We start from the raw sequence: 113,384 nt of genomic DNA, 5'->3' as shown, positions 1-113,384 counted from the left end.
GCCCGCGCTCATCGACTGGCTGGACGACCTCGCCGAGGACGGGCGCCCCTTCGTCAGGACCCGGGCGGCGGCCACCGTGGGTGTCCTCGCCTACAACGACCTGCCGTCCACCATGGCCCTGATCATCGAGCCCTGGGCCGCGTCCAGGTCCGCCGCGCAGCGGACCACCGCAGTCAGTGCCCTGGCCCTCGCCCACCGGGTCGGCGCACCCAACATCCCCCGGATCATCGACGAATGGAGCACCGGTGACGGCAGCGACCCCCGCTGCTGGGTCGCCGTCCGGGCCCAGGGCCTGATCGGCCAGGAGCGCCCCGTCGAAAGCCTCGCCGCCCTGCGCACCCAGGCTCGTCGCCAGCACGCGGAAGAGGCTCCCGACGAACAGGTCGTCGAAGAGCTCTCGCACTCCGTGGCCGTCCTCCTCCTGTCTCCGGCCGCCGACCGGGCCCTGGCCGAGGTGCTCCGTACCCTCGACGACCATCCCTCGGTCCATCGGCTCGGGCTCAACGGCTTCCTCGAAGCGTGTTCGCACGGCTCCGACAGCTCGGTCCCACCCGTACTCGACCGGTACCTGCGCTCCCCCAACGCGGTCCCGGGCATCGTCCGGCTGCTGCGCACCGCACTGGCCGAGCGTCCCTTCAACCCGGCGGCGGAAGCGACGCTGTGCGACTGGATCCGCTGCGCCGAGCAGGACGCGGACACCGAGCGGGCCCTCGCCTCGCTGCTCCCCCTGCTCGCCGCGTCGCCCCGCGAGACCGCTCGCCTCACCCACCTGCTCGACACCATCGACGGAATCGACGGCGGGCCCCGGCCCGCAGCCGCTGCCCGACTGCGAGAGGAGATCCTGGCATGAACCCCCTGCACCGCGCCCCGGACTGGGACCAGCACGCCGACCGTCACACCCGGCTGATCGACCCGGTCGTCACCGTCCGCCAGCTGCGCCGGCTCGGTCCGACGCGCAGGCCGCCGACCCGGATCGACCACGCCCTCGTCTTCACCACGGCGCGCGGCGAGCACACGGCCTACCTGCCTCCCCAGCGGCCCCGGTCCGTCCTGCGCCGCTGGACCGCTGTGTACGAGGTCGACATGGGCGTGCACACCGTGCACACCGTGATCGTCCTGCCCAGCAAGGACGACGCACACGAGTTCGAGGTGGCCGTCGCGTTGGATTGGCAGGTCATGGATCCGGCACGGTTCGTCCGCAGCGGTCATCGCGACGTCCCGCGGCTGCTGATCGGGGAACTGGAGCAGGCGGCCCGCCCGGTCGCCCGGCAGTTCGCGATGACGTCGAGTGCGGCGGCGGAGGCAGCGGTGCTGGAGGCCCTCCAGCAGATCAAGCCCCTCGGCGAGGACGCGGGACTCCGTAGCCTCTGGACTCTTCGGCTCCGCCGGGACGAGGAGAACATCGCGCACGCCCGCCGGCTGCAAGCCATCGAGCACGCTGCCTCGGAGGGCGTACATGCCCAGCAGCAGGGCGCCCTGGTGGACCGGGAGGCCGCCGAGAGGCTGCGGCAACAGCAGCAGGACCAGGCTCAGCAGATCGCGTTCTACCGCGACTACCTGGCCCTGGGAGGAGCCGATGCCTGGGCCCTGTACATGGCTCAGCACCCCGACAGGTCCGGCACGGCCCTGGAGAGCCTGCGTCAGGAGAGCCAGGCCCGGCTCAACGCGCAGGTGCAGCTCATTCAGGAGGTACTCGCCAAGGACGGCACCGAGGCCTTCGAGCTGGCCGGCCCGCGCCGACTGGTCCTCGACAACTTTCACCGCGTGTTCGGTGAGCGCCTCCCGGACGGAGCGGAGCCCGCCCACAAGGACCGCGAGGCGAACGAACCGGTCACCCCACCGCGCTCGGCCGCTCCGGAGGGCCCGCAATGACCACCTCCGACGAGGCCGCGGCCGCGGCTCAGCTCCTCGCCGACCTACGCGTCGAGATCGCTCGGGCCGACAGCAAGGCTTCGCTCCTGGTCGGTGCGCTCGGCATGGCCGCAGGGCTGTTCACCGCGCAGCTGGCGGGCCAGCGCTGGCGGCCGGACGCCCTCTCCGCACCCGGCCGGCTGCTCTGGTGGGGCGGCGCGGCGGCGCTGGTACTCGCCCTGGCGGCGCTGCTGCTCGCCGTGGCTCCCCGATCCCTCACCAGCTCCTGGCGACCCGGCACCCCTCTGTCCTATTTCGGCGACATCCGGTCCGCGGCTCGACAGGACCGGCTCGCAGAGGCGCTGACGGCCACGGCACGCGATCCCGCAGCGGCCCTGCGCACCGCACTCGCGGTGAACAGTCGGATCGCCGTGCTCAAGCACCAGTGGATACGGGCCAGCCTGGCTTCGCTGTGTGTCGGAGCGGTCCTGCTGCCCCTCGCCCTGCTCATCGGCTGACCCCACGCAGAACGGAGGCTCCCATGGCACGGCCTGAACGGCGCACACACCCCGGCCGCCACCCCGACCGGTTCCACGGCCCCCGCCGGCTGAACGATGCCGGGAAGGGGGGACCCGGCGGACTGGAGTACCGCAGCCGCGCCGGTACCCGCATCACGTACCGGGCGCGGCAGCGCGGGGTCGACGCCACCACCTGGCTCCACCTCGCGTTGTGCCTGCCCGCCTTCCTCCTCAGCCTGGCAGTCGTGGCCGGTGCCTCTCTCCTCGGCGAAGCCTGGCTCGGGGTGCCGGCCTGGCTGCCCGCCACGCTGTGGCTCGTCTCCGGCGTCCTGGTGTTCCACCGCCCCACCGAGTCCTTCCTCGCCCGACACCTGCTGCGTCTGCACCGCCCCCTCCCGCACGAACAGGCGCTCCTCGGACCGCTGTGGCACGAGGTCACCGCGCGAGCGGGCGTGGACGGCAGCCGCTACGACCTGTGGATCGAGGACAGCTCCGATCTGAACGCCTTCGCCGCCGCCGGCCATCTCGTCGGCGTCACCCGGCACGCGCTGGATCACCTGCCCGACGCCCAGCTGGCCGCAGTCCTCGCCCACGAACTAGGACACCACGCAGGCGGCCATCCCTGGGCGGGGCTGCTCGGCCAGTGGTACGCGCTCCCCGGACGGACCCTTTGGCGGGTCGCGGTCCGGCTCGCCCCCCGGCTGCGGCGTTCGCTGTCCTCCACCACGGCATGGGTGCTGACCGCCGGCGCGTGCTGGCTCGCGTACACGACGCTCGCCGCGTCCTACGGTCTGCCGTTCCTCCTACTCGGCCTGCCATGGCTGACCGCGGCCGTCGGCCGCCGTGCGGAGCTGCGGGCCGACGCCCACGCCGCGGGCCTCGGCTTCGCACCGGTGCTGGCCGACCTCCTGGAGCAATCCATCGCCGAGGAAGACGGCCGTTCCGACCGGGCCCGTAGAACCGGGCGCTTCCCTGCGGTCTCACGGCTGCTCTCCCACCACCCCGACCACCGCACCCGGCTCCACCACCTGCGGAAGTACCTGTGAGGTTCCGGGAACGCCGCAGGGCGGCCACCCTCTCGGGTGACCGCCCTGCGGTTACTGCTCTGCTGCGACTCAGCCGTTGTACGGGCCGTAGTCGTAGTCCTCCAGCGGGACTGCCTGGCCGGAGCCGGAGCCGAAGGGCGAGTAGTCGATGTCGTCGTAACCGACGGCCGAGTACATCGCGGCCTTGGCCTCTTCGGTGGGCTCCACCCGGATGTTGCGGTAGCGGGCGAGGCCCGTACCGGCCGGGATGAGCTTACCGATGATGACGTTCTCCTTGAGGCCGATCAGGGAGTCGGACTTGGCGTTGATCGCCGCGTCCGTCAGAACCCTGGTCGTCTCCTGGAAGGACGCCGCCGACAGCCACGACTCGGTCGCGAGCGAGGCCTTGGTGATACCCATCAGCTGCGGACGGCCGGAGGCGGGGTGACCGCCCTCGGTGACCACACGACGGTTCTCGGTCTCGAACTTCGACCGCTCGACCAGCTCGCCCGGCAGGAGCTCCGCGTCGCCGGACTCGATGATCGTCACGCGGCGCAGCATCTGCCGGATGATGATCTCGATGTGCTTGTCGTGGATCGACACGCCCTGCGAGTTGTAGACCTTCTGGACTTCGCCGACCAGGTGGACCTGGACGGCACGCTGACCGAGGATGCGCAGCACGTCGTGCGGGTTGGTGGCACCCATGGTGAGCTTCTGGCCCACCTCGACGTGGTCGCCCTCGTGCACGATGACCTTGGCGCGCTTCGAGATCGGGAACGCCGTCTCGTCGCTGCCGTCGTCGGGCGTGATGACGATCTTCTTCGTCTTCTCGGTCTCCTCGATCCGCACGCGGCCGGCGGCCTCGGAGATCGGGGCGACACCCTTCGGGGTACGGGCCTCGAAGAGCTCGACGACACGCGGCAGACCCTGCGTGATGTCGTCACCGGCCACACCACCGGTGTGGAAGGTACGCATCGTCAGCTGGGTACCGGGCTCACCGATGGACTGGGCGGCGATGATGCCGACCGCCTCACCGATGTCGACCAGCTTGCCGGTGGCGAGCGAGCGTCCGTAGCAGAAGGCACAGGTGCCGACCGCGGACTCACAGGTCAGGACCGAGCGGGTCTTGACCTCCTCGACGCCGTTGGCGACCAGGGCGTCGATGAGCACGTCACCGAGGTCGACGTTGGCCGGCGCGATGACCTTGCCGTCGATGACGACGTCCTCGGCCAGCATGCGGGCGTAGATCGAGGTCTCGACGTCGTCGGCCTTGCGCAGCACGCCGTCCTCGCCGCGAACGGCGATCTTCAGCTTCAGACCGCGCTCGGTGCCACAGTCCTCCTCGCGGATGATCACGTCCTGCGAGACGTCCACCAGACGACGGGTCAGGTAACCCGAGTCGGCGGTACGCAGGGCGGTGTCCGCCAGACCCTTACGGGCACCGTGCGTGGAGATGAAGTACTCCAGAACGGTGAGGCCCTCACGGAAGGACGCCTTGATCGGACGCGGGATGGTCTCGTTCTTCGCGTTCGACACCAGACCACGCATACCGGCGATCTGTCGCATCTGCATCATGTTTCCTCGGGCACCCGAGTCAACCATCATGAAGATGGGGTTCGTCTTGGGGAAGTTCGCGTTCATCGCCTCGGCAACCTCGTTGGTCGCCTTGGTCCAGATCGCGATGAGCTCCTGCGTGCGCTCGTCCTTGGTGATCAGACCGCGCTCGTACTGCTTCTGGACCTTCTCGTCCTGCGCCTCGTAGCCCGCGACGATGGCCTTCTTGGCCTCGGGCACGACGACGTCGGAGATGGCCACGGTGACGCCCGAACGGGTCGCCCAGTGGAAGCCGGCCGCCTTCAGGTTGTCGAGCGTCGCCGCCACGATGACCTTGGGGTAGCGCTCCGCCAGGTCGTTGACGATCTCGGAGAGCTGCTTCTTGCCCACCGAGTAGTCGACGAACGGGTAGTCCTCGGGCAGCAGCTCGTTGAAGAGCGCGCGACCCAGGGTGGTCTTCAGACGGAAGCTGTCGCCCGGCTGGAACTCCTGCTCGCCCTCCTCGGCGACCGGCGCCACCCAGCCGCGCGGCGGGATGGTGCCCACCGGGAAGCGGATGTCGACGGACGACTGCAGCGCGAGCTCGCCGTTGTCGAACGCCATCGTCGCCTCGGCCGTGGAGCCGAACGCGCGGCCCTCGCCCTTGGTGTCGCGCAGCTCACCGTCGGTGGTCAGGAAGAACAGACCGAGGACCATGTCCTGGGTCGGCATCGTGACCGGACGGCCGTCGGCCGGCTTGAGGATGTTGTTCGAGGACAGCATCAGGATGCGGGCCTCGGCCTGCGCCTCCGCGGAGAGCGGCAGGTGCACGGCCATCTGGTCACCGTCGAAGTCCGCGTTGAACGCGGTGCAGACGAGCGGGTGGATCTGGATGGCCTTGCCTTCGACCAGCTGGGGCTCGAAGGCCTGGATGCCGAGGCGGTGCAGCGTGGGCGCACGGTTCAGCAGGACCGGGTGCTCGGCGATGACCTCTTCGAGGACGTCGTAGACGACCGTGCGGCCGCGCTCGACCATCCGCTTCGCCGACTTGATGTTCTGCGCGTGGTTCAGGTCGACCAGGCGCTTCATCACGAACGGCTTGAAGAGCTCCAGCGCCATGGCCTTGGGCAGACCACACTGGTGCAGCTTCAGCTGCGGACCGACGACGATCACGGAACGCGCGGAGTAGTCCACGCGCTTGCCGAGGAGGTTCTGACGGAATCGACCCTGCTTGCCCTTCAGCATGTCGCTGAGGGACTTCAGGGGACGGTTACCGGGACCGGTCACCGGACGACCACGACGACCGTTGTCGAAGAGGGCGTCCACGGCCTCCTGAAGCATGCGCTTCTCGTTGTTCACGATGATCTCGGGGGCACCGAGGTCGAGGAGACGCTTCAGACGGTTGTTGCGGTTGATCACGCGGCGGTACAGGTCGTTCAGGTCGGAGGTCGCGAAGCGGCCACCGTCCAGCTGCACCATCGGACGCAGGTCCGGCGGGATCACCGGCACGCAGTCCAGAACCATGCCCTTGGGCTTGTTGCTGGTCTGCAGGAACGCGGAGACGACCTTGAGGCGCTTGAGCGCACGGGTCTTCTTCTGGCCCTTGCCGGTACGGATGATCTCGCGGAGGCGCTCGGCCTCCTCCTCGAGGTCGAAGGACTCCAGGCGCTTCTGCAGCGCGGCGGCACCCATGCAACCGTCGAAGTACGTGCCGAAGCGGTCACGCAGCTCGCGGTAGAGGAGCTCGTCGCCCTCCAGGTCCTGGACCTTGAGGTTCTTGAAGCGGGCCCACACCTCGTCGAGGCGGTCGATCTCGCGCTGGGCGCGGTCACGCAGCTGCTTCATCTCGCGCTCGGCACCTTCGCGCACCTTGCGGCGTACGTCGGCCTTCGCGCCCTCGGCCTCGAGCTCGGCCAGGTCGGTCTCGAGCTTCTTGGCCCGGCCTTCGAGGTCCGCGTCACGGCGGTTCTCGATCTGCTGGCGCTCGACGGAGACGTGCGCCTCCAGCGACGGGAGGTCGCGGGTGCGACGCTCGTCGTCGACGAACGTGATCATGTACGCGGCGAAGTAGATGACCTTCTCGAGGTCCTTCGGCGCGAGGTCCAGCAGGTATCCGAGGCGCGACGGGACGCCCTTGAAGTACCAGATGTGGGTGACGGGAGCGGCAAGCTCGATGTGGCCCATCCGCTCACGGCGCACCTTGGCGCGCGTGACCTCGACGCCACAACGCTCACAGATGATGCCCTTGAAGCGGACACGCTTGTACTTGCCGCAGTAGCACTCCCAGTCCCGGGTAGGACCGAAGATCTTCTCGCAGAAGAGTCCGTCCTTCTCGGGCTTGAGGGTGCGGTAGTTGATGGTCTCCGGCTTCTTGACCTCGCCGTGCGACCAGGTTCGGATGTCGTCCGCGGTGGCAAGGCCGATCCGCAGCTCGTCGAAGAAGTTGACGTCGAGCACTGTGCGTCAATCCCTCTTTCGGGGTCGAGTCTCAATCATGGTCTGAACGGTCCCGGGGATGACGGGGGGCTCTTGAGCGAGCCCCCCGTCAGGCCCGTCAGACCTCTTCGACGCTGCTCGGCTCGCGCCGGGACAGGTCGATACCGAGCTCCTCCGCCGCGCGGAAGACGTCCTCGTCGGTGTCGCGCATCTCGATGGACATGCCGTCCGAGGACAGCACCTCCACGTTGAGGCAGAGCGACTGCATTTCCTTGATGAGCACCTTGAAGGACTCGGGAATGCCCGGCTCGGGGATGTTCTCGCCCTTGACGATGGCCTCGTAGACCTTCACGCGGCCGGTGACGTCGTCGGACTTGATGGTCAGCAGCTCCTGGAGGGCGTAAGCGGCGCCATAAGCCTCGAGCGCCCACACCTCCATCTCACCGAAGCGCTGGCCACCGAACTGCGCCTTACCACCCAGCGGCTGCTGCGTGATCATCGAGTACGGACCGGTCGACCGAGCGTGGAGCTTGTCGTCGACCAGGTGGTGGAGCTTGAGGATGTACATGTACCCGATGGAGATCGGGTCCGGGAACGGCTCGCCGGAGCGGCCGTCGAACAGGCGCGCCTTGCCGGACGGGAGGACCAGACGGTCACCGTCGCGGTTCGGGATGGTGTGCTCGAAGAGGCCTGCGAGCTCATCCTCGCGGGCACCGTCGAACACGGGGGTGGCGACGTTGGTACCGGGCTCGACGCGGTCGGCCCCGATGACCTTCAGACGCTCGGCCCACTCCTCGCCGAGCCCGGAGACGTCCCAGCCGCGGCTGGCGAGCCAGCCGAGGTGGATCTCCAGGACCTGTCCCGGGTTCATTCGGGACGGGACACCCAGCGGGTTCAGGATGATGTCGACCGGCGTGCCGTCCTCAAGGAAGGGCATGTCCTCGATCGGAAGGATCTTGGAGATGACACCCTTGTTGCCGTGGCGGCCGGCGAGCTTGTCACCGTCGGTGATCTTGCGCTTCTGGGCGACGTAGACGCGGACCAGCTGGTTCACGCCCGGAGGAAGCTCGTCGCCCTCCTCGCGGTCGAAGACGCGGACACCGATGACCTTGCCGATCTCACCGTGAGGGACCTTGAGCGAGGTGTCACGCACCTCGCGGGCCTTCTCACCGAAGATCGCGCGGAGCAGGCGCTCCTCCGGGGTCAGCTCGGTCTCACCCTTGGGCGTGACCTTGCCGACCAGGATGTCGCCGGCGACGACGTCCGCACCGATGCGGATGATGCCGCGCTCGTCGAGGTCGGCGAGGACCTCCTCGGAGACGTTCGGGATGTCCCGGGTGATCTCCTCGGGGCCCAGCTTGGTGTCACGGGCGTCGACCTCGTGCTCCTCGATGTGGATCGAGGAGAGGACGTCGTCCTGCACGAGGCGCTGCGACAGGATGATCGCGTCCTCGTAGTTGTGACCTTCCCAGGGCATGAACGCGACGAGCAGGTTCTTGCCGAGGGCCATTTCGCCCTCTTCGGTCGCGGGACCGTCGGCGAGGACCTGGGACTCGATGATCCGGTCACCCTCGTTGACGATGACCTTCTGGTTGACCGAGGTGCCCTGGTTCGAGCGGGAGAACTTGGCGACGCGGTACGTGGTGTACGTGCCGTCGTCGTTGGCGACGGTGATGTAGTCGGCCGAGACCTCCTGGACGACACCGTCCTTCTCCGCACGGATCGAGTCACCGGCGTCGACCGCACAGCGGTACTCCATGCCGGTGCCGACGAGCGGGGCCTCCGCCTTGATGAGCGGAACGGCCTGGCGCATCATGTTCGCGCCCATGAGGGCACGGTTGGCGTCGTCGTGCTCCAGGAAGGGGATCATCGCGGTCGCGACGGACACCATCTGGCGCGGGGAGACGTCCATGTAGTCGACGTCGTCGCCGGCGATGTAGTCGATCTCGCCGCCACGACGGCGCACCAGCACGCGGTTCTCGGTGAAGCGCATGTCCTCGGACAGGCCGGCGTTGGCCTGGGCGATGACGAAGCGGTCTTCCTCGTCGGCCGTGAGGTAGTCGACCTCGTCGGTGACGACACCGTCGATGACCTTGCGGTACGGGGTCTCGACGAAACCGAACGCGTTGACGCGACCGTAGGAGGCGAGCGAGCCGATCAGACCGATGTTCGGGCCTTCAGGGGTCTCGATCGGGCACATGCGGCCGTAGTGCGACGGGTGGACGTCACGGACCTCGAAGCCGGCCCGCTCACGGGACAGACCGCCGGGGCCCAGCGCCGACAGGCGGCGCTTGTGGGTCAGGCCCGAGAGCGGGTTGTTCTGGTCCATGAACTGCGACAGCTGGCTGGTGCCGAAGAACTCCTTGATGGAGGCGACGACCGGCCGGATGTTGATCAGGGTCTGCGGCGTGATGGCCTCGACGTCCTGGGTCGTCATGCGCTCGCGGACGACGCGCTCCATACGAGCCAGACCCGTGCGGACCTGGTTCTGGATGAGCTCGCCGACGTTGCGCAGACGACGGTTGCCGAAGTGGTCGATGTCATCGGTCTCGACCACGATCGAACGGCCGGACTCGCCGGTCGTCTCGGTCTCGCCGGCGTGCAGCTTGACCAGGTACTTGATCGTCGCGATGACGTCGTCGGTGGTGAGCACACCGGCGTCGAGCGGCTCGTCGGCGCCGAGCTTCTTGTTCACCTTGTAGCGGCCGACCTTGGCGAGGTCGTAGCGCTTCGGGTTGAAGTAGAGGTTCTCGAGCAGCGTCTGAGCGGCCTCACGGGTCGGCGGTTCGCCCGGACGCAGCTTGCGGTAGATGTCGAGCAGCGCGTCGTCCTGACCCTGGGTGTGGTCCTTCTCCAGGGTGGCGCGCATGGACTCGTACTCGCCGAACTCCTCGAGGATCTGCTCGGTGGTCCAGCCGAGAGCCTTCAGGAGGACGGTGACGGACTGCTTGCGCTTGCGGTCGATGCGGACACCGACCATGTCGCGCTTGTCGATCTCCATCTCCAGCCAGGCACCCCGGGACGGGATGATCTTGGCGGAGAAGATGTCCTTGTCGGACGTCTTGTCGATGGAGGAGTCGAAGTAGACACCGGGGGAGCGGACAAGCTGCGACACGACGACACGCTCGGTGCCGTTGATGACGAAGGTGCCCTTGTTGGTCATGAGCGGGAAGTCGCCCATGAAGACCGTCTGAGACTTGATCTCTCCGGTCTCGTTGTTCGTGAACTCGGCGGTGACGAACAGCGGAGCCGCGTACGTGAAGTCGCGCTCCTTGCACTCGTCGACAGAGTTCTTCGCCGGCTCGAAACGGTGGTCGCGGAAGGTCAGCGACATCGACCCGGAGAAGTCCTCGATCGGCGAGATCTCCTCGAAGATCTCTTCCAGACCGGACTTGGTGGGGACGTCCTGTCCACTCTCAAGCGCCGACTCGACGCGAGACTTCCAGGCGGCATTGCCGAGAAGCCAGTCAAAGCTCTCGGTCTGCAGCGCCAGGAGGTTCGGAACCTCGAGGGGCTCCTTGATCTTTGCAAAGGAGATGCGCAGCGGGGCGGTGCTGGCACCGTTGTTCGTATTGGTCGAGGCGTTGCGCGAGGCGGCCAAGAGGGGGTCCTTCCGAGGGCTCGGACTCACTACGCGCGTACCGGTCCCAGCAGACACAGAAGACAAGCCCCCCGAATCCAACCGAAAAGGCCAGGTCAGGGTGGATCAATCAAGTGTGCTCAAGCGTGGGCATGTCCCTGGCGACGGGCAGGGGACAGCTAACAGGCAGCGCAAAGGGTCAGTGTAGCCACTCGGCTCACTGATGTCCAGACCAGGTTTCCGGAAACCGGCAACAGGCCTTCCCCATGTCGTTCAACCAACACTGTGTCCAACGCTGCGGCGCCCCGTACACGTGCACAGAGCGCGTATCAGTACTGCCCTCTTCGTAGTCGATCCATGCCTCGGATCTCGGATCCAGGTGGTCGACCTCTCGACGGGACTGAGAATTGCGCGCCGCGTCCCGTTCGTCAAGGCCCCCTGCTCCGAGCGGATCATCTTCGGACCCTGCGTCGGAGCAACGATGATCACCCTACTCCCCAACGAGACCAGGGCAAGTCAGGCATCGCGGGTACGCCAAAGGGCGACCACCCTTACGGGTGATCGCCCTTGGTTGAGGCCCTGGAGGGCCTCAGAGGTGTTACTTGACCTCGACAGCCGCGCCGGCAGCCTTGAGGGCCTCGGCGGCCTTGTCAGCGGCCTCCTTGGCGACCTTCTCGAGGACCGGCTTCGGGGCGCCGTCCACGAGGTCCTTGGCCTCCTTCAGGCCCAGGGAGGTCAGCTCACGCACGACCTTGATGACCTGGATCTTCTTGTCGCCGGCACCGGTGAGGATGACGTCGAACTCGTCCTGCTCCTCGGCGGCGTCGGCAACCGGGCCACCGGAGACCGGACCGGCAACGGCGACGGCCGCGGCGGCGGTGACGTCGAACTTCTCCTCGAAGGCCTTCACGAACTCGGAGAGCTCGATGAGGGTCATCTCCTCGAACTGGGCGAGGAGGTCGTCCTGAGAGAGCTTCGCCATGATGGGCGATCCTTCCACTAATTCGGCAGGTGCCGGATGTATATAGAGGCGGGCGTAACGGCCCGCTACGACCCACGCACTAGGCGGCGTGGATCAGTGCGCGAGCCGAATTACTCGGCACCGCCCTGCTCGGCGAGCTTGACGCGAAGCGCTTCCGCGGTGCGGACGAACTTCGACGGCAGCGCCTGGAAGAGCGAGGCAGCCTGAGACTGCTTGCCCTTGAACGCGCCGGCCAGCTTGCTGAGCAGAACCTCGCGGGACTCGAGGTCCGCAAGCTTCTTGATCTCATCGGCGGTGAGCGCCTTACCATCAAGGACACCCGCCTTGATGATGAGGTTCGGGTTGTCCTTGGCGAAGTCACGCAGGCTCTTCGCCGACTCCACCGGGTCACCGGTGATGAAGGCGACCGCGGTCGGACCAGCGAAGTGCTCGTCCAGCGCGGTGATCCCGGCCTGGTTGGCCGCAATCTTGGTCAGCGTGTTCTTCACCACGGCGTACTGGGCGTTCTCACCAAGGGAGCGACGCAGCGTCTTGAGCTGCGCGACGGTGAGACCCCGGTACTCGGTCAGCACGGCGGCGTTCGAGCTCTGGAACGCGTCCTTGAGCTCGGCTACCGATGCAGCCTTGTTGGGCGTCGGCATGGTGCGTTCGCCTCCTTCCGGGTGATGAGGACCGCTCAGAAGGGGCTAAATAAGAAACGCCCCGGCGCAGGCGCCAGGGCGTGGCTCAACCGGAACGAATTCCGGGAACCTTCCACAGTCACCTACGCGGGTCGTCCGCATTCAGCGGATCCTTCGGCCACCGAACCCTTGCGGGCACGGCAACGACCAGCGGTCTTTGGCTTCTGGGGAAGACTACGTGAAGGGGTGCAGCCGAGGCAAATCGCCTCAGGAGCCGGCGCCCAGGCCGCCCAGGCCGGCGTCCCGGAGCTTCTGGTCGGCCTCTTTGAGCTTCTGGTCCGCCTCGTCCAGCGTGCGGTCGGTCCCCCTGTTCAGGTCGTCGAAGGAGACGACCTGGTCGGCCGGCGGGGCCTGGACCGGGGTGGCCGCGGCGAAGTCGGAGAACTTCGCCGTGGTCTTCGTCGTGCCCTCGGCGTCCGTGCTCACGGTGTCCGCGCGGACCGGGTAGCCGTCCTTGCCGATCCACAGGTCCACCTCGAAGGTGGTGATGTGCTTCACGGCCTCGTGGAGGTACTGGCGGTTCGCCTCCGCCATGACCTTGGTGGACTCGTCCGCCTTGAGCAGGTCCGCGGTGGTGAAGCTGCCCTTGTAGTGCTCGGCGTCGATGCCGTCGGCGGTCTTCTCGGCGCCGACGTGCGCGAGCTTCTCCTGGCCGAGCAGCATGGCGAGGTACTCGGCCGGGTCGTCGTTGAGCCGGACCCCGGGCTTGCCGCCCTTGGCCAGGTCCATGCTCATCCACGCCTTGCCCGCCAGGGGCTGTGCCAGGCGGGTGTAGGTCATGTCGCCGATCATGATCGAGCGGGTGTCGGGCTTCTCGCTCTTGAGGATCACGTCGTGGCTGGACGGGTACCAGCCCTTGGTCCCGGACTGACCGTGGGTCTTGCCGTCGCCCCCGACGATGGACAGCTCCGCCTTGGCGAACTTGGCGGCCACCGTCTTCAGGTAGGACGCCTTCACCGCCTCCACGGAGGAGTGGGCCTTCACCTCGGCGCCCTTGCCCCCGTCGGCCGTGCCGGTGCCCCCCTCGGCCGTGCCGGTGCCCCCGTCGGCCTTCTCACCACCGCAGGCCGTGAGGCCGCCCACGAGCAGTGCGGTGCCCGCCACTGCGATACCGGCCCGAATCCGGGCAGCCTTGTTCAACTCGTTCTCCCCCATGTGTGGATCTCCGTACGACCCCATGGCCCTACGCGAAGATCTCAAATCCCTACGTCCATGACGAAACCGGGCCTCCCGGCTCCCGGTAAGGGAGGCGGAGGGCCCGGTCTCAGGCGTGCGCGGGGCGTGGTCAGGCGCCGCCCGCGCCGCCCGAGTCCTTCATCATCTCGGCCATGTCCAGGACCTGGTCGGCCGGCGGCGCGGCGATCTCGACCGGCTTGTTGATGTCCTTGAACTTGATGGTGACGTCCATCGAGCCCGAGGTGCCCTGACCCTGGGTGCGGACCTGCTTGGCCTGGTCGGCCTCGTCGATCCAGATGTCCATGGTCAGGCTCTTGATGCCCTGCGCCTCAAGCGTCTTGACGTTCTTCTCCTGGCGCTCCTTGGCCGCGGGGGTCGAGGAGGCACTGTGGGCCTTCAGCTCGTCGAGCGTGAGGGTGCCGGCAAGGTGCGTCGTCTTCTGCCCGTCGATGGTCTCTTCGCCGACCTTCTTGAGGTCCTTGGCGGCGCTCAGGCTGTCGGCCGTGTCGGCAGGGTTCTGGCCCTGCTGGGAGGAGCCGAGCGAGTCCAGCTCCTTGGCCTGCTCCGGGGCCAGGGCCTTGAGGTCGAACTTCAGCCACTTGCCGTCGCTGCCCATGTACACGGCGCCGTCGATCAGGCGGATCTCCACCTTCTCGCCCGGCTTCTCGGGCGAGTCCATCTTCATCGACATGGCCGTCGCGGGCTTGATCCGCATGGCGGCCTCGGCCGCGATGTTCTGCCCCGAGGCCTTGCCGGTCATGGTGAAGCTGACGGAGGTGATCTCCTCGGACTTCTTCTTCGTCTTCTCCAGGTACGCCGCAGGGGCGACCTCCGCCGGCTTCTTCGCGGCTTGGGACGGGGCAGCGGACGCCCCGTTGTCCTTCTGCTTCGAGTCCTTCCCGTCCTCGCACGCGGTGGCGCCGCCTGCGAGCAGGAGGGCGGCCATGACGGCGCCGACGGTCTTCTTGCGGTATGTGTTCATGTGTTCCCCACCCCGGGTACGCAAGGCAGCGGTACGCCTCAGGCGGTCTTTCCTGTGGCGCTGCCAGCACTGACTGTACGTCTCACCGCTGACAGTAATCGCACAGGGTTCGCACAGGAAATGAAAAACGGGCCCGCCGCCCCCGGAAAGGGGGCGACGGGCCCGTTCAGCAGATCAGTGAGCCGTCGGGCTCAGCTCGATCAAACGGCAGCCGGGTCTTCCTCGACGAGGAGGTTCCGGGTGCGGTTCGGGTCCAGCTGGATGCCGGGGCCCATGGTGGTGCTGAGGGCGGCCTTCTTGATGTAGCGGCCCTTCGCGGCGGACGGCTTCAGACGAAGGATCTCGTCCAGGGCCGCGCCGTAGTTCTCGACCAGCTTGTCATCGGAGAAGGAGACCTTGCCGATGATGAAGTGCAGGTTCGAGTGCTTGTCGACGCGGAACTCGATCTTGCCACCCTTGATCTCGGTGACAGCCTTCGCGACGTCCATCGTGACGGTGCCGGTCTTCGGGTTCGGCATCAGGCCACGGGGACCGAGCACGCGGCCGAGGCGGCCGACCTTGCCCATGAGGTCCGGGGTGGCCACAACGGCGTCGAACTCGTTCAGGCGGTTGCCCTTGGCGATCTCGTTGATCAGCTCGTCGTCGCCGACAATGTCGGCGCCGGCGGCTTCCGCGGCCGCAGCACGGTCACCGGTCGCGAAGACCAGGACCCGGGCGGTCTTGCCGGTGCCGTGCGGGAGGTTCACGGTGCCGCGGACCATCTGGTCGGCCTTGCGCGGGTCGACACCCAGGCGGAAGGCGACCTCGACGGTGCCGTCGAACTTGGTCGTGGAGGTCTCCTTGGCGAGACGGACGGCCTCGAGCGGGGCGTACAGCTTCTCCCGGTCGACCTTGGCGTCCGCAGCGCGGAGAGTCTTGCTGCGCTTCACTTCTGCTCCTGTTTTTCGGCTTCAGGCATGGAGTCGTGGTGCGGACCAGCGCTTGGTCCTACCACTGATGGTGCTGGGGGTGGCTGGATCAGCCTTCGACGGTGACGCCCATCGAACGCGCGGTGCCGGCAATGATCTTGACGGCGGCGTCGATGTCGTTGGCGTTCAGGTCGGGCATCTTCAGCTCGGCGATCTCCTTGACCTGGGCAGCCGTGAGCTTGGCGACCTTGGTCTTGTGGGGCTCGCCGGAGCCCTTCTCGATGCCCGCGTGCTTCAGGATGAGGCGCGCGGCCGGCGGAGTCTTGGTGATGAAGGTGAAGGAACGGTCGTCGTAGACCGTGATCTCCACCGGCACGACCATGCCACGCTGCGACTCGGTCGCGGCGTTGTAGGCCTTGCAGAACTCCATGATGTTGACGCCGTGCTGACCGAGCGCGGGGCCGACCGGCGGAGCCGGGTTGGCCGCACCGGCCTTGATCTGGAGCTTGATAAGCCCCGTGACCTTCTTCTTCTTGGGAGGCATTGCTCTCTCCGGGTCCTAGTGAGAGTTTTCAGCCGCCCATCCGGTCATCCGGATGGAGGCATACCGCACCACGATAACGGGTATCGGTGCGGGGCTAAAAACCGAGCAGGTCAGACCGCCCTTCACGGGGCGATCTGACCTGTCCGGAAGCTGTCGCTCAGAAGATCAGTTCTTCTGGATCTGGTCGAAGCTGAGCTCGACCGGGGTCTCGCGGCCGAAGATCTCGACGAGGCCCTTGACCTTCTTCGAGTCGGGGTTGATCTCGTTGATGGTCGCCTGCAGCGTCGCGAACGGGCCGTCGGTGACGGTGACCGAGTCGCCGACCTCGAAGTCCAGGACCTCGATGGTGCGCTTGACGGCGGGCGCGGGCAGACCGGCCTCTTCCGCGGCGGCCTTGGCGGCCTTCTCCTGCGCCTCCGGGGCGAGCATCTTGACGATCTCGTCCAGGGTCAGCGGGTACGGGTCGTACGCGTTGCCGACGAAGCCGGTGACGCCAGGCGTGTTGCGGACGACGCCCCAGGACTCGTTCGTCAGATCCATGCGGACGAGAACGTAACCGGGCAGCTTGTTCTGCCGGACGTTCTTGCGCTCGCCGTTCTTGATCTGGACGATCTCTTCCTCGGGCACCTCGGCCTGGTAGATGAACTCCTCGACGTTCAGCGAGACGGCGCGCTGCTCCAGGTTGGCCTTCACGCGCTTCTCGTAGCCGGCGTAGGTGTGGATCACGTACCACTCGCCGGGGAGCAGGCGCAGCTCCTCGCGCAGGGCCTGGATGGGGTCGACGGGCTCCGCGGGCTCGGCCGGGGCGGCCTCTTCGGCCTCTTCCTCGTCGGCCTCGACGTCGTCAGCAGCCTCTTCGGCCTCGGCGTCGACGTCGGCGTCGATCTCGGCGTCGTCCTCGTCCTCGTCGGACTCGACGTGCATCGCGGCCTCTTCGGCGGCGACACCCGCCTCGACGTCGGCGAGCTCGGCCTCGTCGGGCTCCACAGCGTCTGCCGCCTCGACGATGTCGAGCTCGTCCTCGACGGACTCGACGGAGTCGTGGCTCGCGTTCAGGTTCGGGTCAGACACGGTGGCTGCTTCTTCCTGGATACAAAAGGTGGTGGAACATGCGAAAACGGGCGACACCCATCAAGGCGCCGCCCTCCGCGGGGATCAGCCGAAGACGAACTTGATGGCTTTTTCGAACCCAAAGTCAATCACGGTCACCAGACCGATCATGATGACCACGAAGACAATCACCACGGTGGTGTACGTCGTGAGCTGGTTGCGAGTGGGCCAGACAACCTTGCGGAGTTCCGCGATGATCTGGCGGTAGAAAAGCGCGAGGCGGCCCAGAGGACCCTTCTTGCCGCGCTTGCCGCCCTTGCGGGCCTTCTTCTCGCGCGTCTCGTCCTCGGCGTCAGGCATGTCGATGGAGCCCAGGGCGTCCGTCACGTCTCTCACCTGAATCCGGGTCGTGGCCGTACCGCGCCCGGTTGCGCCGTACGGCGTTGCATCAAAGTACGTACCTGCGCACACACGTCCGAAATGGAGTGTGGAGCAGGGCCGGAGGGACTCGAACCCCCAACCGCTGGTTTTGGAGACCAGTGCTCTACCAATTGAGCTACGACCCTTTGCGTCCCCCAACCTACCGCATCCGGGCGAGTGCACGGAGTGCTCGCGCCCACAGCGGCTGGTGAGGTCCAACGACAGGTGAGTGTACGTGAACCGGGCCCTGACGTCGAACAGCGCCCGACCTGACATGCGCCGGTCCGTTGACTGAAACGGTGTGCCGCGCTTCATTGCCGTCTGGGACGATTGCTCGTATGACCTCTGCAACGCCTTCCTCCGAGCGCCGGGTGTCCGCCCGTATCGGCGCCATTTCCGAGTCCGCCACCCTCGCCGTGGACGCCAAGGCCAAGGCCCTCAAGGCCGCCGGGCGCCCGGTGATCGGCTTCGGTGCCGGCGAGCCCGACTTCCCGACCCCGGACTACATCGTCGAGGCGGCGGTCGAGGCCTGCCGCAACCCCAAGTACCACCGCTACACGCCGGCCGGCGGCCTGCCCGAGCTGAAGGCCGCGATCGCCGCCAAGACGCTGCGCGACTCCGGCTACGAGGTCGACGCCTCGCAGGTCCTGGTGACCAACGGCGGCAAGCAGGCGATCTACGAGGCCTTCGCGGCCGTCCTGGACCCGGGTGACGAGGTCATCGTCCCGGCTCCGTACTGGACCACCTACCCGGAGTCGATCCGCCTCGCCGGCGGTGTCCCGGTCGAGGTCGTCGCCGACGAGACCACCGGCTACCGCGTCTCCGTCGAGCAGCTGGAGGCCGCGCGCACCGAGCGCACCAAGGTCGTCCTGTTCGTCTCCCCGTCCAACCCGACCGGCTCGGTCTACAGCGAGGCCGACGCCCGCGCGATCGGCGAGTGGGCCGCCGAGCACGGCCTGTGGGTGCTCACGGACGAGATCTACGAGCACCTCGTCTACGGCGAGGCGAAGTTCACCTCGCTGCCGGTCCTGGTCCCGGCCCTGCGCGACAAGTGCATCATCGTCAACGGCGTCGCCAAGACGTACGCGATGACCGGCTGGCGCGTGGGCTGGGTCATCGCCCCGCAGGACGTCATCAAGGCGGCGACCAACCTGCAGTCGCACGCCACCTCCAACGTCTCCAACGTGGCCCAGGTCGCCGCGCTGGCCGCCGTCTCGGGCAACCTCGACGCGGTCGCGGAGATGCGCAAGGCCTTCGACCGCCGCCGCCAGACGATGGTGAAGATGCTCAACGAGATCGACGGCGTCTTCTGCCCGACCCCCGAGGGCGCGTTCTACGCGTACCCGTCGGTCAAGGAGCTCATCGGCAAGGAGATCCGCGGCAAGCGCCCGCAGAGCTCCGTCGAGCTCGCCGCCCTGATCCTGGACGAGGTCGAGGTCGCGGTCGTCCCGGGCGAGGCCTTCGGCACCCCCGGCTACCTGCGCCTGTCCTACGCCCTGGGCGACGAGGACCTGGTGGAGGGCGTGTCCCGCATCCAGAAGCTCCTGGCGGAGGCCAAGGCCTGACGCACCCCGCAGCACGACCTGGGCGGCGGCACCCCAAGGGTGCCGCCGCCCAGCCGTTTCCGGCCTCACCGGCGTTTGAGGCGCGGGTCCCGGGGCGGAGCCCGCTCTCCCAGCCCCGCCGGCACCCTCAGCCCCGCCGGCGTTTGAGGCGCGGGTCCGGGCGGCGCCCGGAAGCCCCCGCGGCAGCGGCTCCGGCCCCGCTCACGCGTTCGCGCAAGCCCCCGATCGGTAAAACCCCCTCCCGCCGAGCGCAGCAGTACGGCAGGATCACCAGATGGAGCACGCACGCGATCTCACGCTTCTGCCCAAGGCCCACCTCCACCTGCACTTCACCGGGTCGATGCGGCCATCGACCCTGCTGGAGCTCGCCGACAAGTACGGCGTGCGCCTCCCCGACGCCCTCACGGCCGGGGAGCCGCCCAAGCTCCGCGCCACCGACGAGCGCGGCTGGTTCCGCTTCCAGCGGCTCTACGACGCCGCCCGCTCCTGCCTGCGCGAGCCCGACGACATCCGGCGCCTGGTCCGCGAGGCCGCGGAGGAGGACGTACGGGACGGCAGCGGCTGGCTGGAGATCCAGGTGGATCCCACCTCCTACGCCCCCCTGCTCGGCGGGATGATCCCGGCCGTCGAGATCATCCTCGACGCCGTCGACGCGGCCTCCCGCGAGACCGGCCTCGGCATGCGGGTCCTCATCGCCGCCAACCGCATGAAGCACCCCCTCGACGCCCGCACCCTCGCCCGGCTCGCCGTCCGCTACGCCGACCGCGGCATCGTCGGCTTCGGCCTCTCCAACGACGAGCGCCGCGGCATGGCCCGCGACTTCGACCGGGCCTTCGCCATCGCCCGCGAGGGCGGCCTCCTCGCCGCACCGCACGGCGGCGAGCTCACCGGCCCGTCCTCCGTCCGCGACTGCCTCGACGATCTGCACGCCTCCCGCATCGGGCACGGGGTGCGGGCCGCCGAGGATCCCCGGCTGCTCAAGCGGCTCGCCGACCGGCAGATCACCTGCGAGGTCTGCCCGGCCTCCAACGTCGCCCTCGGGGTCTACGAGCGGCCCGAGGACGTCCCGCTGCGCACCCTCTTCGAGGCCGGGGTCCCCATGGCGCTGGGCGCCGACGACCCGCTGCTCTTCGGGTCCCGCCTCGCGGCCCAGTACGAGATCGCCCGCCGCCACCACGCCTTCACCGACGCGGAGCTCGCCGAGCTGGCCCGCCAGTCGGTGCGCGGCAGTGCGGCGCCCGACGACGTGCAGGCCAAGCTGCTGGCGGGGATCGACCACTGGCTCACCGGGTGAGCCGCAGGTCCCCTTCGTAGCAGTCCGCGCGGACCCGTCCACCGTCCAGGAAGCCGATCTCCAGGTGGGTGCGGCCCTGCTCGGGCAGGGCGAACTCGGCGACCGAGGCGACGGTTTCGCCGAGGTGCCGCAGGAAGGGGTGGTCGCCGAGGTCCTCGCCGACCTCGATGCGGCCCCACTCCCCCATGTCGTACGCCGCGTGCGGGGTGGCGGACTCGACGATGAGGCACTGGTCGGATCCGGTGGTGATCCGGATGGTGTCGCCGATGCTGTCGATCAGCCAGACGTCGAGGGGCGCCTCGGAACGTTCGCCGTCACTGATGTGCCAGGACGCGACGACTCGGCTGAGCGTGCGCCCCACGAGACGGGTGGGGTCCGTACCGGCCCCGTGCAGGGGACAGAGCATGGGCGGCCGGGGCTCCTCAGATGCTGACGCCGACCGTCACCGGCTCGTTGACCAGGGTGACGCCGAAGGCCGCGTGGACGCCCGCGACGACCTCGCGGGCCAGGGTGAGGAGGTCCTCGGTGGTGGCCTCGCCGCGGTTGGTGAGGGCGAGGGTGTGCTTGGTGGAGATGCGCGCCGGGCCGGTGCCGTAGCCCTTGGTGAAACCGGCCTTGTCGATCAGCCAGGCCGCGCTGGTCTTCGTACGGCCTTCGCCGGCCGGGTACGCGGGCGGGGCGGTGTCGGGGCCGAGGCGGTCCTGGGCGCGGGCGAGGAAGGCGGCGTAGGCCTCGTCGGTCAGGATCGGGTTGTGGAAGAAGGAGCCGGCCGACCAGGTGTCGTGGTCGGTCGGGTCGAGGACCATGCCCTTGCCGGCGCGCAGCCGCAGCACCGTCTCGCGGGCGGTGGCGGCGGGGACCCGGTCACCGGCCCCGACACCGAGGGCGCGGGCGGTCTCGGGGTACTTGATCGGCGCGGACAGGCCGCCGGCGTCCTCCAGGGCGAAGCGCACGCGCAGGACGACGTAGCGGTCGGGCTGATCCTTGAAGGTGCTGTTGCGGTACCGGAAGGCGCACTCGGCGGCGCTCAGGGTGACCGTTTCTCCGGTGGTGCGGTCGTAGGCGACGACCTCGGTGATGGTGTCGCGGACTTCCTGGCCGTACGCACCGACGTTCTGGATCGGGGTGGCGCCGGCCGAGCCGGGGATACCCGCGAGGCACTCGATGCCGGCGAGGCCGGCCTCGACGGTGCGGGCGACGGCGTCACTCCAGTTCTCGCCCGCGGCGAGCTCCAGCCGTGTCCCGTCCAGGTCGAAGCCGGTGGTCGCGATGCGCAGGGCGGTGCCGTCGAAGCCCCGGTCTCCGATGACCAGGTTGCTGCCGCCACCGATGACCAGGAGCGGGGTTCCGCTCTCGTCCGCGGCACGCACGGTGGCGACGACCTCGGCGTCGGTGGTCGCGGTGACCAGGCGGGCGGCGGGACCACCGAGACGGAAGGTGGTCAGCGGGGCGAGGGGGGCATCGTGGAGTTCCTGCACGTGGACAAGAGTACGGTCCGTGCCCCTCGCATCCCTGCGGGGCCACGGACCGGTCTCGTTCGTCCCCCCTGCCGGCGGGGTCAGTAGCCCGTCTTCTGCTCGGCGAGGCGGCGTTCGGCCTCGGCCCAAGTCAGGGGGAGCGCGTCGGACCGCACGGTCCAGTAGGTGAAGGCCGATTCCTTCATGTACGCGCTGGCGGCGCGGGAGCTGGAGCGGTGGGGCTCGCTGCGGGCGAAGCGGTAGAGCGCGTCCCGGTCCTCCCACGCGGAGAGGGTGAGGAAGGTACGGCTGAAGACGCGGGCCCGCAGGGCGACGCCGTGGGCACCGGGAGCCTTGCGCATCTGGAGGATGATGCCGGGCGCCTTGAGGAAGAACTTGACGGCGCCGGCGAGCGTGGCGGTCTCGAAGCGGGAGGCCATGACGTAGACCTCGGCGTCGGGGGCGGCCTGGGTGGGCGTGGACCAGGGGATGTCGGGCATGGCGGCGGCGCTCCTTTGCGGTCAGGGCGGTCGGGGTCGTATGCGGGTGGGGTCGTATGCGGGTGGGGTCGTATGCGGGAGGGGGTCGTATGCGGGTGGGGTCGTGTGCGGGAGGGGGTCGCGTGCGGGTGGGGGTCGGGTGGGGGTCGGGTGGGGGTCGGGTGCGGGTGGGGGTCGTGTGCGGGTGGGATCAGCCGGCGGCGGGGACCTTGTCCGGGACGGCGGTGGTCCGGCCCGCGGGAGCCTCGGCGGCCTTGGCCTTACGGGGCACCAGCAGGGCCAGGGCGGCGGCGAGGGCGACCGCGCCGGCGCCGATCCACAGGGCGGGGACGGTGCCGTCGGTGAAGGCCTGCGGGGACTCGTAGCCGCCCTGGGCGGAGAAGACCGAGGCCAGGACCGCGACGCCGAGGGCTCCGCCGACCTCGCGCAGCGCGTTGTTGGTGCCGGATGCCTTGCCCTGGTCGGCCGGGGCGACGGTGGACATCAGGACGTTGGCCGCGGGGGCGAAGTAGAGGGCCATACCGATCCCGCTGAGGATCAGCGGGGGGAGCTGGGCCGCGTACGAGACGTCCGCGCTCAGGACGGCCGCGAACCAGCCGAGACCGAGGGCCTGGAAGGCGAGCCCGGCGGCGACCACCGGGCGGCCACCGATGCGGTCGGAGAGGATCCCGGCCAGCGGAGCGATGATCATCGGCATTCCGGTCCAGGGGAGCATGCGCAGGCCGGCTTCGGTGGGCGAGTAGCCGGCGACGCCCTGGAGGAACTGGCTGAGCAGGAAGATCGAGCCGAACATGCCGAGGAACATGAGCAGGCTGGCCAGGTTGATCCCGAGGAAGCCGCGGTCACGGAAGAGCCGCATGGGAAGCATGGGGTTGGCGTGGTTGAAGCCGTGGTGGATGAAGCCGCCGACGAGCGCGGAGCCGCCGATCAGGCCGGTCAGGACGGGGGCGCTGGTCCAGCCCTCGGAGTTGGCGTTGACCAGGGCGTAGACGATGCCGAAGAGGCCGCCGCTGATGAGCAGGGTGCCCGGGATGTCGAGGCGCGCGCCGGGGGCGGTGGACTCGGCGAGGCGCAGGCGGGCGAGCGGGATCAGGGCCAGGCCTATCGGCACGTTGAGCCAGAAGATCCACTGCCAGGAGATGTGCTCGGTGAGGCTGCCGCCGATGAGGGGGCCACTGGCGACGGCGAGGCCGGTGACGGCGCCGTAGATCCCGAGGGCCATGCCGCGGCGGGCGGCGGGAACGGCGGCGGTGAGCAGGGTGAGCGTGAGCGGCATCATGATCGCCGCGCCGACGCCCTGCACGGCGCGGGCGGCGATGAGCGCGTCGATGCCGGTCGCGAGGGCGGCTGCGGCGGAGGCGCCGGTGAAGACCGTGAGGCCGACGATGAACAGCCGGCGGCGGCCGAAGCGGTCGCCGAGGGCGGCACCGAACATCAGGAGGACGGCGAAGGTGAGCGTGTACGCGTTCACCGTCCACTCCAGGTCCTCCAGCTTGCCGCCGAGGTCCTCGCGGATGGCGGGGAGGGCGGTGGTGACGACCAGGTTGTCGAGTGCGGCCATGAAGCTGGCCACGCCGGTGAGGACGAGGGCCCAGACGGCGGGCCCGCGGAGCTTGGTGTCTTGCGTGGACACGATTTCCCCCTACCTTGTTAGTTATTGCTGACTAACTTTGACGTCCATGAAAATGCGCGCGAGCCGATCTCGCGCGCCGTCACTTCTCCAGGCGGCCCTCGGCACCCGCCGACGGGTAGAGCCCTTCCCAGACCCGGTGCTCGGGCGGAAAGCCCATGGCGGCGAGGGTGTTGATCAACATCCCGTACGCCATGAAGGTCGTGGCCTCGCTAGCGTCCCCGCCGAAGGGCACGAGGGCCGTGTCCCAGAGCTCCATCCAACCCTTGCGCACGAGCTCGCCGAGCTCATGGTCGCCGGCCGCCTCGGCGGCGGCGACGCTGACGTACATCTGGAGCTGCATCTGGAGCTTGTCGGGGTCCTCGGCGATCAGCCGGGTGTAGGCGTTCGCCATCGCCCGCGTGGCCTCCTCCCCCTGCAGCCCTTCGGCGGCGGCGGCGAAGAGGTCGCGCGTCTCCATCAGGCAGCGCTCGGCAGCCGCCAGGAAGATCGCCTGCTTGCCGGGGAAGAGCCGGAAGAGGTACGGCTGCGAGACGCCCACCCGCTTGGCGATCGCCTCGGTGGAGGTCCCGTAGTAACCTCCGCGCGCAAACTCGTGCACTGCAGCGCGAATGACGCTCTCACGCCGCTCGTCTGCGCTCATCCTGACCATGAGGCAAAGTTAGTACTCAATCACTAACCAAGTCAAGGGGGCGGGTCGGTCGGAGGCGGGGCGGGGGCGCCCTCCTGGTGCCCCCGCCCCGGTCGCGCTTCGCGCCGTCGGCTCAGGCCAGTTCGACCACTGCGCGGGACATGCCCAGGACCTTCTGGCCCGCGCTCATCGCCGTCAGGTCGACCCGAACTCGGTTGTCGTCCAGCTTCGCGGCGACCTTGGCGGTGACCTCGATCAGCCCGCCCTGGTCGTCGTTGGGGACCACGACCGGCCTGGTGAAGCGCACGCCGTACTCGACCACCGCGCCCGGGTCGCCGACCCAGTCGGTGACCACGCGGATCGCCTCGGCCATGGTGAACATGCCGTGCGCGATCACGTCCGGCAGTCCGACCTCCTTGGCGAACTTCTCGTTCCAGTGGATCGGGTTGAAGTCACCCGAGGCGCCCGCGTACTGGACCAGCGTGGCGCGCGTCACGGGGAAGGACGCCGCCGGCAGCTCGGTGCCGACCTCGACGTCGGCGTACTGGATCTGCGCTGCCATGTCAGGCCTCCTCGGGGGCGCGGGAGACGAGCTTCGTCCACGCCGTCACCACGTGCTTGCCGCTCTCGTCGTGGACCTCGCCGCGGATGTCGATGACGTCATTGCCCGCGAGCGACTTCACGGACTCGATGGTGGAGACCACCGACAGCCGGTCACCGGCTGTCACCGGGCGGGAGTACGCGAACTTCTGGTCACCGTGCACGACGCGGCTGTAGTCCAGTCCCAACTGCGGGTCCTCGACGACCTGGCCGGCGGCCTTGAAAGTGATCGCAAACACAAAAGTCGGCGGGGCGATCACATCGGGGTAGCCGTACGACTTCGCGGCTTCGGGATCGCTGTAGACGGGATTGGTGTCACCCACCGCAGCCGCGAATTCGCGGATCTTCTCCCGGCCGACCTCGTACGGATCGGTGGGCGGGTAGCTCCGCCCCACGAAGGACTGGTCGAGAGCCATGACTCACTACCTCCTGTTGAAGGGACACGAATGACGCAAGAAGAAAGACAGGAACGGGCACGGAAACGACACAAGGCCGCCCCCCAATGAAGGGGACGACCTCATGACGGTGCCTGTTATTCGAGACTTCGCTGGGGTCAGCGGGTCTCGCGGTGCGCGGTGTGCGAGTTGCAACGCGGGCAGTGCTTCTTCATCTCAAGACGGTCCGGGTTGTTACGCCGGTTCTTCTTGGTGATGTAGTTCCGCTCCTTGCACTCCACGCAGGCCAGCGTGATCTTCGGGCGGACGTCGGTGGCAGCCACGTGAGTGCTCCTTGACGGACTATGGGACGGATGAACGCATAAAAGAGTAGCCGATCGGGAGACCGACCCCGCAATCGGCTACTGTGTGTAGCGGCGACCGGACTTGAACCGGTGACACAGCGATTATGAGCCGCTTGCTCTACCGACTGAGCTACGCCGCTTTGATGTGATCAGCTCCCCACCCGAGGGTGGGGAACCTCTCTCACCAGAGCCCCAATGCGGAATCGAACCGCAGACCTTCTCCTTACCATGGAGACGCTCTACCGACTGAGCTATTGGGGCGAGCGATGAAGACATTACACGGTTGCCTGCCGATCGCCCAAATCCTTTGCGGGGACAGGGCTCCGAGGGGGTTCGCGAGCCGCTCTCGATCAACCCAACGATCACTTCCGCCCCACATCTCGGGCAGATTGTGGGCGGGCTCACACCCCGGCACCCGCCGATCGGAGCCCCGGCGCCCGTCGGGGCGCACGCGCGGGCGCTCCGGCGCGTGGCACCACACCGGTACGACTATTGCGCTCTTCCGCGAAGCGGGGTGCGCCGCGCCCTAGGCTCTGAGCACGCTGCGTGATCTTGGGCCGCGGGCCACGGCTCCAGGAACCGCCCGAGCCACCGCAGGAGCGCGATGTCCGACAGCCAGCCGCAGCAGCCGTTCCAATCGCCCCGCGGCGGAAACGGCAACGCGGCCGCAGCCGAGGCCACCACCCTGCTGCTCACGGGGGCTCGCCTCACCGACGGCCGCACCGTCGACGTCCGCCTCGGCGGCGGCCGGATCCAGGCCGTCGGCACCACGGGCAGCCTCCCCTCCCCCGCACCGGCCCGGGTGGACCTGACCGGCTACCTGCTGCTCCCGGCCCCCGCCGAGCCGCACGCCCACGGGGACACCGCGCTGACCGCCGACGTCGAGGGACCCGTCTCCTACGCCCCCGACGAGGTCCAGCGCCGGGCCACCGAATCCGCCCTGCTCCAGCTCGGCCACGGCGCCACCGCGGTCCGCTCCCACGTCCGCATCGGCGACGTGCACGGCCTCGGCCCGATGGAGGCCGTGCTCCAGGCCCGCCGCTCCCTGCGCGGGCTCGCCGACCTCACCGCCGTGGCCGTACCCCGACTGCTGACCGGGGTGGCCGGCGCGGACGGGCTGGCCATGCTGCGGGACGCGGTCAAGATGGGCGCCTCCGTGATCGGCGGCTGCCCGGACCTGGACCCGGACCCGACGGGCTTCCTCGAAGCCGTCCTGGAACTCGCCGCCGAGCACGGCTGCCCCGTGGATCTGCACACCGACGGTGACGACCCGGGCCGCCTCGCCCGGCTCGCGGCGATGGCCGGCGGGCTGCGCCCCGGAGTGACCATCGGCCCCTGCGGCGGCCTGTCCCGGCTCCCGCTGGACGCGGCCGCCCGCGCCGCCGACCAGCTGGCCGCGGCCGGCGTACGGGTCACCTGCCTGCCCCAGGGCGACTGTGCGGCCCTGGAACGGCGCGGCCTGCGCACCGCCCCCGTCCGGCTGCTGCGGGCCGCCGGGGTGCGCGTCGCGGCCGGCAGCGGGGCGCTGCGGGACGCCGGGAACCCCGTCGGGCGCGGGGATCCGCTGGAGGCCGCGTACTTGCTGGCCTCCCAGGGAGGGCTCCGGGCGGGCGAGGCGTACGAGTCCGTCAGCAGCTGCGCCCGCGAGGCCATGGGGCTGCCGGAGGTCCGGGTGGAGGCCGGTTTCCCGGCGGAGCTGCTCGCCGTGCGCGGGGACCGGATCGCGGGCGTGCTGTCCCTCGCCTACAGCCGGATCGTGATCCACCGCGGGCGAGTGGTAGCCCGTACGAGTGCCGTACGGGAGTACTGCGACTCCGCCGTCGCGGTGGCCCTGGACCTGCCCCGGCAGGGCCGTACGGAGGCGGGGCCCTGAAGTTCGCCGTCCGCTCGCGGGCGTCGGCGTCCGGCTCGTCGTACGGTCGGGTCATGCGCATCGTCATCGCGGGTGGACACGGTCAGATCGCGCTGCGGCTGGAGCGCCTGCTCGCCGCGCGCGGGTACGAGGTCGCGGGCATCGTCCGCGACCCGGCACAGGGCGACGACCTGAGGCAGGCGGGCGCCGAGCCGGTGCTCTGCGATCTGGAATCGGCCTCGGTGGAGCATGTGGCGGGGATTCTGCAGGGCGCGGACGTCGCGGTGTTCGCGGCCGGTGCGGGCCCGGGCAGCGGAATCGGGCGGAAGGACACCGTGGACCGGGGCGCGGCGGTGCTGTTCGCGGACGCCGCCGAACGGGCTCGTGTGCGGCGCTTCCTGATGGTCTCTTCGATGGGTGCGGACGCGCACCACGGCGGCGATGAGGTCTTCGACGCGTACCTGCGGGCCAAGGGCGAGGCCGATGACCACGTACGGACCCGGCTGGGCCTGGAGTGGACCGTCCTGCGCCCTGGTTCGCTGATCGACGACGCCGGGACGGGCCTGGTCCGTCTGGAGGCGCAGACGGGTCGGGGGGCCGTCCCGCGCGACGACGTGGCGGCGGTGCTGGCCGAGCTGATCGAGACCCCGGCTACGGCGGGCCTGACCCTGGAGCTGGTCTCCGGTTCGACGCCGGTCGAGGTGGCCGTGAAGGACGTGGCGGGCAACTGAGTCCGCCGCGCGGGCGGTCCGCCGCCTCGCCGCCCCGGCGGTCCGGCGGTCCGGTGGTCCGGCGCCCCGGCGGTCCGGTGGTCCGGCGGTTCAGAACCCGGCGCTGACCTTGTCGTCGGACCGGCCGACGGAATCCTGCTGGTACCGGTCCTCGTACGCCTGCCGGATCCGCTCGATGCGCGTGCTGCGCTCGTCGGCTTCCTTCTCCGGATAGAGCAGGACCACCTCGTACGAGGTCTCGCGGACGGTCTTGCCGTCCTGACCGCGCCACTGGCCGTACCCGTCGTGGAGGGTCAGCCCCTCGGGGAAGGCGGGGGTGATCTCCAGGTCCAGGAACCGCATGAACTCGCGTTCCTCGACCGGGTCGCGGCCGTCGGTCCGTTGGGTGCCGAAGTACAGCCGGGTCTCCTGGTAGGGCTCCCCCACGTCCGTGTGGAGGGCCGCTCCCACCAGAGCCGGAATCCCTGCGCCGAGCAGGGCCATGAGCACCCCGCCGCCGACCTTCCCGCGCGTGTCAGATGTCCATTTCACCCCCGGTGAACGAACAGGGGCCGCCGACGTTGCGGCCGTGGTCGGTGCGTCGTCGGGCGACGGCGGGAAGCCCGCCCGTCCGTGGTGGCGGGCGGGACGGGCTTCCGGTCGGTGCGTGGTGCGGCAGTGCGGAGGGGCGACTACCAGTAGATGACTACGTAGCCGTCGCCGCCGTCCTTGCCGCGGGAGCCGGAGTTGCCGATGGCCCGGTTGGTGCCACCGCCGCGGCCGCCGTCGCCGCCCACGGCCGTGCCGTCCGGGAGCTGCACGATGCCGTCCGCGGTGCCGCCGCCGGTGCCGTCGGCGTTGCCCGGGTCACCGTTGTGGTTGACGCCGCCCGAGGAGCACGTTCCGGTGCCGCCCAGGCCGGGCGTACCGGGCTCGCCGGGACCGCGGTCCGCAGCGCCGCCGCCCCCGCCGCCCCCGCCGCCGGTGGCGGTGAGGAGCACGGTGTTGCTCGATGCCACGGTCAGCGACGTGGTGGTGCCCGCGCTGCCGGCGGTGCCGTTGGCACCCGGCGCTCCGCCGAGGCCGTTGGCGCCTCCGGTGCCGACGTCCACGCCGTAGTCCGTCAGGGGGGTGACCGGGATGACGCACCAGGTGAAGCCGCCGCCACCACCGCCACCGCCGTGGCCACCGGTGTTCCGCGCGGCTGCGGCGGCGTCCGCGTCTGCGGCTCCGTCGACTCCGCCGGTCGCGTTGTTCGGGTTGTTGGGGTTGCCGCCGCCACCGTTGTTGCGCGCGGACCCGCCGCCACCGCCGCCGCCACCGCCGGCGCCCCATGCCTGGACGAACACCGAGGTGACGCCCGGCGGCGGGGTGAAGGTGTTGTCCGAGGTGAATTGCCGCAGGCCGTGGATGACCAGGGGCCCGTGCTTCTTGTGCTTGTCGTGCTCCGAGAGCCCGTGCTTCTTGCCCTCGGAATTCTCGTTCTGGTGGCCCGTCGGCTTGGGTCCGTCCGCGGATGCGGCCGGAGCCAGCGCGATCAACTGGCCGGTGAGGGCCGCAGCGGCGGCGATGGAGGCGAGCAGGACCCGGGAGCGCCCCCGGGGCCGTTGAATCGTCGCCGACTGATGGTTCAGGTTCATGGCTTCCTTACCCGCCGGCGCCGAGGGCTGCCGCGGGATGCGATGGGAGGGGTGCGTGCGTCACGCGCCGCCCATCCGACCTGGCCGCGACCTCGCCGTGGCGCTGGCAGGGCCGGGGCTGTGACCCAGTCAGGTGAGAAGTTCATCTGACCGGAGCAATTCGTGAGAGGCCCCCCGCTCTCGGTCGCCCCGCATCCGTGCCGCGGTCGGCCAGGTACGAAAGAACCCCCGCTCACTGTGATTCCACAGATGAACGGGGGTTCCACTCGCGTGGCGGCGCCAGGGTTCGAACCTGGGTAGGCTGAGCCGGCAGATTTACAGTCCCCCGCCTTGCACACCGGCGAGAGTGCCTTGACCTGCCAGAAGCGACCTCCGCTCCAAGCATGCGCCACTTACCGTCCGCGCCTCGTCCACGGAGACCGCCAGCCGCGCCCTAAAGGGGGCTAAGCGTCGCTCCGCTCCATCACGAAGCGGTAGGCCGCGAGCCCCAACGTGGCCGTTGCAACGAACGCCCCTCCTCCTACACCGAGGGTGAGATGCACTCCGGCACCGGTCACGTAGAACAGCGCCGCCGCCACACACGCTGCGCAGACACTGACCAGCAGGATGATTGCCAGCCAGATGCCGCGCTGCGCTGCGGTGTTTACCGCCATTTGCCCCTCCTCCTCCGAGCACTTACGTGCCGGGTTCACCCTGATCCCTTCGGCCCCTTGCGGCCCGGGTTCGACGGTGACAGGCGAAAAAGCCCAGGTCAAAGGGCATGTGGAACGGCTGCGAAGGAGGCAAAGAGCGATTCTGGTGGACAGACATCGCAGCTATGGAGTAGAGATCAATCGACAGCAATGGAGGAACCCGGCGCTTGCGCAGGAAGGGGAAGGACTGCCAAGGACCCCCTGTGTACCACCGTGGACCCCCGGACTCCCTGTCTCTCCTTCAAGAAGGTAAACAATCTTGCCGAACCCTCTTTACGCGTCGGCTCTGGCCAGCATGAGGAAGGCGGTGGACAACGCAGCCCGGAAGGGGAACGTTGCCTTCCCCATCAGCTTCGTCAAGGCGACTGACCCAGCAAACAGGCCCCCCTTGGCACGCCTGGTGCAGGGAGGTCGGGGTGGGGAGGTCCGCCTCAGGCTCTACCTCTGTATGACGATGATGGCTACACGGAAGCCCCACGACATCCGGCGTCCTCCAACTTCGCAGACTTGGGCCAGGACGCTCGCATTGCCTGCGGCCACAGGCCCTCGCCGCGTGACGGACAACGTGAACTGGTTGGCTGCCAACAAGTTCATCAAGTTGGGCCCCCGCCACGACTATGCGCCACCGTCGATCACCCTGCTCTCACTGGACGATGTGCGCAGCCCATACGAGCGCGCCAGCCTCGCGAGCCGTTACGTCGGAGTCCCCATCAGCTTCTGGACCCAGGGATGGATCCTGTCCCTGTCGCCGACCGCGACCGCGACCCTGCTCATGCTCATGGAGTCTCAGGGCGGCCACAGCGACGCTCGTTACATCCCCACAGAGAGGCGAGAGCTGTACGGGGTCTCCCACAACACCTGGACCAACGCCCGGAAGGAACTGGAGGGCCACGGCTTTCTGACAGTGGGTCGGGTTCCTCAAGGCAGCGATTTCGACTACCGCAGGCTGCGCAACACCTACCGGATCAACGAGGAGAGATTCTCGGACCTACCCGGTTCCCCCATGCCTAAGGACGAACCTGAGTAATCGTGGGACAACCTCCGCCCCATTGAGCCGGTGGGGCCGATGGCCTCCGCTGGATCCTTCACCTAGTCGTGGCGCGGGGCGGTGGCGTTCAGGTGCATTCGGGCCGCCTGGATGAAGCTGACCAGCACTGCGTCCAGTTTCTCCTGCGCCGAATCAAGCATGTCCGCAACGCTGTGATCCCACGTTCCGGTATGCCGCAGGATCGATTCCCGCTCCACCTCAGTGATGATCCCCTCTTCCACATAGACCTGCAGCAGGGATCGTGCTCGCAGGAACTCTGTCCGCCAGCGGATGCCAGGCTCTCCCATCTCTCCTGCACGTGCGGGCATGTCCCTGCTGGAGATCAGGTGGACGCGGTCGCGTGGGGAGAGGTCCCTGTGGATGGACCGCAATCGGTCGAGGGACTCGATGGCTGGAAAATCGCTGAGAGAACTGTGGAAGTGGCGCGCCCAGAGTTTGTTTATTGCGCGATAGACGTGGCCATGAAGGTCGAGCAGCTGCTTGAAACTGAATGACGCGTCCGCGATTTCGCGGGCCGCCGCCAACACCCCTTCAGGCCCTTCCAGTTCGACTGCCGCAAAAGCCGTCTCGACTTGCACGAGAGGTTCACGCAGGTCATGAGCCAAGTGATCGCGGTCCCCCTCGTTGCTGCGCGTGTACTCGGCGCGACGCACGAACTCTCGGGTTACGGCGAGAAGGCCGACATACGCGGCCCTCTGAGCGGCTCGGTTCTGCTGCTCAAGGGTGGCCGCGTACTGCGCGGTCGCCGTGGTCCGGGCAGCGCGGTAGGTAGCGTCCGCCTGAGCGTGACTCCCCTTCGCCTGGATGCGCGCAGCAGAGAGGGTGCCAGCGATGCCTAATGCCACGCCGGCCAGAGTGGCTATCGCGGTGATCAGTTCCGGGGACATGCTCGGCATCATCGCCTGAGCCACAGGGTCCGCGCTCCCCCTTCGTCCGGACTGACAGGCGTGCGCCAAGCCCAGGTCGATTCATCCCACACGAGCATCAACGAGTGCCGCCCAGGGCAGCCTCCGGACGCCCTGGGCTCGTCGCCCAAAAAATCCGATGGGAAGAGAGGCAGGCATGGCCGAGTTCTCCGAGCTAGCCCACGACTACGCTGGCCCGTATCGGCTGACGAACGGGGAGAGTGCTCTGAGGATGGGACCGAAGTCGATGAGGGTCTACCACACGATCCGGTCTTGGATCGAGTCGGGCAAGTACGGCCCCGGCGAAAAGCTTCCCTCCGAGCGGACCATGAGCGCTGAGCTGGAGATCGGCCGTACCGCCCTCCGCCAGGTGCTCGCACGACTGGCGAGCGAGCACCTCATCAAGGCGTACGACCGCAGTTCGTACCGGGTCGTGGGTGGCGAGACCGTACCCACGCCGGCAGAGCTGGAGCCCTGGACGATCCACGGCAGCAGGACGATCTACGAGAACCGGTGGGTGAATCTCGACCTCGTCGACGTTGAACCGCCCGGGGTCGAGCGGTTCGAGCACCACGTGGTGCGCCTGCACCACGTGGCGATCACAGCTGTGATCGATGAGCAGCAACGCGTCCTGATGTTGTGGCGCTACCGCTTCGTCCCGCAGCAGTGGGGATGGGAACTCCCCGGCGGGATCGTGGACGAAGGCGAGGATGCGGCGACCACGGCGGCGCGCGAGACCGAGGAAGAGACCGGTTGGCGTCCGACGAACGTCGAGCACGTCGTGACGTATCAGCCCATGATCGGCATGGTCGATTCGCCTCACGAGATCTTCGTGGCACGGGGCGCGGTGAAGGTGGGCGAACCCACGGACATCGAGGAAGCCGGGCAGATCGCCTGGGTGCCCCTGGCGGATATCCCTCGCCTCATGGCCGAGGGGAAGCTCATGGGGTCGGGAACTCTGGTCGCTCTGCTGCACGTCCTCGCATCGCGGGCTACAGCCGCCCCGTAAGTAGCTCCACACGCCGGCGGTGCCGCACGGACCCCGTGCGGTTCGCCAGCAGTCGTGCTTGCTGGAGGTTCGAGCGGGCCTCGTCGAACTCACCGCGGGCAAGGTGGGCCTGCGTCAGGTCGCTGTGCAGTCCTGCCTTGGCGCGCACGAACGTGGGGTCCGTCGTCTGGAGAGACGCGTAGAGGTCACCCATGGCCGAGCTGTCACCCAAGAGCGCCAGTACGTTTCCCCGCCAGCGCGCCAGGTGGTCCGCGTTCAGGAAGATGCTCAGCATGTCGGAGTCACGAGCGTGCGCGCCTTCCGGCAACACGGCTGCCGCCCGGTCCAGGGCATGCCGTGCGTCGTCGTGCATACCAGCGGCGGCGCACAGCTCAGCTTCGGCAGCACTCAGCCAAGCTCGAAGGCGAGACGATTGACGCTCCGCATGGGTGCGCTGCGCGTCGCGAATGAGCTCCACCGCCATCTCGGGTCGGCCGGCATCACCCAGGACGTACGCCTGCTCCCCCATGGCGTGGGCCAAGTACTGCGGCGCATCAGCGTCCTGCGCGGCGCGCTTCGCCAGCTCGTAGTGCCGCCATGCGCGCTCCACAGACCCTGCGTCCAGCGCTTGCCAGGCTGCCAGGGTCGCCGCCCCAGCCAGGGCCGTCGCGATGGGTCGGCGTGTCCCTGGCAGGACCGCGAAGGTGAGCGCGTCCTCCATGGCCGTCAGGTGGCCGTTCATCTGGTCCACCAGGCCCGATGCGCCCATCTGCCGGTCCATGGTCCGCAGTAGCTCGGTCTGGTCCATGAAAGTGCTCACCATGGAATCGCTGACGCTCCGCGCCGAGTCGATCCGGCTCAACAGGTCCTCGTAGCCATCCGCTTGTTGGGGGACTGAACGATCAGGCTCCCCGCCCAGCTCAGCGTCCGTCACCCCGAGCAGCGGCCGGAGAATCACGGCGTACCGCTCCGTGATGGCCCGTCGGCCGTTCTCCCACTCCGACACGTAGGTCTTCAGGCTCGCGCTGGATGCGACGTTCAGCATGTGCTGCCGCGCGTGGCGCTCAATCTCGAAGATCAGCCGCTCCTGCGACCACCCCCGCGATGTACGAATAGCTCGTAATCCCTTGCCCACGTGCATCGCCTCCGATGGCCGTGCCACCTGGGGAGGGCTAACCAAATCGCCGCAGGTGGGAGCGGGTTAACACCCTTGAGGTTAACCCCTGTTGGCTACCGAAACCCCCTGTCTGAGCCGTTTCCTGAAGTCGCACCGGAACACAGCGGCAAGCCCCGAACGAACTAGAGGCTTGCATCTGGTGCGCACCAGATGCCATGCTTCTGGTGCGCACCAGATGGCCCGCAGGGGCTCGCTTTGGCGGGGAGCCGGAGCGTTCTTTCTGCTTCACCCCCAACGCAGTGCAGCCCCCGGCGTTGCCGCGCCGAGGGCTGCTGAGTCCCGTTCCTCTCTCGAAGGAGCAAGACCCGTGAAGTCCATCGCTGCACTTCAGGACCTCGTTACCCCGTGGTCTGACGGTTTGGAGCCGTCGGACGCGGAGCTGGACGCGATCGAGCGAGAGATGCCCCTCATCGAGGCGCGCGTCGAGTTGCTCGACGCGGAGATCGCCGTTCTGGACCGGGCGCCGTCCGAGCTGGATGAGCAGCGGATCCGCCGGGCCCGTCGGCGGATGCTCGCCGTCCGCCGGGACCTGACCAACCAGGCCGCCGCCGCTGTGGGCATGCCGGGCGGTGCTGCATGAGTACTCCGATGCCCCTCTCGGCCCTGGCCGCGCCGCTAATGGCGCTGCGGATCTTCGAGGACCGCTACCGGCACCTTCCGGTGCCGAGTGTGTCGATCTCCAAGGTCTGCCCCGACGTTCTGGAGCTCTCCTTCCACGATGACGTGGACGGGTTCGAGACGTGGTGTGTGGCTCTGGGGATCCCGTCCCGGAAGGTGTCTCACGGTGTTCAGGAGGGTGGCCGCACTCTCGTCTTGAGGGCCGAGACCACCTACTCCGGCGGGCGCGTGCAGCTGATCGGCTTCGCCAAGATCCTCATCTCCGACGGTGAGCGTTCACGGGCGGAGGTCGACTCGTGAATCGCGTTCAGATCCGTTCATCCGAGCGTGCCCTGTCGGTCGGGACGTGGCTGATCGTCGGCGGGGCGATGCTCTACTCCGTCCTCACCGTCACCCCCCTCATGGCCGCCCACACGCCGACTGAGTGGCGGTGGACGGCCCCGATCCTGCCCCTCGTCGTGGACGCGGCGGTGGTGATCGTGGTCCGTCTCGACTCCGTTCTGGCCCGTCTCGGCGGGCACGGCGGGGCCTGGCCGGTGGCCCTGCGGTGGATGACGGGCACCATGACCCTCGCCCTGAACATCGGCGTATCCGCGCTGGCTGGAGACCTGGTCGGGGTCGCCGTGCACGCCGTCGCCCCGCTCCTCCTGATCGTCACCGCGGAAGCAGGCCTCGCCTACCGGCGGGCCCTGACCGCGGCCGTCCTGGCCGTGGAGGCCCGTAAGCGCGCCGAGCAGGACGAGCGGGATCGGGCGGTGGCGGAGAGGGAGGAGAACCGGCTCCGGGCCGCTCGTGAACAGCGCGAGCACGAGACGGCCATCGCCCGTGAACAGCGTGAACACGAGGCCCGTCTGGCCCGCGAGGAAGCCGAACGGCAGGACCGGATCCGGCGCGAGGAAACGGAGCGGGCCGAGGCTGCCGAACAGGCAGAGCGGGAAGCGGCTGAACGCCGTGAACACGAGCGTGAACAGGCCGAGGCCGAGCGTGAACGCCTAGAGCGTCAGGCGGCGCAGCAGCGCGAGCTGGACGCCCAGCAGCAGGCCGAGCGCGAGCGCCGTGAACGGGTCCGTGAACAGGAGCGGATGGAGCGTGAACGCGCCGCCCTCCTCGCCGCCGGACCTCCGCCGGCCAAGCTGCCCGAGGAGCAGGCACGCGCCACCGTGGCCGCCGCCTTCGCGGCCGGGGTGCCGGTGAGGGTCGCCGCGGAACTGTCCGGGTGGTCGGTCGGATGGGCCTCCGCCCGCTACCAGGAACACCGCGACAACGGCACCGCCACCGCTCCGGCCCTCACCCAATGAATACCCTCCCCGTCTACCGGTGGCGCCTCGCCCCTGAGGGGTTGGCCACCCGTCGTCAGCTCCGCGCCGCAGGTCTCCGGCCCGGCGGACAGGACGTCGCCGCCCAGCTGGAGCGCCCCCGCCGCCGACGCGGCCCGCTGATCGCCTACCTCTACCGGATCGACCTCGCAAAGCCCGTCCGGCCGATGACCCCCAACCGGTGGACGGCCCTCGCCAAAGCGGATGCAGCCCGCCGCCGCTGCCCCATCTGCCTCGATCACCTCCCGTACGTGATCCCGACGTCGCTCGGCATGTGCGTGGCCTGCCACGACTTCCCTGAACAGCGCGCCACCCGAACCCTCTCTGCTGCCTGAAGGAGTTCTGCTGTGTCTCGCCGCATGCGGCCGTCGGCCGCCCCGACCCTACGGATCCCGCGTCAGCGCAGGGGTCAGCCGGTCATCGTCGTCCTGAGCTCCGAGCTGGAGCCGTCCCTCACCGCCCGCGCCGCCGCCGCGTCTGGCCGTTGGCTGTGGAAGCACCGCCGCACCTGGGCCCCCACCGGGCTCTCCCTGGTTCTGCTGGCCGTGACGGGGCTGGTGCACCTGATCGAGCCCCGCACCGCGTGGGTCCTGGCTCCGCTCGCCCTCACCCCGGTCGGTGTGTGGGCGTGGACTGCCCGCCGTCGCCCTGCCACCTCCCGCACCGTCAGGACGTGGCGGGCCCTGCTCGCTGCCGCGGTGACGGCGGGGGTGGGCTGGGTGCCGGTGGCGATCTGGTTCGGTCCGGTCCGCCCGGCCGTGGCCCTGGTCTGGGCCCTCCTGACGCTTACCGCCCAGGTTGTTTGGCTCATCGCCCGCCGCTTGACCACCACCGCTGAGGAGACTCGTTGATGGCCACCAATCGCCAGGGCACGAACCGGGCCGCCGCCGGCATCCCGCGACCCCGGACCGGACCCCGAGCGGGCGCGAACGGCTCCCAGACCAAGGTGAACAGCAAGACGTTCTCCCCGGGTTTCAACATCACCGTCAACAGTGGTGGCCGCGGTAACGGTGGTGGGGGCGGGGGCTTTGTCGCCACCAACGGTTCCGGCGGGGGCGGGGGCGGGCGGCAGCTGTTGCCGGCGCCGGAGTTCACCTCTCCGGCGCAGGTCCGCCAGTACTGCAACAGCGTCCGCGCCGCCGGTGTCGCCCTCTCCATCGAGGTCGCTATGGGCGCCGAGATCCTCAAGGCCACGTTGGTGCAGGTCCCCGACCCGAACGGCCGGATCGGCGGCTCGCGGATCCGGGCGGCGAAGGTCGCTCGGAAGATGCGACGCGCCGCCGACGCCTTGCGGGATGCGGCGAAGAACGCTGCCGCGACCTACGCCTTGTTCCAGCAGGAGTACGAGGAAGAGATCAACCGCGTCCGCCACCGTGCCCGCCCGTCGCAGCCGCGCATGGACTGGGGCCAGCTCTAACGAGAAGGGAGAACCCTCTGATGGGCGAGCACAAGCACAGCGTTGAGCAGCAGTACGAAGACCAGCTCCGCGGTTCCGCCGACGGTGCCGGTGTCACCGCGTATGTCCTGCACCGGGCCAAGCCCCACCTGCCGCCCTGGCTCGCCGCCGGCGGACTCGGCCTCGCCGGAGCATTGGGAAGTCTTCAGTGGCAGGGCAGCGCGGCGGCCGGGGTTGGCCTGACCCTGGCTTCCGTCGCCCTGACTGGGGTCACCTGGTGGGCGGGGAAGGCGACCGGGCAGCAGCGTCGCCTGCACTCCGCGATCACGGTCGCGGCCGGGTCGGCCTGGCTCACCGGGGCCTGCCTCGCAGGGCCGGCCGCCGGTCCGCTCCCGGACCTGTACCTGATGGGCGGCCCGGCGCTGGCCCTGTCGTGGAACATCCGCATGGTTCTACGCCGCAACGTCGAGGGGACCCCGGCCGGGAGCACCGACAAGGGCCTGTTGGAGAAGGTGGGGTTGGCGCGGGCGCAGATCGGGGCGACGTCGGTGGAGCCGAACCGGGTCACCGCGAAGATGCTCCTGGAGGCCGGTGAGCAGACCAACGAGGACGTCTCAAAGGTCCTGCCTCGGCTCGCGTCCGCACTGGACCTGCCCACGTCCGCGGTCCGCTACCTGGGCGACCCTGGTTCCGCGCGCCGCGGGGAGCTGGTCATCGTGCCTGAGGACATGCTGGCCGAGGTCGCCGAGTGGGAGGGACCGTCCAACCTGGGTGCCTCGATTGCGGAGCCGCTGGTCATCGGCCGCTACGACGACGGTGCCCCGCTGATGCTGTGGCTGCCCGGCGACCCGGAGCAGGGACGCAACAGCACGCATCTGCTCATCGCCGGGATGTCGGGATCGGGCAAGGGCGATGCCGCCCTGAACCTCATGACGGAGATCCTTTCCCGCCGTGACGTGCTGTTGTGGCTCAGCGACCCGAAGATGTTCCAGGACTTCCGCCCGCTCCTGCCCGGCATGGACTGGGCTGCCGAGGGCGGACCGGACACCGAGGTGATGGTGGAGGCCATCAAGGCCGTCATCTCCGCCCGCACCCGCTGGCTCGGAGCCCATGGCTACCGCCAGTGGCTGCCTGCGGCAGCCGACCGGCAGACCAGCTCCGATCACACCTGCCGGCCCGACGGGCAGGCGTGTGGGTGCCCCGGCATGCCGTTCCTGGTCACGTGGATGGAGGAAGCGGCCAACACCCTGCGGCTGATGGGTGATGACGCCTTCACTGGGATCGCCCAGGAAGCACGCTCCGCCGGCGTATCCCTGATCGTCTCGCTCCAGCGGCCCTCCTACGACCAGATGTCCACCAGCACCCGGGCGTCTTTGCCGTCGGTGGTCTCGCTCGGCTGCGACCCCCGCGACGAGGGCTTCTCCCTCCCCGACTCGGTCATCGAGTCGGGCGCTCACCCCGGCGCGTGGGGTAACCGCCGCCCCGGCTACTGCTACCTCGTCTCCCCGGGTATCCCCGAGGACCGCTACCCCTCCCCGGGCCGCACCTTTGCGGTCCCGCAGACCCCGGCGGCCATCGCCACGATGGAAGCCCTCGCCGCCTGGGCCCAGCGCCACGCCGCCATCGGCGACCCCGTCACCGCCGGCGCCGCCCGCGCGGTCGCCGGACAGAACTACACCGGCCGCCCCACCACCGACAGCCACCCGGCACCGCGACCGGACACTGGCGACGAGGAGCCCGGCATGGAAGCGGAATCCCACGGCCTGCTGACCGACCCGGAGGACGCGGGCATCGATCCCGAGGCCGAACTCCCCGACGTCAAGGAGGGGGACGAGATCCCGCTGTGGGAGTCCCCGGGCTACAAGCCGTCGCCGGCCGAGGCCCGCGAACTCTTCGCCCGGGCGCTGGACGACTTCGAGACGGCAGGACAGATGGTCGTCGGCCCGAAGGACTTCATGGACTGGTGCGACCGCCACAACCTTTCCCGCCCGTGGGTGTCCGAGCGTCTCAAGGAAGCCGCCCTCGACGGCCGCCTGGAGCCGACCTCGGTGACCGGCCGGTGGCGGATCGTCCCCTCCCTCATGGCCGCCTGACACCTGACACCGTCAGGGCCCGTGACACCCAAACCCCTAGGCAAACCCACTGTCAGAACCCGTGACACCGGCCGCCTGACACCACCTGACACCTGTCCCTGACACCACACCCGGCGGGCCCGCGCCACCCACACCACGCGGGCCCGACCCACCTCACGGAGGCATGCACATGCCCCACGAACCGGCCCTCCACCACCCCACCCCGATCACCCGGCCCCCCGCACTGGCCCATCCCACCGCAGCCCCGATACCGGTCCTGCCCACCGGCACGGACATCGCCTGGGTCACCCTCCCCGACGGAACCCGCACCCTCGCCTACACCCACCCCACCCCCACCGACCTCGCGCCCACACCGGCGCCCCCGACTGCGGTTCCCGCGTGGGCCAAGACCACCGCGCTCCTCGCCCCGACCGTCGGCGGAGGCATCGGGGCGGCAGGAATCGGAATCTCCTACGCCGCCCCCGGACTCCTCGCCATCGCCGAAGCCCTCTGGGCCCTCGTCGCACTCATCGCCGCCGGCACCGCCCTCCCCCTGATCCTCCGCACCGGCCGCAGCACGCGCGGCCGGGGAGCAGCGCCGGTCCAGCACATCACCCAGCACGTCACCGCGACAGGCCTGTTCGGCCGCGCCACCGGCACCATCAACAACCGCTGAGGAGCGATGACATGACCCGCACCACGATCGGGTGGTTCGAGACCCTGACCGACAGCGTGTCCGCGCTCGGGGCCACCGCCCGCGAGGCCCGCATCGCCCACCGGGCCGCGCAGGCCGCCGGCGCGCAGTACAAGTTCGACCGTCTCCGGCACGTCGACGGCGCGATCGCCGACCCCTGTCAGCCGTCCGCGGTCTTGGACCGGCCGCACGACCGGGCGCTGCTCTCGATCGTGGCCGGCCACCTCGCGCACGAGTGCCGTATGGCTGAGCTTTACGACGACGCGGCCGCCGCGTACGCCTTCGGGGCCGCGTGGGCGCTCCTGCGCGTGCTGGACGGACAGCAGCCGCCCCTCGTCGAACTCGTCCGCCAGGCCGACGGCCGCACCGCCATCCCCGACGAGCTGTTCCCCGTCCCGCCTGCCTTCAAGGGCTTCGACACCTGGGACGGACACAAGCAGTTCGAGCAGGCCCACGAAGAGCTGGAACGGGTCGGTGACCTCTGGGCTTACGTCCGCGGCCTTGACGAGCTGGACGTCCCCGACACCTTCGACCTTCTCGACGTCAACGAGAAGCTCGCAGCCGCCCCCGACGCCGCCTTCAACTACGGCCAGATCGCCGAATCCGCACTCACCTTCGCGCTCCTCGACCACCGCCACACGCACCGCCGGTAGCTACGCCGAGGGCGGCCCCCCACTCACGCCAATGAAGCGGGGCCGCCCTCGTCACCAGCACATCCAACTGAACTGGAGGACACCAGCATGACTCATACCGCCGACAGTGGGCGAGAGCACGACCGCAGGGCCTTACCCTCCATGCTGCTGACGGCAGCCCTGGAGTCGGCCGCCCGCGGCTGGCCGGTGTTTCCGCTCCGCCCCGGGGACAAGCGGCCCGCCGGGCACGCCGAGGACCACTGTCCGACCACCGGCCGGTGCGCGGGCGGGCACGTCACCCCCGAGCAGCGGGCTACGACCGACAGGGCTCGGATCGCCGACTGCTGGACCCCCAAGCCGTACAACGTCGGGCTTGCCACCGGCCCGGCCGGGCTGCTCGTCATCGACCTCGACCTGCCTAAGCCCACTGACAAGGCCGCGCCGCCGGAGTGGGCGGGGTTCCGGGACGGGATCGAGGTGTTCACCGCCATCTGTGAGCGGGCCGGACACCCCGTGCCCACCGGCACGTACACGGTGCGCACCGGGCGTGGCGGGCTGCACCTGTACTTCGCTGCCCCTGGTGAGAAGCGGCTACGTGGGAGCGCAGGGCGTCTGGGGTGGAAGGTTGATACGCGAGCCTGGGGCGGGTACGTGGTGGCCCCTGGCAGCGTGGTGCACCGCCGGCCGTATGAGGTCATCAACGCGGTGGACCCGATCCCCCTCCCCACGTGGCTCTCTGACCTCCTCACCCCGCCACCCGCACCCGCCCCCCTGCCGGTGGCCGTGGTGCGGGCCCGGATCGGGCGTGCGGACCGGTACGCCACCGCGGCTATGGACGGGGAGCTGGCCAAGCTGGCCGCGGCCCCCGATGGCGAGCACAACCTCACTCTCTACCGGGCCGCTTATGCCCTGGGCCGCCTGATTGCCGCAGGAACCCTCTCCGAGCAGCAGGTCACCGACCGCCTCACCGAAGCCGCTCTCGCCAAGGGCCTCACCCCTTCCAGGACCGCCTCCAGCATCCGCGACGGCATCCGCCGCAGCACCCGTAACACCCTGGCCGGTGCCCGATGACCACACCCCACACCAGCCCCGCCGTACCGGCCCCCGCCCCCGACGGCGGTAGCGCGCTGAAGGTCGTCGCCGAAGGCGTCCCTTCATCTGTTCGCCCTGACCCGCACGCCGACGACGGACGCCGGCCCGTCGCCTGGCTCCACATCGTGGCCCCGCCCTCGTACGGCGCCAGCCCCAGCGTCCGCTCTTGGTGCTCCTGCGGCCGCGACATTTTCGCCGCCGGCCGCGCCCGCGCCCTCGCGCTGATCGCGGACCACGAACAGCACCGCACCCTCTGCCCGCTCCTCGATCAGCGAAGGGAAGCCGCATGAGTCCGCACGACCCTGAGCTGTGGGAAGGGTTCGACGAGATGACCCCGGAGGACATCGCCGGGCCTGGGTGGGACGAGCCCGTACCCCTCAACCCGCGCGGGCAGCTCCCTGTGTTCCCTGTGGAGGCCCTGCCCGATTGGCTCGCCGCCATGACGGCAGGTGTCGCGGAGGAGACGCAGACACCCGTCGACCTCGCAGGGTGTCTGGCTCTCGCCGTCATCGGCACGGCGGCCGGTGGGCGCCTCACTGTGACCGTGCGCGGGCAGTGGAGCGAGCCGGTCAACCTCTACACAGCCGTCGCCCTTCCGCCCGGCAACCGCAAGAGCGCCGTGTTCGGGCTCATGACCAAGCCCCTCCTCGCCGCCGAGAAAGCCCTCATCGAACTCACCGCACCCCAGCGGACCGAGGCCGCGGCCTCCGCGCGCATCGCGAAGGCCGCGGCCGAGAAGGCCGAGAAGCTCGCGGCCAACGCCGAGGCCGACAAGCTGGCCAATCTGACCGCCCAGGCCATCTCTCTGTCTGAGGCCGCGGAGCGGGCCGTCGTCCCGGCGGAGCCGCAGCTCGTCGCCGACGACATCACCGCCGAAAGCCTGACCACCCTCCTCGCCCAGCAGGACGGACGCATCTCGATCCTGTCCCCAGAGGGCGAGATCTTCGAGATCATCGCCGGACGCTACTCCGGCGTCCCGAACATGGGGATCTTCCTCAAGGGCCACGCCGGCGACATGGCCCGCGTCAACCGCCAGGCCCGAGATCCCCAGTACATCGAGAACCCCGCCATCACCATGGGCCTGGCCATCCAGCCGGAGGTCCTGGACTCCATCGGGCAGATCAAGGGTGCCGACGGCCGCGGCCTGCTCGCCCGGTTCCTCTACTCCAAGCCCGAATCCCTCGTCGGCTACCGCAACCTCACCCCAGAACTCCTCAACCCCGACACCGCCGAAACCTACGCCCGCAAGCTCGGGAGCCTGGCCCTGACCCTCGCGGCCTGGACCGAGACCGCCGAGCTCACCCTCACGCCCGAGGCCGACGCCGTCCTCCTTGCCTACCAGCGCGTCACGGAATCCCGCCTGCGCAAGGACGGGACCCTCGCACCGATCGTGAACTGGGCCAGCAAGCGCGACGGCGCCGTCGCCCGCATCGCCGGACTCCTCCACCTGGCTGCCCACCCCGAGGACGCCTGGACCCGGCCGATCGCCGCCGAGACCATGGCCGCCGCCACCCAGCTCGGGGACTACTTCACAGCCCACGCCCTCGACGTCTTCAACGCCATGAAGGCCGACCCCGCCCAGGCGGCCGCCCACACGGTCCTGACCCACCTGAACGAGACCCGCACAGCCACCTTCACCAAACGCGACCTCTTCCGCGCGATGCCCCGCAGCGAGTTCCCTGCCATGAGCGACCTCGACCCCGCCCTGGACCTCCTGGAGGAACACGGCTGGGTCCGCCAGCAGCCCCCACCGCCCCGCACCACACGAGGCGGCCGGCCGCCCTCCCCCCGCTACGAGACCCACCCCCGCATCACCCCCGCCGCCTGAAAACCCCCCAACCCACTGACAGAACTGACAGAACCTCCCGAACAGCCCCGTGACCTGCGGAAACGAGCACTTTCGGAGCTCTGACAGAACCTCCGAAAACTCTGACAGAACCCAAAAAACCTCGCCGCGGGCGAGCCGTCCGGTCTGACAGAACCGAGGTTTTCGAGGTTCTGTCAGAGTTTTTTGAGGTTTTGTCACGCGGCTCGAACCAGACAAAACCACAGGTCAGGGGCCACATGGCGAGGTTCTGTCAGTTCTGTCAGTACTTTCCGGGGTTTCCGCGCCCCGGACCACCGTCCATCGATACCGATGAGGAGTTAGACCTTGGCTACGTCACGCCGTCGGCGAACGCCGGTTGACGAATGGCTGCCTCTGACAGAGGTGCTTGAGGAACTCGACATCACCCGAGCCACTTGGTACCGGTGGCGCAACCGCGGGTACGGACCCAAGGCCCACCGGCTGCCCAACGGCCACATCAGGGTTCGGCGCAGCGCACTGGACACCTTCAACGACCAGCTGGAGGCTGCGTGACCGAGTGGAGCTACACGGTCAAGATGTGGGCCATCCGCAAGCGGCCCTACCGGAAGCCCTACCAACTCCGTTGGCAGGTTGGGATCCGGCCCCACTCCGAGTCGTTCCTGACGCTCGGGCTTGCCGAGAGTCGGCGCGCGCAGCTGATCACCGCCGCACGGGCCGGGGAGCCCTTCGACGTTGACAGTGGGCTCCCCAGGTCCCTGATCCAGCGGGAGAAGGACATCCCCTGGTACCAGCACGCTCGGAACTACATCGAAATGAAGTGGGACCACTCCCCCGCGAGCACGCGGAAGACGCTGGCCGAGGCCATGGCCACGGTCACCATGGCTCTGGTGAAGGACACGAAGGGCATGGCCGAGCCGGCCATCGCCCGGCGGGTGCTCTACAGCTGGGCGTTCAACGTGCACCAGTGGGACAAAGAGCAGCCGGACGAGGTGAAGGCGGTACTGGCCTGGTTCGAGCGGAAGTCAGTTCCGGTGTCAGCACTTTCCGAGCGGATGCTCGCACGGAAGGCCCTGAACGCCTGCACCAAGCGGCTGGACGGGAAGACGTCCGCAGGGTCCGTCATCACTCGGAAGCGGGCCATTTTCCACCAGGCCCTCGGATACGCGGTGGACGCGGAGCTGCTGGCGGAGAACCCGCTCCATTCCCTCCAGTGGTCGGCTCCCGAGAAGGTCGGCGAAGAACTGGACCGCGCGTGCGTGCCCGGTCCAGAACTCGCCGAGCGGTTACTGGCCGGGGTCCGATCGCAGGGGGCGCGGGGGCGGCATCTGGAGGCCTTCTTCGCCTGCATCCTCTACGCCGCAGCCCGCCCCGGAGAGACGGTCGGGCTGCGAGCCACGGACTTTCGCCTGCCCCGGCGAGGGTGGGGGACGGTGTGGCTGCGGGAAAGCCGACCTCGTGCCGGCCGGGCCTGGACGGACTCCGGCGAGGCCCACGATCGGAAGGGACTGAAGCACCGGCCGCGCAGCGCCGTACGGCAAGTCCCGATCCCCCCACAGCTCGTGTCAATGCTCCGGTGGCACATCACGGTCCACGGCGTCGCGGCGGACGGGCGACTCTTCCGAACGGCTCGCGGCGGCATGGTGCAGGAGAGCGGGTACGGGGCGGTGTGGGCGGAAGCCAGGGCCAAAGTTCTTAGCCCACAGGATCAGGCGTCCAGGATGGCGAAACGCCCCTATGACCTTCGCCACACGGCGGTGTCAACCTGGCTAAGCGCCGGGGTGGAGCCGCAGATCGTCGCCGAGCGGGCCGGCCACAGCCTGACGGTGCTCTTCCGGGTGTACGCGAAGTTCCTGAAGGACGGGGAGGAGACAGCGAACGCCATGATCTCCGCGCGTTTGGACCGCCGGTAGCGACCACGACCAAACCGCAGGTCAGATCCCGGATTCCCGTCCACGCTCCGTCCACAGACGCTGGTAGAGAGCGTGCGTCAACGAGACAGAGCGAGACAGTCGACTGTCCGTGTTCGAAAACGAAAGAACCCCCGTTCGCTGCGTTTCCGCAGATGAACGGGGGTTCCACTCGCGTGGCGGCGCCAGGGTTCGAACCTGGGTAGGCTGAGCCGGCAGATTTACAGTCTGCTCCCTTTGGCCACTCGGGCACACCGCCAAGATTTGCTGCCATTTTTTCCGCCTCGCGGCGGCGCTCCCTGGCAACGACGTAAACGATACCTGATGACCGGGGGTGCTTCACCACCGGATTGATCAGCGCCGGGGGTGGGTGCGGTGGCTAGGCTTTGCCGAGCGGGCCGGGCATGTCCGGCCGCGCCCTCCGGGGTGATCACAACCGACTTCAAGGAGCCACAGCACATGGCCGACTCCAGTTTCGACATCGTCTCGAAGGTCGAGCGGCAGGAGGTCGACAACGCCCTCAACCAGGCCGCCAAGGAGCTCTCGCAGCGCTACGACTTCAAGGGCACCGGTGCCACCATCGCCTGGTCCGGCGAGAAGATCCTGATGGAGGCGAACTCCGAGGAGCGCGTGAAGGCCGTCCTCGACGTCTTCGAGACCAAGCTGGTCAAGCGCGGTATCTCGCTGAAGGCGCTGGACGCCGGGGAGCCGCAGCTGTCCGGCAAGGAGTACAAGATCTTCGCCACGATCGAGGAGGGCATCTCCCAGGAGAACGCCAAGAAGGTCGCGAAGATCATCCGGGACGAGGGTCCCAAGGGCGTCAAGGCCCAGGTCCAGGGCGAGGAGCTGCGCGTCAGCTCCAAGAGCCGCGACGACCTCCAGGAGGTCCAGGCGCTGCTCAAGGGCAAGGACCTGGACTTCGCGATCCAGTTCGTGAACTATCGCTGAGCCTGTTCCGCGACCTGCCCCACGCCGGCCCGGCGGTCTTCACCGACCGCCGGGCCGCGGCGGTTGCGAAGGGGGTGTGTGCGGGGCGTGTGCGGCGCACGCGCCACCGAGGACTCCTGTGGGCACTTGGGCACGATGAGTGCGCCCGCCACGCTGGATGGCATCACACCACCGCGTAGCAGGGGGTTCTCGCATGCCTGGGGCCGGCACGTTTCGTGATGACTTCGGGGCGTCCGTGGTCGTCGCGCTGGTCGCTCTACCCCTGTGCGTCGGAGTGGCGGTCGCCTCCGGAGTACCGGCCGAGCTGGGGATCGTCACGGGGGTGGTCGGCGGGCTGGTCACCGGATGGTTCCGCGGGAGCTCCCTCCAGGTGAGCGGGCCCGCGGCCGGTCTGACCGTCCTCGTCTACGAGGCGGTGCAGGCCTACGGTCTTCCCGCGCTCGGGGTGCTGGTGCTGGCCGCCGGGGTTGCGCAGCTGGCCATGGGGATGTTGCGGCTCGGGCGGTGGTTCCGGGCGATCTCCGTGGCCGTCGTGCACGGGATGCTGGCCGGGATCGGGCTGGTACTGATCTGCGGGCAGTTGTACGCCCTGGGCGGCGTGGAGGCTCCGGGGCAGACCCTGGCGAAGCTGGGCGGGGTGCACGAGCTCGGGGCGCAGGCCGACTTGGCCGCCGTGCTGCTCGGGGTCGGGACGATCGCCGCCATGGTCGCCTGGCGCCGGGTGCCCGCCCGGCTGCGGATCGTCCCCGGGGCTCTCGTCGGGGTGGCTGCCGCGACCGCCGCGGCCGTCCTGTTGCGACTGCCCGTCGAAAAGGTGCGGGTGACGGGCGTGCTGGCGGCCGTTTCCCCGCCCGACTGGGGCGACTTCGGGGTCCTGGCCTCGGTCGGCGCGGTCGGGACCGTGGTCGCGCTGGCGCTGATCGCCTCCGCCGAGACGCTGTTCAGCGCCGCGGCCGTGGACCGCATGCACGACGGGCCGAGGACGGAGTACGACAAGGAACTCATCGCCCAGGGCGTGGGCAACAGCGTGTGCGGTCTGCTCGGCGCGCTGCCGATGACGGCGGTCATCGTGCGCAGCGCCACCAACGTGGAGGCCGGGGCGCGGACCCGTGCGGCCAGGGTGCTGCACGGTGGCTGGCTGCTGCTCTTCGCCGTGGCGTTTCCCCAGCTCCTGGAGAGCGTGCCGCTGGCCGCGCTGGCCGGGGTGCTGCTGCACGCGGGCTGGAAGCTGCTGCCGGCCAGGGCGGTGGCCGCGTTGTGGCGGACGCACCGGGGCGAGGCGGTGGTGCTGGTGGTCACGGCCTCGGCGATCGTGGTCACCAATCTCTTCGAGGGCGTGCTGATCGGGCTGGGGCTCGCCGTCGCCAAGGCGGCCTGGGAGACCTCCCACGTGCACATCGAGGAGGTGTGGGAGGACGAGGAGCTGTGCGTGCAGGTCCTGGGGAACGCCAGTTTCTTGCGGCTTCCCAAGCTGCTCGACGCCCTGGACGCGCTGCCGCACGGGCAGCCGGTGCGGCTGGATCTGAGCGGACTGCGCCACTTGGACCACGCCTGTCTGACCGCCCTGGAGGGCTGGGAGCGCACGCGGGCGCCACTGCCCGGCCGGGAGGGCGTCATCTAGCGGGGTTACCCTCCGCTCGTGCAGAACGAGTTGAAGCGCACCCTGGGGGTGTCCGATGCCGTCGTCGTCGGACTCGGCGCGATGGTGGGCGCCGGTATCTTCGCCGCCCTGGCTCCCGCGGCGGGGGCGGCGGGCGGAGCCCTGCTCGCCGCTCTGGGCGTGGCGGGTCTCGTGGCCTACTGCAACGCGCACTCCTCGGCGCGGCTGGCCGCCCGGTACCCGGCCTCCGGCGGCACGTACGTCTACGGGCGCGAGCGGCTCGGGCCCTTCTGGGGGTATCTGGCGGGCTGGGGCTTCGTGATCGGCAAGACCGCGTCCTGCGCGGCGATGGCCCTCACGGTGGGCGCGTACCTGTGGCCGGGGCGGCAGCACGCCGTGGCCGTCGCGGCGGTGGTGGCGCTGACCGCCGCGAGCTACGGCGGCGTGCAGAAGTCGGCCCGTATCGCCCGGCTGATCGTGGCGGTGGTGCTGGCGGTGCTGGCCGGGGTGGTCGTGGTGTGCCTGTCTTCCGGGGCGGCCGACCCGGGGCAGCCGGGCGGGCCCGACGGGGGCGTCTTCGGGGTGTTGCAGGGTGCGGGTCTGCTGTTCTTCGCCTTCGCGGGCTACGCCCGGATCACCACCCTGGGCGAGGAGGTGCGGGATCCGGAACGGACGATCCCGCGGGCGGTGCCGATCGCGCTGGGGATCGCGCTGCTGGTGTACGCCGCGGTGGCGGTGGCGGCGTTGTCGGTGCTCGGCGCGCAGGGGCTGGCGCAGTCGTCGGCCCCGCTCGCCGACGCGGTACGGGCGGCCGGGCGGCCCGGACTGGCCCCGGTGGTCCGGGTGGGTGCGGCCCTGGCCGCACTGGGCTCGTTGCTGGCGCTCGTGCTCGGGGTTTCGCGGACCGTTCTGGCGATGGCCCGGGACGGCCACCTGCCGCGCGCGCTGGCGGCCGTACACCCCCGGCACCAGGTGCCGCACCATGCGGAGCTGGCCGTGGGTGCGGTCGTGGCGGTGCTGGCGGCCACCGCCGATCTGCGGGGCGCGATCGGTTTCTCCTCCTTCGGCGTGCTCGCCTACTACGCGATCGCGAACGTCTCCGCGTGGACTCTCGATTCAGCTGTCAAGGGTCGGGCCGTGGCAGTGGTCGGACTGTCCGGCTGTGTGGTGCTGGCGTGTGCGCTGCCCCTCGCGTCGGCGCTCTGGGGGGCGGCGGTGCTGGCGGTGGGCGTACTGGTCTACGGGGTTCGGTGGCGGCTCAGATCCGGGATCTGAACGCGTCCCAGGGCGCGAGCTCCAGGTCGCACTCCTCCCCCAGGCCGGACTCCTCGCAGAACCAGGCGGTGCCGTCGAGCCAGCCGTGCAGCCAGCCGGCCAGGCTCGGGGTGTCGATGGACCAGGCGAGCTCCGGTTCTCCCGGATTCGGGTCGAACAGGAGGACCTGGGCGGTCTCGGACCGGCAGTCCACGCAGGCGTCCATTCCGCAGCCGAAGTCGGCCACGGGCAGTACGCCTTCGGGCCAGCGCCACCCGGAAGACCGTCGTTCCCCATACGCGAGCACTGCCTGACGCAGCGGCAGCAACCCCTGGACGGGGCCGAATCCGCCGTCGCCGATGCGGGTGTAGAGCGAGGCGAGCAGGGGCGGCAGGGCGAAGCCGAGTATGGCTTCGGCGCGGGTGACCTCCCCGGTGTCCAGCGGCCCTGGCAGGGTCTTTCCGCGTCGCTCATACCTGCGTGCGGAGTTGCGCACGCGGTCCGTGACTTGCTCCAGCAACTGCTCGGTCTCGTTCATGCGTTCATGGTGACGCACCCCACCGACATCCGCCCGGGCCTGTGGACAACTCCGCCCGCAGGCCGATCCGACGGCCTGCGGGCGGGGTGTGTGCCGGCGTCCGGGACGCCGGTCGCTGCGTCAGCGGGAGGCGAACGGCGCGTCCGTCGGGACGATCTCGCGGCCCAGCGGCAGCAGGGAGAGCGGGACCATCTTGAAGTTGGCGATGCCGAACGGGATGCCGATGATCGTGATGCAGAGGGCGATGCCGGTGACGATGTGGCCGAGGGCCAACCACCAGCCCGCCAGCACCAGCCACAGGACGTTGCCGATGCAGGACGGGGCGCCCGCGTCGTGGCGCTCGACCGTGGTGTAGCCGAAGGGCCAGAGGGCGTAGACGGCGATGCGGAAGGCGGCGATGCCGAACGGGATGCCGATGATCGTGATGCACAGCAGCACACCTGCGAGCAGGTATCCCAGGAACAGCCAGATGCCGCTGAGGATGAGCCAAATGATGTTGAGGATTGTCTTCATTGGCGGCGGCCTGCCATCTGTTCGAGCCGGGCGATGCGCTCGGCCATCGGAGGGTGTGTGGAGAACATCTTAGAAAGGCCCGCACCCGGACGGAACGGGTTGGCGATCATCATGTGGCTCGCCGCCTCCAGCCGGGGCTCCGGGGGCAGCGGGAGCTGTTTGGTGCCCGCGTCGAGCTTGCGCAGGGCGCTGGCCAGGGCGAGCGGGTCGCCGGTGAGCTGGGCGCCGGAGGCGTCGGCCTCGTACTCGCGCGAGCGGCTGATGGCCAGCTGGATCACGGAGGCGGCCAGCGGGCCCAGGATCATGATCAGCAGCATGCCGAGGAGACCGGGGCCCTCGTCGTCGTTCGACCGGCCGATCGGGATCAGCCAGGCGAAGTTGACCAGGAACATGATCACCGAGGCGAGGGCGCCGGCGACCGAGGAGATCAGGATGTCGCGGTTGTAGACGTGGCTGAGCTCGTGGCCGATGACACCGCGCAGCTCGCGCTCGTCGAGGATGCGCAGGATGCCCTCGGTGCAGCAGACCGCGGCGTTGCGCGGGTTGCGGCCGGTGGCGAAGGCGTTGGGGGCCTCGGTGGGTGAGATGTACAGGCGTGGCATGGGCTGGCGCGCGGACGTGGAGAGCTCGCGCACCATGCGGTAGAGCTGGGGAGCCTCGAACTCGCTCACGGGGCGGGCGCGCATCGCGCGTAGAGCCAGCTTGTCGCTGTTCCAGTACGCGTAGGCGTTCGTCCCGAGGGCGACGAGGACGGCGATGATCAGGCCGCCCCGTCCGAAGAAGCTTCCGATGAGGATGATGAGTGCGGACAGCCCGCCGAGGAGTACGGCGGTCTTCAGCCCGTTGTGCCGGCGGTGCACGGTACGCCCTCCAAGTGGTGCGGCAGGGGAGCCCGTCATGGTTTTGAGGGTCTACGGTCCAGTGGACCCTCCCTTCCTGGTCAACGCGAGGTGAGGGCGTCAGGTTCCCAGGGCGTGGTGGGGCGGCCGCCCTCCGCCGCCCCTTTCCGTGGGGCGGCGGGGCCGCGGCGGGCGTTACTCCGTACGGGTTACGTGCGCCGGTTACTGCGCGAAGAGGCTGCCCGAGGTGACGCGCAGGACGAGTTCCGGGGCGCCCGAGACGACGACCGCCGTGATCGCGGTGACGACGATGGCCGCAGCCACCGGCCAGGGGGCGCGCGTACGGGTCTGCGCGCCTTCGGGGGTGCGGAAGAGCAGGGCCGTCCAGCGCAGGTAGTAGTACAGGGCGATGACGACGTTGATCGCCATGACCACGGCCAGCCAGCCCAGGCCCGCGTCGACCGCGGACCGGAAGACGGTGACCTTGGCGAAGAGCCCGATGATGCCCGGCGGCAGGCCCGCCAGGCAGAGCAGGAAGAAGCCCAGGGAGAGGGCGGCCAGCGGGCGCTCGGCGTAGAGCCCCCGGTAGTCGCTGATCCGGTGGAGCGGCTTGGTACGGGCGACGAGGGCGGCCACGGCGAAGGCGCCGAGGTTCACGGCGGCGTACATGAGGGCGTAGGCGACGGTGGAGCCGATCTGGTCGCGCCCGGAGTACGCGGCGGCGGCGATCGGGACCAGCAGGTATCCGGCCTGGCCGACCGATGACCAGGCGAGCAGCCGTACGGCACTGTTCGGGCGGTCCGGGGACTGCCGCAGGGCGGCGGTGTTGCCCAGGGTCATGGTGAGTGCGGCGAGGACGGCCAGGGCCGGGCCCCAGATGTCGGAGTACGCGGGGAAGGCGATCACCGTGACGAGGATGAGGCCGGTGAAACCGACGGCCTTGCCGATCACCGACAGGTAGCCGGCGATGGGCAGGGGGGCGCCGACGTAGGTGTCGGGGACCCAGAAGTGGAAGGGGACGGCCGCGGTCTTGAAGGCGAAGCCGACGAGGGTGAGCGCGACACCGGCCATGGCGAGCGTGTCGAGCTGCCCGGGGACGTCTTCGAGGCGGTCGGCGACCTGGGTGAGGTGCAGGGAGCCGGTGGCGGCGTAGACGAAGCTGACGCCCATCAGCGACACGGCGGTGGCGGTGACGGAGGACAGGAAGAACTTCAGGGCGGCCTCGGAGGAGAGCCGGTCGCCGCGGCGCATGCCGACGAGGGCGAAGGCGGGCAGCGAGGCGACTTCGAGGGCGACGATCAGGGTGGCGAGGTCGCGGGAGGCGGGCAGCAGGGCCGCGCCGGCGGCGGAGGAGAGCAGCAGGAACCAGTACTCGCCGGCCGGCATGCGGCTGTCGTGGACGGCGGTGACCGAGATCAGGGCGGTGATCAGGGCCCCGGCCAGCACCAGGAACTGGATGACGAGCGTGAAGCGGTCGGCGACGTAGCTGCAGGCCGCCGGGTCGCCGGTGAGGCAGAAGGTGGCGCGGTCACCGGCGCGCAGGGGCAGCAGGGTGGCGGTCGCGGCGGCGAGGCCTGCGACCGAGATCCAGCCGAGGACCGGCTTGTGGCGTTCGGGGAGGAACAGGTCGGCGACGAGGACGACCAGGCCGACGGCGGCAGTGATCACCACGGGTGCGATGGCGAGCCAGTCGACGGACTGGACCAGGCTCGGGGCCTCGGCGGAGAGGACCGTCAGGGCCGTCATGGCCGTCATGAATTGCCTCCTGCGAGGAGCTTCTGGACGGCCGGATCGGTGAGGCCGAGGAGGACCGCGGGCCACAGGCCGGCGAGGACGGTGAGGGCGACGAGCGGGGTCCAGGCGGCGAACTCGTAGCGCTGGACGTCCGCGACGGCGAGCTCCGGACCGGCTTTCGGGTCTCCCATGCAGACGCGCCGTACGACGATCAGGAGGTAGGCGGCGGTGAGCAGGGTGCCGAACGCGCCGACGGCCACGTACGTGAGGAACGCGGGGCGGGAGAGGCCCTCGGCCGGGTCGAAGGCGCCGAAGAGGGCCAGCATCTCGCCCCAGAATCCGGCCAGGCCGGGCAGGCCCAGGGAGGCGACGGCGGCGAAGGCGAGGAGCGCGCCGAAGCGGGGGGCGCGGCCGTAGAGGGCTGCGCCGGTGGCTCCGGCGAGGGTGTCGAGGTCGGCGGTTCCGTAGCGGTCCTTGAGGGCGCCGACCAGGAAGAAGAGGAGGCCGGTGATCAGGCCGTGGGCGATGTTGGCGAAGAGCGCGCCGTTGACGCCGGTGGGGGTCATGCTCGCGATGCCGAGGAGGACGAAGCCCATGTGGCCGACGGAGGAGTAGGCGATGAGGCGCTTGAGGTCGCCCTTGTTCCCCTTGCGGGCCAGCGCGAGGCAGGCGAGCGATCCGTAGACGATGCCGACGGCGGCGAAGGCGCCCAGGTAGGGGGCGAAGGTGGCCATGCCGTCGGGGGTGATGGGGAGCAGGATGCGGACGAACCCGTACGTGCCCATCTTGAGCAGGACGCCGGCCAGCAGCACGGATCCGACGGTGGGCGCGGCGGTGTGGGCGTCCGGCAGCCAGCTGTGCAGGGGCCACATCGGGGTCTTCACGGCGAGGCCGATGCCGATGGACAGGACGGCCAGGAGCTGGGTGGTGTGGGACAGTTCGCGGCCGTTGTCAGAGGCGAGTGCCACCATGTCGAATGTGCCCGCCGTCACACCGATGAGGAGGAGGCCGAGCAGCATGACGACGGAGCCGAGGAGGGTGTAGAGGATGAACTTCCAGGCGGCGGCCTGCCGCTGAGCACCGCCCCAGCGGGCGATGAGGAAGTACATCGGGATGAGGACCATCTCGAAGGCGAGGAAGAAGAGCAGCAGGTCGAGGACGGCGAAGGTCGCGAGGGTGCCGGACTCCAGGACCAGGAGCAGTGCGACGAAGGCCTTCGGGGAGGGGCCTGCGGGGAGCTTGAAGTAGCTGTAGAGCGCGCAGAGGAAGAACAGCAGCGCGGTCATCAGGAGGAGGGGGAGCGAGATGCCGTCGACGCCGAGGTGGATCCGGACGTTCAGCGCCTGGATCCAGCTGATGTCCGTCGTCGCTTGGATGCGGGACGGGGCGTCGTGGTCGAAGCCCAGGGTGAGGGCGATGGCCGCGGCGAGGATCACGCCGGTCACGGTCACGCCGTGGCGGAGCACGGCTTGTTCGGGGCTCTTGCCCTTGAGGCCGGGCGGGGCCGGCAGGAGCGCCGCGGCGGAGCCGAGGAGCGGTGCGGCCACGATGAACGCCAGAAGGAACTGCATCACGGACGGGCTGATATCAATCACGGCTGACTCACGGCTCACGATCCGGCGTTGACGTTGGCGAGGACGGCGGTGGCGATCGCCAGGACCACGGCGCCGGCGAGCAGGGCGCTCAGGTAGCTCTGCACGTTGCCGGTCTGGGCACGGCGTACGAGGCTGCCGAGCAGCTGGGTGCCGGTGCCCGCGCCGCGGACGTACGTGTCCACGACCTCGCGGTCGAGGAAGCGGACGAGGCTCGCGGCGGCCCGGACGGGCCGGACGAACAGCCGGTCGTAGACGGCGTCGAGGTGGAAGCCGACGGCCGCGTGGCGGTGCAGCGGGCCGAGGAACGCCTTGCCGGGGTCGGCGGCGGGTCCGGTCGGGACGGCGGGGTGATCGTGGGTCACCTCGGCCACCTCGGGGGCTTCCGCGACGGATTCGGCGGCGGCGACAGCGACGGCGGCGGGCACTGGGGTTTCGGCACCGGCTGCGGTGCCTGCCCCGGTGCCGGCTCCGGTGCCGGCGGCGGTCGCAAGGACGGCCTTCGCCGAGGCGCGCTGCCAGAGGGCATAGGTGAGCATCGCGCCGATGGCCGCGGCGCCCGTGCCGAGGACCGAGGTGACCAGGGTCGGGGTGAGTTCCCCGCCGTCGAACCAGTCGGAGATGGGGCCGGCCGCGAGGCCGAAGCCGATCGACGGGATCGCCAGCAGCCACAGCACGCCGGTCATGGCGAGGGGTTCCTTGCCGTGGTCGGGGGCGGCGACGCCGCGGCCGCGGAAGGCCATCAGCCACAGCCGGGTGGCGTAGGCGGCGGTGAGCAGGGCGGTCAGCAGACCGGCGACGAGCACCAGCCAGCCGGCGGCGCTGGGCACGAACTCCGAGTGGCCGGTCGCGGTGTGCTCGGCGGCGACGAGGACGGCTTCCTTGGAGAAGAAGCCGGCGAAGGGCGGGACGGCGGCGAGCGCGAGCAGCGCGATCGTCATCGTCCAGAAGGCGTCGGGGATGCGCTTGGCCAGGCCGTCCATCCGGGACATGACGCCCAGGGAGTTCGTTCCGGCGGCGTGGATGATCACGCCGGCGCCGAGGAAGAGGAGCGCCTTGAAGGCGCCGTGGGACAGGAGGTGGAACACGGCGGCGCCGCGGTCACCGACGGCCAGGGCGCCGACCATGTAGCCGAGCTGGCCGATCGTGGAGTAGGCGAGCACCCGCTTGATGTCGTCCTGGGCGATGGCGGCCAAGCCGGAGCCGACCATCGTGACGGCCGCCATCACGGCCATGACCACCAGGGTGGCCCCGGAGGCTGCGAAGACGGGCAGGAGGCGGGCGATGAAGTAGACGCCGGCGGCGACCATCGTCGCGGCGTGGATCAGCGCCGAGACCGGGGTGGGGCCCGCCATGGCGTCGGGGAGCCAGGTGTGCAGGGGGAACTGCGCGGACTTGCCCGCGACACCGGCGAGCAGGAGCAGCGCGATCAGGGTCGGGTGGTCGAGTCCGCCCGCGGCGACGGTGCCGAGGATCTTCGGGATCTCGAAGGAACCGGCGTCGGCGGCGAGCGCGAACAGGCCGATCAGGAAGGGGACGTCACCGAGCTTGGTGACGAGGAAGGCCTTCAGGGAGGCGGAGCGGGCCGCTTCGGTCTCCCAGTAGTGGCCGACCAGGAAGTACGAGCAGATGCCCATGACCTCCCAGCCGACCAGCAGCACCATCAGGTCGCCGGAGTAGACGACGAGCAGCATGGCGGAGGTGAACAGTGAGACGAGAGCGGCATACGACGGGTAGCGCGGGTCCTCGCGCAGGTACGCCGTCGAGTACAGCTGTACGCAGGTGGCGACGACCCCGACCAGGACGGCGACCAGTGCGGCGAAGCCGTCGATGTAGAGCGAGAGGTCGATCGGCACCGAGCCGGTCGGGGTCAGCTCGGTCGAGGCGCTGATCGTCTCGCCGCCGCCCTGGCGGACGGCGACGAGTACGGCCAGTACGGCGGCGCCGAGCGTCGGCAGGATGGCGAGCGGCCGGACGAACCCGGGGGCGCTGCGGCCGAGCAGCAGTCCCGCCACCGCGCCCAGGAAGGGGAGCAGCGGGACGAGGACGGCGAGGGTCGTGGTGCTCACGCGGTGACCTCGCTCTGGTTGTTCGCGGCGGGCTCGTGGCCCTCGGCGGTGTCGCGCAGCCGGTCGACGTCGGAGGTCCCCCGGTTGCGGTACACCATCAGCACGATCGCGAGGCCGATGCCGATCTCGGCGGCGGCGATGGCGATGGTGAAGAGGGTGAGGGCCTGGCCGGCGTGCAGTGCGTCGCGCAGCCAGACGTCGAAGGCCACCAGGTTGAGGTTGACGGCGTTGAGCATCAGCTCGACGGACATCAGGACCAGGATGGCGTTGCGGCGGGCGAGTACGCCGTACAGGCCCGTGCAGAAGAGGAGCGCCGCGAGTACGGCGGGGTAGGCGAGGTGCATCAGCGCTGCCCCTTGTCGCTGGTGTCGCTGGCTTCGCTGGCGTCGGTGGATTCGTTCCTGCGGGACAGCACGATGGCGCCGATCAGGGCTGCGAGGAGGAGGACGGAGAGCGCCTCGAACGGCAGCACCCAGTGCTGGAAGAGGATCTCGCCGGAGACCTTGGTGGAACCCTGGGCCGGTCCGTCGAGGTCGATCCAGGTGGTGCGGAAGGCGTCGACGACCACCCAGACCAGGGACACGGCCGCGACGACGGCGACGCCGAGCGCGATCCAGCGGTTGCCGGAGTCCGCGTCCGGGGAGCGGCCGATGGGGGCCTTGGTGAGCATCAGCCCGAAGAGGAGGAGGACGACCACGGAACCGAGGTAGATGAGGACCTGGACCCAGGCGATGAACTCTGCGGTCAGCAGCAGGTACTCGACGGCGATGCCGCCGAGCGCGACGACCAGCCACAGGGCGGCGTGCACCAGCTGTTTGGTGGTGACCGTGACGAGGGCCGCGCCGAGGGTGGCGAGTCCGACGAGGACGAAGGCGATCTCGACGCCGGTCGGGGAGAGGAAGCCGGGCCCGGTGGTGGCGGCTGCGGCCAGGGTGGCGGCGGGGCTCACGCGTCTCCCTCCGGGGTCGGGTTGGTCGGCGGTTCGGTCTCGGCCGCCCGGGCGGCGGCTTCGGCGGCGGCTGCCGCCGCGGCTGCGGCTTCGGCCTTCTCCACCGCCTTGCGGGCGGCGGCGATCTCCTTGGGCTCCTCGGCCGCCGGATCCAGCGCGGGCGGCGCCGGGACGGTCCACATCCATTCGCGAAGCTTGTCGCGCTCGTGGGTCAGTTCGTGGATGTCGGTCTCCGCGTACTCGAACTCCGGCGACCAGAAGAGGGCGTCGAAGGGGCACACCTCGATGCAGATCCCGCAGTACATGCAGAGGGAGAAGTCGATGGCGAAGCGGTCGAGGACGTTGCGGCTGCGCTCGCGGCCACCGGGGGTGGACGCCGGGACCGTCTCCTTGTGGGAGTCGATGTAGATGCACCAGTCGGGGCACTCGCGCGCGCAGAGCATGCAGACGGTGCAGTTCTCCTCGAACAGCCCGATGACCCCGCGGGAGCGGGGCGGCAGTTCGGGCTGGACTTCGGGGTACTGGGCGGTGTGCGAGCGCTTCGTCATCGTGCGCAGCGTGACGGCCAGGCCCTTGGCCAGGCCGGATCCGGGGATGGGCATTACTGGATCGCCACCTTCACGATGCCGGTGAGCGCGATCTGGGCGAGCGCGAGCGGGATGAGTGTGGTCCAGGCGAGCTTTTGGAGCTGGTCCTCGCGCAGGCGCGGGTAGCTCACGCGGAGCCAGATCACGACGAAGGCGAGGATCGCGATCTTGAGCAGGGTCCAGACCCAGCCGAGGTCGTCGCCGAAGGGGCCGTGCCAGCCTCCGAGGAAGAGGACGGTGGTCAGGGCGCAGAGGACGACGATGCCGGCGTACTCGGCGAGCAGGAACAGTGCGAAGCGCAGGCCGGTGTACTCGGTGTACGCGCCGAAGATGATCTCGGAGTCGGCGACGGGCATGTCAAAGGGGGGCCGCTGCAGTTCGGCGAGGCCGGCGGTGAAGAAGACGAGCGCGCCGACGATCTGCCAGGGCAGCCACCACCACTCGAAGGCCTCGACGATCCCGGGGAGGGAGACCGTACCGGCCGCCATGGCGACGGAGGCGGCGGCGAGCAGCATCGGGAGCTCGTAGGCGAGCAGCTGGGCGGCGGTGCGCAGGCCGCCGAGCAGGGAGAACTTGTTCGCGGAGGCCCAGCCGGCCATCAGGGAGCCGAGGACTCCGACGCCCATGACGGCGAGCGCGAAGAACAGGCCCGCGTCGATGACCTGGCCGACGGCGCCCTCGCCCGGGCCGATGGGGATGACCAGGAGGACGAGGAGGTAGGGCAGCAGGGCGACGGCGGGGGCGAGCTGGAAGATCCGGCGGTCGGCGCCCGCCGGGACGATGTCTTCCTTCTGCGCGAACTTCACGCCGTCGGCGACGAGCTGGGCCCAGCCGTGGAAGCCGCCGGCGTACATGGGGCCGAGGCGGCCCTGCATGTGGGCCATCACCTTGTGCTCGGTCTGCCCGACGACGAGCGGGAGCACGAGGAAGACGGCGAAGACGACGATCAGCCGCAGGGCGACGTCGAGGACGTCGTTCACGCGTCGCCTCCGTTGTCGGTGGTGGGGTCGGTATCGGGCTCGGCCGGGCGCCGCCGCTCGGGGGCGGGGCCGGCCTTCGGGGTGGGTCCGGCCTTCGGGGTGGGGCCGGGCTCGGTCTGAGGAGCCGGCTCGGGGGCCGGCTCGGGGGCCGGCTCGGGGGCCGGCTCGGGGGCCGGCTCGTCGAAGGCGGGCTTCGGGTCGTGCCAGGGGGCATCGGAGCTGCGGGGGGCGGGGCGGCGCGGGGCGCGTGCCGCGGGCTCCGTTGCCGGAGCGCCGACGTCCGGGGCGGCCGGCTCCGTGCCCGGGTTCTGGCTCGCGGAGCCGTCCGCTGCCGAGCGGGTACGACGGGCCGGGGGCCCAGCGGCCCCAGCGTCCTCGGCGACCTGGCTCGCCGAGCCGCCGGCGGCGGAACGGGTACGGCGGGCCGGGCCCGGCGCGGCTTCGGGAGCCTCCGTGCCCGGAGCGGCCGACTCCGTACCCGGGGCGGCCTCTGCTGCCTGGCTCGCCGAGCCGTCCGCCGCCGAGCGAGTACGACGGGCCGGGCGGGCCGGGGCTTCGGGAGCCTCCGTGCCCAGAGCGGATGCGTCCGGAGCGGACGTGCCCGGAGCGGATGTCTCGGCTGCCTGGCTTGCCGAGCCTTCCGACACCGAGCGGGTGCGGCGCGGCGGGCGGGGGGCGGACTCCACGCCCGCCTCGGTGGCCGAGCCCGCCGGGGACTGGGTGGCCGAGCCCTCGGTGACCGAGCGGGTACGCCGGACCGGGGCGCCCTCGCGCGGGGTGCGCGCCGCGGCGCCCGCCGCACCGGCCGCACGCGGGGTGCGGGCCGGACGGGACGGGGCCGGCGGGAGCTGGCCCTTCATCGGGCCCCAGTCGTTGGGGTCCGGCACGCCCGGCGGGAGCATCTGGCGGCGCTTGGGCGCGTCCGGGTCGTACGCCTCGCCGGGCTCCTTGGCGCCGGGCCAGGCCTTGGCGACGCGTGCGGCCAGGACGAAGTCCTTGCGCAGCGGGTGGCCCTCAAAGTTCTCCGGGAGGAGGAGGGGGACGAGGTGCGGGTGGTCGGTGAAGGTCACCCCGAACATCTCGAACGTCTCGCGCTCGTGCCATTCCGCCCCCGCGTAGACGGCGACCGCGGACGGCAGGGAGGCGGCGCTGTGCGGGACGGTCGTGCGCAGCAGCAGCCGGCGCACCCGGTGGTTCTCCAGCGACGCGACGTGCGCGCAGATCCGGAAGCCGGTGCCGGGCTCGTCCACCGCGCTCAGCCAGTCGAAGTACGTGCAGCCCAGCTTGTCCCGGGCGATTTCGAGGGCGGGGATCCAGCTGCCGACGGGCACGTCCACCGTGAGGACGTCGTACGAGAACTCGGCGACGGCCTCGGCGCCGAAGACCGTTGCCGCCGCGTCCGGGAGGGAGTCGTAGAGGTTCACGCGCCGGCCCCCTGCGCGGGTGCGGGCGGGGGCGTGACCAGGCCGCTCGTCAGCTGGGAGACCGACGGCCCGGCCGCGTAGCGCTCGGCCAGCGACTCGCGGGCGATCTTCTCCTGGAGCTTGAGGATGCCCTGGAGGAGGGCTTCGGGGCGCGGCGGGCAGCCCGGCACGTAGACGTCGACCGGGATGATCTGGTCGACGCCCTTCGTCACCGAGTACGAGTCCCAGTAGGGGCCGCCGCAGTTGGAGCAGGCGCCGAAGGAGATGACGTACTTCGGCTCCGGCATCTGCTCGTAGAGCCGCTTCACCGCCGGGGCCATCTTGTCCGTGACGGTGCCCGAGACGATCATGAGGTCTGCCTGGCGGGGTCCCGGCGCGAAGGGGATCACGCCGAGCCGGATGAAGTCGTGCCGGGCCATGGACGCGGCGATGAACTCGATCGCGCAGCAGGCCAGGCCGAAGTTGAACACCCACAGGCTGTACCGGCGGCCCCAGTTCAGGACCACCTTCATCGGTTCCGGGGCCAGGCGGGAGAGGACTCCGAGGCGCTTGGGCTCCGGGAGCAGCACGCCCTCGGTCGGCGTCACAGCCGGTGTCACGTCCATTCGAGGACGCCCTTCTTGTACGCATAGAGCAGGCCGACGGCCAGGAAGCCCAGGAAGATGAACATCTCCACCAGCGTCGTGGCGCCGTAACCGGCGGCGGCGAACACCGTCGCCCACGGGAACAGGAAGATCGAGTCGACGGCGAAGATGACGTAGAGGAACGCGTAGACGTAGTAGCGGACCTGGGTGTGCGCCCAGCCCTCGCCGACCGGGTCCACACCGCATTCGTAGGTCAGCAGCTTCTCGGGGGTCGGGACGACGGGCCGCAGCAGGCGGCCCGCACCGAAGGCGACGGCCACGAAGAGCACACCGAGGACGGCCAGCAGACCGACGACCGAATAACTCCGGAAGTAGTCCGCCGCGAGTACGGTTACGGTCGATACCGTCGGTTCAGGCACGTCCGTTCCTCGCTCCTCGGTCACTGTCGACGATCTGGTACGGACGGGAGTCTAGGGCCTGCCTCACACGGGGTGGGGTTATCCCCCGTTTACAGCACCCCGGCCACCCCATGGCATGAGCGGGTCGTACTTGACAGGGTGTGGCCCATGACCATGAGCCATGCCGTACCCGACAACGACCGACCTCCCCCCGTACGCGCCGTCTTCAGCGCCGTGACGTGGAAGGAGATCGCCCATCTGGTGAGCAACCTGCCGTTGGCGATCGTCGGTTTTGTTTACGCGGTTGTCATGGTTTCCACGGCCGGCGGTCTTTCCGTGACCGCGGTCGGAATTCCCCTGCTCGCGTGCGGTCTGTATCTGTCTCGGCAATTGGGACGGCTGGACCGGGCGCGCGCCCGCGGGCTGCTGGGCGTACGGGTGGACGAGCCGACCCCGATCCCCGGTCCGAAGCGGTCCGGCGGATTCTTCCCCTGGCTGTGGACGAGCATCAAAGACCCGGTGGGCTGGCGGACGGTGCTGTACCAGCTGATCCGGTTGCCGTGGGGAGTACTCACCTTCACGGTAGCGCTGACCGGCCTGTTCGTGCTGTGGCCGGTGCTGCCGTACGTGGTGCGGCTGATGGCGAACGTGGACCGGGCGATGGTACGGGGGCTGCTGTCGCCCTCCGAGGACCTGGAGCGGCGGATCGCGGAGCTGGAATCCGACCGTGGAGTCGTGGTCGACACGGCGGCGGCCGACCTGCGGCGCATCGAGCGGGACCTGCACGACGGGGCGCAGGCCCGGCTGGTGGCGCTGGCGATGGGGCTGGGCCTGGCGAAGGAGAAGCTGCTGGAGGACCCCGAGGGCGCGGCGGCGATGGTCGACGAGGCGCACGGCGAGGTGAAGCTGGCCCTGCAGGAGCTGCGGGACCTCGCACGGGGGATCCACCCGGCAGTGCTGACGGACCGGGGGCTGGACGCGGCGCTGTCGTCGGTGGCGGCGCGGTGCGTGGTGCCGGTGAAGGTGGCGGTGGACCTGCCGGCGGATCTGCCGGCGGCGCGGCCGGCGGAGGCGATCGAGGGGATCGCGTACTTCGTGGTGTCCGAGCTGCTGCAGAACGTGAGCAAGCACGCGGGGCCGGGGGCGCGGGGCGCGACGGTGGAGGTGTGGCGGGCGGGGGCGAGGCTGATGATCCGGGTGTCGGACGACGGGCGGGGTGGAGCGAGTCCCTCCGGGGGGAGTGGGCTGGCGGGGCTCGCGGAGCGGTTGGGCGCGGTGGACGGGGTGCTGGTGGTGGACTCGCCCGCGGGGGCGGGGACCGTGGTCACGGCCGAGCTGCCGTGGCGGGACCGGGGGTAGGCCGCGGGGCCCGTTGTTTCGTAGGTGCGCGGGACTCCCGTCCGGGGTGGGTGGGGGTCCCGTTCGCGCGTGCGGTGCGGCGCCGTTTCCCAGGGCTCCGCCCCGGACCCCGCGCCTCAAACGCCGGCGAGGCTGGATTTGGCGACGCCGCGCCGAACACCGGGCAGGGCCCGATCGCGCGTGCGGCGAGCCGCCGCCTCCCAGGGCTCCGCCCCGGACCCCGCGCCTCAAACGCCGGCGAGGCTGGATTTCGCGGCGCCACGCCGAACACCGGGCAGGGCCCGATCGCGCGTGCGGCGAGCCGCCGCCTCCCAGGGCTCCGCCCCGGACCCCGCGCCTCAAACGCCGGCGAGGCTGGATTTCGCGGCGCCACGCCGAACACCGGGCAGGCGGGGCACGCCGGAGGGGTGGGGTTAACCCCCCGGTGGAGATGCCGACCCGCCGCATGGTTGTGGGGGTCTGGGGCCGGCAGGGTGGGGGTGTAACGGAGGACCGGAAGGGCGGGTCGGGATCATGGACAACGGCACGGGAACGGGCGGCGGGATCGGCGCGGTGCTGCGGGCTCCGGTCGAGGGGCGGACCTGGCGGGAGTTCGGGTACCTGCTGATCGGGCTGCCGCTGAGCACGCTGTACTTCTCGCTCGTCATCACCGGCGTAAGCCTCGGCGCCGGACTGCTCGTCACCTTCCTCGGCGTTCCGGTCCTCGCCGGCGCGCTCGCCATGTGCCGCGGCTTCGGGCACCTGGAGCGGGCCCGGGTGCGCGCGCTGCTCGGGGCGGACATCGCCGCCCCCGCGCCGATCCGGGCGAAGAAGCCCGGGCCGCTGGCCGCCATGGGTGCGCTGCTCAAGAGCGGGAGCGCCTGGCGCCACGCGCTGTACTCGGTCATCCACTTCCCGTGGGCGGTGTTCTCCTTCTGCCTGTCCCTGGTGCTGTGGGCGTGCGGGTGGGCGTACCTGCTGTACCCGCTCTGGTTCTGGGTCTTCCCGACCTTCACCGACCAGCCCGGTCTCCAGCTCTTCCAGAACGACGACTACGCCTTCTACCTCGACTCGCCGGTCACGATCGCCCTCGCCAGCCTCGTCGGGCTGGCCGTCACCCTCGCCACCCCGTGGGTGATCCGTGCCCTGACCACCGTCGACCGGGTCATGGTCGGCGGGCTGCTCGGGGCGTCCAGCCTGGCCACCCGCGTCAGCGAGCTGGAGTCCGACCGCGGGGTGGTCGTGGACACGGCGGCCGCCGACCTGCGGCGCATCGAGCGGGACCTGCATGACGGGGCGCAGGCCCGGCTGGTGGCGCTGGCGATGGATCTGGGGCTGGCGAAGGAGAAGCTGACCGAGGATCCGCAGGCCGCCGCCCGGATGGTGGACGAGGCGCACGGCGAGGTGAAGATCGCCCTCCAGGAGCTGCGCGACCTGGCCCGCGGGATCCACCCGGCCGTGCTGACCGACCGGGGGCTGGACGCGGCGCTGTCCTCGGTGGCGTCACGGTGTGCGGTGCCGGTACGGGTGGCCGTGGACCTGCCGGCCCGGCCCGCGGCGGCGATCGAGGGGATCGCGTACTTCACGGTCTCGGAGCTGCTACAGAACGTCAGCAAGCACGCGCTGGCCCGGTGGGCGTCGGTGGACGTGTGGAAGTCGGGGGAACGGCTGCTGATCCAGGTCGCTGACGACGGCCGGGGCGGGGCCGGGCCGCGGGAGGGGACGGGGCTGGCGGGGCTGACCGAGCGGCTGGACGCCGTGGACGGGGTGCTGGTCGTCGACTCCCCCGCCGGGGGCGGGACGACGGTCACGGCCGAGCTGCCCTGGCGCCCGTAGGGCTCGGCGGAGGCCGGGCCCTACCCCACGAGTCCGGTCCGGCCCAACCCGGCCCAACCCGGCCCAGCCCGACCCAGCCCGACCCGGTCCGGTCCGGTCCGGTCCGAGAGACGCTCCCCCACCGACGCGAGGGCCGGGCCCGATGGCCCGGCCCTCGCGCAACTCCCGGCCCGCGCAGCGCCCGTTTGCGGTATGCGACCTTCCAGTACGCGAAAACTCCCCCCGTACGGCGACGTGTTGTCCCGGCTCTGCCTTCAGCGGGACCCAAGGCTGGGATGCTTGGCTGAGTCGGGTAGTGCGTGAACGAGTGGACGCGGGAGCTGCTGAGTCGTGGAAGACAGGGTGCGGGTGGTCATCGCCGAGGATTCAGTGCTGCTGCGTGAGGGCCTGACCCGGTTGCTGACCGACCGGGGGCATGACGTCGTGGCGGGCGTCGGGGACGCAGAGGCCCTGATCAAGACGGTGGCGGACCTGGCGGCCGAGGGGGCGCTGCCGGATGTGGTGGTGGCGGACGTACGGATGCCGCCGACCCACACCGACGAGGGCGTGCGGGCGGCCGTGCGGCTGCGCCGCGACCACCCCGGGATAGGCGTGCTCGTGCTGTCCCAGTACGTGGAGGAGCAGTACGCCACCGAGCTGCTGGCCGGTTCCAGCACCGGGGTGGGGTATCTGCTCAAGGACCGGGTGGCCGACGTGCGCGAGTTCCTGGACGCGGTGGTGCGGGTGGCCCGGGGCGGTACGGCCCTGGACCCGGAGGTCGTCGCCCAGCTGCTCGGGCGCAGCCGGAAGCAGGACGTACTGGCGGGCCTGACCCCGCGCGAGCGCGAGGTGCTCGGGCTGATGGCCGAGGGGCGGACGAATTCCGCCGTGGCGAAGCAGCTGGTCGTGAGCGACGGAGCAGTGGAGAAGCACGTCAGCAACATCTTCATGAAATTGGGCCTTTCGCCGAGTGACGGGGATCACCGGCGAGTACTGGCCGTTCTCACCTATCTGAAATCTTGATCGACTGACACTCTGTCAGATACGGCATACCGGCAGGACCGTCTCAAGGGGCGGTCCTACGGTCCAGAATGTGGTCGCTCCTGGGGCCCTGATCCCTACGGACGTAGGGTTGGTTCCGGGGGTGCTCACGCCTCGAAGGAGGTCCAGTTCAGTGACCAGCCAGGTCAGCAGCCCAGCCGAGCAGGCCGACGGGGCCGGGGGTGCGGTTGTCGGTGGACAGCGCACCCCGGAGAGTCCGGGCGGCAAGGAAGTGCGCCGCCTCGATCGTGTGATCATCCGATTCGCAGGTGACTCCGGTGACGGTATGCAGCTCACCGGTGACCGCTTCACCTCGGAAACGGCGTCCTTCGGGAACGACCTGTCGACGCTGCCGAACTTCCCCGCCGAGATCCGCGCCCCCGCCGGAACCCTCCCGGGCGTCTCCTCCTTCCAGCTCCACTTCGCCGACCACGACATCCTCACCCCGGGCGATGCCCCGAACGTGCTGGTGGCGATGAACCCGGCGGCCCTGAAGGCGAACATCGCGGACCTGCCGCGCGGCGCGGAGATCATCATCAACACGGATGAGTTCACCAAGCGCCCCATGGCCAAGGTCGGCTACGCCACCTCGCCGCTGGAGGACGGCTCCCTCGACGCCTACAGCCTGCACCCGGTGCCGCTGACCACCCTGACGGTCGAGGCGCTGAAGGACTTCGGTCTCTCCCGCAAGGAGGCCGAGCGCAGCAAGAACATGTTCGCGCTGGGCCTGCTGTCGTGGATGTACCACCGGCCCACCGAGGGCACCGAGAACTTCCTGCGGCAGAAGTTCGCGAAGAAGCCCGAGATCGCCGAGGCGAACGTCGTCGCCTTCCGGGCCGGCTGGAACTTCGGGGAGACGACCGAGGACTTCGCGGTCTCCTACGAGGTCGCCCCCGCCACCCGCGCCTTCCCCACCGGCACCTACCGCAACATTTCCGGGAACCTGGCGCTCTCCTACGGTCTCGTCGCCGCGAGCCAGCAGGCCGACCTGCCCCTCTACCTGGGCTCCTACCCGATCACCCCGGCCTCGGACATCCTGCACGAGCTGTCGAAGCACAAGAACTTCGGCGTGCGGACCTTCCAGGCCGAGGACGAGATCGCCGGCATCGGCGCGGCGCTCGGCGCGGCGTTCGGCGGCGCGCTCGGAGTGACCACCACCTCCGGGCCCGGTGTGGCGCTCAAGTCGGAGGCGATCGGCCTCGCGGTGTCGCTGGAGCTTCCGCTGCTGGTCGTGGACATCCAGCGCGGCGGCCCGTCCACCGGACTGCCGACCAAGACGGAGCAGGCGGACCTCCTCCAGGCCATGTTCGGCCGCAACGGCGAGGCCCCCGTCCCGATCGTGGCCCCGCGGACCCCCGCGGACTGCTTCGACGCCGCCCTCGACGCGGCACGGATCGCGCTCACGTACCGGACCCCGGTCTTCCTGCTCTCCGACGGCTACCTCGCCAACGGATCCGAGCCCTGGCGGATCCCGGAGGTCGCCGACCTGCCCGACCTGAAGGTCAAGTTCGCCACCGGTGCGAACCACACCCTGTCCGACGGCACCGAGGTGTTCTGGCCGTACAAACGGGACCCGGAAACCCTCGCCCGCCCTTGGGCCATCCCCGGCACCCCCGGCCTCGAACACCGCATCGGCGGCATCGAGAAGCAGGACGGCACCGGCAACATCTCCTACGACCCGGCCAACCACGACCTCATGGTCCGCACCCGCCAGGCCAAGGTCGACGGCATCCGGGTGCCCGACCTCGACGTCGACGACCCGGACGGCGCCACCACCCTGGTCCTGGGCTGGGGTTCCACCTACGGCCCCATCACCGCGGCCGTCCGCCGGCTGCGGAGCGCCGGACGCCCCATCGCCCAGGCCCACCTGCGCCACCTCAACCCCTTCCCCAGGAATCTCGGCGGGGTCCTGGAGCGTTACGAGAAGGTAGTGGTGCCGGAGATGAACCTCGGGCAGCTCGCCACCCTGATCCGGGCGAAATACCTGGTCGACGCCCAGTCGTACAACCAGGTCAACGGAATGCCGTTCAAGGCGGAGCAGCTCGCCACGGTTCTCAAGGAGGCCATCGATGACTGAGGTGACGGAGGCGACCGACGGGGCGCGGACCCTGCTCTCGCTGGTACCCAAGGCCGAGAGCAAGCAGTCGATGAAGGACTTCAAGTCGGACCAGGAGGTCCGCTGGTGCCCCGGTTGCGGTGACTACGCCGTGCTGGCCGCAGTTCAGGGCTTCATGCCCGAACTGGGCCTCGCGAAGGAGAACATCGTCTTCGTCTCGGGCATCGGCTGCTCCTCCCGTTTCCCGTACTACATGAACACGTACGGGATGCACTCCATCCACGGCCGCGCCCCGGCCATCGCCACCGGCCTCGCCACCTCCCGCCGCGACCTGTCCGTCTGGGTGGTCACGGGCGACGGCGACGCGCTGTCCATCGGTGGCAACCACCTCATCCACGCCCTGCGCCGCAACGTCAACCTGAAGATCCTGCTCTTCAACAACCGGATCTACGGGCTGACCAAGGGCCAGTACTCCCCCACCTCCGAGGTCGGCAAGATCACGAAGTCGACGCCGATGGGCTCGCTGGACGCGCCCTTCAACCCGGTGTCGCTGGCGATCGGAGCCGAGGCCTCCTTCGTCGCCCGGACCGTCGACTCCGACCGCAAGCACCTCACCGAGGTGCTGCGCCAGGCGGCCGACCACCAGGGCACGGCGCTCGTGGAGATCTACCAGAACTGCAACATCTTCAACGACGGCGCCTTCGAGGTCCTCAAGGACAAGGACCAGGCCCTGGAAGCCGTGATCCGGCTGGAGGACGGGCAGCCGATCCGCTTCGGTGCGGACGACGCCAAGGGTGTCGTCCGCAACCCGGCCACCGGAGACCTTGAGGTCGTGGACGTCACCGCGGCGAACGAGGCGCGGGTCCTGGTGCACGACGCGAAGAACGCCAGCGCCACCACCGCTTTCGCGCTCTCCCGCCTCGCCGACCCCGACACGCTGCACCACACCCCGATCGGGGTGTTCCGCAGCGTGGAGCGGCCCGTCTACGACACCCTCATGGCCGACCAGCTCGACGCGGCCATCGACCGCAGCGGCAAGGGCGACCTCGGGGCGCTGCTGACCGGCAACGACACCTGGACGGTCGTCGGCTAGCGCGCACCGCCGACACCCGCGCCGACACGCGACGGAGCCCGGATCCTGCGCCAGGATCCGGGCTCCGTCGCGTCCGGCGCGCACCGGGCCTCGCGCGCACCGGGGCCTCGCGCGCACCGAGGGCTCGCTCGGCGCGCGGGCCCCGAAAGATGTCAGGAGTATCTCCCGAGTACGGGCATGACATCTGGGCCGTACGGCGATACCGTCGTGAAGTTGGCTGGAAGTCGTACAGGAGGCCCCGTGAAGGCAGAGAACGAGCAGCGCACGGGTTTGCTCTACGGATTCGGCGCATACGGGATGTGGGGGCTGGTCCCCCTCTTCTGGCCGCTCCTCGAGCCCTCCGGGGCGATCGAGATCCTCGCCCACCGCATGGTGTGGTCCCTGGCCGTGGTCGGTCTGGCGCTGCTCGCGCTGCGCCGCTGGGGCTGGATACGGGAGCTGCTCCGCCAGCCCCGCAAGCTCGGCCTGACCGCGCTGGCCGCCACGGTGATCAGCGTGAACTGGGGCCTGTACATCTGGGCCGTCAACAACGAGCACGTCGTCGAGGCCAGCCTCGGCTACTTCATCAATCCCCTGGTCAGCATCGCCATCGGCGTGCTCCTGCTCGGTGAGCGGCTGCGCCGGGCGCAGTGGGTGGCGGTCGGCCTCAGCTTCGTCGCCGTGCTGGTGCTCGCCGTCGGCTACGGACGGCCGCCGTGGATCTCGCTGGTCCTCGCCTTCTCCTTCGCCACGTACGGGCTGATCAAGAAGAAGCTCGGCATGGGCGGCCTGGAGTCGCTGACCGCCGAGACGGCCGTGCTGTTCCTGCCCGCCCTCGGATACGTCCTGTGGCTCGGCGCGCAGGGCCGGTCCACCTTCACCTCGCACGGCGTCACCCACTCGCTCCTGCTGGCGGCGACCGGGCTGGTCACGGCGGTCCCGCTGGTGTTCTTCGGGATGGCCGCGATCCGGGTCCCGCTGTCCACCCTCGGGCTGCTCCAGTACATGGCCCCGGTCTTCCAGTTCGGGCTCGGCGTCCTGTACTTCCACGAGGCCATGCCGCCCGAGCGTTGGGCGGGCTTCTCCCTGGTGTGGGCCGCGCTCGTGATCCTCACCTGGGACGCGCTGCGTACGGCGCGGCGGTCCCGGGCGAGACTGGCGGCAGCAGCGCCGACCGTCCTGGCGACGCCGGCCCGCGAGCCCGCGTAGCACCCGCCCGCGCAGCACCGCCCGCGGGGCTCGCGCCGGCAAACCCTCCACACCCTCGATCCCCGGTACGGACCACCCGTACCGGGGATCGTCCGTTTTCCGAACTGCCCTGACCGAATTATGGTCTTGACGGATAGTCATACTCTCGCTGAACATCAGGCTCGCACTGACGCACTAACGCTCACCCGCTCTTTCCCAGTCGTTCCGTCATATCCCCGCGGAATCCCGGAGCCCCCACATGAGCCTGTCCGTCTCCCGGCGCCTTGCTGCCGTGACCGCGTTCGCGGTCGCCGGCCTGTTCGCCTCCGCCGCCCCCGCCGCACTCGCCGCACCCACGGCGGTCGCCGCGGCGCCGACACCGCCCGACATACCGCTGGCCAACGTCAAGGCCCACCTGTCACAGCTCTCGACCATCGCCGCCAACAACGGCGGCAACCGCGCCCACGGCAGGGCCGGCTACAAGGCCTCCATCGACTACGTGAAGGGCAAGCTCGACGCGGCCGGCTTCACGACCACCCTGCAGACCTTCACCTCCAGCGGCGCCACCGGCTACAACCTGATCGCCGACTGGCCGGGCGGCGACCCGAACTCGGTCCTGATGGCCGGGTCGCACCTGGACTCGGTGACCTCGGGCGCCGGCATCAACGACAACGGCTCCGGCAGCGCGGCCGTCCTGGAAACCGCCCTCGCCGTCTCCCGGGCCGGTTTGCAGCCCACCAAGCACCTGCGCTTCGGCTGGTGGGGCGCGGAGGAGCTGGGCCTGGTCGGCTCGAAGTACTACGTCAACAACCTGCCGGCCGCCGAGCGCGCCAAGTTCGCCGGGTACCTGAACTTCGACATGATCGGCTCGCCGAATCCGGGCTACTTCGTCTACGACGACGACCCGACGATCGAGCAGACCTTCAAGAACTACTACACCGGCCTCGGCGTCCCGACCGAGATCGAGACCGAGGGCGACGGCCGCTCCGACCACGCCTCCTTCAAGAACGTGGGCATTCCCGTCGGCGGCCTGTTCACCGGCGCCAGCAACACCAAGTCCGCCGCGCAGGCCCAGAAGTGGGGCGGCACCTCCGGTCAGGCCTTCGACCGCTGCTACCACTCCTCGTGCGACAGCCTGACGAACATCAACGACACCGCCCTGGACCGCAACTCCGACGCCGTCGCCTACGCGATCTGGACGCTCGGGGCGGCCACTCCGGTCCCGCCGGGCCAGTCCTTCGAGAACACGGCGGACGTGAACGTCCCGGACTCCCCCGCGGCGGCGGTGTCCTCGCCGATCACGGTCTCCGGCGTGACGGGCAACGCGCCCGCGACCACCAAGGTCGACGTGAACATCGTCCACACCTACCGCGGTGACCTCGTGGTCGACCTGGTCGCCCCCGACGGCACCGTCTACAACCTGCACAACCGCACGGGCGGCAGCGCCGACAACCTCGTCCAGACGTACACCGTCAACGCCTCCAGCGAGGTCGCCAACGGTGTCTGGAACCTCCGGGTCAAGGACACGGCGGCGCAGGACGTCGGCTACATCAACAGCTGGAAGATCACCTTCTAGGCCTTCCGCCTGCTCAGGCGTCCTCGGCGCGGGACTGCGAGGACGCCTGGAGCGGCCCCTGGATGCGGGCGCGCAGCTCCTCGGCCACGGCCGCGATGTCCGCGCGGCCCAGCTTCGCCGCCTCCACCAGGTCGCCGAGCTCTTCCGGCGAGGGCAGCTGCTTCGCCCCGGCCACCCGCAGGTACGAGCGGGTGGCCGCGGCCGCGTAGAACTCGTTCATCGGGGATTCCAGGGCCGGGCACACCGCGAGGGTGTGCAAAAACGCGGCGGCCCGCCACGCGGTGTCCGGGGCGGGCTGTTCGGGCACGAGGACGAGGTCGTTCTGGTGCCGGGCGACCGCGGCGGCCACCCCGGAGGGATCCCACACGGCGGGATCGGACGGGAGATGGTGGGCCAGAGCCGTCCAGGCCCACTCCATGGTGATCTTCAATTGCCGAACCGCTGCTGGAAGTAACCCCAGTGGTCGGCGAACTCCTCTATGCCGGAGAGGAAGTTTTTCCGGTCCTCGTCGAGTTCGCGTTCCGTGACCTCGGTGATCAGCGCGGTGACCGTCGTCCCCAGCGCCGCCGCACGCGCCTTCAGGCGTTCGTGGAACTCTTCGTCCAGGCGGATGGTGACGTGTCTCGACATGTCCAACACCGTACAGCGGGTGTGCTGTACGGGGAGCGGAAATGCCGCAAGGGTGGGCAGGGACACAGTCCCGACCCACCCTCGCGGCGGCCCGTCCGGCTAGCGATTACTTGTTGGCGTTGGCCGCCTTGACCAGCGCGTCCTTGGTGACCGCGCCGACGTAGACCTTGCCGTCGTCCGTGATCAGGGCGTTGACCAGGCGGGTCGACAGGACGCGGCCCTCACCGAACTTCCCGGTGACCTTCTCCCCGAGGGAGTCGAGGAACTGCTTGGCCTGCTTCGGGGTGTTCTTGTCGTTCTCCAGGTCCTTCAGGTTCCGGTTCACGCCCGAGTCGATGCGGGCGATGGTCGACCAGCCCTCGCCGAGCACCTTCATGTCGCCCTTGCCGCCCTCGCCGCCGGCCAGATCGCCGAGGCCCGGGAAGGACTCCAGCGCCTTGCGGTGCTCGTCCGCGCCGCCCTTGCCCGCCCCGTCCACGCCCTCGGTCACCTTGGCGCCCTTGGGGGCGGTGAAGGAGAAGGTGTCCGCGGCCGGCTTGGTGAAGTCGACCTTGGTGAAGCCGGCGTCCACGATCGGCTTGCCGCCCTGGGCGGACAGCAGCTGCACGCGCAGCGGCACGCCGTTCTTGGCGTCCACCGCGATCTGGACCGAGCCGACCGTGGAGCCGGTCTGCTTGGGCTTCAGCACCAGCTGGTAGGCGTCCCGGCCGGCCACCTGCGCGGTGTCGCCCACGCTGACGTCCGTGGTGGGGCCGGCGGACTTCAGGATCTCCTCGGCCAGCTTCTGCGGCGAGGCGGCCAGGCGGTCGCCGGTCTTGTGCTCCTTGCCGCCGTCCTTGCCCTTGCCCTGGCCGGCCTCGGCGTTCTTCTCGTGGAAGACCTCGTTCGACTTGGAGTCGTAGCCCCACACGTCGTCGCCGTTGTGGATGAGGCTGTACTCGTCCTTGCCGTCGAGGAAGGTCAGCCGCTGGCGGTCCGGGCCGTCGGCCGCGACGCGCAGGGTGTGGCTGCCGTTCGCCAGCTGGGCGACCTTGTCCTCCGGGTTGGCGGAGCCGCCCGCGACGCCGCCGCCGCCGAGCAGCCCGCTCGCGATCTTCGGCAGCCCCAGGTCGGTGGTGATCCGGGCGGTGCCGGACAGCTGCTGCACGTCCGAGGCCGCGACCTTCTCGATGAGCTGCTGCGCCGTCACCTTCGGCAGGTCGGGCCCGCCGGCGTTGGCGAAGGCCGGGACCATCGCAACGGTCGCCGCGGCCACGCCCGCCACCGCTACCGGTACGGCGTACCGGGCGGCCTTGCGGGAAGTCTTGGTGTTCGGTGCCATGTCAGTGCCCTGCCCTCTGTGTCGACTGCGGTGACCACCGTGTCGCCGCGCTCACCCGATCTGGTGGGGTTTGATGACTCCATCTGACCAAATCGGCGGCCCTGGGGCGTCAGCCCCCGGACGCAACTCGACGTACGCCCGTGGGATGACATGGAAAGGGCCCTCCTCCCCCGACCCGTAGGGGTCGCCGGGGCGGAAGGGCCCGTTCCGCAGTCGTGGCCGTTACCCGGCGCGGTGCACCACCGCGTCGCAGAGCTCTTCGAGCGCCGACTTGGCGAAGCACTCCGGCAGCGGGGCCAGCATGGCCCGCGCGTCCTGCGCGTACTGGATGGTGTCGCGGCGGGCCCGCTCCAGGGCGGGGTGCGCCCGCAGCCGGGTGAGCACCTCGGCGTGGCGGGCGTCGTCCGTCAGGTCGCCGTCCAGGAGGCTCACGAGCTCCAGGTCCGCCGGGTCGCCGCCCCGGGCGGCCATCTCGCGCAGCCGCAGCACGGGCAGCGTCGGGATGCCCTCGCGCAGGTCGGTGCCCGGGGTCTTGCCGGACTCGTGCGCGTCGGAGGCGATGTCGAGCACGTCGTCGGCGAGCTGGAAGGCGGTGCCGAGCCGCTCGCCGTACTGGGTCAGGATGTCGACGACCGACTCGTCGGCGCCGGACATGAGCGCGCCGAAGCGGCCGGAGACCGCGATCAGCGAGCCGGTCTTGCCGGCGATGACGTCGAGGTAGTGGGCGACGGGGTCGCGGCCGTCGCGCGGGCCGGCCGTCTCCAGGATCTGGCCCGTCACCAGCCGCTCGAAGGCCTCGGCCTGGATGCGTACGGCTTCCGGCCCGAGGTCGGCCAGGATGTGCGAGGCGCGGGCGAACAGGAAGTCACCCGTGAGGACCGCCACCGAGTTGCCCCAGCGGGCGTTGGCGCTCTCCACCCCGCGGCGGACGTCCGCCTCGTCCATGACGTCGTCGTGGTAGAGCGTCGCCAGGTGCGTGAGCTCGACCACGACGGCGGACGGCACGATGCCGGGCGCGTAGGGATCGCCGAAGCGGGACGCCAGCATCACCAGCAGCGGCCGGAACCGCTTGCCTCCGGCCCGGACCAGGTGCTGTGCGGCCTCGGTGATGAAGGGGACTTCGCTCTTGGTGGCTTCCAGCAGACCCGCCTCGACGGCGGCCAGTCCGGCCTGGACATCGGTCTCAAGAGCCTGGTCCCGCACGCTCAGTCCGAACGGCCCGACGACGGTCACGAGGGGTACTCCTGTCTGCTGACGATCACGCTGACGATCACATGGATTGTCGATGTGTCGCTGCCATCACTCAAGCCAGCGTATCGGGTCTGTTTTCGATCACCGAGAGCGCCTTCCCGGCCACCACCCGGCCGCCATCCGCGCACTGTCCGATGAGCACCGGTATGTTCGGGAGAAGACGAAACAACCGGAGAATGCGTTTTGCCCAGAACTGCAACCAATAGGGGCGAGCCCGCGGATCCGGCGGCCGACCGGCCGCCGCCCCGGGACGACCACGCCTTCCCCGGCCGTCCCCGGGGACCGGCCGCGCTCTCCGGACCGGAGGTCCGGGAGCGTTTCTCGTTCCTGGGCATGCAGGCCGTCCTCGTCCTCTGTTTCGCGGACACCGTGGCGAACGGCGGCCTGGGGATGGATCCGGGCACCGCGGCCTCCGTCTCGGCGGCCTACGGGACCATGGTCTACCTCGTCTCCGACGCGATGCGGCGCACCGTGCGGCGGGTCGTCGGCGGCTGTCTCGCGTGCGCCGCGCCCACCACCCTTCTGGCCGTCATCGGACGGTTGACCACGGCCGGCCCGGCCGTGACGGCGATGGCGCCGTGGCTGCCGCGCACGATGCACCCCCTCCACTGAGGCCGGGTCGGGGCGAACGATCCGAGGCGAACGATCCGAGGCGATTGGCGGCTGAGACCAGATGATCATCCGTACCGACTTCCCGTACGGCACCACCCACGAGGATGTCCGGATCCCGCTGCCCGACGGTGTCGAGCTGTACGCGCGGATCTGGCGCCCGGTGACGGACGAGCCGGTTCCGGCCCTGCTGGAGTACCTCCCGTACCGGCTCACCGACTGGACCTCGCCGCGCGACCGGCAGCGCCACCCCTGGTACGCGGGGCACGGCTACGCCTCCGTACGGGTGGACGTGCGCGGGCACGGCTGTAGCGGGGGCTCGCCGGGAGACGAGTACGACGCCCGCGAGCTGGCCGACGGCGTGGCGGTGGTGGAGTGGCTGGCGGCGCAGCCGTGGTGCACGGGTTCGGTGGGGATGTTCGGGATCTCGTGGGGCGGGTTCAACTCGCTCCAGATCGCGGCGCTGGCCCCCGAGCCGCTGAAGGCGGTCGTCACCGTCTGCTCGACGGACGACCGGTACGACAACGACGTCCACTACATGGGCGGCTCGGTGCTCGCCGTGGACATGCACGCGTGGGCGGCGACCATGCTGGCCTTCGCCTCCCGGCCGCCGGACCCGCAGTTCGTCGGCGACGACTGGCGCCGGCAGTGGCTGGAGCGGCTGGAGGCGGTGGAGCCGCTCGTCCACACCTGGCTCTCCCACCAGACGCGCGACGCCTACTGGCGCCGCGGCAGCGTCTGCGAGGACTACACGGCCATCGGCGCGGCCGTGCTCGCGGTCGGCGGCTGGCACGACCCGTACCGGGACACCGTGCTGCGGCTGGTCGAGCACCTGCCGCCGGCCCGCGTGCGGGGGCTGATCGGCCCCTGGTCGCACCAGTACCCGGACCGCGGCCTGCCGCCGGGGCCGGCCATCGGCTTCCTCCAGGAGACCCTGCGCTGGTGGGACCACTGGCTGAAGGGTGCGGACAACGGGGTGATGGAGGAGCCGCTGCTGCGCAGCTGGATCAGCGACTCGCACCCGCCGGCGACGGTGTACGAAGAGCTCCCGGGCCGTTGGGTCGGCGAGAAGTCCTGGCCGTCGGCGTCCGTCATCCCCGTCCCGTACGTGTTCCAGGGCGCGCCGGTGGAGGTGGCCTCCCCGCAGCACACCGGTCTGGACGCGGGCCGGTTCTTCCCCTTCGGCAACGACGCCGACCTGCCGCCGGACCAGCGGGAGGAGGACGCGAAGTCGGCCTGCTTCGAGTTCCCGGTGGGGCGCGAGGAGCCGGTGGAGATCCTGGGGCGGCCGTCGGTCACCCTGCGGCTGCGGCTCGACGTGCCGTACGGGCAGGTGGTCGCCCGGCTGTGCGACGTGGCCCCGGACGGCTCCTCGACGCTGGTCACGCGGGGCGCGCTGAACCTCTCGGCCCGTCGGGGCCGTGACCGGGCGCTGCCCTGGCCGGTGGGCGCGTACGAGGACGTCGCCTTCGAGCTGAACGGCATCGGCCACGCCTTCGCGCCGGGGCACCGGATCCGGCTCGCCGTGTCGTCCGCGTACTGGCCGTGGATCTGGCCGCGGGCCGGGTCGGAGGCCGGCTGGACCCTGGACCCGGCGGGCAGCGCGCTGACCCTGCCGGTGCGGGCGGGCTCCGCGTCGGACGGCGGGATCGTCTTCGAGGCCCCGGAGCAGGCGGAGCCGCTGGGTGTGGTCTTCCCCGCGACGCTGGACGAACCGCGCCCGGAACGACTGGTCGTGCGGGACGTCGCGCGCGGGACGTGGCGGCTGGAGGTGGACCCGCGGTACGGGGGCACCCGGGTGTACCCGGACGGCCTGGAGTACGGCGAGGACGCGGAGGAGGTGTACGAGATCCAGGACGCGGACGCGCTGTCGGCGCGGGCGCGGTCGCGGTGGCGGATCCGGCTCCACCGGCCGGAACTGGGCTGGGACGCGAGGGTGGAGACCCGGTCGGAGATCTCCTGCGACGAGGGCGGTTTCCTGACGTCGAACGAGGTGGTGTGCAGGGAGGGGGACGAGGTGGTCTTCCACCGGACGTGGGAACGCCGGCTGCCGCGCGCGGCGGGCTGAGCCGTCCGGTGCGGCGCCGCTTCCGGGGGCTCCGCCCCCGCACCCCCGCGCCTCAAACGCCGGCGAGGCTGAAAGAACCAGCCTCGCCGGCGTTTGAGGCGCGGGTCCGGGCAGAGCCCGGGAAACGGAGAAAGGGCGGGGCGGGGAGAGGCTCCGCGCAGCGGCCCCGTGCTAGCCGAACAGCCGTTCCAGGACCACCGCGATGCCGTCGTCCTCGTTGGACAGCGTCAGCTCGTCCGCGACGGCCACCAGCTCGCGGTGCGCGTTCGCCATCGCCACCCCGTGGGCCGCCCACGCGAACATCGGAATGTCGTTCGGCATGTCCCCGAAGGCGATCGTCCGGGACGGGCAGACGCCGAGGACGTCCGCAGCCCGCGCGAGTCCGCTGGCCTTGTCGATGCCCGGCGGCTGGAGTTCCACCGTGTGCTCGCCCGCCATCGTGACGTTCACCAGGTGGCCGACCACCGACCGCGCCACTCGTGTCAGTTCGTCGTCGTCCAGCTCCGGGTGCTGGAGCAGCACCTTGTTGATCGGCGCCGACCACAGGTCGCAGCGCCGCGGGACGCGGACCGTCGGCAGGTGGGGGTGCCACATCCGGTAGCCCGGCCCTATCAGCATCTCCGCGTCCAGGCCCTCCTGGTTGACCGCCGCGTAGACCTCGCCGACCTCCGCCTCGATCTTGCCGAGGGCCACCTCGGCCAGCTCCCGGTCCATGGACACGGAGCGCAGCAGGCGCCCGCGCGCCGCGTCGTACACCTGCGCGCCCTGCCCGCACACCGCGAGCCCCGTGTAGCCGAGCCGGTCCAGGACGTGTCGGACCTGGGGAACGGGGCGTCCGGTGACGATGATGTGCTGGGCGCCTGCCGCGCGCGCCGTCGCGAGCGCCTCGTAGGAACGGGCGGAGACGGTGTCCCCGGCTTGCAGCAGAGTCCCGTCCAGGTCCGTGGCGATCAAGGCGTAGGGAAGGGCCGGGGGCGGGGCGGAAGTCACGACGCCTAGGATACGGACCCCTTTGGACAAGTCCTACAAATAGAGCAGGAATCCGGCCTCCCCCACGTCCCATCCGTCACTTTGATGCGCTCCCGCGTCGAGCGGTGCAGGGGCGGGGCAGGGAAGTACACAACCCCGACCGTAGAGCCCTCGATCGACCGCACGCACCAAAAGATCAGATATGACCGGAACTGTGGATACCTGACCACAGGCGTCGTCCCGGGATGTGTTTCATCTCCGACCGGGTACCCGCGCGTTCCTGCGGGATCCTGAGTAGCGTGTCCCGCACCGTGTCTACCGGGACACCCCCGGACCGCGTCGAAAGCGAGGCAGTACCCCATGCCCCAGCAGAGCCCCCTCGATGTCCCCGAGGGCGACCCGTTCGGGCCGCACAACCTCCCCTACGGCGTCTTCTCGACCGCCGCGGACGACCGGCGACGGGTCGGCGTGCGCATCGGCGGATTCGTCCTCGACGCGGGGGCGGCCGCGGCCGCGCTCGGCTCCCCGTTCGCGGGCCTGCTCGGACGGGACTCCCTCAACCCGCTGCTGGGCGCCGGCCACACCGCCTGGCGCGACGTGCGCCGCGCGCTGACCGCCTGGGTGACCGACCCCGGCCACCGCCCCACCGTCGAGCCGCACCTGGTACCGCTCGACGAGGTCACCCTGCACCTTCCGTACGAGGTCGCCGACTACGTCGACTTCTACGCGAGCGAGCACCACGCCACCAACGTCGGGAAGATGTTCCGCCCGGACGGCGACGCGCTGACGCCCAACTGGAAGCACCTGCCCATCGGCTACCACGGCCGCTCCGGCACGATCGTGGTCTCCGGCACCGACGTCGTGCGCCCCAGCGGCCAGCGCAAGGCGCCCACCGACCCGGCGCCCGTCTTCGGCCCCTCCGTCAAGCTCGACATCGAGGCCGAGGTCGGCTTCGTCGTCGGCACCCCCTCCGAGCTGGGCCGCCCGGTGGCGCTGGGCGACTTCGAGGAGCACGTCTTCGGGCTGTTCCTGCTCAACGACTGGTCGGCGCGCGACATCCAGGCCTGGGAGTACGTGCCGCTCGGCCCGTTCCTCGGCAAGTCCTTCGCCACGTCCGTCTCCGCCTGGGTCACCCCGCTGGAGGCCCTCGACGCGGCGCGCGTCGCCCCGCCCGCCCGCGACTTCCCGCTCCAGCCCTACCTGGACGACGCCGACCTCGACCGCCCCGGCGGCTTCGACCTGCGCATCACCGTCTCCATCAACGGCCAGGAAGTGGCGCAGCCGCCCTTCGCCACCATGTACTGGACGGCCGCCCAGCAGCTCGCCCACATGACCGTCAACGGCGCCTCCCTGCGCACCGGCGACGTCTTCGGCTCCGGCACCGTCAGCGGTCCCGAGGTCGGCCAGCGCGGCTCGCTGCTGGAGCTCACCTGGAACGGCCGCGACGCCATCGAGCTCACCGACGGCAAGCGCACCTTCCTGGAGGACGGGGACACCGTCACCCTCACCGCCTGGGCCCCCGGCCCGGACGGCACGCGCGTCGGCCTCGGCGAGGTCACCGGCCGCATCGTGGGCGCCCGCTAGTCCACCCTTCGGTCGGCGGGGTGGCGGATCCTTCCGCCACCCCGCCGAAACCGCAGCTCAGAGCCCTGCGGAAGCGCCGTCAGGTGGCGCAACACTGCGGCAACACCACCGGCGCCGAGCCGCCGGTACGTTCCCTGCCATGCCAGCCGAACGAACCGCCGCACACACCGTCCCGGTCGCCGCCGCGCGCCGGCGCCGACTGCGCGCGGACCAGGCGCGGCAGCTCGCCGACCTCCTGCGCCACCAGATCCTGGTGGGCGGCTACCCCGACGGGGTCCTCCCCCTGGAGGGAGAACTCGCCGACTCCTACGGCGCCGGTCGCAACACCGTCCGCCAGGCCCTCGACCTGCTGCGCGGCGAGCGGCTCGTGGAGCGCCGCCCGGGCGTGGGCACCGTCGTGGTCTGCGAGAAGTACCCGCACGGCCTGGACCGCCTGCAAGGCCTGGCCGAGACCCTGAACGAGCACGGCCGGGTGACCAACGAGGTCCGCACCGTCGGCCCCGTCCGCGCCCCCGCCCCGGTCGCCGGCCGGCTCGGCCTGCCCGAGCACGCCGACGTGCTCTACATCGAACGGCTGCGACGCCTGAACGGGCTGCCGCTCTCCCTCGACCTCACCTACGTCCCGATGGACATCGGCGCCGAACTGCTCGGCTGCGACCTGGAGAACACCGACGTCTTCCGGCTCCTGGAGCAGCTGACCGGGCAGCCGCTCGGGCACGCCGAGATCACCCTCGAGGCCGTCAACGCCGACGCGCACTCCGCCGCCGTCCTCCAGGCCCCGCGCGGGGCCGCCGTCCTGATGCTGGAGCGCCTCACCCACCTGGGCGACGGCCGGCCCGTGGACCTGGAGTTCATCCGCTTCCGCGGCGACCGGATCACCATGAGCGGCCTGCTGCGCCGCTCCCTCTGAGCCCTCCGAGCCCCCTCCGACACCGAACGTACCCACCTTCCTGGAGACAGCCATGCCCGTGGTGCCCCAGCGCGGCGACGTGCCCGTGACCATCGACGAGTCCCTGTGCATCGACGGCTGCACGCTCTGCGTCGACATGTGTCCGCTCGACTCGCTCGCGATCCGCGAGGACAACGGCAAGGCCTACATGCACGTCGACGAGTGCTGGTACTGCGGCCCGTGCGCCGCCCGCTGTCCCACCGGCGCGGTCACCGTCAACATGCCCTACCTGCTCCGGTGAAAGGTCCCCTCCCCATGCCTACGACGCGTACGAAGGCACTCGCCCCCGCCGCGCTCGCCCTGCTCCTCGCCCCGCTGGCCACGGCCTGCTCCGGCTCCGCCGGTGCGGCCGGCTCCACGACGGTCACCGTGACCGTCGGCTACCAGTCCAAGACCATCAACACCGTCACCGCCGGCACCCTGCTGCGCTCCCTCGGCTACTTCGAGGAGGAGCTCGCCGCGCGCGGCAAGAAGGACGGCATCACCTACGAGGTGGACTGGCAGGACTACGCCACCGGCGCCCCCATCACCGCCCAGATGACCGCCGGGAAGATCGACATCGGCTCGATGGGCGACTTCCCGCTGCTCATCAACGCGGTGCGCGGCAAGGAGCTGAAGCAGCCCACCGGCCTCGTCTCCGTGACCGGCTACAACCTGCGCGGCGGCCTCAACACCGTGGTCACCGCACCGGATTCGAAGCTGGAGTCCCTGGCCGACCTGCGCGGCAAGAAGGTGTCGACGAGCGTCGGCTCGGCGGCCGACGGCACGCTGGTACGGGCGCTGCAGCGCGCCGGGATCGACCCGTCGGGCGGCATCGAGAAGCTCAACCAGCAGCCCAGCGTGGGCGCTTCGGCCCTCCAGGCGGGCAGCGTCGACGCGCTCTCGCAGTTCGTGGCGTGGCCGGGCCAGCTGGCGTACGAGGGCTGGGCCAAGGCCCTGTACGACGGCGCCGAGTTGAACCTGCCGACCTTCCACGGGGTCACCGTAAGGGAGAAGTTCGCGAAGGAGCGGGCCGGCGTGCTGGACGACTTCCTGCGGGCGCAGCGCCGGGCCACCGACCACCTGCGCGCGGAGCCGGTGGCGGCCGCCGAGTCGGTGGCGAAGGAGACCGGGCTGCCGGCGGAGGTGGTGTACCTCTACAACGGGGCGAACGGCATCGCGACCTTCGACCCGGCCCTGCGCCCGGAGCTGATCGATGCGCTGAAGCAGGACGTGGCGGTGCTCAAGGACGCCAAGCTGGTCGGTGACGTGGACGTGGACGCCTTCGTGGACCCGGAGCCCCTGGCGCGGGTGGCGGCCGGGACCGCGGAGTACCCCGGGGCGGTGGCCGCCCGGCCCGAGCTGTGGCTGAAGGGCCAGGCCCGCACCCGGTCCTTCGACTCCCCGCGCGAGCTGCTGAAGGCGGCGCGCGGCGCGGACGTCCGGGCGGCGTACGTGCCGGACGCGGTGACGGGCACGCTCTGGTTCGCGGACAAGGCCGTGTGGGTCGCCGAGGGGCCGGAGCTGCGCGCCTTCGTCACACCGGCGGGCGCGAAGGCCTACGTGGCCGCGCACCAGGGGTCCGGGGCGCGGATCGTGAGCTTCGCCGAGGCCGGGACCCTGGCGTCATGACGGGCGGCCGCTGGTTGCTGCGGGCGGCCTCGCTCGGCGCGGCCCTGCTCGTGTGGCAGGGGCTGACCTCGCTGGACGTGAACGCGTGGCTGCGCTTCGAGCAGTTCCCGACGGTGGGCGAGGTCGCCGGGGCGTTCGCCGAGCGGGCCGGGACCGGGCCCTTCTGGCAGGACCTGGCCTCCAGCCTGCGCCGGATCGTGACGGGCTTCGTGCTCGCCGCGGTCCTGGGCGTGGCGGTGGGTACGGCGATCGCCCGGTCGCGGATCGCGGCCGACGTGCTGGGCCCGCTGCTGGAGGTGCTGCGTCCGGTACCGGCGATCGCGCTGGTGCCGGTGGCGATCCTGCTGTTCCCCTCCAACGAGCAGGGGATCGTGTTCATCACCTGCACGGCCGCCTTCTTCCCGGTGCTGGTCTCCACGCGGCACGCGGTGGGGGCGCTGACCCCGGTGTGGGAGGAGGCGGTCCTGACCATGGGCGGCGGCCGGGCGCGGATCCTCTTCTCGGTGGTGCTGCCGGGCGCCCTGCCGGGCATCTTCGGTGGCCTGTCGGTCGGAATCGGGGTGGCCTGGATCTGTGTGATCTCGGCCGAGATGATCTCCGGCGAGTACGGGGTCGGCTACCGGACCTGGCAGGACTACACGGTGATCGACTACCCCGGCGTCTTCGTCGGCATGGTCACCATCGGCGCGCTGGGCTGGCTGACCTCCACGGCGGTGGAGCGCGCGGGCCGCCGCCTGACGCGGTGGCTGCCGGCGCGCGACGGTGCGGGCGCCGGCAGGGCCCACGCGCCGCGGCCGGAGGGCACGGCGGGGGCGAGGGGGCTCCGGCTCTTCCCGCGGCCCGGGCCGCCACGGGCCCGCCCCGGCGCGGACCCCGACGCCCCGCGTCCCGACGCCCTGCGTACCGACACCCCGCGCCCCGACGCCCCGCGCCCCGACACCCCGCATCCCGACACCCCGCGCCCCGACGCCCCGCATCCCGACTCCGCCCGGGGCGGCGGCTTGGCCCCGGACCCTGCCGAGCCCGGCCACGCCCGGGCGGAGCGGGCGAAGCCCCGTACACGAGAGGTGACCTCGCCATGAGCCTGACCGATGTCGCGACCGCCCCGGTCGCCGCCGCGCCCCGAGGGGCCCGGCTCGCGCTGCGCGGCGTCCGGCTCGGGCACCGCGGGAACGCGGTGCTCGACGGGGTCGATCTGACGGTCGAGCCCGGGGAGGTGCTCGCCGTCGTGGGCCCGTCCGGCTGCGGCAAGTCCACGCTCCTGCGCACCCTCGCGGGGCTGCTGCCGCCGCTCGACGGCGTGGTGGAACAGGACGGCGCCCCGGTCCGCGGCCCGGACGCCGACCGGGCGCTGGTCTTCCAGGACGACGCCCTGCTGCCCTGGCGCACGGTCCGGGCCAACGTCGAACTCCCGCTCGCCATCGGGCGCTTCCGGGGCCGGTCCGAGGAGCAGGCCGCGGTACCCGACCGGCACGGCCGCTCCCCCGTGTTCGATCCGTCCCGTGCCGCCCGGCGGGCCCGGCGGGCCCGGCGGCGGACCGCCGGGGAGTGGCTGGAGCGGGTCGGCCTGGACGGGCACGCACACAAGTTCCCGCACCAGCTCTCGGGCGGTCAGCGCCAGCGCGTGCAGCTGGCGCGCGCCCTCGCCGCGCGCCCGCGCGCCGTCCTGATGGACGAACCCTTCGGGGCGCTCGACGCCCAGACCCGCGCCGAGATGCAGGACCTCCTCGTGGACGTCCTCGCGGGCACCGGCGCGACCGTCGTCTTCGTCACCCACGACGTGGACGAAGCGCTGTTCCTCGGCGACCGCGTCGCGCTGCTCGCCGCCGCGCAGGTGGTCCCCGTACCGCGCCCGCGCGACCGCGGGACCTCGAACGCCGGGCTCCGGCAGCAGATCATCCACTCGCTCTGAAGGGCCGCACCATGGACATCCCCGCGATCGGCGACGCCGAGGAACTCTCCTGCGACGTCCTCGTCATCGGCGGCGGCACCGCCGGCACGATGGCGGCGCTGACCGCCGCCGAGCGGGGCGCGCGGGTCCTGCTCCTGGAGAAGGCGCACGTCCGTCACTCCGGGGCGCTCGCCATGGGGATGGACGGGGTCAACAACGCCGTGGTCCCCGGCCGCGCCGAGCCCGACGACTACGTCGCCGAGATCACCCGGGCCAACGACGGCGTCGTCGACCAGTCCACGGTCCGCCAGACCGCCACCCGCGGGTTCGCGATGGTGCAGCGCCTGGAGTCGTACGGGGTGAAGTTCGAGAAGGACGAGCACGGCGAGTACGCGGTGCGCCAGGTCCACCGCTCGGGCTCGTACGTGCTGCCCATGCCGGAGGGCAAGGACGTCAAGAAGGTCCTCTACCGGCAGCTGCGGCGCCGCGAGATGCGCGAGCGGATCCGGATCGAGAACCGGGTGATGCCGGTACGGGTCCTGACCTCGCCCGAGGACGGCCGGGCGATCGGCGCGGCCGCCTTCAACACCCGCACCGGCGCCTTCGTGACCGTGCGCGCCGGGGCGGTGATCCTGGCGACCGGCCCGTGCGGACGGCTCGGACTGCCGGCCTCCGGGTATCTGTACGGCACGTACGAGAACCCGACCAACGCGGGCGACGGCTACGCCATGGCCTACCACGCGGGCGCCGCGCTGACCGGGATCGAATGCTTCCAGATCAACCCGCTGATCAAGGACTACAACGGGCCGGCGTGCGCGTACGTCGCGAACCCCTTCGGCGGCTACCAGGTCAACCGGCACGGCGAGCGGTTCGTGGACTCCGACTACTGGTCGGGGCAGATGATGGCGGAGTTCGCCGCCGAACTGGCCTCGGACCGGGGCCCCGTGTACCTCAAGCTCAGCCACCTTCCGGAGGAGTCGGTGGCCTCCCTGGAGTCCATCCTGCACACCACCGAGCGGCCGACGCGCGGCACCTTCCACGCGGGCCGCGGCCACGACTACCGCACCCACGACATCGAGATGCACATCTCGGAGATCGGGCTGTGCGGCGGCCACTCGGCGTCCGGCGTCCGCGTCGACGACCACGCGCGCACCACGGTGCCGCGGCTGTACGCGGCCGGGGACCTGGCGTCCGTACCGCACAACTACATGATCGGGGCGTTCGTCTTCGGCGATCTGGCGGGCGGGGACGCGGCCCGGTACACGGCGTACGAGGGCACGCTGCCGGCCGACCAGTTGGCGGCGGCCCACGAGCTGATCTACCGGCCGCTGCGCCATCCGGACGGGCCGCCGCAGCCGCAGGTGGAGTACAAGCTGCGGCGGTTCGTCAACGACTACGTGGCCCCGCCGAAGACGGGTGCGAAGCTCTCGCTGGCCGTGGCGGCCTTCGACCGGATGACCGGTGAGATCGCGGAGATGGGCGCGAGGACCGCGCACGAGCTGATGCGGTGCGCCGAGGTGTCCTTCATCCGGGACTGCGCGGAGATGGCGGCCCGCTCCTCGCTGGCCCGTACCGAGTCCCGCTGGGGCCTCTACCACGAGCGCCTCGACCACCCCGAGCGCGACGACACGGGCTGGCTGTACCACCTGGACCTGCGCAAATCGGCTTCGGGGGCGATGGAGTTCACCGCCCGGCCGGTGGAGCCGTACCTGGTGCCCGTCGACGGGTTCGCCCCGGCCGGCGGCCCCGCACGGCACCTGGGCGAGGTCGACCTCGTTCCGGTGGCCACGGCGGGCTCCCGTGAAGCGGCCCCGGCGGCCCGCGCGCAGGCCGCCCCGGCCCCGGACGGCCCGGAGACGCAGGAAGGCACGCACGCGGTACCCGCGCCCGCGCACGGCTCCGGATCCTCGCCCCGGATCCTGGAACTGCTCGCCCTGGCCGAGGAGTCACCCGATCTGGACGTCCTGCGCCCCTACCTGGCCGACCCGGATCCGGCGGTACGGGCCGCGGCCGTGGCCGCGCTCGGCGAGACCGTACCGGCCGGCGCCGGGCCCGCACTGGCCGCGCGCCTCGCCGACGCCGCTCCCGTCGTACGGGCGGCTGCCGCGGCCGCGCTGCGCGAGCTCGTGGAGGTCCTGCCGGGCGGGCCGGAGCTGGGTGCGGGCCTGCGCGCCGCCCTTGCCGTGCCCGATCCCGCGGTGCGCTCCGCCGCGCTCGAAGCCCTGCGGGCGCTGCGGCTGGGCGACGTACAGGCGTACGCCGCCTCGCTGGCGGACGCCGACCCGGAGGTCCGCATCCACGCGGTCCGCGCGCTGGTTTCGGTGGACGCCGTCCCGGAGCTGGCCGCGGCCGCCACGGACCCGGCCCGCGAGGTCCGCGTGGCGGTGGCCAAGGGCCTGGCCTCGGTGCACGCCCCGGCTCCGGGCCCGCTGGACCCGCTGCTGGCGGATGCCGACCCGCTGGTGCGGGGTGCGGCGCTGGGCGCGCTGGCCTCGGTCGGCTGCCCTGACGGGTACGCCCGTACCGCGGTTGCGGCCCTGGCCGACGCGGCCTGGCAGGTCCGCGCGGGGGCGGCGGCCGGGCTGTCGGCGGCCGCCCCGCACACAGCGGTACCGGCTCTGGCGAAGGCCTTGGCCGATGCCAACGCGGACGTCCGCAAGGCCGCGGTCCTCGCCCTGCTGGCGCACCGGGACGCCCCGGAGGCCCGAGCGGCCCTCGCCACGGCGGTCTCGGACCCGGACGCGGACGTCCGCGCGTACGCGGGACGTGCGGCCTGACCCTCACACGGTGTCAGGCGGCGCTGTCGGCCCCCCGTTTGGGGGTCCGCAGCGTGCAGGGACCGCGGGGCGCCGGGATGGTGGACGAAAGCCCGTCGACGGCAGGAGTCTCCATGTCCCCCGATGTCCGCAAGGCCGCTCTCGTGATCACCGCCGCCGTGTCGCTGGGCCTGGCCACCGTGGTCCCGGCGCACGGGGTGGAGGGGCCCGCGCCCGATCCCCGGAACCGGCAGGCCATGCGGGACATGGCGACGGCGATCGCGGTGACGGCCAAGTACGCGGACGAGCGGGCGGCGCTCAGGGACGGGTACGTCCCGCACGGCGAGGAATGCATGACCAACCCGTTCGGGGTGGGTGCCATGGGCTACCACTACGTCAAGCAGGCCAACTGGGGTTCGAAGGATCCCGCCAGGCCGACCGCGCTCCTCTACAGCAAGGACAAGGACCGGGGCGGCCGCCGCAAGCTGGAGACCGTCGAGTGGATGGCCACCGACCGCGACCAGGACCTGAAGACCAGCGACGACCGGCCGAGCATGTTCGGGCTGCCCTTCGACGGGCCGATGCCGGGCCACTGGGCGGGCATGCCCAAGCACTACGACCTGCACATGTGGGCGTACAAGGAGAACCCGGCGGGCCGCTTCCACAACTGGAACCCGGCGCTGACCTGCCCGAAGAAGGCCCCCACCCCGGGCAAGCCGGCCGCCGCCCACGCGCACGGCCACTAGCCCGCGCCCGCCGGTACGGTCCACGACCGACGGAAGGTCTCCGCGCCCTTCCCCGTCGTTCTGGACCTCACCGCCATCACGCCGAAGCGCGGGCGGCCCGAGTGACGCGACGGGGCCCGGCTCCCCCGAAGGGGGCCGGGCCCTGTCCCGTGCCACGAACCGGTCAGCGGACGAAGGTGCTCGCCTGCCCCGCCAGGTCCAGGAAGTACTGCGGGGCGAGGCCCAGGACCAGGGTGACCGCGACGCCCACCGCGATGGTGGTCATCGTCAGCGGCGAGGGGACCGCCACCGTCGGGCCGTCGGCCTTCGGCTCGCTGAAGAACATGAGGACGATCACCCGGATGTAGAAGAACGCGGCGATCGCGGACGAGATCACACCGATCACGACCAGCACCCCGGCGCCGCTCTCCGCCGCCGCGCTGAACACGGCGAACTTGCCCGTGAAGCCGGAGGTGAGCGGGATGCCCGCGAAGGCGAGCAGGAACACCGCGAAGACGGCCGCCGTCAGCGGCGAACGCCGGCCGAGCCCTGCCCACTTGGACAGGTGCGTGGCCTCGCCGCCCGCGTCGCGCACCAGCGTGACCACCGCGAAGGCGCCGATCGTCACGAAGGAGTAGGCGCCCAGGTAGAAGAGGACGGACTGGACGCCCTTCGCCGAGGTCGCGATCACACCGGCCAGGATGAAGCCGGCGTGGGCGATCGAGGAGTAGGCGAGCAGCCGCTTGACGTCCGTCTGGGTCACGGCGATCACCGCGCCGGCGAGCATGGTGACGATGGCCACCGCCCACATCACCGGACGCCAGTCCCAGCGCAGCCCCGGCAGGACCACGTAGAGGAGGCGCAGGAGGGCGCCGAAGGCGGCCACCTTGGTCGCCGCCGCCATGAAACCGGTGACCGGGGTCGGGGCGCCCTGGTAGACGTCCGGGGTCCACATGTGGAAGGGGACCGCGCCGACCTTGAAGAGCAGGCCCATCAAGATCAGTGCGCCGCCGATCAGCAGCAGCGCGTCATTGCCCATGGTGGAGGCCAGCGCCGGGTCGATCTTCGCGACCGTGCCGTCGACCACGTCGGCGATCACCGCGTACGAGACCGAGCCCGCGTACCCGTAGAGCAGCGCGATGCCGAAGAGCAGGAAGGCGGAGGAGAAGGCGCCCAGGAGGAAGTACTTCACCGCGGCCTCCTGCGACATCAGCCGCTGGCGGCGGGCGACGGCGCAGAGCAGGTACAGCGGGAGGGAGAACACCTCGAGGGCGATGAACAGCGTCAGCAGGTCGTTGGCCGCCGGGAAGATCAACATGCCGGCGATCGCGAACAGGGCCAGCGGGAAGACCTCGGTGGTGGTGAAGCCCGCCTTGACGGCGGCCTTCTCGCTGTCGCTGCCCGGTACGGACGCCGCCTGGGCGGCGAAGGAATCCACCCGGTTGCCGTGCGCCGCGGGGTCCAGGCGCCGCTCGGCGAAGGTGAAGACCGCCACGACCGAGGCCAGCAGGATGGTGCCCTGAAGGAAGAGCGCCGGACCGTCCACGGCGATGGCGCCCATCGCGGCGATGTGGGCCTTGCCGGACCCGTACCCGCCCGCCGCGAGGCCGACGACCGCGGCGAAGGCCGAGGCCAGCGCCGCGACCGCGACGAACACCTGTACGTAGTAACGGGACTTGCGGGGCACGAAGGCCTCGACGAGGATCCCGAGCACCGCCGCGCCCACCACGATCAGCGTGGGTGCGAGCTGTGCGTATTCGATGGTCGGTGCCGGGATCCGGTCGGCCGGTGCCTCGGCCGCCAGTGTCCACAGGCTGTGGACGGAAGTCAGCGCGCTCACTTCGCCACCTCCCCGTTCTTCGCTTCGACGTCGACCTCGGGCTGCGGGTCGGTCTGCTTCACGTCCGACATGGTGTGCTCCACCGCCGGGTTGACGATGTCGGTGAGCACCTTCGGGTAGACGCCCAGCCCGATCAGCAGGGCGATCAGCGGGGCGACCACCAGGACCTCCCGCAGGCGCAGGTCCGGCATGGTGCGGACCTCCTCCTTCACGGGGCCGGTCATCGTGCGCTGGTAGAGCACCAGGGTGTAGAGCGCGGCGAGCACGATGCCGGTGGTGGCGATGATGCCGACGACCGGGTACCGGGCGAACGTGCCGACCAGGACGAGGAACTCACTGACGAAGGGCGCGAGGCCCGGTAGCGAGAGGGTGGCGAGGCCGCCGATCAGGAAGGTGCCGGCGAGGACCGGCGCCACCTTCTGGACGCCGCCGTAGTCGGCGATGAGCCGCGAGCCGCGCCGCGAGATCAGGAAGCCGGCCACCAGCATCAGCGCCGCCGTCGACAGGCCGTGGTTGACCATGTAGAGGGTGGCGCCGGACTGGCCCTGGGAGGTCATCGCGAAGATGCCCAGGATGATGAAGCCGAAGTGCGAGATCGAGGCGTAGGCGACCAGCCGCTTGATGTCCCGCTGGCCGACCGCGACCAGCGCACCGTAGACGATGCTGATCAGGGCCAGGACGAGGATCACCGGCGTGGCCCACTTGCTGGCGTCGGGGAAGAGCCCGAGGCAGAAGCGGAGCATCGCGAAGGTGCCGACCTTGTCGACGACCGCGGTGATCAGTACGGCGACCGGGGCGGTGGACTCGCCCATCGCGTTCGGCAGCCAGGTGTGCAGCGGCCACAGCGGGGCCTTGATCGCGAAGGCGAAGAAGAAGCCGAGGAACAGCAGCCGCTCGGTGTTGGTCGACATGTCGAGCGTGCCCGCGGCGCGGGCGGCGGTGATCTCCTGGAGGGAGAAGTTCCCGGCGACCACGTAGAGGCCGATGACGGCCGCCAGCATGATCAGGCCGCCGACCAGGTTGTAGAGGAGGAACTTGACCGCCGCGTACGAGCGCTGCGCGGCCGCGTTCTCCTCGGAGCCACCGTGCGCCCGGTCTCCGAAGCCGCCGATGAGGAAGTACATCGGGATGAGCATGGCTTCGAAGAAGATGTAGAAGAGGAAGACGTCGGTGGCCTCGAAGGAGATGATCACCATCGCCTCGACCAGCAGGATCAGGGCGAAGAAGCCCTGGGTCGGCCGCCAGCGCGAGGACTTGGTCTCCAGGGGGTCGGCGTCGTGCCAGCCGGCCGCGATCACGAAGGGGATCAGGAGCGCGGTGAGCCCGATGAGCACCACCCCGATCCCGTCCACGCCCAGTTCGTAGCGGACGCCGAAGTCGGCGATCCAGGCCCGGGATTCGGTGAGCTGGTAGCGGTCACCGCTCGGGTCGAAGCGGACCGCGACCAGCACGGCCAGAGCCAGTGTCGCCAGCGAGAAGAGCAGCGCGAGCCACTTGGCGGCGGTCCTGCGGGCGGCCGGTACGGCCGCCGTCAGGACCGCGCCGACCGCGGGGACCGCGGCCGTCACCGTCAGAAGCGGGAAACTCATTTCACACCGCCCTCATCAGCAGGGTCGCGGCGATCAGGACCACCGTGCCCCCGAACATCGAGACCGCGTAGCTGCGGGCGTAGCCGTTCTGCAGCTTGCGCAGGCGGCCCGAGAGCCCGCCGACCGAGGCGGCCGTCCCGTTGACCACCCCGTCGACCACGCTGTGGTCGAGGTACACGAGCGAGCGGGTCAGGTGCTCCCCGCCGCGCACCAGCACGACGTGGTTGAAGTCGTCCTGGTAGAGGTCCTTGCGGGCCGCCCGGGTGAGGAACGAGCCGCGCGGGGCGACGACCGGAACGGGCCGCTTGCCGTACATCGCCCAGGCGATGCCGACGCCGACGAGGAGCATCACCATGGTGGCCGCGGTCACCGTCATGGCGCTGACCGGCGGGTTGCCGTGCGAGTAGCCCGTGACGGGCTCCAGCCACTTCAGGAAGCGCTCGCCGATCTCGAAGAAGGCTCCGGCGAAGACCGAACCGAAGGCCAGGATGACCATCGGGATGGTCATGGACTTCGGGGACTCGTGCGGGTGCGGCGGGTTGCCGGCATCGTCCGGCTGCCAGCGCTTCTCGCCGAAGAAGGTGAGGAGCATGACCCGGGTCATGTAGAAGGCGGTGATGCCGGCGCCCAGCAGGGTGACCCCGCCGAGGATCCAGCCCTCGGTGCCGCCCTTCGCGAAGGCCGCCTCGATGATCATGTCCTTGGAGAAGAAGCCGGACAGGCCCGGGAAGCCGATGATCGCCAGGTAGCCGAGGCCGAAGGTGACGAAGGTGACCGGCATGTACTTCCGCAGGCCCCCGTACTTGCGCATGTCGACCTCGTCGTTCATCCCGTGCATCACGGAACCGGCGCCGAGGAAGAGGCCCGCCTTGAAGAAGCCGTGCGTCACCAGGTGCATGATCGCGAAGACGTAGCCGATCGGGCCGAGCCCCGCGGCGAGGATCATGTAGCCGATCTGCGACATGGTCGAGCCCGCCAGGGCCTTCTTGATGTCGTCCTTCGCGCAACCGACGATCGCACCGAAGAGGAGCGTGACCGCACCCACGACGGTGACCACCAGCTGGGCGTCCGGCGCCCCGTTGAAGATCGCGGCCGAGCGGACGATCAGGTACACGCCCGCGGTCACCATGGTGGCCGCGTGGATCAGGGCCGAGACCGGGGTCGGGCCCTCCATCGCGTCCCCGAGCCAGGACTGCAGCGGGACCTGGGCCGACTTGCCGCAGGCGGCCAGCAGCAGCATCAGGCCGATCGCCGTCAGCGTGCCCTCGGACGTCTCGCCCACCGCCCCGAACAGGGGCGTGAAGGCGAAGGTCCCGAAGGTGGTGAACATCAGCATGATCGCGATCGACAGACCGACGTCACCGACGCGGTTGACCAGGAAGGCCTTCTTCGCGGCGGTGGCCGCACTGGGCTTGTGCTGCCAGAAGCCGATCAGCAGGTACGAGGCGAGGCCCACGCCCTCCCAGCCGAAGTACAGCAGCAGGTAGTTGTCGGCGAGGACCAGCAGCAGCATCGCCGCGACGAACAGGTTGAGGTAGCCGAAGAAGCGGCGGCGGCGCTCGTCGTGCTCCATGTACCCGATCGAGTACACGTGGATGAGCGTGCCCACCCCGGAGATCAGCAGGACGAAGGTCATCGACAGCTGGTCCAGCTGGAAGGCCATGTCCGCCTGGAAGCCCTCGACGGGGATCCAGGTGTACAGGTTCTGGGTCAGGGTCCGGTCCTCGGCCGTGCGCCCCAGCATGTCGGCGAACAGTACGGCGCCGATCCCGAAGGAGACGGCCGCGAGCAGGGTGCCGATCCAGTGACCGACCTTGTCGAGGCGCCGGCCGCCGCAGAGCAGCACCACCGCTCCGAGCAGGGGCGCCGCGATCAGCAGCGCAATCAGGTTCTCCACAGCGACCCCTTACAGCTTCATCAGGCTGGCGTCGTCGACCGAGGCCGAGTGGCGGGTACGGAACAGCGACACGATGATCGCCAGGCCGACCACGACCTCCGCGGCGGCGACGACCATCGTGAAGAACGCGATGATCTGGCCGTCGAGGTTGCCGTGCATCCGGGAGAACGCGACGAAGGCGAGGTTGCAGGCGTTGAGCATCAGCTCGACGCACATGAACAGCACGATCGCGTTCTTGCGGATCAGGACCCCGACGGCACCGATCGTGAACAGCAGGGCCGCCAGGTACAGGTAGTTGACCGGATTCACTTCGAGGCCTCCTCACGGCCGAGGCGCTCCGAGGAGGCCTGCTCCAGTGCCTTGAGGTCGTCGATCGCCTGGCTGGAGACGTCCCGGATCTGGCCGCGGGCGCGCAGCGTCCGGTTGACGGTCAGCTCGGACGGGGTGCCGTCCGGCAGCAGACCGGCGACGTCCACCGCGTTGTGCCGGGCGTAGACGCCGGGCGCGGGCAGCGGCGGGAGCTGGACGCCCTCGCGGACCCGCTTCTCGGCGAGTTCGCGCTGGGTGGCGGCCCGTTCGGTGCGCTCGCGGTGGGTGAGCACCATCGCGCCGACGGCCGCGGTGATCAGCAGCGCGCCGGTGATCTCGAAGGCGAAGACGTACTTGGTGAAGATCAGCTGTGCCAGGCCCTCGATGTGCCCGCCCGAGTTGACCCGGCCGAGCCCGTTGAAGTGGGTGAGCCCGGCGTGGGCGATGCCGGCGATCAGCAGGATGCCGAAGCCGAGTCCGCACAGGGCGGCCAGCCAGCGCTGCCCCTTGATGGTCTCCTTCAGGGAGTCGGCTGCGGTGACGCCGACGAGCATGACCACGAAGAGGAAGAGCATCATGATCGCGCCGGTGTAGACGATCACCTGGACGACGCCCAGGAAGTACGCCCCGTTGGCGAGGTAGAAGACGGCCAGGATGATCATCGTCCCGGCCAGGCTGAGGGCGCTGTGCACGGCCTTCTTCATGAGGATCGTGGCCAGTGCGCCGATGACGGCGACCGTGCCGAGGACCCAGAACTGGATCGCCTCGCCCGTGGAGGTCATGGAGGTGGCGGCGGCGATGGCGCTCATGCGTCCACCTCCGTGGACTGGCCGTTCTCCGGAGCGGCCTCGCCAGCGACTTCACCAGCGACTTCGCCAGCGACTTCGCCCTTGGAGACCGCGACCTGCCGGACGGTGCCCGGGGCGGCCCCGGTCACCAGCCCCCGGTAGTAGTCCGTGTCGTCCGTGCCGGGGAAGATCGAGTGCGGTGCCTCGACCATGCCCTCGGTCAGACCGGCCAGCAGCTGCTCCTTGGTGTAGATGAGCGATTCGCGGCTGGAGTCGGCCAGTTCGAACTCGTTCGTCATGGTCAGCGCCCTCGTCGGGCACGCCTCCACGCACAGCCCGCACAGGATGCAGCGGGCGTAGTTGATCTGGTAGACCCGGCCGTACCGCTCACCCGGGGAGTAGCGCTCCTCCTCGGTGTTGTCCGCGCCCTCCACGTAGATCGCGTCGGCGGGACAGGCCCAGGCACACAGCTCGCACCCGATGCACTTCTCCAGACCGTCGGGGTGCCGGTTGAGCTGATGCCGTCCGTGGAAACGCGGTGCGGTCGTCTTCTCCTGCTCCGGGTACTGCTCGGTGAGGCGCTTCTTGAACATGGCCTTGAAGGTCACGCCGAAGCCCGCCACCGGGTTCTGCCACTTCTCGTCGGACATCTCTCAAGCCTCCTCTCGGTCACTGTCAGTATTCGTCCCGCCACTGACAATCAGCTCCCGCTCGGTGCGGGACCGCCTGCGCGGTACGGGTGCCAGGTGCTGGCCGGGCTTCGGCGGTACGGGGAACCCGCCCGCCAGCGGGTCGAAGGGCTCGGCGTCGTGCACCGCCCCGGCGGCCGCCGTCTTCTTCTCCCGCTTGTCGCGGAAGACGTCCGCGACGAAGGAGAGGAGCAGGATCGCCACGACGGCGCCGCCGACGTAGAGGACGATCTCGCTGAAGTCGTACGCCTCGTTGCGCAGGGCCCGGACGGTGGCCACCAGCATCAGCCAGACCACCGAGACCGGGATCAGGACCTTCCAGCCGAGCTTCATCAGCTGGTCGTAGCGCACGCGCGGCAGCGTGCCGCGCAGCCAGATGAAGAAGAACAGCAGCAGCTGCACCTTGAGGACGAACCAGAGCATCGGCCACCAGCCGTGGTTCGCGCCCTCCCAGAAGGAGCTGATCGGGTACGGGGCCCGCCAGCCGCCCAGGAAGAGGGTGACCGAGACCGCCGAGACGGTGACCATGTTGACGTACTCGGCCAGCATGAACAGCGCGAACTTGATGGACGAGTACTCGGTGTTGAAGCCGCCGACCAGGTCGCCCTCGGACTCCGGCATGTCGAAGGGGGCGCGGTTCGTCTCGCCGACCATCGTGACGACGTAGATGATGAAGGACACGGGCAGCAGGACGATGAACCAGCGGTCCGCCTGGGCCTCGACGATCGCCGAGGTCGACATCGACCCGGAGTAGAGGAAGACCGAGGCGAAGGCCGCGCCCATCGCGATCTCGTAGGAGATCATCTGCGCGCAGGAGCGCAGGCCGCCGAGGAGCGGGTAGGTGGAGCCGGAGGACCAGCCCGCCAGCACGATGCCGTAGATGCCGACCGAGGCCACCGCGAGGACGTAGAGCATCGCGATGGGCAGGTCGGTCAGCTGCATCGTGGTGCGCTGGCCGAAGATGGAGACCTGGTCGTCCGCGGGCCCGAAGGGGATCACCGCGATGGCCATGAAGGCCGGGATCGCCGCGATGATCGGGGCCAGGACGTAGATGACCTTGTCGGCCCGCTTGACGATCAGGTCTTCCTTGAGCATCAGCTTCACGCCGTCGGCGAGCGACTGGAGCATGCCCCAGGGGCCGTGCCGGTTCGGGCCGATGCGCAGCTGCATCCAGGCGACGACCTTGCGCTCCCACACGATGGAGAAGAGCACGGTCACCATCAGGAAGGCGAAGCAGAAGACCGCCTTCAGCAGGACGAGCCACCAGACGTCCTGGCCGAACAGGGACAGGTCCTCGGCAGCGAGTTGAACGGTGTTCACGCGCCCACCTCCGCAGTGGTGTCGCCTGCGCCGGCCGGGGTCGCCGGGCCGATGCGCACGAGGGTGCCCGGGCGGGCGCCGGCGTCGGCGAGGACGCCGGAGCCGGTGGAGTTCAGCGGGAGCCAGACCACGCGGTCGGGCATCTCGGTGATCCGGAGCGGGAGTTCCACGGAGCCGGCCGGGCCGGTGACCGCGAGGACGTCGCCGTCCTTGACGCCGGTCTCGGCGGCCGTGGCGGCCGACAGCCGGGCGCTGGCCTCGTGCCGGGTGCCGGCCAGGGCGTCGTCGCCCTCCTGCAGCCGGCCGAGGTCCAGGAGGAGCCGGTGGCCCGCGAGGACCGCCTCGCCGCTGCCCGGGCGGGGCAGCGCCACAGTGTCCGCGCTCTGCCCGGCGGCCCGCTCCCCGGCCCACGGGCCGAGCCGGTCGATCTCCCGGCGTACGGCGTGCACGTCGGGCAGGGCGATCGGCCGGTCGGCGGCGTCGGCCAGCATGTGCAGCACGCGGGCGTCGGCCGGGGCGAGCCGGCGGGTCATCTGGTCGGGCTTGAGCGCGGCCTCGAACGGCCTGACCCGGCCCTCCCAGTTGATGAACGCGCCCGCCTTCTCGGCCACCGCGGCGACCGGGAGGACCACGTCCGCGTGGTCGGTGACCTCGCCGGGCCGCAGTTCCAGGGAGACCACGAAGGCCTCCTGGAGGGCGGTCCGCGCGCGGGCCGGGTCCGGCAGGTCGGCGACCTCGACGCCCGCGATCAGCAGGGCCGAGAGCTCCCGGGTCGCGGCGGCCTCGACGATCTGGCCGGTGTCGCGGCCGTAGCGGTGCGGGAGTTCGTCCAGGCCCCAGGCGGTGGCGACCTCGTCGCGGGCCCGCGGGTCGGTGGCGGGGCGGCCGCCGGGCAGCAGGGACGGCAGCGCGCCCGCCTCGATGGCGGCCCGCTCACCGGCCCGGCGCGGAATCCACACCAGGGTGGCCCCGGTGACCCCGGCGGCCCGTACGGCTGCGGTCAGCGCGCCGGGCACCCCGGCGAGGCGCTCCCCGACGAGGATGACCGCGCCGGGCAGCCGCAGCGCCTCGGCGGCTGCGGCGCCCCCGGTCTCCAGGCCCGTCCGGGAGGCCAGCGCGTCGAGCCACTCGGGCTCGGTGCCGGGGGCGGCGGCCAGCAGGGTGCCGCCCGCCTTCTCCAGGCCGCGGGTGGCGAAGGGGGCGACGGAGAAGGTCCGCTGCCCCCGCTTGCGGTGGGCCTTGCGCAGCCGCAGGAAGACGCCGGGCGCCTCCTCCTCCGCCTCGATGCCGACGAGCAGCACCGCGGGGGCGGCTTCCAGGGCGGTGTACGAGAGCCACTGCCCGCCGAGGTCGACCCCGTGCCCGGCGACCTCCGAGGCCAGGAAATCGGCCTCCTCCGCGCTGTGCACGCGGGCCCGGAAGTCGATGTCGTTGGTGTCGAGCACCACCCGCGCGAACTTGGCGTACGCGTAGGCGTCCTCGACGGTGAGCCGGCCGCCGGTCAGCACCCCGGCCCGGCCGCGCGCGGCGGCGAGTCCGTTCGCCGCGGCCTCCAGTGCCTCGGGCCAGCTCGCCGGCTCCAGCACCCCGGCGGCGCTGCGCACCAGCGGGGTGGTCAGCCGGTCGGGGCGCTGGGCGTAGCGGAACCCGAAGCGGCCCTTGTCGCAGATCCACTCCTCGTTGACCTCGGGGTCCTCGGCGGCGAGGCGGCGCAGCACCTTGCCGCGCCGGTGGTCGCTGCGGGTCGCGCAGCCGCCGGCGCAGTGCTCGCACACGCTCGGGGAGGAGACGAGGTCGAAGGGGCGGGAGCGGAACCGGTAGGCGGCCGAGGTGAGGGCGCCGACCGGGCAGATCTGGATGGTGTTGCCCGAGAAGTACGACTCGAAGGGGTCACCCTCGCCGGTGCCGACCTGCTGGAGCGCGCCGCGTTCCAGCAGCTCGATCATCGGGTCGCCGGCGATCTCGTTGGAGAAGCGGGTGCAGCGCGCGCACAGCACGCACCGCTCGCGGTCCAGCAGCACCTGGGTGGAGATCGGGACCGGCTTCTCGTAGGTGCGCTTCTTGCCCTCGAACCGCGATTCGGCGTTGCCGTGCGACATCGCCTGGTTCTGCAGTGGGCACTCGCCGCCCTTGTCGCAGACCGGGCAGTCCAGCGGGTGGTTGATGAGCAGCAGCTCCATCACCCCGCGCTGGGCCTTGTCGGCGACCTCGGAGGTCAGCTGGGTCTTGACGACCATGCCGTCGGTGCAGGTGATGGTGCAGGAGGCCATCGGCTTGCGCTGGCCCTCGACCTCGACGATGCACTGGCGGCAGGCGCCGGCCGGGGAGAGGAGGGGGTGGTCGCAGAACCGGGGGATCTCGATGCCGAGCTGCTCGGCGGCCCGGATGACGAGGGTGCCCTTGGGCACGGTCAGTTCGACCCCGTCGATGGTCAGCGAGACGGTGTTCTCCGGTGGAACCGCCGCTCCGCCCCCGGAGGCCGCTGGAGTGGTGACGGTCATGCGTTCACCTCCGTGTCGGCCCAGAGGGTCGACTTCCTGGGGTCGAAGGGGCAGCCCTTGCCCGTGATGTGCTGCTCGTACTCCTCGCGGAAGTACTTGAGCGAGGAGAAGATCGGGCTGGCCGCGCCGTCGCCGAGCGCGCAGAAGGACTTGCCGTTGATGTTGTCGGCGATGTCGTTCAGCTTGTCGAGGTCGGACATGACGCCCCGGCCGGCCTCGATGTCGCGGAGCAGCTGGACCAGCCAGTAGGTGCCCTCGCGGCACGGGGTGCACTTGCCGCAGGACTCGTGGGCGTAGAACTCGGTCCACCGGGTCACGGCCCGCACCACGCAGGTCGTCTCGTCGAAGCACTGCAGGGCCTTGGTGCCGAGCATCGAGCCGGCGGCGCCCACGCCCTCGTAGTCGAGCGGGACGTCGAGGTGCTCGTCCGTGAACATCGGGGTGGAGGATCCGCCCGGGGTCCAGAACTTCAGCCGGTGCCCGGGGCGCATGCCGCCGCTCATGTCGAGGAGCTGGCGCAGGGTGATGCCGAGCGGGGCCTCGTACTGGCCGGGGCCGGCGACGTGCCCGGAGAGCGAGTACAGCGTGAAGCCGGGGGACTTCTCGGTCCCCATCGACTTGAACCAGTCCTTGCCCTTGTTCAGGATCGCGGGAACCGAGGCGATCGACTCCACGTTGTTGACGACAGTGGGGCACGCGTAGAGCCCCTCGACCGCGGGGAAGGGGGGACGCAGCCGGGGCTGGCCGCGCCGGCCTTCGAGGGAGTCGAGCAGCGCCGTCTCCTCGCCGCAGATGTACGCGCCCGCGCCCGCGTGCACCGTGATGTCGAGGTTGCGCCCGGTGCCGTCGATGTCCTTGCCGAGGTATCCGGCCGCGTACGCCTCGCGCACGGCCTCGTGCAGGCGCCGCAGCACGGGCACCGTCTCCCCGCGCAGGTAGATGAAGGCGTGCTCGGAGCGGATCGCGTAGCAGGCGATGATCATTCCCTCGATGAGGGAGTGCGGGTTGGCGAAGAGGAGGGGGATGTCCTTGCAGGTTCCCGGCTCCGACTCGTCCGCGTTCACGACGAGGTAGTGCGGCTTTCCGTCGCCCTGCGGGATGAATTGCCACTTCATTCCGGTGGGGAAGCCCGCGCCGCCGCGTCCGCGCAGACCCGAGTCCTTCACGTAGGCGATGAGGTCGTCCGGGGTCATCGCGAGCGCCTTGCGCAGGCCCTCGTACCCCTCGTGGCGCCGGTAGGTCTCCAGCGTCCACGACCGTGGCTCGTCCCAGAAGGCGGACAGCACGGGGGCGAGGAGCTTCTCCGGGCTGGTGCCGCCGCCGGCCTCCGGATGGGAGGTGCTCCCATTGCCCCCGTTGCTCAGTTCGGAAGACACCGACATCACTCCCCTCCCTCAGTGGTGGCCTCGCCGCGCGGGTGGACGATCGGGGTGTGCGCGGACTCGCCGCGGGCGATGCGCAGCCCGATCAGGGAGGCGGGGCCGGCACCGCCGGTCGCCTCGACCGCGCCCTCGCGCTCGTCCGGGAAGCCGGCCAGGATCCGGGCGGTCTCCTTGTAGGTGCACAGCGGTGCGCCCCGGGTCGGGGAGACCTCGCGGCCGGCCAGCAGGTCGTCGACCATGGCCTTGGCGGACTGGGGGGTCTGGTTGTCGAAGAACTCCCAGTTGACCATCACCACGGGGGCGTAGTCGCAGGCCGCGTTGCACTCGATGTGTTCGAGGGTGACCTTGCCGTCGGGGGTGGTCCCGTTGTTGCCGACCCCGAGGTGCTCCTTGAGCTCCTCGAAGATGGCGTCGCCGCCCATCACCGCGCACAGGGTGTTCGTACAGACGCCGACCTGGTAGTCGCCGGAGGGCCCCCGCCGGTACATCGTGTAGAAGGTCGCCACGGCCGTGACCTCGGCGGTGGTCAGGCCCAGTACCTCGGCGCAGAAGCGGATGCCGGTGCGCGAGACGTAGCCCTCCTCGGACTGCGTCAGGTGCAGCAGCGGCAGCAGCGCGGAGCGGCTGTCGGGGTAGCGGGCGATGACTTCCCTGGCGTCGGCTTCGAGGCGCTCGCGTACCTCCGCCGGATAGTCGGGGGCCGGCAGCTGGGGCATGCCCAGCGAGACCCCTTGGTTCGAAGGACTGGCGGTCATCGGTCGACGCCTCCCATCACGGGGTCGATGGAGGCGACGGCGACGATGACGTCGGCGACCTGGCCGCCCTCGCACATCGCGGCCATGGCCTGCAGGTTGGTGAAGGACGGGTCGCGGAAGTGGACCCGGTAGGGGCGGGTGCCGCCGTCGGAGACGACGTGCACGCCGAGCTCGCCCTTGGGGGACTCGACGGCCGCGTACGCCTGGCCGGACGGTACCCGGAAGCCCTCGGTCACCAGCTTGAAGTGGTGGATGAGGGCCTCCATGGAGGTGCCCATGATGTTCCTGATGTGGTCGAGCGAGTTGCCGAGACCGTCCGGGCCCATCGCGAGCTGCGCGGGCCAGGCGATCTTCTTGTCGGCGACCATCACCGGTCCCGGCTCCAGGCGCTCCAGGCACTGTTCGACGATCCGCAGCGACTGGCGCATCTCCTCCAGGCGGATCAGGAACCGCCCGTAGGAGTCGCAGGTCTCGGTGGTCGGCACGTCGAACTCGTAGTTCTCGTAGCCGCAGTACGGGTCCGACTTGCGCAGGTCGTGCGGCAGGCCGGCGGAGCGCAGGATCGGGCCGGTGGCGCCGAGCGCCATGCAGCCGGTGAGGTCGAGGTAGCCGACGTCCTGCATGCGGGCCTTGAAGATGGGGTTGCCGGTGGCGAGCTTGTCGTACTCCGGCAGGTTCTTCTTCATGGTCTTGATGAACTCGCGCAGCTGGTCGACGGCGCCCGGGGGCAGGTCCTGGGCGAGGCCGCCGGGGCGGACGAACGCGTGGTTCATGCGCAGTCCGGTGATCAGCTCGAAGATGTCGAGGATCAGCTCGCGGTCGCGGAAGCCGTAGATCATGATCGTGGTCGCGCCCAGCTCCATGCCGCCGGTGGCAATGCACACCAGGTGGGAGGAGAGCCGGTTGAGCTCCATCAGCAGGACGCGGATGACGGTGGCGCGGTCCGGGATCTGGTCGGTGATGCCGAGCAGCTTCTCGACGCCGAGGCAGTACGCCGTCTCGTTGAAGAACGGCGTCAGGTAGTCCATGCGCGTCACGAAGGTGGTGCCCTGCGTCCAGTTCCGGAATTCGAGGTTCTTCTCGATGCCGGTGTGCAGGTAGCCGATGCCGCAGCGGGCCTCGGTGACCGTCTCGCCGTCGATCTCCAGGATCAGGCGCAGTACCCCGTGGGTGGAGGGGTGCTGCGGACCCATGTTGACGACGATCCGCTCGTCGTCGGCCTTGGCCGCGGACTGGACGATCTCGTCCCAGTCACCGCCGGTGACGGTGTAGACGGTGCCCTCGGTCGTTTCGCGCGCGGAGGCGTGGTTTTCTGCGTCATTCGAGATGGGGGACATCAGCTGTACGACCTCCGCTGGTCGGGAGCCGGGATCTGGGCGCCCTTGTACTCGACGGGGATGCCGCCGAGCGGGTAGTCCTTGCGCTGCGGGAAGCCCTGCCAGTCGTCCGGCATCATGATCCGGGTGAGGGCCGGGTGCCCGTCGAAGACCAGGCCGAAGAAGTCGTACGTCTCGCGCTCGTGCCAGTCGTTGGTCGGGTAGACGGCGACGAGCGAGGGGACGTGCGGGTCCCCGTCCGGGACGGACACCTCCAGCCGCAGGATCCGGCCGTGCGTGAGCGAGCGCAGGTGGTAGACGGCGTGCAGCTCACGGCCCTTGTCCCCGGGGAAGTGCACGCCGGAGACGCCGGTGCAGAGCTCGAAGCGCAGGGCCGGGTCGTCGCGCAGGGTGCGCGCGACCCGTACGAGGTGCTCGCGGGCGATGTGGAAGGTGAGCTCGCCCCGGTCGACCACCGTCTTCTCGATGGCGTTCGCGGGGACCAGGTCCTGCTCCTCCAGTGCGCCTTCGAGCTCGTCGGCCACCTCGTCGAAGTAGGAGCCGTACGGCCGGCTCGTCGCGCCGGGCATGGCCACGGTCCGCACGAGGCCGCCGTAGCCGCTGGTGTCCCCACCGCCCTCGGCACCGAACATGCCCTTGCGGACGCCGATGACCTCGGGGCCCTGGTCGCGCGGCGCAGGGACGTTGCTGCCGTTCTCCGGCTCTTGGGTCTCGCTCACCGGAGCAGCCCCTTCATCTCGATGGTGGGGAGGGCCTTGAGGGCCGCCTCCTCCGCCTCACGGGCCGCTTCTTCCCGGTTCACGCCGAGCTTTCCGCCCTGGATCTTCTGGTGGAGCTTGAGGATCGCGTCCATCAGCATCTCGGGGCGCGGCGGGCAGCCGGGCAGGTAGATGTCCACCGGGACGATGTGGTCGACGCCCTGGACGATCGCGTAGTTGTTGAACATTCCGCCCGAAGATGCACAAACCCCCATGGAGATGACCCATTTGGGAGCGGGCATCTGGTCGTACACCTGCCGCAGCACCGGCGCCATCTTCTGGCTGACCCGCCCGGCCACGATCATCAGATCGGCCTGGCGCGGCGAGCCGCGGAAGACCTCCATGCCGAAGCGGGCCAGGTCGTACCGGCCCGCTCCGGTGGTCATCATCTCGATGGCGCAGCAGGCCAGGCCGAAGGTCGCCGGGAAGACGGACGACTTGCGCACCCATCCCGCGGCCTGTTCGACGGTGGTCAGCAGGAAGCCGCTCGGCAGCTTCTCTTCCAGTCCCATGGAAAATTCAGCCCCTCAGTCCCATTCCAGGCCGCCGCGGCGCCACACGTAGGCGTAGGCGACGAAGACGGTGAGCACGAAGAGCAGCATCTCGACGAGCCCGAAGATCCCCAGGGAGTCGAAGGTGACGGCCCAGGGGTAGAGGAAGACAACCTCGATGTCGAAGACGATGAAGAGCATCGCCGTCAGGTAGTACTTGATCGGGAAGCGGCCACCGCCGGCCGGCATCGGCGTCGGCTCGATGCCGCACTCGTAGGCTTCGAGCTTTGCCCGGTTGTACCGTTTTGGGCCGATCAGCGTGGCCATGACCACGGAGAAGATCGCAAACCCTGCGCCGAGGGCGCCGAGCACGAGGATGGGCGCGTACGCATTCACGCTCCTCGCTCCTTCCAGTCGTCCTTGACCGTTGGACCGCTGCCGGCCGGGGGCACCTCCCAGCGGTAGCTGGGGGTGTGCACCACCTCGCGGAGATCACGCTTCCGAATCAAGCGCTTGCATGTGAGGCAGTTCACAAGCCGGACTGGTGCGCATCTTATGCCCGCTCGTCTGTGATCTGCGACACGGGTAACAACACCGAGTTTGTGATCTCCACCACCTGACGAACGATCATGAAGCCCAATGAGTGGTGATCTTCATACGCGAAGCATCCACATGATCACTAAAGGTGACATCGGGGCCTGTTGCCGCAGGTAGAAGGCGGCTCGCCCTATCAAACGATGCGCGGTGCAGGCAAATTGGCAAGAGGGGTGCGGGGCTGGTAAAGGGATCGGCGTCCCCCAGTCGAGGGAGCCCGTGTGTACGGAGGTGGACACGGGGCAGACGCGGGGGTGGATGCGGGGCGGGCGGGAGCGTCGGCGAGGGGTGGGGAACCGCGCGAGGGGCATCCCGGCGCCCGCACCCCCGACGGCGCGGGGGGCCGCGTGAGTACGTGCATCCGTTCACGAACCTCTCGGTGCGTTCACAGGAAGGTCACGAGAGGGGCACAGCGTCCGCATGGCGTGACGTTGCTGTGACCTGCGCCACTCTGAATCGAGCCCTCCGAAAGAGGGCTTGGCCATCTGTGCGGAGTGATGGTAAGTCAAGGATCAATTAGGACTTAATTCCGAAACCCCATGATCACAGCCCTGTGAGGGCCTGTCCGATTCGCCCGTTACGGCGTCAATAAGAAGTCGGACGGGCCCGGTTCGCGCCGTTCTCGCGCAACTGTGGCGCAACCCACGTTTCTTGAAGGGAACCCGGGCACCCTGATAGCGGTTGTCCTCATGTCCCACACCGCTCACATACCCAGCCACCGGAAGCCCCGTCGTAGCGCCTCGAAGCTCGCGGTCCGCGCCGGAGTTGCCGGTGGCGTCCTCAGCACCCTGGCCATGGCCGGCACCGCGAGCGCGTCCCCGTCCGCCGAGCCCGTGGCCGAGACGACGCTCGAAATGCCGGTCCTCAACCTGGACCTGGCCGGCGACGTCTCCTCCGCCGTCACCGTGGCCGCCGAGAACACCCGTCTCGCGGCCGTCGAGGGCGAACTGACCGCCCAGGAGGAGAGCGCCCGTACCGGCGCCGCCGCCGAGGCGAAGCAGGCCAAGGAAGAGGCCCAGAAGAAGGCCGACGCCGAAAAGGTCGAGAAGGCCGAGAAGACGGCGAAGGAAGAGGCCGCCCGCAAGGCCGAGGCCGAGCGCTCCAGCCGCAGCTCCTCCGAGCGCACGACGCTGAAGAGCACTGCCGCGCCGCAGGGCACGGGCACCGTCTCCGCCCCGGCCACCGGCTCCGCCGCGGCCATCGTCAACTTCGCCCGCGCGCAGGTCGGCAAGGCGTACGTGATGGGCGGCACCGGCCCGTCCTCGTTCGACTGCTCCGGTCTCGTCCAGGCCGCCTACCGCCAGGCCGGCATCAGCCTGCCGCGCATGTCCCAGGCGCAGTCCTCGGCCGGCACCTCGGTGTCGCTGAACGCCCTGCAGCCGGGCGACATCCTGTACTGGGGCTCCAAGGGCAGCGCTTACCACGTCGCCATCTACGTCGGCGGCGGCAAGTTCGTCGGCGCGCAGAACCCCAGCACCGGCATCGTCGAGCGCAACCTCAGCTACGACAAGCCGACGGGCGCCGTCCGCGTCCTCTGAGCACCGCTCAGACCGAGGCACCAGACACGGCCGAGAGACGTGCCCTACGGCCGGTACTCCCCCGCTCGGGGGTGGAGTACCGGCCCCGGGGCCGTTCTTCGTGTTTCCCGGGGCGCCAGGCGTCCTCCGGGGGCCGGGAGCCCGAACCCCGGGACACCTCCTCAAACCAGTGAGGCCGCCAGCTTGAAGCGGGCCTCCCGCTGCTCCTTGTAGAGCGCGAGCGTCTCGGCGTGCTCCTCCACAAGCCGCTCCTGGTACGCCTTCTCGACCGCGCCCCAGATGCCGACGAGGTTCACCTCGCGCTTGCACGCGACATCGGCCTTGGCCGCCGTCACGGCCTTCGGGCCGCCCTTGTCGTCTTGCAGGCCGAGCTTCTCCACGACGTCGTACGGCGATTCGATCCTGGCGTATCCCGACTTGTCCATGCATGACGACCACTTCTTGAGGGCGTCGACGACCCGGGAGTCCTGCCGGGAGCGGTCGTGCGCCTCCGAGGCGAGCCCGAACGTGAACAGCAGGTCCACGCTGTTCTTGGTCGGGGCGTAGAGCTTGCGGAACGCCTCGCGCCCGCACCCGCCGGCCGGCACCTTCTGCCCGGCCGCCGTCAGGCCGCTGTCCATCAGCGCGGCCTCCTCCTCGGTGTTCGCGTCGGGAGCCGTGCCGCTCTGAGCCCCGGGCCGCTCGCCGTTCATCACCACGTACGCGCTGTCGCTCAACTGCGGCGGAGCGGGCTTCGCCGGGCTCCCCTCCCCCGCGGACCTGTCGTACCCGTGGGCCGCCGCGTACGCCGGATCGGCCAGTCCGAAGAGGTACGCGTGCCGGTCCTCGGGCCCGGCGCCGGGGGCTTCGGCCGATCGCACGCCCTCGTAGGCGAACCCGTACCGGGCCATGCACCGGGAGACCAGGGCCTGCTGGACCTGGCCCATCCGAATCCGTTCGGCCTCGGTGTCCGTGTACGCGTCCATCGGGAGGGACAGCGCGGACGTCGCCGGGTTCACCTCGACGGGACCGAGTTCCGGTTCACCGCCCCCGGAGCCGCCGGTCCCGGCGCAGCCGGCCAGGAGGGCGGCCGCCAGTAGGACGGCGGCCGGGGCGGCGGGCCGGCGGCGCCGGGAAGTGTTCATCGCGTGGAACTCCTTCTGCTGGATTCCGGATTACGGATTGCGGACTACGGGTGGAGGGTGTACTTGGCCGAGCTGATCTTGTTCTTGAAGTTGGCCGATGCGTTGCCCGCGTAGTTCGACGGGATCTCTCCTACGTTGCCGCCCAGGTCCTTGTCGGTGCCGACCTTCCAGGCGTAGACGTCCCGGTTCCGGTAGGACTCGGTGGTGTCGTTGATCCAGTTCCCGCTGGCCGAGCAGGAGCCCTGGTACTTGTCGTCGCTGAAGTTCAGGTCATTCGTCGCCAGGTCGAAGACACAACCGGACTGGTTCTGCCAGTAGAAAAGTCCGAACTCCTGGTTCTCCAGATTTCCGTCACGCCCCCAGGCACCCGCCGGACCCGCGGTTCCCAGCAGAATGGCGCCGACCGAAACGGCGGCGACGCAGCCGGCCGCCAGCTTCCGCATTGCGTTGTCCATCACGCTTACCTCACTCTTCGGGTGAAAGTCGGGCTGTTCGGGGCGGACCGGGGTGACGCATTTCCGCCCGGCGGGGATTCAACAGCGAACCCCCTGCCGGTTCAAGGTCTTTCTCGGCTGATGGATCGTCACTTCTGTTGTCTGATAGGTAACTTGTCGCAAGCGGCCACGGGTCTCTACTATCTGGCGCGCGCACTCCCCCACCCGTCAAACGGATGCGCATAATCCACTCCTACCGCCGTAAGGGAAGCCTGTCGTGCACGCGAGATATTTGACCCCTCTACTTCTTCTGTGCATTTCACTGACGGGATGCGGTGGCGGCGACGAAAAGCCCGTAGCGAGCGACAGTCCGCCCCCGACCACGGAGGAAATCGCGTACTACGACTGCCTGAAGAAGCAGGGCGTGGCGATCGTGTATACGGACTATGGCGCTCCGCGCGAGGACAAGTCGAAGCCCTGGAACGATGAGGCGCACCAGACCTGCGCGCCGATGCTGCCGCCCCCGCCGAAGCCCCAGCCGGCCGAACCCGCCCGGATCGCCGCCGCGCAGAAGGAGTCCGCGTGCCTGCGGGCCGAGGGCATCACCTGGTACCCGGACCCGGACCCGGTCACCGCCCAGATCGACGACCGCAAGGGCACTCCCGAACAGTGGAGCTCGCTCAAGCGCGACCACCTCGACGCGTTGAAGAAGTGCCGGCCGGACGGATGAGCGAACCGGAGCAGGTCGTGCAGCACACCGAGGCCCCGGCGGCCCCCGCGGACGACCGCGGCGGACTCGCGCGCGGGCGGCGCGTGGTGCTCGCGCTCGTCGGCGGGGCCGCGCTGATGGCGGTCGGCGGACTGCTGGCGACCACGCTGGTGAAGTCCCCCGCCCAGGTGGCCGCGGAGACCGGCCCGCCCGCACAGGGGGCGCTGACCGCGGACGTCGAGCGGCGGGTGCTCGCGCAGACCGTGGTCATGCGCGGGACGGTGGTCGCCGACCAGAGCGTCGCCGTGTCCCCGCAGGGGGTGCGCTCCGGTGAGGGGACGGGCGCGGCCCTGGTGACCAAACTGCCGCTGAAGGCCGGGGACCCGGTCGCGGCGGGGCAGCTGATCGCCGAGGTGTCCGGGCGGCCGGTGTTCACCCTGCACGGCGGGCAGCCGATGTACCGCGACCTGAGGCCCGGGGCCAGCGGCGACGACGTCGCGCAGCTGCAGCAGGCGCTGCGCGAGCTCGGGCACGGTACCGGCGGCGACGCGAAGGGCGTCTTCGGGGCCGGTACGAAGGCTGCGCTCGCCGCCCGCTACCGGGCCATCGGGTACGAGCCGCTGCCCGCGGTCGCCGACGGGGGCGCGGCCCTCAAGTCGGCTCGGGAGGCCGTGCGGTCCGCGACGTGGGCCGTGGAGGACGCGAGCAGCCCCACCGGCTCCATAAGCGCGCCCGCGGAGGGCGGATCGACCAAGGGCGGGGCCGCCCCGAGCCCCGGCGCAACAGCGAGCCCGGGCCCCGGTGGCTCCGGCCCTGGCTTCGGTGGCTCGGACTCCGGCTCGGACTCCGGCTCCGGCTCCGGCCCGGGCTCCGGCCCGGGCTCCGGCCCCGGCTCCGGTGGCTCGGGCTCCGGCCCGGGCTCGGGCCCCGGCTCCGGCCGGGAGCTCGCTCGGGCCCGGCAGGCGCTCGGCGAGGCCCGGGCCGCGCTCGTGGCCGCCGAGGCCGCCGACGGGCCGATGCTGCCCGCCGCCGAGACCGTGTTCCTGGGCTCCTTCCCGGCCCGCGTCAGCTCCGTCGGCGCCCGCGCGGGCTCCCCCGTGTCCGGGCCGGTGCTCACGCTCTCCGGCGGGGAGCTCGTCGTCGAGGCCTACCTCAAGGACGACAAGCGCCAGTTGCTGCGTGCCGGGATGACCGTGGTGATCTCCTCCGAGCTCTCCGGCACCGATGTCCGCGGCACGGTGGCGGTCGTCGCCACCGAGCGGTCCGCCGCGCAGCCCGCCGGACCGCAGCCGCAGCCGCAGCAGGACCCCGGGCAGAACCCCAAGGGCGGCGGGAGCGGTGCCACGGGCGGCGGCGGTGGCGCCGACCTCGGCTACCGGATGGTGGTCCGCGCCGACCAGCCGCTGCCCGCCGGCTTCGCCGGGCAGGACGTCCGGCTGACCATCGAGTCCGCCGCCACCGACGGAGAGGCGCTCGTCGTCCCGGTCACCGCCGTCTCGGCGGGCGCGGACGGGCGTACGGTCGTCACCGCCGTGTCCGCCGACGGCACCCAGCGGCGCATCGAGGTGCGGACCGGCACCAGCGGCGACGGCTTCGTGGCCGTCACCCCGGCCCGGGCCGGCGCCCTCGCCGCCGGAACCAAAGTGGTGATCGGGGTCGCACCCCGCGAGACCCGGGGGAAGACCAAATGAGGCTCCTGTCCCGTCTGTCTCGGGAGCCCCGTCAGTCCCTCCGGCCCCGGCCGTCCTCCGGCGGCGCGGGCGGCCCGGGCAGCGCGAGCGACGACGACGAGAGCCCCGTGATCGAACTCCGCGGGGTCGGCCTCACCTACCCCGGGCCGCCGCCCGTCGAGGCCCTGCACCCCTGCGACCTGATCGTCCGGCGCGGCGACTTCATCACCGTCGTCGGCCCCTCCGGCTCCGGAAAGTCCACCTTCCTCAACATCGCCGGACTGCTCGATTCCCCCACCAGCGGCCGGTACCTGCTCGACGGGATCGATACCGCCGCGCTCCCCGACCGGGAGCGCACCGCCCTGCGCGGGCGCCGGATCGGCTTCGTCTTCCAGTCCTTCCACCTCCTCCCCCACCGGTCCGCCCTGGAGAACGTCACCCTGGCCATGCTCTACACCGGAATCCCGCGCGCCGGGCGCCTCGTACGGGCCCGCGAGGCCCTCGACCAGGTCGGTCTCGGGCACCGGGCCGGCGCCGTGCCCGGCCGGCTGTCGGGCGGCGAACGCCAGCGGGTGGCGATCGCCCGCGCCCTGGTCGGGCGTCCCTCGCTGCTGCTGTGCGACGAACCGACCGGCAATCTCGACTCCGTGAACGCCGCGTCCGTCCTCGGGCTGCTGGACGAACTGCACGGAGCCGGGATGACCGTCCTCGTCATCACGCACGACCCCGAGGTGGCCCGGCGCGGCGCCCGGACCGTCACCATCCGCGACGGGCGGCTGGATCCTTGAGCGCCGTCGCACCCACCCGGCTGTCCGTGCGCGACGCCCTCGCCGAGGCCGTCGCCGGGATGCTGCGCCGCCCCGGCCGGGCCGTGCTCACTGCCCTCGGCACCGTCCTTGGCGTGGGCAGCTTCGTGGCCGTGCTCGGCCTCACGGCCACCATCTCCTCGCAGATCGACTCCAGGTTCAACGTCCTGACCGCCACCGAGGTCAGCATCGAGGACGTCGCCGCCCAGCAGGACGAGTTCGCCGGGACCGCCTTCCCCGTCGACGCCGAGCAGCGGCTGCGCGCCGTCGCGGGCATCGAGCACGCCGGAGTGCTGTGGACGGTGCGGCTCGACTCGCACACCGCGGTCGGCCCCCTGCCGTCCGGCGCCGGCGACCCGACCACCGGCGCGGCCGTCGTCGCGGCCTCCCCCGGCGCCGTTGCCGCCCTCGTACCGACCCTCCAGCAGGGCCGGCTCTACGACGACTTCGCCGAGCGCGGCCACGAGCGCGTCGTCGTCATCGGCAGCGGACTCGCCGCCCGCCTGGGCATCACCACCCTGGCCACCCGGCCCGCCCTCTACATCGGCCAGGAGCCCTTCACCGTGGCGGGCATCGTCGCGGACCTCCGGCGCCGGCCCGAGCACCTGATGTCGGTCCTCGTCCCGCGCACCACCGCCGAGCAGCTCTGGGGGCCGCCCGCGCCCGGCGGCGCAACCATGCTGATCTCCACCGAACTCGGCGCCGCCCGCCAGGTCGCCGGCCTCGCCCCGCTCGCGCTGCGGCCCGACCACCCCGAGTACCTCAAGGCCGTCCCGCCGCCCGATCCGCGGATGCTGCGCTCCGGCGTCACCGCCGACCTGAGCGCGCTCTTCCTGCTGCTCGCCGGGATCTGCCTGGTCATCGGCGCGGTCGGGATCGCCAACACCACCCTGGTCGCCGTACTGGAGCGGACCGGCGAGATCGGGCTGCGCCGGGCGCTCGGCGCCCGGGGGCGGCACGTCTCGGCCCAGTTCCTCACCGAGTCGGCGGCCCTGGGGGCCCTCGGCGGGCTGGTCGGGACCTCGCTGGGCGAGCTGACCGTGGTCGCCGTCGCCCTCGTCCGGGACTGGACCCCGGTGATCCATCCGGCCACCGTCGCCGCGGCCCCGCTCGCCGGTCTGGTCACCGGGCTGCTGGCCGGGCTCTATCCCGCCTGGCGGGCGGCCCGTGTCGAACCGGCCGAGGCCCTGCGAAGATAGGGGAAGAGCGCGCCTGACCGTCTGGGCCGCCCCGACCCGCGCCTGGAGCTGGTGGCCCCGTGAACCCGAAGCCGTACGCGTCCCACGGCGCCGGCGACCCCACCGCGGTCCCGGCCGCGCTCGGGCTCGGCCTGCTCGCGGTGGGCGGCTGGCTGCTGACCACCGCCCGCCCCTGGCACAAGCCCGGCCACCCGCTCACGCTGGGCCTCGGCTGGGCCGCCTCGGGGGCGCTGCTGGTGTGCGGGCTGGTCCTGCTGGCCAGGTGCGTCCGTACCGTCCACGGCCGCCCGGAGCCGGACGCGGACGTGCCCGCGCCCACCGAAGCGGGCACGGGTACGGACACCGGTACGGACGGCTGACCGGTCGGATCAGGCCTTCGGGGCCACCTTCGAGAGGCCGTTGATGATGCGGTCCATCGCGTCGCCGCCCGTCGGGTCGGTCAGGTTGGCGAGCATCTTCAGGGTGAAGCGCATCAGGACCGGGTGGGTGAGACCGCGCTGGGCGGCGATCTGCATGACCTTCGGGTTGCCGATCAGCTTCACGAAGGC

General features: G+C 70.5%; 106 protein-coding genes, 4 tRNA genes and 2 pseudogenes (2 of these 112 running past the window's edge). 50 read left to right on the top strand and 62 right to left on the bottom strand.

What is annotated here, in order from left to right; translation table 11 throughout:
* The 4 genes in view from OG594_RS26500 to OG594_RS26485 are tightly spaced (at most 23 nt apart) and all read left to right on the top strand, a layout consistent with a single transcriptional unit that may run on beyond the window.
* Window positions 1-850: the 3' end of a hypothetical protein gene (locus OG594_RS26500; protein ID WP_266603883.1), read on the top strand. The gene continues 1,202 nt to the left of window position 1, outside the view; 850 of the gene's 2,052 nt are visible here — the last part of the coding sequence; its start codon lies off the left edge, out of view; its stop codon occupies window positions 848-850.
* The gene (locus tag OG594_RS26495) at window positions 847-1,872 is read left to right on the top strand and encodes a hypothetical protein (RefSeq protein ID WP_266603881.1); all 1,026 of its coding nucleotides are present in this window, start codon (window positions 847-849) and stop codon (window positions 1,870-1,872) included. The genes OG594_RS26500 and OG594_RS26495 overlap by 4 nt, the downstream gene beginning before the upstream one ends.
* A complete protein-coding gene (locus OG594_RS26490; RefSeq protein ID WP_266603879.1) occupies window positions 1,869-2,369 on the top strand; it encodes a Pycsar system effector family protein in 501 nt (166 codons plus the stop codon). Before OG594_RS26495 ends, OG594_RS26490 begins: the two co-directional genes overlap by 4 nt.
* A gap of 23 nt (window positions 2,370-2,392) precedes the next feature.
* On the top strand, window positions 2,393-3,415 hold the full coding sequence (locus tag OG594_RS26485) for a M48 family metalloprotease (protein WP_266603877.1): 1,023 nt from the start codon (window positions 2,393-2,395) through the stop codon (window positions 3,413-3,415).
* Between the two features lie 69 nt (window positions 3,416-3,484).
* Here OG594_RS26485 and OG594_RS26480 read toward each other — a convergent pair whose 3' ends face one another.
* The 11 genes from OG594_RS26480 to OG594_RS26430 all read right to left on the bottom strand — a co-directional run bounded on the left by OG594_RS26480 (window position 3,485) and on the right by OG594_RS26430 (window position 17,831).
* The gene (locus tag OG594_RS26480; protein WP_266603875.1) at window positions 3,485-7,384 is read right to left on the bottom strand and encodes a DNA-directed RNA polymerase subunit beta'; all 3,900 of its coding nucleotides are present in this window, start codon (window positions 7,382-7,384) and stop codon (window positions 3,485-3,487) included.
* A gap of 97 nt (window positions 7,385-7,481) precedes the next feature.
* Entirely contained in the window at window positions 7,482-10,964 is a 3,483-nt protein-coding gene (gene rpoB, locus OG594_RS26475) for a DNA-directed RNA polymerase subunit beta (RefSeq protein ID WP_030008451.1), read from the bottom strand.
* 577 nt (window positions 10,965-11,541) lie between these two features.
* On the bottom strand, window positions 11,542-11,925 hold the full coding sequence (gene rplL, locus OG594_RS26470) for a 50S ribosomal protein L7/L12 (protein WP_266603872.1): 384 nt from the start codon (window positions 11,923-11,925) through the stop codon (window positions 11,542-11,544).
* Window positions 11,926-12,035: 110 nt separating this feature from the next.
* Complete coding sequence (gene rplJ, locus OG594_RS26465; RefSeq protein ID WP_030008449.1) at window positions 12,036-12,566, bottom strand: 50S ribosomal protein L10; 531 nt, start codon at window positions 12,564-12,566, stop codon at window positions 12,036-12,038.
* Window positions 12,567-12,812: 246 nt separating this feature from the next.
* Window positions 12,813-13,760, bottom strand: a complete 948-nt coding sequence (locus OG594_RS26460) for a hypothetical protein (RefSeq protein ID WP_266603870.1) — start codon at window positions 13,758-13,760, stop codon at window positions 12,813-12,815.
* Between the two features lie 130 nt (window positions 13,761-13,890).
* A complete protein-coding gene (locus OG594_RS26455; RefSeq protein WP_266603868.1) occupies window positions 13,891-14,763 on the bottom strand; it encodes an LppX_LprAFG lipoprotein in 873 nt (290 codons plus the stop codon).
* A 200-nt stretch (window positions 14,764-14,963) separates the two neighbouring features.
* Window positions 14,964-15,692, bottom strand: coding sequence for a 50S ribosomal protein L1 (gene rplA / locus OG594_RS26450; protein ID WP_030388881.1), 729 nt, complete (start codon window positions 15,690-15,692; stop codon window positions 14,964-14,966).
* Between the two features lie 88 nt (window positions 15,693-15,780).
* Complete coding sequence (gene rplK / locus OG594_RS26445; protein ID WP_030008445.1) at window positions 15,781-16,215, bottom strand: 50S ribosomal protein L11; 435 nt, start codon at window positions 16,213-16,215, stop codon at window positions 15,781-15,783.
* Window positions 16,216-16,380: 165 nt separating this feature from the next.
* Window positions 16,381-17,286 carry a transcription termination/antitermination protein NusG gene (gene nusG / locus OG594_RS26440; protein ID WP_266603865.1) on the bottom strand — a complete coding sequence of 302 codons (906 nt, stop codon included), beginning with the start codon at window positions 17,284-17,286 and terminating at the stop codon, window positions 16,381-16,383.
* A gap of 84 nt (window positions 17,287-17,370) precedes the next feature.
* Window positions 17,371-17,652 (bottom strand): preprotein translocase subunit SecE, encoded by a 282-nt coding sequence (gene secE, locus OG594_RS26435; RefSeq protein ID WP_030008443.1) that lies wholly within the window; start codon window positions 17,650-17,652, stop codon window positions 17,371-17,373.
* A 106-nt stretch (window positions 17,653-17,758) separates the two neighbouring features.
* Window positions 17,759-17,831 (bottom strand) — tRNA-Trp (locus OG594_RS26430).
* Between the two features lie 192 nt (window positions 17,832-18,023).
* Here OG594_RS26430 and OG594_RS26425 point away from each other — a divergent pair.
* Window positions 18,024-19,250, top strand: coding sequence for a pyridoxal phosphate-dependent aminotransferase (locus tag OG594_RS26425; RefSeq protein WP_266603862.1), 1,227 nt, complete (start codon window positions 18,024-18,026; stop codon window positions 19,248-19,250).
* Window positions 19,251-19,524: 274 nt separating this feature from the next.
* Window positions 19,525-20,544 (top strand): adenosine deaminase, encoded by a 1,020-nt coding sequence (locus OG594_RS26420; RefSeq protein ID WP_161289589.1) that lies wholly within the window; start codon window positions 19,525-19,527, stop codon window positions 20,542-20,544.
* On the opposite strand, the gene OG594_RS26415 is transcribed toward OG594_RS26420, so the two are convergent.
* The 10 genes from OG594_RS26415 to OG594_RS26370 all read right to left on the bottom strand — a co-directional run bounded on the left by OG594_RS26415 (window position 20,534) and on the right by OG594_RS26370 (window position 26,362).
* Entirely contained in the window at window positions 20,534-20,950 is a 417-nt protein-coding gene (locus tag OG594_RS26415) for a hypothetical protein (protein ID WP_030011236.1), read from the bottom strand. The two genes, OG594_RS26420 and OG594_RS26415, sit on opposite strands and share 11 nt — an antisense overlap.
* 16 nt (window positions 20,951-20,966) lie before the next feature.
* Entirely contained in the window at window positions 20,967-22,106 is a 1,140-nt protein-coding gene (locus OG594_RS26410; protein ID WP_266606586.1) for a UDP-N-acetylmuramate dehydrogenase, read from the bottom strand.
* Window positions 22,103-22,501 carry a DUF3291 domain-containing protein gene (locus tag OG594_RS26405; protein WP_266603858.1) on the bottom strand — a complete coding sequence of 133 codons (399 nt, stop codon included), beginning with the start codon at window positions 22,499-22,501 and terminating at the stop codon, window positions 22,103-22,105. Before OG594_RS26405 ends, OG594_RS26410 begins: the two co-directional genes overlap by 4 nt.
* A 190-nt stretch (window positions 22,502-22,691) precedes the next feature.
* Entirely contained in the window at window positions 22,692-24,134 is a 1,443-nt protein-coding gene (locus OG594_RS26400; protein ID WP_266603856.1) for a DHA2 family efflux MFS transporter permease subunit, read from the bottom strand.
* 79 nt (window positions 24,135-24,213) lie between these two features.
* On the bottom strand, window positions 24,214-24,783 hold the full coding sequence (locus OG594_RS26395) for a TetR/AcrR family transcriptional regulator (protein WP_266603854.1): 570 nt from the start codon (window positions 24,781-24,783) through the stop codon (window positions 24,214-24,216).
* A 112-nt stretch (window positions 24,784-24,895) separates the two neighbouring features.
* Window positions 24,896-25,324 carry a MaoC family dehydratase gene (locus tag OG594_RS26390; RefSeq protein WP_030758157.1) on the bottom strand — a complete coding sequence of 143 codons (429 nt, stop codon included), beginning with the start codon at window positions 25,322-25,324 and terminating at the stop codon, window positions 24,896-24,898.
* 1 nt (window position 25,325) lies between these two features.
* A complete protein-coding gene (locus OG594_RS26385; RefSeq protein WP_266603852.1) occupies window positions 25,326-25,778 on the bottom strand; it encodes a MaoC family dehydratase N-terminal domain-containing protein in 453 nt (150 codons plus the stop codon).
* 137 nt (window positions 25,779-25,915) lie between these two features.
* A complete protein-coding gene (gene rpmG, locus OG594_RS26380; RefSeq protein WP_003956487.1) occupies window positions 25,916-26,080 on the bottom strand; it encodes a 50S ribosomal protein L33 in 165 nt (54 codons plus the stop codon).
* 88 nt (window positions 26,081-26,168) lie between these two features.
* Window positions 26,169-26,241 (bottom strand) — tRNA-Met (locus tag OG594_RS26375).
* 48 nt (window positions 26,242-26,289) lie between these two features.
* Window positions 26,290-26,362, bottom strand: a tRNA-Thr gene (locus tag OG594_RS26370).
* Between the two features lie 343 nt (window positions 26,363-26,705).
* On the opposite strand from OG594_RS26370, the gene OG594_RS26365 reads away from it, so the two are divergent.
* Both OG594_RS26365 and OG594_RS26360 read left to right on the top strand, forming a co-directional pair.
* The gene (locus OG594_RS26365; RefSeq protein ID WP_266603850.1) at window positions 26,706-27,974 is read left to right on the top strand and encodes an amidohydrolase family protein; all 1,269 of its coding nucleotides are present in this window, start codon (window positions 26,706-26,708) and stop codon (window positions 27,972-27,974) included.
* A 53-nt stretch (window positions 27,975-28,027) separates the two neighbouring features.
* Entirely contained in the window at window positions 28,028-28,684 is a 657-nt protein-coding gene (locus OG594_RS26360; RefSeq protein ID WP_266603848.1) for an SDR family oxidoreductase, read from the top strand.
* A 90-nt stretch (window positions 28,685-28,774) separates the two neighbouring features.
* Here the strand turns inward: OG594_RS26360 and OG594_RS26355 are convergent, their stop codons facing one another.
* From OG594_RS26355 to OG594_RS26345, 3 genes are all read right to left on the bottom strand, one after another.
* Window positions 28,775-29,215: a DUF3574 domain-containing protein gene (locus tag OG594_RS26355; RefSeq protein WP_266603846.1), complete on the bottom strand. Its 441-nt coding sequence runs from the start codon at window positions 29,213-29,215 to the stop codon at window positions 28,775-28,777.
* Between the two features lie 140 nt (window positions 29,216-29,355).
* Window positions 29,356-30,303, bottom strand: coding sequence for a hypothetical protein (locus tag OG594_RS26350; protein WP_266603844.1), 948 nt, complete (start codon window positions 30,301-30,303; stop codon window positions 29,356-29,358).
* Window positions 30,304-30,746: 443 nt separating this feature from the next.
* Entirely contained in the window at window positions 30,747-30,956 is a 210-nt protein-coding gene (locus tag OG594_RS26345) for a hypothetical protein (protein WP_266603842.1), read from the bottom strand.
* Window positions 30,957-31,548: 592 nt separating this feature from the next.
* Here OG594_RS26345 and OG594_RS26340 point away from each other — a divergent pair.
* Window positions 31,549-32,022 (top strand): hypothetical protein, encoded by a 474-nt coding sequence (locus tag OG594_RS26340; RefSeq protein ID WP_266603840.1) that lies wholly within the window; start codon window positions 31,549-31,551, stop codon window positions 32,020-32,022.
* 62 nt (window positions 32,023-32,084) lie between these two features.
* Here OG594_RS26340 and OG594_RS26335 read toward each other — a convergent pair whose 3' ends face one another.
* On the bottom strand, window positions 32,085-32,930 hold the full coding sequence (locus OG594_RS26335; RefSeq protein ID WP_266603838.1) for a hypothetical protein: 846 nt from the start codon (window positions 32,928-32,930) through the stop codon (window positions 32,085-32,087).
* A 250-nt stretch (window positions 32,931-33,180) separates the two neighbouring features.
* On the opposite strand from OG594_RS26335, the gene OG594_RS26330 reads away from it, so the two are divergent.
* Complete coding sequence (locus tag OG594_RS26330) at window positions 33,181-33,957, top strand: NUDIX domain-containing protein (protein WP_266606585.1); 777 nt, start codon at window positions 33,181-33,183, stop codon at window positions 33,955-33,957.
* Here OG594_RS26330 and OG594_RS26325 read toward each other — a convergent pair.
* Window positions 33,941-35,071, bottom strand: coding sequence for a helix-turn-helix transcriptional regulator (locus OG594_RS26325; RefSeq protein ID WP_266603836.1), 1,131 nt, complete (start codon window positions 35,069-35,071; stop codon window positions 33,941-33,943). The two genes, OG594_RS26330 and OG594_RS26325, sit on opposite strands and share 17 nt — an antisense overlap.
* Before the next feature lie 349 nt (window positions 35,072-35,420).
* Here OG594_RS26325 and OG594_RS26320 point away from each other — a divergent pair, with 349 nt between their 5' ends.
* The 14 genes from OG594_RS26320 to OG594_RS26255 all read left to right on the top strand — a co-directional run bounded on the left by OG594_RS26320 (window position 35,421) and on the right by OG594_RS26255 (window position 46,650).
* Complete coding sequence (locus OG594_RS26320; protein ID WP_266603834.1) at window positions 35,421-35,693, top strand: DUF6284 family protein; 273 nt, start codon at window positions 35,421-35,423, stop codon at window positions 35,691-35,693.
* Window positions 35,690-36,031 carry a hypothetical protein gene (locus OG594_RS26315; protein WP_266603832.1) on the top strand — a complete coding sequence of 114 codons (342 nt, stop codon included), beginning with the start codon at window positions 35,690-35,692 and terminating at the stop codon, window positions 36,029-36,031. Before OG594_RS26320 ends, OG594_RS26315 begins: the two co-directional genes overlap by 4 nt.
* Window positions 36,028-37,029, top strand: coding sequence for a DUF2637 domain-containing protein (locus tag OG594_RS26310; protein ID WP_266603830.1), 1,002 nt, complete (start codon window positions 36,028-36,030; stop codon window positions 37,027-37,029). The genes OG594_RS26315 and OG594_RS26310 overlap by 4 nt, the downstream gene beginning before the upstream one ends.
* Complete coding sequence (locus OG594_RS26305; RefSeq protein WP_266603828.1) at window positions 37,026-37,382, top strand: RRQRL motif-containing zinc-binding protein; 357 nt, start codon at window positions 37,026-37,028, stop codon at window positions 37,380-37,382. Before OG594_RS26310 ends, OG594_RS26305 begins: the two co-directional genes overlap by 4 nt.
* Window positions 37,383-37,394: 12 nt before the next feature.
* Complete coding sequence (locus tag OG594_RS26300; RefSeq protein WP_266603826.1) at window positions 37,395-37,898, top strand: hypothetical protein; 504 nt, start codon at window positions 37,395-37,397, stop codon at window positions 37,896-37,898.
* Window positions 37,898-38,464 (top strand): plasmid transfer protein TraA, encoded by a 567-nt coding sequence (gene traA, locus OG594_RS26295; RefSeq protein WP_266598246.1) that lies wholly within the window; start codon window positions 37,898-37,900, stop codon window positions 38,462-38,464. The genes OG594_RS26300 and traA overlap by 1 nt, the downstream gene beginning before the upstream one ends.
* A gap of 20 nt (window positions 38,465-38,484) precedes the next feature.
* Entirely contained in the window at window positions 38,485-40,536 is a 2,052-nt protein-coding gene (gene traB / locus OG594_RS26290) for a plasmid transfer protein TraB (protein WP_266598247.1), read from the top strand.
* Between the two features lie 163 nt (window positions 40,537-40,699).
* Complete coding sequence (locus OG594_RS26285) at window positions 40,700-41,191, top strand: hypothetical protein (protein WP_266603824.1); 492 nt, start codon at window positions 40,700-40,702, stop codon at window positions 41,189-41,191.
* Window positions 41,192-41,202: 11 nt separating this feature from the next.
* On the top strand, window positions 41,203-41,862 hold the full coding sequence (locus OG594_RS26280) for a hypothetical protein (RefSeq protein WP_266603822.1): 660 nt from the start codon (window positions 41,203-41,205) through the stop codon (window positions 41,860-41,862).
* 87 nt (window positions 41,863-41,949) lie between these two features.
* On the top strand, window positions 41,950-42,912 hold the full coding sequence (locus OG594_RS26275) for a bifunctional DNA primase/polymerase (RefSeq protein ID WP_266603820.1): 963 nt from the start codon (window positions 41,950-41,952) through the stop codon (window positions 42,910-42,912).
* Entirely contained in the window at window positions 42,909-43,223 is a 315-nt protein-coding gene (locus tag OG594_RS26270) for a hypothetical protein (protein ID WP_266603818.1), read from the top strand. Before OG594_RS26275 ends, OG594_RS26270 begins: the two co-directional genes overlap by 4 nt.
* Window positions 43,220-44,761, top strand: a complete 1,542-nt coding sequence (locus OG594_RS26265) for a YfjI family protein (protein ID WP_266603816.1) — start codon at window positions 43,220-43,222, stop codon at window positions 44,759-44,761. Before OG594_RS26270 ends, OG594_RS26265 begins: the two co-directional genes overlap by 4 nt.
* 324 nt (window positions 44,762-45,085) lie before the next feature.
* Complete coding sequence (locus OG594_RS26260) at window positions 45,086-45,292, top strand: helix-turn-helix domain-containing protein (protein ID WP_323185330.1); 207 nt, start codon at window positions 45,086-45,088, stop codon at window positions 45,290-45,292.
* Window positions 45,289-46,650 carry a tyrosine-type recombinase/integrase gene (locus OG594_RS26255; protein ID WP_266603814.1) on the top strand — a complete coding sequence of 454 codons (1,362 nt, stop codon included), beginning with the start codon at window positions 45,289-45,291 and terminating at the stop codon, window positions 46,648-46,650. Before OG594_RS26260 ends, OG594_RS26255 begins: the two co-directional genes overlap by 4 nt.
* Before the next feature lie 174 nt (window positions 46,651-46,824).
* Here OG594_RS26255 and OG594_RS26250 read toward each other — a convergent pair.
* Window positions 46,825-46,906 (bottom strand) — tRNA-Tyr (locus OG594_RS26250).
* A 200-nt stretch (window positions 46,907-47,106) separates the two neighbouring features.
* Between OG594_RS26250 and OG594_RS26245 the strand changes: the two genes are divergently transcribed.
* The 3 genes from OG594_RS26245 to OG594_RS26235 all read left to right on the top strand — a co-directional run bounded on the left by OG594_RS26245 (window position 47,107) and on the right by OG594_RS26235 (window position 50,470).
* Window positions 47,107-47,595 (top strand): YajQ family cyclic di-GMP-binding protein, encoded by a 489-nt coding sequence (locus OG594_RS26245; RefSeq protein ID WP_030009008.1) that lies wholly within the window; start codon window positions 47,107-47,109, stop codon window positions 47,593-47,595.
* A 193-nt stretch (window positions 47,596-47,788) separates the two neighbouring features.
* Entirely contained in the window at window positions 47,789-49,216 is a 1,428-nt protein-coding gene (locus OG594_RS26240) for a SulP family inorganic anion transporter (protein ID WP_266603811.1), read from the top strand.
* 18 nt (window positions 49,217-49,234) lie between these two features.
* Entirely contained in the window at window positions 49,235-50,470 is a 1,236-nt protein-coding gene (locus OG594_RS26235; protein WP_266603809.1) for an APC family permease, read from the top strand.
* Here OG594_RS26235 and OG594_RS26230 read toward each other — a convergent pair.
* From OG594_RS26230 to OG594_RS26170, 13 genes are all read right to left on the bottom strand, one after another.
* Window positions 50,454-50,987, bottom strand: a complete 534-nt coding sequence (locus OG594_RS26230; protein WP_266603807.1) for an SMI1/KNR4 family protein — start codon at window positions 50,985-50,987, stop codon at window positions 50,454-50,456. The two genes, OG594_RS26235 and OG594_RS26230, sit on opposite strands and share 17 nt — an antisense overlap.
* Before the next feature lie 120 nt (window positions 50,988-51,107).
* Window positions 51,108-51,500, bottom strand: coding sequence for a YccF domain-containing protein (locus OG594_RS26225; RefSeq protein WP_030009012.1), 393 nt, complete (start codon window positions 51,498-51,500; stop codon window positions 51,108-51,110).
* Window positions 51,497-52,360, bottom strand: a complete 864-nt coding sequence (gene htpX, locus OG594_RS26220; RefSeq protein ID WP_052874808.1) for a zinc metalloprotease HtpX — start codon at window positions 52,358-52,360, stop codon at window positions 51,497-51,499. Before htpX ends, OG594_RS26225 begins: the two co-directional genes overlap by 4 nt.
* 201 nt (window positions 52,361-52,561) lie before the next feature.
* Window positions 52,562-54,094 (bottom strand): NADH-quinone oxidoreductase subunit N, encoded by a 1,533-nt coding sequence (locus OG594_RS26215; protein WP_266603804.1) that lies wholly within the window; start codon window positions 54,092-54,094, stop codon window positions 52,562-52,564.
* Window positions 54,091-55,644: a NuoM family protein gene (locus OG594_RS26210; RefSeq protein WP_266606583.1), complete on the bottom strand. Its 1,554-nt coding sequence runs from the start codon at window positions 55,642-55,644 to the stop codon at window positions 54,091-54,093. The genes OG594_RS26215 and OG594_RS26210 overlap by 4 nt, the downstream gene beginning before the upstream one ends.
* Window positions 55,645-55,682: 38 nt before the next feature.
* Complete coding sequence (locus OG594_RS26205) at window positions 55,683-57,734, bottom strand: NADH-quinone oxidoreductase subunit L (protein ID WP_266603802.1); 2,052 nt, start codon at window positions 57,732-57,734, stop codon at window positions 55,683-55,685.
* Window positions 57,731-58,078: an NADH-quinone oxidoreductase subunit NuoK gene (nuoK, locus tag OG594_RS26200; protein WP_030726044.1), complete on the bottom strand. Its 348-nt coding sequence runs from the start codon at window positions 58,076-58,078 to the stop codon at window positions 57,731-57,733. The genes OG594_RS26205 and nuoK (OG594_RS26200) overlap by 4 nt, the downstream gene beginning before the upstream one ends.
* The gene (locus OG594_RS26195; protein WP_266606582.1) at window positions 58,078-58,665 is read right to left on the bottom strand and encodes an NADH-quinone oxidoreductase subunit J; all 588 of its coding nucleotides are present in this window, start codon (window positions 58,663-58,665) and stop codon (window positions 58,078-58,080) included. The genes nuoK (OG594_RS26200) and OG594_RS26195 overlap by 1 nt, the downstream gene beginning before the upstream one ends.
* A gap of 14 nt (window positions 58,666-58,679) precedes the next feature.
* Entirely contained in the window at window positions 58,680-59,285 is a 606-nt protein-coding gene (locus OG594_RS26190) for an NADH-quinone oxidoreductase subunit I (protein WP_266603800.1), read from the bottom strand.
* On the bottom strand, window positions 59,285-60,250 hold the full coding sequence (locus tag OG594_RS26185; RefSeq protein ID WP_266603798.1) for a complex I subunit 1 family protein: 966 nt from the start codon (window positions 60,248-60,250) through the stop codon (window positions 59,285-59,287). The genes OG594_RS26190 and OG594_RS26185 overlap by 1 nt, the downstream gene beginning before the upstream one ends.
* On the bottom strand, window positions 60,247-61,674 hold the full coding sequence (locus OG594_RS26180; protein WP_266603796.1) for an NADH-quinone oxidoreductase subunit C: 1,428 nt from the start codon (window positions 61,672-61,674) through the stop codon (window positions 60,247-60,249). Before OG594_RS26180 ends, OG594_RS26185 begins: the two co-directional genes overlap by 4 nt.
* Window positions 61,671-62,279 carry an NADH-quinone oxidoreductase subunit B gene (locus tag OG594_RS26175; RefSeq protein ID WP_189733430.1) on the bottom strand — a complete coding sequence of 203 codons (609 nt, stop codon included), beginning with the start codon at window positions 62,277-62,279 and terminating at the stop codon, window positions 61,671-61,673. The genes OG594_RS26180 and OG594_RS26175 overlap by 4 nt, the downstream gene beginning before the upstream one ends.
* On the bottom strand, window positions 62,270-62,677 hold the full coding sequence (locus OG594_RS26170) for an NADH-quinone oxidoreductase subunit A (RefSeq protein WP_030388327.1): 408 nt from the start codon (window positions 62,675-62,677) through the stop codon (window positions 62,270-62,272). The genes OG594_RS26175 and OG594_RS26170 overlap by 10 nt, the downstream gene beginning before the upstream one ends.
* Before the next feature lie 147 nt (window positions 62,678-62,824).
* On the opposite strand from OG594_RS26170, the gene OG594_RS26165 reads away from it, so the two are divergent.
* The 7 genes from OG594_RS26165 (at window position 62,825) to OG594_RS26135 (ending at window position 72,742) form a co-directional block, all read left to right on the top strand.
* Entirely contained in the window at window positions 62,825-64,015 is a 1,191-nt protein-coding gene (locus tag OG594_RS26165) for a sensor histidine kinase (protein ID WP_266603791.1), read from the top strand.
* Window positions 64,016-64,528: 513 nt separating this feature from the next.
* Window positions 64,529-65,830, top strand: a complete 1,302-nt coding sequence (locus OG594_RS26160; protein WP_266603789.1) for a sensor histidine kinase — start codon at window positions 64,529-64,531, stop codon at window positions 65,828-65,830.
* A gap of 342 nt (window positions 65,831-66,172) precedes the next feature.
* A complete protein-coding gene (locus OG594_RS26155; RefSeq protein ID WP_030016724.1) occupies window positions 66,173-66,832 on the top strand; it encodes a response regulator transcription factor in 660 nt (219 codons plus the stop codon).
* A gap of 151 nt (window positions 66,833-66,983) precedes the next feature.
* Window positions 66,984-68,927 (top strand): 2-oxoacid:acceptor oxidoreductase subunit alpha, encoded by a 1,944-nt coding sequence (locus tag OG594_RS26150; protein ID WP_266603787.1) that lies wholly within the window; start codon window positions 66,984-66,986, stop codon window positions 68,925-68,927.
* Entirely contained in the window at window positions 68,920-69,999 is a 1,080-nt protein-coding gene (locus OG594_RS26145; RefSeq protein WP_266603784.1) for a 2-oxoacid:ferredoxin oxidoreductase subunit beta, read from the top strand. Before OG594_RS26150 ends, OG594_RS26145 begins: the two co-directional genes overlap by 8 nt.
* Before the next feature lie 240 nt (window positions 70,000-70,239).
* Window positions 70,240-71,187 carry an EamA family transporter RarD gene (gene rarD / locus OG594_RS26140; protein ID WP_266603782.1) on the top strand — a complete coding sequence of 316 codons (948 nt, stop codon included), beginning with the start codon at window positions 70,240-70,242 and terminating at the stop codon, window positions 71,185-71,187.
* Between the two features lie 238 nt (window positions 71,188-71,425).
* Window positions 71,426-72,742 carry a M28 family metallopeptidase gene (locus tag OG594_RS26135; protein ID WP_266603780.1) on the top strand — a complete coding sequence of 439 codons (1,317 nt, stop codon included), beginning with the start codon at window positions 71,426-71,428 and terminating at the stop codon, window positions 72,740-72,742.
* A gap of 13 nt (window positions 72,743-72,755) precedes the next feature.
* Here the strand turns inward: OG594_RS26135 and OG594_RS26130 are convergent, their stop codons facing one another.
* From OG594_RS26130 to OG594_RS26115, 4 genes are all read right to left on the bottom strand, one after another.
* A complete protein-coding gene (locus OG594_RS26130; RefSeq protein ID WP_266603778.1) occupies window positions 72,756-73,172 on the bottom strand; it encodes a hypothetical protein in 417 nt (138 codons plus the stop codon).
* Window positions 73,169-73,372 carry a ribbon-helix-helix domain-containing protein gene (locus tag OG594_RS26125; protein ID WP_223835884.1) on the bottom strand — a complete coding sequence of 68 codons (204 nt, stop codon included), beginning with the start codon at window positions 73,370-73,372 and terminating at the stop codon, window positions 73,169-73,171. The genes OG594_RS26130 and OG594_RS26125 overlap by 4 nt, the downstream gene beginning before the upstream one ends.
* A gap of 106 nt (window positions 73,373-73,478) precedes the next feature.
* Entirely contained in the window at window positions 73,479-74,693 is a 1,215-nt protein-coding gene (locus OG594_RS26120) for a sigma-E factor regulatory protein RseB domain-containing protein (RefSeq protein WP_266603774.1), read from the bottom strand.
* 222 nt (window positions 74,694-74,915) lie between these two features.
* Window positions 74,916-75,926, bottom strand: a complete 1,011-nt coding sequence (locus OG594_RS26115; RefSeq protein WP_266603772.1) for a polyprenyl synthetase family protein — start codon at window positions 75,924-75,926, stop codon at window positions 74,916-74,918.
* A 54-nt stretch (window positions 75,927-75,980) separates the two neighbouring features.
* Here OG594_RS26115 and OG594_RS26110 point away from each other — a divergent pair.
* Both OG594_RS26110 and OG594_RS26105 read left to right on the top strand, forming a co-directional pair.
* Window positions 75,981-76,397: pseudogene (locus OG594_RS26110) on the top strand (hypothetical protein); the annotation flags it as partial.
* A gap of 220 nt (window positions 76,398-76,617) precedes the next feature.
* Window positions 76,618-78,621: a CocE/NonD family hydrolase gene (locus OG594_RS26105; protein ID WP_266603770.1), complete on the top strand. Its 2,004-nt coding sequence runs from the start codon at window positions 76,618-76,620 to the stop codon at window positions 78,619-78,621.
* Window positions 78,622-78,792: 171 nt separating this feature from the next.
* On the opposite strand, the gene OG594_RS26100 is transcribed toward OG594_RS26105, so the two are convergent.
* On the bottom strand, window positions 78,793-79,611 hold the full coding sequence (locus OG594_RS26100; protein WP_266603768.1) for an HAD family hydrolase: 819 nt from the start codon (window positions 79,609-79,611) through the stop codon (window positions 78,793-78,795).
* Between the two features lie 339 nt (window positions 79,612-79,950).
* Between OG594_RS26100 and fahA the strand changes: the two genes are divergently transcribed.
* The 8 genes and pseudogenes from fahA (at window position 79,951) to OG594_RS26060 (ending at window position 89,127) form a co-directional block, all read left to right on the top strand.
* Window positions 79,951-81,174 (top strand): fumarylacetoacetase, encoded by a 1,224-nt coding sequence (gene fahA / locus OG594_RS26095; protein WP_266603766.1) that lies wholly within the window; start codon window positions 79,951-79,953, stop codon window positions 81,172-81,174.
* A 139-nt stretch (window positions 81,175-81,313) separates the two neighbouring features.
* Window positions 81,314-82,084, top strand: a complete 771-nt coding sequence (locus OG594_RS26090; protein ID WP_266603764.1) for a GntR family transcriptional regulator — start codon at window positions 81,314-81,316, stop codon at window positions 82,082-82,084.
* A 52-nt stretch (window positions 82,085-82,136) separates the two neighbouring features.
* Window positions 82,137-82,364 (top strand): ferredoxin family protein, encoded by a 228-nt coding sequence (locus OG594_RS26085; protein ID WP_030011381.1) that lies wholly within the window; start codon window positions 82,137-82,139, stop codon window positions 82,362-82,364.
* 14 nt (window positions 82,365-82,378) lie between these two features.
* Complete coding sequence (locus tag OG594_RS26080; RefSeq protein WP_266603762.1) at window positions 82,379-83,734, top strand: ABC transporter substrate-binding protein; 1,356 nt, start codon at window positions 82,379-82,381, stop codon at window positions 83,732-83,734.
* A pseudogene (locus OG594_RS26075) lies at window positions 83,731-84,486 on the top strand (ABC transporter permease); the annotation flags it as partial. The gene OG594_RS26080 and the pseudogene OG594_RS26075, both read left to right, overlap by 4 nt.
* Before the next feature lie 326 nt (window positions 84,487-84,812).
* Window positions 84,813-85,646: an ABC transporter ATP-binding protein gene (locus OG594_RS26070; RefSeq protein ID WP_266603760.1), complete on the top strand. Its 834-nt coding sequence runs from the start codon at window positions 84,813-84,815 to the stop codon at window positions 85,644-85,646.
* A gap of 11 nt (window positions 85,647-85,657) precedes the next feature.
* Window positions 85,658-88,402: a fumarate reductase/succinate dehydrogenase flavoprotein subunit gene (locus tag OG594_RS26065; RefSeq protein WP_266603758.1), complete on the top strand. Its 2,745-nt coding sequence runs from the start codon at window positions 85,658-85,660 to the stop codon at window positions 88,400-88,402.
* A gap of 113 nt (window positions 88,403-88,515) precedes the next feature.
* On the top strand, window positions 88,516-89,127 hold the full coding sequence (locus OG594_RS26060) for a hypothetical protein (protein WP_266603756.1): 612 nt from the start codon (window positions 88,516-88,518) through the stop codon (window positions 89,125-89,127).
* A gap of 163 nt (window positions 89,128-89,290) precedes the next feature.
* Here OG594_RS26060 and nuoN read toward each other — a convergent pair whose 3' ends face one another.
* Genes nuoN through OG594_RS25990 form a run of 14 tightly spaced genes read right to left on the bottom strand, consistent with a single transcriptional unit; the run spans window position 89,291 to window position 105,158 of the window.
* The gene (nuoN, locus tag OG594_RS26055) at window positions 89,291-90,946 is read right to left on the bottom strand and encodes an NADH-quinone oxidoreductase subunit NuoN (RefSeq protein ID WP_266603754.1); all 1,656 of its coding nucleotides are present in this window, start codon (window positions 90,944-90,946) and stop codon (window positions 89,291-89,293) included.
* Window positions 90,943-92,535, bottom strand: a complete 1,593-nt coding sequence (locus OG594_RS26050; protein ID WP_266603752.1) for an NADH-quinone oxidoreductase subunit M — start codon at window positions 92,533-92,535, stop codon at window positions 90,943-90,945. The genes nuoN and OG594_RS26050 overlap by 4 nt, the downstream gene beginning before the upstream one ends.
* 1 nt (window position 92,536) lies before the next feature.
* Window positions 92,537-94,432, bottom strand: a complete 1,896-nt coding sequence (gene nuoL / locus OG594_RS26045; protein ID WP_266603750.1) for an NADH-quinone oxidoreductase subunit L — start codon at window positions 94,430-94,432, stop codon at window positions 92,537-92,539.
* A gap of 9 nt (window positions 94,433-94,441) precedes the next feature.
* Window positions 94,442-94,741, bottom strand: a complete 300-nt coding sequence (nuoK, locus tag OG594_RS26040; protein ID WP_030016652.1) for an NADH-quinone oxidoreductase subunit NuoK — start codon at window positions 94,739-94,741, stop codon at window positions 94,442-94,444.
* Window positions 94,738-95,550 carry an NADH-quinone oxidoreductase subunit J gene (locus OG594_RS26035; RefSeq protein ID WP_266603748.1) on the bottom strand — a complete coding sequence of 271 codons (813 nt, stop codon included), beginning with the start codon at window positions 95,548-95,550 and terminating at the stop codon, window positions 94,738-94,740. The genes nuoK (OG594_RS26040) and OG594_RS26035 overlap by 4 nt, the downstream gene beginning before the upstream one ends.
* On the bottom strand, window positions 95,547-96,179 hold the full coding sequence (gene nuoI, locus OG594_RS26030) for an NADH-quinone oxidoreductase subunit NuoI (RefSeq protein WP_266603746.1): 633 nt from the start codon (window positions 96,177-96,179) through the stop codon (window positions 95,547-95,549). Before nuoI ends, OG594_RS26035 begins: the two co-directional genes overlap by 4 nt.
* Before the next feature lie 3 nt (window positions 96,180-96,182).
* On the bottom strand, window positions 96,183-97,538 hold the full coding sequence (gene nuoH, locus OG594_RS26025) for an NADH-quinone oxidoreductase subunit NuoH (RefSeq protein WP_266603744.1): 1,356 nt from the start codon (window positions 97,536-97,538) through the stop codon (window positions 96,183-96,185).
* Window positions 97,535-100,039: an NADH-quinone oxidoreductase subunit G gene (locus OG594_RS26020; RefSeq protein WP_266603742.1), complete on the bottom strand. Its 2,505-nt coding sequence runs from the start codon at window positions 100,037-100,039 to the stop codon at window positions 97,535-97,537. Before OG594_RS26020 ends, nuoH begins: the two co-directional genes overlap by 4 nt.
* Window positions 100,036-101,421 (bottom strand): NADH-quinone oxidoreductase subunit NuoF, encoded by a 1,386-nt coding sequence (nuoF, locus tag OG594_RS26015; protein WP_266603740.1) that lies wholly within the window; start codon window positions 101,419-101,421, stop codon window positions 100,036-100,038. Before nuoF ends, OG594_RS26020 begins: the two co-directional genes overlap by 4 nt.
* Window positions 101,421-102,176: an NADH-quinone oxidoreductase subunit NuoE gene (gene nuoE / locus OG594_RS26010; protein WP_266603738.1), complete on the bottom strand. Its 756-nt coding sequence runs from the start codon at window positions 102,174-102,176 to the stop codon at window positions 101,421-101,423. The genes nuoF and nuoE overlap by 1 nt, the downstream gene beginning before the upstream one ends.
* Window positions 102,173-103,513, bottom strand: coding sequence for an NADH-quinone oxidoreductase subunit D (locus OG594_RS26005; protein ID WP_266603736.1), 1,341 nt, complete (start codon window positions 103,511-103,513; stop codon window positions 102,173-102,175). Before OG594_RS26005 ends, nuoE begins: the two co-directional genes overlap by 4 nt.
* Window positions 103,513-104,232 (bottom strand): NADH-quinone oxidoreductase subunit C, encoded by a 720-nt coding sequence (locus OG594_RS26000; RefSeq protein WP_266603734.1) that lies wholly within the window; start codon window positions 104,230-104,232, stop codon window positions 103,513-103,515. Before OG594_RS26000 ends, OG594_RS26005 begins: the two co-directional genes overlap by 1 nt.
* Window positions 104,229-104,783 carry an NADH-quinone oxidoreductase subunit B family protein gene (locus OG594_RS25995; protein WP_030162005.1) on the bottom strand — a complete coding sequence of 185 codons (555 nt, stop codon included), beginning with the start codon at window positions 104,781-104,783 and terminating at the stop codon, window positions 104,229-104,231. The genes OG594_RS26000 and OG594_RS25995 overlap by 4 nt, the downstream gene beginning before the upstream one ends.
* A 15-nt stretch (window positions 104,784-104,798) precedes the next feature.
* On the bottom strand, window positions 104,799-105,158 hold the full coding sequence (locus OG594_RS25990) for an NADH-quinone oxidoreductase subunit A (protein WP_030010013.1): 360 nt from the start codon (window positions 105,156-105,158) through the stop codon (window positions 104,799-104,801).
* An 887-nt stretch (window positions 105,159-106,045) separates the two neighbouring features.
* Between OG594_RS25990 and OG594_RS25985 the strand changes: the two genes are divergently transcribed.
* Window positions 106,046-106,894, top strand: a complete 849-nt coding sequence (locus tag OG594_RS25985; RefSeq protein ID WP_266603731.1) for a C40 family peptidase — start codon at window positions 106,046-106,048, stop codon at window positions 106,892-106,894.
* A 161-nt stretch (window positions 106,895-107,055) separates the two neighbouring features.
* Here OG594_RS25985 and OG594_RS25980 read toward each other — a convergent pair whose 3' ends face one another.
* A complete protein-coding gene (locus OG594_RS25980) occupies window positions 107,056-108,018 on the bottom strand; it encodes a hypothetical protein (protein WP_266603729.1) in 963 nt (320 codons plus the stop codon).
* 44 nt (window positions 108,019-108,062) lie between these two features.
* Window positions 108,063-108,473 (bottom strand): hypothetical protein, encoded by a 411-nt coding sequence (locus tag OG594_RS25975; RefSeq protein WP_266603727.1) that lies wholly within the window; start codon window positions 108,471-108,473, stop codon window positions 108,063-108,065.
* A 403-nt stretch (window positions 108,474-108,876) separates the two neighbouring features.
* Here OG594_RS25975 and OG594_RS25970 point away from each other — a divergent pair, with 403 nt between their 5' ends.
* The 5 genes from OG594_RS25970 (at window position 108,877) to OG594_RS25950 (ending at window position 113,195) form a co-directional block, all read left to right on the top strand.
* The gene (locus tag OG594_RS25970) at window positions 108,877-109,182 is read left to right on the top strand and encodes a hypothetical protein (protein WP_266603725.1); all 306 of its coding nucleotides are present in this window, start codon (window positions 108,877-108,879) and stop codon (window positions 109,180-109,182) included.
* Window positions 109,179-110,852 (top strand): peptidoglycan-binding domain-containing protein, encoded by a 1,674-nt coding sequence (locus OG594_RS25965; RefSeq protein ID WP_266603723.1) that lies wholly within the window; start codon window positions 109,179-109,181, stop codon window positions 110,850-110,852. Before OG594_RS25970 ends, OG594_RS25965 begins: the two co-directional genes overlap by 4 nt.
* 107 nt (window positions 110,853-110,959) lie before the next feature.
* Window positions 110,960-111,619, top strand: a complete 660-nt coding sequence (locus OG594_RS25960) for an ABC transporter ATP-binding protein (RefSeq protein ID WP_266603721.1) — start codon at window positions 110,960-110,962, stop codon at window positions 111,617-111,619.
* Window positions 111,616-112,836, top strand: coding sequence for an ABC transporter permease (locus tag OG594_RS25955; RefSeq protein WP_266603719.1), 1,221 nt, complete (start codon window positions 111,616-111,618; stop codon window positions 112,834-112,836). Before OG594_RS25960 ends, OG594_RS25955 begins: the two co-directional genes overlap by 4 nt.
* A gap of 59 nt (window positions 112,837-112,895) precedes the next feature.
* Window positions 112,896-113,195, top strand: coding sequence for a hypothetical protein (locus tag OG594_RS25950; RefSeq protein ID WP_266603717.1), 300 nt, complete (start codon window positions 112,896-112,898; stop codon window positions 113,193-113,195).
* Window positions 113,196-113,204: 9 nt separating this feature from the next.
* Here the strand turns inward: OG594_RS25950 and OG594_RS25945 are convergent, their stop codons facing one another.
* Window positions 113,205-113,384, bottom strand: partial view of a geranylgeranyl reductase family protein gene (locus OG594_RS25945; protein ID WP_266603715.1) — the final stretch only. It continues 1,104 nt past the right edge of the window; only the last 180 of its 1,284 coding nucleotides appear in the window; the start codon falls outside the window, past its right edge; its stop codon occupies window positions 113,205-113,207.

The organism is Streptomyces sp. NBC_01214 (assembly GCF_026340975.1).
Taxonomy (GTDB): domain Bacteria; phylum Actinomycetota; class Actinomycetes; order Streptomycetales; family Streptomycetaceae; genus Streptomyces.
The sequence above is the reverse complement of the archived record's forward strand: the minus strand, read 5'-3'. Positions and strand labels throughout refer to the sequence as shown.

What these genes read in the sequence shown, in the direction of transcription:
- OG594_RS26495 (WP_266603881.1), top strand. Translation starts at nt 847, where the DNA reads ATGAACCCCCTGCACCGCGCCCCGGACTGGGACCAGCACGCCGACCGT.
- OG594_RS26490 (WP_266603879.1), top strand. Translation starts at nt 1,869, where the DNA reads ATGACCACCTCCGACGAGGCCGCGGCCGCGGCTCAGCTCCTCGCCGAC.
- OG594_RS26485 (WP_266603877.1), top strand. Translation starts at nt 2,393, where the DNA reads ATGGCACGGCCTGAACGGCGCACACACCCCGGCCGCCACCCCGACCGG.
- rplL (WP_266603872.1), bottom strand. Translation starts at nt 11,925, where the DNA reads ATGGCGAAGCTCTCTCAGGACGACCTCCTCGCCCAGTTCGAGGAGATG.
- rplJ (WP_030008449.1), bottom strand. Translation starts at nt 12,566, where the DNA reads ATGCCGACGCCCAACAAGGCTGCATCGGTAGCCGAGCTCAAGGACGCG.
- OG594_RS26460 (WP_266603870.1), bottom strand. Translation starts at nt 13,760, where the DNA reads ATGGGGGAGAACGAGTTGAACAAGGCTGCCCGGATTCGGGCCGGTATC.
- OG594_RS26455 (WP_266603868.1), bottom strand. Translation starts at nt 14,763, where the DNA reads ATGAACACATACCGCAAGAAGACCGTCGGCGCCGTCATGGCCGCCCTC.
- rplK (WP_030008445.1), bottom strand. Translation starts at nt 16,215, where the DNA reads ATGCCTCCCAAGAAGAAGAAGGTCACGGGGCTTATCAAGCTCCAGATC.
- OG594_RS26425 (WP_266603862.1), top strand. Translation starts at nt 18,024, where the DNA reads ATGACCTCTGCAACGCCTTCCTCCGAGCGCCGGGTGTCCGCCCGTATC.
- OG594_RS26420 (WP_161289589.1), top strand. Translation starts at nt 19,525, where the DNA reads ATGGAGCACGCACGCGATCTCACGCTTCTGCCCAAGGCCCACCTCCAC.
- OG594_RS26415 (WP_030011236.1), bottom strand. Translation starts at nt 20,950, where the DNA reads ATGCTCTGTCCCCTGCACGGGGCCGGTACGGACCCCACCCGTCTCGTG.
- OG594_RS26405 (WP_266603858.1), bottom strand. Translation starts at nt 22,501, where the DNA reads ATGCCCGACATCCCCTGGTCCACGCCCACCCAGGCCGCCCCCGACGCC.
- OG594_RS26395 (WP_266603854.1), bottom strand. Translation starts at nt 24,783, where the DNA reads ATGGTCAGGATGAGCGCAGACGAGCGGCGTGAGAGCGTCATTCGCGCT.
- OG594_RS26390 (WP_030758157.1), bottom strand. Translation starts at nt 25,324, where the DNA reads ATGGCAGCGCAGATCCAGTACGCCGACGTCGAGGTCGGCACCGAGCTG.
- OG594_RS26385 (WP_266603852.1), bottom strand. Translation starts at nt 25,778, where the DNA reads ATGGCTCTCGACCAGTCCTTCGTGGGGCGGAGCTACCCGCCCACCGAT.
- OG594_RS26365 (WP_266603850.1), top strand. Translation starts at nt 26,706, where the DNA reads ATGTCCGACAGCCAGCCGCAGCAGCCGTTCCAATCGCCCCGCGGCGGA.
- OG594_RS26360 (WP_266603848.1), top strand. Translation starts at nt 28,028, where the DNA reads ATGCGCATCGTCATCGCGGGTGGACACGGTCAGATCGCGCTGCGGCTG.
- OG594_RS26350 (WP_266603844.1), bottom strand. Translation starts at nt 30,303, where the DNA reads ATGAACCTGAACCATCAGTCGGCGACGATTCAACGGCCCCGGGGGCGC.
- OG594_RS26345 (WP_266603842.1), bottom strand. Translation starts at nt 30,956, where the DNA reads ATGGCGGTAAACACCGCAGCGCAGCGCGGCATCTGGCTGGCAATCATC.
- OG594_RS26335 (WP_266603838.1), bottom strand. Translation starts at nt 32,930, where the DNA reads ATGTCCCCGGAACTGATCACCGCGATAGCCACTCTGGCCGGCGTGGCA.
- OG594_RS26330 (WP_266606585.1), top strand. Translation starts at nt 33,181, where the DNA reads ATGGGACCGAAGTCGATGAGGGTCTACCACACGATCCGGTCTTGGATC.
- OG594_RS26315 (WP_266603832.1), top strand. Translation starts at nt 35,690, where the DNA reads ATGAGTACTCCGATGCCCCTCTCGGCCCTGGCCGCGCCGCTAATGGCG.
- OG594_RS26305 (WP_266603828.1), top strand. Translation starts at nt 37,026, where the DNA reads ATGAATACCCTCCCCGTCTACCGGTGGCGCCTCGCCCCTGAGGGGTTG.
- traA (WP_266598246.1), top strand. Translation starts at nt 37,898, where the DNA reads ATGGCCACCAATCGCCAGGGCACGAACCGGGCCGCCGCCGGCATCCCG.
- traB (WP_266598247.1), top strand. Translation starts at nt 38,485, where the DNA reads ATGGGCGAGCACAAGCACAGCGTTGAGCAGCAGTACGAAGACCAGCTC.
- OG594_RS26285 (WP_266603824.1), top strand. Translation starts at nt 40,700, where the DNA reads ATGCACATGCCCCACGAACCGGCCCTCCACCACCCCACCCCGATCACC.
- OG594_RS26280 (WP_266603822.1), top strand. Translation starts at nt 41,203, where the DNA reads ATGACCCGCACCACGATCGGGTGGTTCGAGACCCTGACCGACAGCGTG.
- OG594_RS26275 (WP_266603820.1), top strand. Translation starts at nt 41,950, where the DNA reads ATGACTCATACCGCCGACAGTGGGCGAGAGCACGACCGCAGGGCCTTA.
- OG594_RS26270 (WP_266603818.1), top strand. Translation starts at nt 42,909, where the DNA reads ATGACCACACCCCACACCAGCCCCGCCGTACCGGCCCCCGCCCCCGAC.
- OG594_RS26265 (WP_266603816.1), top strand. Translation starts at nt 43,220, where the DNA reads ATGAGTCCGCACGACCCTGAGCTGTGGGAAGGGTTCGACGAGATGACC.
- OG594_RS26245 (WP_030009008.1), top strand. Translation starts at nt 47,107, where the DNA reads ATGGCCGACTCCAGTTTCGACATCGTCTCGAAGGTCGAGCGGCAGGAG.
- OG594_RS26240 (WP_266603811.1), top strand. Translation starts at nt 47,789, where the DNA reads ATGCCTGGGGCCGGCACGTTTCGTGATGACTTCGGGGCGTCCGTGGTC.
- OG594_RS26230 (WP_266603807.1), bottom strand. Translation starts at nt 50,987, where the DNA reads ATGAACGAGACCGAGCAGTTGCTGGAGCAAGTCACGGACCGCGTGCGC.
- OG594_RS26225 (WP_030009012.1), bottom strand. Translation starts at nt 51,500, where the DNA reads ATGAAGACAATCCTCAACATCATTTGGCTCATCCTCAGCGGCATCTGG.
- OG594_RS26215 (WP_266603804.1), bottom strand. Translation starts at nt 54,094, where the DNA reads ATGACGGCCATGACGGCCCTGACGGTCCTCTCCGCCGAGGCCCCGAGC.
- OG594_RS26210 (WP_266606583.1), bottom strand. Translation starts at nt 55,644, where the DNA reads ATGCAGTTCCTTCTGGCGTTCATCGTGGCCGCACCGCTCCTCGGCTCC.
- nuoK (WP_030726044.1), bottom strand. Translation starts at nt 58,078, where the DNA reads ATGCACCTCGCCTACCCCGCCGTACTCGCGGCGCTCCTCTTCTGCACG.
- OG594_RS26190 (WP_266603800.1), bottom strand. Translation starts at nt 59,285, where the DNA reads ATGCCCATCCCCGGATCCGGCCTGGCCAAGGGCCTGGCCGTCACGCTG.
- OG594_RS26175 (WP_189733430.1), bottom strand. Translation starts at nt 62,279, where the DNA reads ATGGACGTGACACCGGCTGTGACGCCGACCGAGGGCGTGCTGCTCCCG.
- OG594_RS26165 (WP_266603791.1), top strand. Translation starts at nt 62,825, where the DNA reads ATGACCATGAGCCATGCCGTACCCGACAACGACCGACCTCCCCCCGTA.
- OG594_RS26160 (WP_266603789.1), top strand. Translation starts at nt 64,529, where the DNA reads ATGGACAACGGCACGGGAACGGGCGGCGGGATCGGCGCGGTGCTGCGG.
- OG594_RS26145 (WP_266603784.1), top strand. Translation starts at nt 68,920, where the DNA reads ATGACTGAGGTGACGGAGGCGACCGACGGGGCGCGGACCCTGCTCTCG.
- OG594_RS26135 (WP_266603780.1), top strand. Translation starts at nt 71,426, where the DNA reads ATGAGCCTGTCCGTCTCCCGGCGCCTTGCTGCCGTGACCGCGTTCGCG.
- OG594_RS26125 (WP_223835884.1), bottom strand. Translation starts at nt 73,372, where the DNA reads ATGTCGAGACACGTCACCATCCGCCTGGACGAAGAGTTCCACGAACGC.
- OG594_RS26120 (WP_266603774.1), bottom strand. Translation starts at nt 74,693, where the DNA reads ATGGCACCGAACACCAAGACTTCCCGCAAGGCCGCCCGGTACGCCGTA.
- OG594_RS26105 (WP_266603770.1), top strand. Translation starts at nt 76,618, where the DNA reads ATGATCATCCGTACCGACTTCCCGTACGGCACCACCCACGAGGATGTC.
- fahA (WP_266603766.1), top strand. Translation starts at nt 79,951, where the DNA reads ATGCCCCAGCAGAGCCCCCTCGATGTCCCCGAGGGCGACCCGTTCGGG.
- OG594_RS26090 (WP_266603764.1), top strand. Translation starts at nt 81,314, where the DNA reads ATGCCAGCCGAACGAACCGCCGCACACACCGTCCCGGTCGCCGCCGCG.
- OG594_RS26085 (WP_030011381.1), top strand. Translation starts at nt 82,137, where the DNA reads ATGCCCGTGGTGCCCCAGCGCGGCGACGTGCCCGTGACCATCGACGAG.
- OG594_RS26080 (WP_266603762.1), top strand. Translation starts at nt 82,379, where the DNA reads ATGCCTACGACGCGTACGAAGGCACTCGCCCCCGCCGCGCTCGCCCTG.
- OG594_RS26070 (WP_266603760.1), top strand. Translation starts at nt 84,813, where the DNA reads ATGAGCCTGACCGATGTCGCGACCGCCCCGGTCGCCGCCGCGCCCCGA.
- OG594_RS26065 (WP_266603758.1), top strand. Translation starts at nt 85,658, where the DNA reads ATGGACATCCCCGCGATCGGCGACGCCGAGGAACTCTCCTGCGACGTC.
- OG594_RS26060 (WP_266603756.1), top strand. Translation starts at nt 88,516, where the DNA reads ATGTCCCCCGATGTCCGCAAGGCCGCTCTCGTGATCACCGCCGCCGTG.
- OG594_RS26050 (WP_266603752.1), bottom strand. Translation starts at nt 92,535, where the DNA reads ATGAGTTTCCCGCTTCTGACGGTGACGGCCGCGGTCCCCGCGGTCGGC.
- OG594_RS26035 (WP_266603748.1), bottom strand. Translation starts at nt 95,550, where the DNA reads ATGAGCGCCATCGCCGCCGCCACCTCCATGACCTCCACGGGCGAGGCG.
- nuoI (WP_266603746.1), bottom strand. Translation starts at nt 96,179, where the DNA reads ATGTCCGACGAGAAGTGGCAGAACCCGGTGGCGGGCTTCGGCGTGACC.
- OG594_RS26020 (WP_266603742.1), bottom strand. Translation starts at nt 100,039, where the DNA reads ATGACCGTCACCACTCCAGCGGCCTCCGGGGGCGGAGCGGCGGTTCCA.
- nuoF (WP_266603740.1), bottom strand. Translation starts at nt 101,421, where the DNA reads ATGTCGGTGTCTTCCGAACTGAGCAACGGGGGCAATGGGAGCACCTCC.
- nuoE (WP_266603738.1), bottom strand. Translation starts at nt 102,176, where the DNA reads ATGACCGCCAGTCCTTCGAACCAAGGGGTCTCGCTGGGCATGCCCCAG.
- OG594_RS26005 (WP_266603736.1), bottom strand. Translation starts at nt 103,513, where the DNA reads ATGTCCCCCATCTCGAATGACGCAGAAAACCACGCCTCCGCGCGCGAA.
- OG594_RS25995 (WP_030162005.1), bottom strand. Translation starts at nt 104,783, where the DNA reads ATGGGACTGGAAGAGAAGCTGCCGAGCGGCTTCCTGCTGACCACCGTC.
- OG594_RS25985 (WP_266603731.1), top strand. Translation starts at nt 106,046, where the DNA reads ATGTCCCACACCGCTCACATACCCAGCCACCGGAAGCCCCGTCGTAGC.
- OG594_RS25980 (WP_266603729.1), bottom strand. Translation starts at nt 108,018, where the DNA reads ATGAACACTTCCCGGCGCCGCCGGCCCGCCGCCCCGGCCGCCGTCCTA.
- OG594_RS25975 (WP_266603727.1), bottom strand. Translation starts at nt 108,473, where the DNA reads ATGGACAACGCAATGCGGAAGCTGGCGGCCGGCTGCGTCGCCGCCGTT.
- OG594_RS25965 (WP_266603723.1), top strand. Translation starts at nt 109,179, where the DNA reads ATGAGCGAACCGGAGCAGGTCGTGCAGCACACCGAGGCCCCGGCGGCC.